This is a genomic window from Janthinobacterium sp. BJB426, assembly GCF_002735705.1.
Taxonomy (GTDB): Bacteria; Pseudomonadota; Gammaproteobacteria; order Burkholderiales; family Burkholderiaceae_D; genus Janthinobacterium.
Genome location: NZ_PDZL01000012.1, coordinates 1 through 115,343, shown reverse-complemented (window position 1 = coordinate 115,343; position 115,343 = coordinate 1). Strand labels below are relative to the sequence as shown.

The window sequence follows — 115,343 nt, the reverse complement described above, 5'->3', positions numbered from 1 at the left end:
GCACGCCAGACGCCGTCGACGGGCGCAGCTTCTCGGCGATGGCCGCATTGCGCAGCTGCGGCGAGATCACGCCCGCTTGCGCCAGCAGGCGCAGATGGCTGTTGGTCAATTCTTCCAGGTCGGCGCCGCCGGCCACCAGGTAATGCGAGGGACGGCGCTGCGCGATCAGCAGGCTCAGCGCCTGCTTGTAGGCCAGCGCACTACCCGGCTGGTCCATATTACCATTGAGCAAAGTTTTCACTTCGGCAAACGGACGGCCATACCAGACCCACATGCCGTCGCCAATGCCGTTGACTTCGCCAAAACCGCTCTTTGCCGACAGCGGCACGGTATTGAGGTAATTGACGACGATCTTGCGCCGCGCTTCCATGGTGTTTTCGCCATCCTGGTAGGAGCGCAGGCTGGCCGAAATCATTTGCATCAGCTTGTCCTGCATGGAACTGGTGCGCCCGTCTTCCGAATGGCGGTACTTTTCGATCTGCGTGGCCAGGGTGCTGCCGCCGCCACCGCGGTGGCCGCCAAACAGGTTCAGCGCCTTGTCGAGAACGGCCTTGCTCAGGCGGTCCCACTCCACGGCGGGATTGCGCTCGGGCGTGCCCGGGTCCAGCAATTCACGGTTTTCGATGAACAGCAGGCTTTGCACGAGCGCGGGCGGCGCTTCGGCGAAGCCATCGAACATGCGCTCGGGATAACTGGCCGCGAACAGCGGTGCGGCGCGGCAATCGAGGATGGTCAGACCGGCGCGGTTTTTCTCGTGATACGTGGCAAAGATGCCCCGGTCGACCAGTTGCACCATTTTCGGCGACATGCGCGCCTGCGCCGTCACGGCATAGTCGCGCGCATTCAGCTTGCTAATAAAATCTGGCAAGCTGGCATAGCCGAGCCGCTCGTCATAGGGGCCGTGCTGCGGATAGCGGATGGCGCCCGCCGGTGCCGGGCCAGGCTCGACCTTGAACGCCAGCTGGCGATCCAGGCGCGTGAAAAACTCTGCCTGCAGGGCCGAGGTGCGCACTTCGCGCATGACGAACCACGCCACGCCGGCGATCAGCGCCAGCAGAATAATGGCAAAGATGGGCCAGATGCGCGAACGGCGCTTCTTCGGCGGGCTCGCCGGCGGCGGCGCCTCGGCAGCTGGATCAGAAGGGGGCCGCTCTTGCGCGGCCAGATTGACGCCTGTGTCTTTCATGGGATGCTGGGATAAGGTTGGGTTTGGACGGCGCGGGAAATGCGGTAGCGATACCGCTCCGCGCGGGATAAGACGAGGGCCAGCCAGGGCCGGTCACAACAAAGCTTGCTTAACATGATGTCCATACCGGTGAATCAAAAGAACACGTTACTGCACAGGCAGGCGACCCCGCGTTTGACACGCAAGGCCCCTGTTCACCATTCCACCACATCGGCATGAGAACGACTGACGAGCGCACACAAAAATCTTGCTTCATTGAAGATTTTCGCAAAAAAACAACGTCTTGGAATGTACGCTTGCGTACATAGATGCATGGCGGGCTGGACGCCGGCGAAAAAGCCGCCGGCGCCGGGCTGGCGGCAGCTCAGATGGTGGCGTATTCAGCCTGCAAGGTATCGAGTGCGGCGCACATCTGCGCGAAGGCGACTTCAGCCTGCGCAGGCTCGCCCTTGACACCCAGTTCGATATGCCGGCGCGTCTGCGCATCGCCCACGCTGGGCAGGCTGAATACCTTGATCAGCGGAAACTCTGCCTCCAGGCGCACCATCAGCGGCGTCAGCAGGGATTCGGCCGTTTCATACACGAGCAAGGCATGTTCCGCGTGCGGCACCTGGTTGAACAAATGGCTGTAATGCGTGTCGAGCACCCACTCGATCATGGGCCAGGACATGACGGGAAAGCCCGGCACGAAGTAATGCTCGCGCACGGCAAAGCCGGCAATCTTGTTGTACGGATTCGGAATCAGCTCGGCGCCTTCGACAAATTCCGCCATTTTCAGGCGGTGCAGGTTTTCCGGCGAGTTCAAATCGGCCGGCACGCCCGCCTCTGCTCCCATTTCCGTGATGCGTTGCTGAATATTGACCTTGCCCTGCGGATGCAGCACCAGTGGCAAGCCCAGCGCATCGGCGGCCGCCTGGCGCGTATGGTCGTCCGGCGTGGCGCCGATGCCGCCAAAGCTGAAGACGATGTCGCCGCTGGCAAAGCTGCGCTTGAGCAAGGCGACCAGGCGGGCCGGCTCGTCGCCCACGTATTCCGCCCAGCTCAGCTGCAAGCCCCGCGCCTTGAGCATTTGTACTACTTTCGGGAAATGCTGGTCCGTGCGCTTGCCCGACAGGATTTCGTCGCCGATGATGATCAATCCGATAGCCATGAAGCTCCCTCGTAGAATTCGATAATAATGGTCAGGCGTCGGCCGGCGCCACGTCGGTCATGCCGCGTACGCCCCGCAAACGCGACAGTGCTTCCAGGCAGTAATACTGGAACCACAAACCCGTAAAGATAAAGATCAGCACATACAGCCAGATGGCGAACGCCGCCAGGAAGGGGAAGAACACCACCGCCATCACGCCGCCCATCCACAGCATGCTCGGCACGGCGCCGGCCGCGCCGGACACCATGCCGATGGCCAGCAGGGGCCAGCGCTGCTCGCGCATGATGGCGTGGCGCTCTTCCGCGCTGGCGTAGTCGGCCATGGCGTCGTACGCCATCACGCGGTACGTCAGCCAGCCCCACAGCACGGCCTGCCCCGCCAGTGCGGCCGGCGGAAACGCGTACAGGGGCAGCATCAGCACCCAGACCAGGATAAACAGCAAAAACGTGGCCAGCGAGGTGGCGACGCTGCCCAGCAGGCTGCCGCCATGCTTTTTTTCCAGCTCGGGAAAGTGCCGTCCGCCAATATGGCGGCCGATGGCCGGCATGGCGAACAGGCCCATGAAGATCAGCGCCGTCAGGATCATCAGCGGCAGCAGCATGAACATGGCGATCAGCGGCACGATCACGGTTTTCAGCTTATCCAAGCCAAAGGTGGACAGCACCTGGCCGCTGGTGCGGAAGAAGTCGTACTGCGTGAACTGCGCATGCAGGCTGTCGATCAGCGGCTGCAGGCCAAACTTCAGCAGTACGCCCCACAGAATCAGCGAGAGGATGAAGGGCGCCACGCTCAGCAGCAATATCCTGCCATGCAATTGCGACAGCAAGGCACGGCCATACGAATTCAACACATTGCGCATCAACGGCGTCCTTTTCGTTTAACTCTTGCAAATTCCACCATGCGGCGCAGGCCCAGCCATTGCTGCTGCCAGAAACCGCGGCCATAGTGGCGTCCCGGCCGGCCCACGCCATTGCTGTCGATGCGGGCCAGCTGGTCGCGCACGCCCGTGCGCGCATAGCCCGCCGAGAAATTCGCGGTGCCCAGCAGCATATCCCAAATCGGCAAGACGACGCCGAAGTTGCAACCACCCATGCTGCCCTTGCCCTTCGACTCGTGCCCCACGCCGATGGCGTGGTGCGTGCGATGGAAACGGGGCGAGATCAAGAGCCGCTCGCCGATGCGGCCGAAGTGTATCCTCACATTCGCATGCTGCAAGCTTTGCAGAATGCGCGAAATCGACACCAGCAACACGTATTGTCCCGGCGGCACGCCGATACCGAGCGCCACCAGGGCCATCACCACGTCGCGCAGGAAGTCATCGAGCAAGTGGTTGCGGTCATCGCTCCACAAGTTCATGTTTTGCTGGCTGTGATGCAGGCTGTGCAAGCCCCACCACCAACCGAAATGGTGCGAGGCCCGGTGGTAGCAATAGTCGACAAAATCCAGAATGACAAAATAAATGATAAAACTGAGCAAGGGACTGATGCCGGGCAACAGCGATTCCAGGTTCAAGGGATGAATATTGTCGAAACGCAAGGCGCCCGCCAATGCATCCATCAGCGGATCGAGCGTGAAGAAGACCACGACAGAAAACAGGCCGATGCGGTGCAGCACCGTGTAAATGAAATCGTTCCAGCGCGCGCGCGGATCCGTCATCTTTTGCGCGGGAATCAAGGCTTCGAGCGGACGCAGCACGAGAAACAGCAGCACCAGTTCGCACAGGCCGATCAGCAGCCACTCCGTGCCCTCGAACGCTTCTTCCGTGAATTCGCCAAAGCCCAGGTGATACACGAGCGGATTGACGATGGTCTGGAACAGCCAGCCTTGCGCCGCGCCAAAAGCGTCGACCACCGTGTCGATGACGGGCGTGACGTAGCCGAGGATATCGGCGGCGATCATGGCTGGCCCTTCTTCTGCGCGTAGGCAGGATGCTCGCGCAGGGTGGCAAAGCAGAACCCCTTGTCTTGCAGGCCGGAAATCAAGGCGTCCAGGTTGGCCGGAGCCCACGGCTCCTTGCGCGACCAGATGCCCATGTGCGCAATGAAAATGTCGCCGCTGCGCAAGTTCGCCAGGGCTTTTTTCAGCAGCATGGCGTTCGGATACTTGTCGCTGGGCAGTTCATCGCCAGAATACCCGGCCGGCGCCCAGCCCGCATGCTGGTAGCCGCAGGCGCTGCCGGCCGCCAGGGTGCGCGGCGACGTGTAGCCGCCCGGCGCGCGCCAGAACGGGTCAAGCTTGTGCCCGGTCAACTCCTGGAAGCGCGTATCGACGCGGCGCAATTCCTCGCAGAACTGCTTATCGGTGAAGGAAGCCAGCTTGCCGCCATCCTTGCCGAACTGGGGCTTGACCTGAATCAAGCCGTTGGCCAGATCCTTCTTCCAGTACACGTGGTCAAACGTATGCGTGCCAAATGCGTGGCCTTCGGCGACACGGGCTTTCCAGTACGGCGCCCACGAGGCATCGAGCGAATAGTCACCGCGCGTGGTCTTTTCATTGGCCAGGAAGAAGGTTGCCTTCACATGGCGCTGATTCAGCACGTCGGCGATCAGCTGCGCTTGCGACTGGCTGCCCGTGTCGAAGGTCATGTAGATGGTGCCCTTGCAAGCGGCCGGGGTCGAAGATGCGGCCGGGGTTGGTGCCGCTGGCACCGGTGCGGCGGCATGCGCGGACGACAGCATGGCGCCGGCGCACAGCAGCATGGCGGGCACGTGACCCACGAAAGTGAGGCGTTTCATCATCACACCCGCCATCACATGCGTGGCGAGTGGGTGGCGAAATACACGCCATGGGGCGAGCGGCCCACCGGTATGGTCTTGATCACCTTGCGCGTGGTCAAATCGATCACGGCTACTTTCTTGATCCAGCGCAAGGTCACCCACATGGTCTTGCCATCGGGCGTGATTTCCATGCAATCGGGGCCGCCCGGCACATTGATGGTGCCCACGTTTTCCAGGGTTTGCTGGTCGATGATGTTGATCGTGTTCGACACGCGGTTCGAGACGAACGTCATGCGGTTGTCACCGAGCGCGCGGAAATTATGCGTGCCGGCGCCCGCCTTGATGCGCTTGACGGTCTTTTGCGTGCGCCAGTCGATCACTTCCACGTAATCGCTGCCCATGATGCCGACCAGCAAATGCTTGCCATCGGGCGTCATCGTGATACCGGCCGGCGCGGGACCGACAGGCATGGTCCATTTGACGGTTTGCGTGGCCAGGTCGATGGCGCTGACCTGGTTGCTGCCCTGCTGCGTGATGAAGGCCATGGTGCTGTCGGCCGTGAACGCCATGTGGCTGGGCAACTTTGGCAGCGGGATGCGCTTGGCCAGGGTCAGGTTCTTGCCGTCGTAGCGGTACAGGTCGATGCGGTCCAGGCGCAGCGAGTTCGAGATGAACCACTTCTGGTCCGGCGAAAAGCCGATCTGATACGGGTCGAGGATATTGCTGATACGGCGCTGGATCTGGCCCGACACAGGGTCGAGGAAGATCAGTTCGTTGCCGACAGAACTGGCGACGATCAGCGACTTGCCGTCCGGCGTTTCCATCAAATGGTGCGGTTCCTTGCCGACGGCAAAGGTGGACAGGGGAGCATACGTTTTCTGGTCCAGCAGTTGCACCGTGGCATCACGGGAATTGAGCACCACCACCACTTCGGCTTGCGCCGTCGATATTGCGGAAACCAGGCACAGCGAGGAAAAAACAAGGCGGCGTAGACTGCGGAACATGGAAGAAATCACTGTTAAATACAAAACATGCATTTTACGTGGAACACTGTATTTATTGTGTGAAATCCCCCCTTAAATGCTGCCGGCAGCCACACATCACCATAATTTCCGTTTTTTCCCTGTGCCGGGCCTGGAATGGCGCTTTGCAACTCATTGCTCTACAATCTGAAGCTTTCATCGCCTACACAAGGATTATCATGACCACCACCACTACCGCTTCCGGCCTGCAATACATCGATACCGTCGTTGGCGAAGGCGCTGAAGCGCAAGCCGGCAACAATGTTGTCGTGCATTACACGGGCTGGCTGCAGAACGACGACGGCAGCGCCGGTTCGAAATTTGACTCGAGCAAGGACCGCAACGACCCATTCGAATTCCCGCTGGGCGCCGGCCGCGTCATTCAAGGCTGGGACGAAGGCGTACAAGGCATGAAAGTGGGCGGCAAGCGCCAGCTGATCATCCCTGCAGCACTGGGCTATGGCGCACGCGGCGCCGGCGGCGTGATTCCACCGAACGCCACCCTGATTTTCGACGTCGAACTGCTGGGCGTATAAGCACCGACTGCGCAGCGCTGAAGCGACTGTACCGGCGCCGCCCCTGTTCACGCAGCGGCGGCGTTTTTGTTTTGAGTGTGTCCTCTAATGCACGGCACGCTTTTTTCACTATGATGTCAGGCACTGCAGCACGCACGGTGGCCACTCCGCCGGGCCTGCCGCACTTTTCCAGCGATTCCATCAGCACACAGGAGCCATCATGAGTTTACAAGAGCAATTCGAACAAGCGCAGCTCGATTCCAAGACCCTGTCCGAGCGTCCGGACAATATGACCTTGTTGAAAATCTACGCCTTGTTCAAGCAAGCGTCGAGCGGCGACGCCACGGGCGAGCGTCCTGGCATGACCGACTTCGTCAACCGCGCCAAGTTCGACGCCTGGGCGGCCCTGGCCGGCACCTCGAAGGAAGATGCGCAACAGCAATACATCGACCTGATCGAAGACTTGAAGGACTGATCGTCCCTCCCTTGCCCCGGCGCCTGTCGGGGCAGTATAATTTCTGCATGACACCATCACTGATTTCCCAGGTTTCGCTGGCGCATGCCGACGACCTGCCCCGCTTGTTCGACGTCTGGCACCTGTCCGTACGCGCCACCCACGATTTCCTCGCCGATAGCGATATCGCCTTCCTGATGCCCTTCGTACGCGAAGAGCTGGCCAGAGTGACGGCCGAACGCCTGCTGCACGTGCTGCGCGCGGATGACGGCGTCGCCTATGCATTCCTGTGCGTCGAGCACGCCAAGATCGAAATGCTGTTCGTGCATCCGGACCGGCGTGGCAGCGGCGCCGGCCGCGCGCTGGTCCAGTTCGCCATCGCCAGCCTGAAAGCCACGGCAGTCGATGTCAACGAACACAACACGCAGGCGCATGGCTTTTACCGCCACCTGGGCTTTATCGTGGAAAACCGCTCGCCGCTTGACCCGTTCGGCAAGCCTTTCCCCATTTTGCACCTGAAACTGGCCGAAAACGGCTAAAAACTCACCAAAAACCACAAAAACAGGCCGTAAATGCAAAAGTGGCTACCGAATCGGTAGCCACTTTTTTTACGCCGGTATCAGCCGCAATTTACTTTTTTGCCGCCGCCAGCGCCTGCGCGATCCAGCCGTCAAATGTTTGCTGGTGGAACTTGATCCAGCCAGCCGTATGGCGGGCGATATCGGCTTGCGTGTTTTCGCCGCGGCGCATGCGCTCGTTCTGCGCATTGATGTCCGCCACCGGCAACTGCATCACTTCGAACAGCTTGGCCGCGGCCGGGTTGCTCTCCGCCCAGGCCTTGTTCGACACGATGCGCGCCGTGTTGACGGCAAAACCGTAATCGCTGCCATCGTCGAGGCGGGTATTCACCTTGTCCGGATTGGCCGAGAACGGCACTTTCAGCCAGACCACGTCCTTGCCCGGCACCAGCACGCCGCTGACCCAGTATGGCGTCCACGTGTAATACAGGATCGGTTCGCCACGCTTGTAGCGGCCCAGGGTGTCGGCGATCAGGGCCGCATAGCTGCCCTGCACGTGCGTCACCGTCTTGCGCAATTTGTATGCATCCATGTGGTTCTCGATCAGCGCTTCGCAGCCCCAGCCAGGGTTGCAACCCGTCAAGTCGGCCTTGCCATCGCCGTCATGGTCGAACAGTTTGGCCAGGGTGGGATCGCGCAACTGGTCGATATTCGTGATGTTGTACTTTTCCGCCGTGGCCTTGTCGATCAGATAACCTTGTGCGGCAGGACCGGCGTATTGGCCCGTGCGCAACAGCTTGGCGTCGCCGCCCGCATTGTTATAGAAATCCTTGTGCATCGGATCCCAGTGCACGGCCATGAAGGTGGCATCACCGTTGGCAATGGCGATATGCGCCGTCGGATATTCCACTTCCTTGATCGGCTGCACTTCATAGCCGAGCTTTTCCAGCGCCTTGTCGACCAGCATGGTCTGGAAGGTCTCTTCCGCGATCGAGCTTTGCAGCGGCTGCACCTTGACGCCCTTGCCGGGCAAGGCGTCGGCGGCCACGGCCGGCGTCTGCGCCATGGCCAGGCTGGTGGTCAGGGCCATGGCGGCGATCGCCAGGGCGGAAAACAGCTGGAACTTGCGTTGCGATTTTTGCGTCACTTTAAAATTGTCAATTTGATGCATGTGGTTCCTTTATTGTGCGTTGGCCAGCGTGGCTTGCTGTTCAACATTATTTTTCTGTGCATTGCCGCGCACCAGGCGCAGCACGAAACCGGCAGGGCCCGTCTGGTACCAGTGGCGCACGCCACGGCGTGGCTGGCCCATCGCTTGCGTCAAACGGTCCAGGGTGATGGCCAGCAGCACGATGCCCAGGCCGCCGACAGTTGCCAGGCCCATGTCCAGGCGACCAATGCCGCGCAATACCATCTGGCCCAGGCCACCCACGGCGATCATCGAGGCGATCACGACCATCGACAGCGACAGCATCAGCGACTGGTTGATACCGGCCATGATCGATGGCATGGCCAGCGGAAACTGCACGCGGGTCAGCAATTGCCACGGCGAGGCGCCATAGGCGCGCGCCGCTTCGATCAGGTCGGGACGCACCTGGCGGATACCGAGGTTGGTCAGACGCACCAGCGGCGGCAGGGCAAAGATGATCGTCACGATCACGCCTGGCGCATTACCGATACCAAACAGCATCACCACGGGCACCAGGTAGACGAAGGCAGGCGTCGTCTGCATGGCGTCGAGCAGGGGGCGCAGGATATTCTGCGCGCGGTCGCTGCTGGCAAGGAAAATACCCAGCGGCAAGCCGATGGCCAGACAGAAGGCCAGCGACGTCAATACCAGCGACAAGGTCGTCATGGCTTCGGGCCAGATGCCCAGCATCGACACGACGAGCAGCGCCAGCACGGTGCCGACGGCCAGGGTGCGGCTGGTAAATTGCCACGCCAGCAAGCCGATGATGGCGATCACCGTCAGCGACGGCGCCGCCAGCAGCACGCCTTCCACGCCGTTCAGGGTGCTATCGATCGGCGCGCGCACTGCCTGGAAGAAAGGGCGGAAATGGGCGACAACCCAGCCCAGGCCCTGGTTGATCCAGCTTTCCAGCGGCAGCGAGCCGTCGAAAATCTGCGTCAGGTGAAAGCCGGTCGCATGTTCCGGCTGCACGGCAGGCGCGGCGGCGTCCAGCCAGGCAGTGCTGGCGTCGGTCGGCGGCGTCAGCGCCCAGGGATTGATTTGCGCGGCTGGCTGTTCAACAACAGCTTCTACTGTGGAAACGGTGCTTGGGTTCATGCTTGTCCTTTCTGTTGTTGTTCGGCTATGGCTGGCGTGTCGCGGTCGAGGAACTTCAGCAAGGTTGTCTTGCTGATGGCGCCGCGGAAGCTACCGTCATTGGCCACCACAGGGACGGCGTAAGGCAGTTGCGCCACCTGGCCGAACAGGCCGGCGACTGGCTCATCTGCATTGATGGTCTGCACGTCGGGCAGATAGGCATGCGCCAGGCCCAGCGGGCCGACATGGCCGTCGAGCGCACTGCGCAGCGAATCGGCCGAAACGACACCGAGGAACTTGCGCTGCGGATTGACGACATACGCAAAGGCGCGATCCTGCTCTTCCAGCATCGACAGCGCGGCGCGCGAACCGCGGCTCGGCGACTCGGACACGACGATCTGGCTCTTGCGGGCGATATCGCTGGCCTTGAATACGGCCGCCGCATCGACGCCGCGCACGAAGTTGCGCACGTAATCGTTGGCCGGTTTGCGCAGGATTTCTTCCGGCGTGCCCACTTGCACCACGTGGCCGTCTTTCATGATGGCAACGCGGTCGCCGATGCGCATGGCTTCGTCGAGGTCATGCGAAATGAAGACGATGGTGCGGCGCTTGATTTGCTGCAAGCGCAGCAGTTCCGATTGCATTTCCGTACGAATAATCGGATCGAGCGCGGAAAACGCTTCATCCATCAGCAAAATCGATGGATCGCACGCCAGCGCACGGGCCAGGCCCACGCGCTGCTGCATGCCGCCCGACAATTCGTCGGGATAGCTGGCGCCGTAGCCGTCCAGGCCCACCTGTTCCAGCGCTTGCTGGGCCAGCGCATGGCGCTCGGCCTTGGGCATGCCGGCCAGTTCCATGCCGAAGGCAGTGTTGTCGAGCACGGTAATTTGCGGCAACAGCGCGAACGACTGGAACACCATGCTGATGTCCTTGCGGCGCAGGGCGCGCAACTGGGCGTCAGGCAAGGTATTGATGTCGTTGCCATCGATCAGGATGCGGCCGGCGGTCGGCTCGATCAGGCGGTTCAGCATGCGCACCAGGGTCGACTTGCCCGAACCGGACAGGCCCATGATGACGAAAATCTCGCCCGCTTCAATGGTAAAGGTGGCGTCGAAAACGCCGATGGTGCAGTCGGTCTTGGCCAGGATATCCTGCTTGCTGGCGCCCTGATGGACGAGTTCAAGTGCTTCTTCTGGCTTGTCGCCGAACACTTTGAACACATGGTCGATAATAATTTGTTTTGCCACGATGTGGTTCTCCCTCGATTTGACGAATGGAATGAAACCCAGCAAGCTGCTAGCTTGCGGCGGGAATCAGCAAACCCTGTTGCGTCGGCTACGCCACGGCGCAAAAAGCGCACGGGAGCGACAGGTAACAGGGGGTGACACGCAATGACCAGCGGATGGCCAAAGCCGGTGCCGGGGTGCCGTGTGCGTGCTAAAAGAGGCTGTGGTTCAGGACTTTTAACAACGCTAGCGCCATGCAAATACATGGCACCAAATGTATTTGACCGAAAAAATCGACCAAGCTACTTTTAACTGGATGCGGGTGTAAAACCCGAAGAATTATTCACCACTCAGCGAGCGGAGAGTACTGCGAAGCAGAAGGTGAAACGCGGTGTAGCTGTTGTAAATATGACTCAAGTATAACGCAAAAAGCCACCAAAGTCCAATGGCTTTCCAAATAGAAATGTGCTAGCAATGTTCGCCAGCGTACAGTCAGACGTGAAAAAGGCGAAAAGCGATGTGTTTTCATCGTCTTTTCGCCCATCACTGCGACACGTTCCTAGCACCAAACATGGCGCCAGACAAGCGGGGGAAATGCCATCAAACTGACTCGGCAAACACCTTGCGCATCTTTTCGGCAATCTTGCCTTCAATGGTGGAGGCGAAGGCGCTGAGCATGAAGCCCAGCTTGATTTGCAGTTGCGCCTGCTCTTTTTCCAGGGTCAACGACCCATCGACGCCGCTGCGCTCGAAACGCAGCACGTCGCCATCCCAGGCGCACGCCAGGTCATATTCCTGGGCCAGCTTGTCGGCCACTTGCTGCGCCGCTTCGCGGGCCTTTGCTGCTGTCAGCTTATGTTGCTGAACTATATTTATATCCGCCATCAAACAATCCTTTTATTATTAAAACGGGTGCCGTACGGCCAGCATCATACCAGCCGCCACGCGGCAGCCGCAGCCATGGGGAACGCCGGTACATGGAAAAACCCGCGCTTTCCTGCGCGGCGCTTGCGCCACATCAAACCGAAACCAGCGAAGCAGGCCGACTATCTCCATTCCAGTTGCGAGTGTGTTGGAGAGCTACCATGGACCAGAAAGTCATCGTGCCGGTCGAAGCCGTGCTGACCAAATGCGTGTCCTTGCCCGTCGGCTATGTCCCTACCCCCTCGGCGCCCTACCGCCTGCACCGCAAGAATGCGCAACTGACCCTGCAGCCGGGTCGGCCGCGCCTGACCGAGGCAACGGCCCGCGACTTGGCCGCCGTGCCCGTCGGTTCGCGCGTGCTGATCTGGAAACAAGACCCGTCCGTCAGCGAACTGGGCACGCGCAAGACCTTCTTGCCCGGCCTGACTTTGCAAGGCCCGCGCGACGCGCGCATCACGTTTGGAGAGCCGGGCATCGCCCAGGTCAGCCCGAACGCCTTTGGCGACTTCATCGTCTCGCCCAACACCGACCAGTTCGACGCCGTGCACACGTTTGCCATCGTGCGCATGACGCTCACCATGTACCAACGCGCGATGGCCAGTAACGACACGGCGCCGCCCCTGCCCTGGCAATGGAATAGCGCCAGCAATACGGCACCGCTGCGCGTGTTCCCGCACGGCTTGCCCAATGTCATGAATGCCTATTACAGCCGCAGCGACAAGGCCCTCAAGTTCGGCGACTTCATTCCCAGCGGCGCCACCGAGCGCGTCTACACCTGCCGTTCGCTCGACATCGTCTCGCATGAAACAGGACACGCCATCCTCGACGGCCTCAAGCCGAATTGGCTGCTCAACAATAATCCACCGCAGACGGGCGGCTTGCACGAATCGTTCGGCGACCTGACGGCCATCTTCCTGGCCCTGTCGCAGCTGGACCAGGTCGAAGCCGTCATCGCGCAAACCAAGTCCGACCTGCACGATAAAACCTTCCTGGCCGACCTGGCGGAACAGTTCGGCCTGGCGCTGGGCCGGCCGAACGGTTTGCGCAATGCCGACAATGACATCAAATTGTCGGAGGCTGGCACGGAAGTGCACGCCATCTCGCAAGTGTTTACCGGCGCCATCTACGACATCCTGGCCGACATCTTTGCGCATGAACGCCAGCCCCAGCTGGAAGACGACGCGGCCGTGCTGCACCGCTGCGGCGACTACCTGCGCAGCCTGGTCTTGCGCGCCCTGGTGGCGTCTCCCGACCATGCTGCCACGTACGCCGACGTGGCCGGTCAGATGCTGACCCTGGCGCAGGCCGACGGCTTTACCAGCTACCTCGATTTCATCCGCAACAGTTTTACCGTGCGCGAAGTGCTCAAGGACAATGCCATGACGGAGGATGGGCAAATGACCTTTGCCGCAGGCATCGTCGATGACGAGGGCGCCGTGCAAGACAGGCGCGCCTGCTGCGGTACCATGAACCATGCGGAATACAGCGAATCGGATCAATTGCTGGAAGCGGAGCGCGAAGCGCTGGCAGCCTGGTGCCGCAGTTACGCGCCCCGATAGATACACCTTACGCCCTACGCCGCAGGCCCGCCAGCAGTCAGCCGCAGGCGACGGCTGCCGCATCACGTTCCCAACACCGTCCTCAAGAAGGAGCAGCATGAAAATTTCAGCCCGCAGCAGCGGCGGCTTTGCCGGCCTCAGCGAACAGTACGACATTGATACGCAGGCGCACCCGGCCGGCCCCGGACTGGAAGCAGCACTGGCCAGCAGCGGCTTCTTTACGCACCCGCAGGGCACGGGCGAACAGGTGGGCGCCGATATCCCCCATTGGCAGATCACCGTCGAGGCACCCACTACGCGCCGCACCATCACGTTTGCCGAGGATGGCAGTGCTGAAAATGCACGTTGGCAACAGTTGCTGACGCAAATACGCGCCAGCGCCTGATTGTTCTGGCACTTATTTTTACCGATCTTGATTTGGGTAAAACAAAAACACCACACGACAAGCCCCTGCCTCGCCCGTCCTGCACCTTGCAGTATCGGGCGACTGTCGCTTTCTTGCCGCGTTCTTCATGCCAACGTCCCGGATAGTCGCTGAATTGCCCGCTCTGCGCGGCAACGGCACTGCCAAAAAATGAATTTGCTTATATGTATTGTATATAAGCGGGATTTGTGAGAAATAGCGAATTGCCTTAAAATACAATGCTTTGCTTTAGTATGCGCCGCCGAGGTTCCTGCAGGCGCTACAGCACCTCCCCCCAAATTGATAGGACTGTTATGACCCACGTTGTCACCGAATCCTGCATCGCCTGTCGCTATACCGACTGCGTCGATGTCTGCCCGGTAGATTGTTTCCGGGAAGGCCCGAACTTCCTGGCGATCGATCCGGACGAATGTATTGACTGCGCAGTCTGCGTGGCAGAGTGCCCGGTGAACGCGATTTTCGCGGAAGAAGACGTGCCGGGCGACCAGCAAGCCTTCATCAAGATCAACGTCGACCTGGCCCGTAACTGGCCGTCGATCACCAAGACGAAGGCGGCCTTGCCGGAAGCCGAGCAATTCAAGGACGTCAAGGACAAGCTCGACATGCTGGTGCGCTAAACGCACGGCAATGCCGCGACCGTTCCGGCGGGGAGACTCTTCTCCGTAGGGCGTGGCGGCAAAAAAACAGACAAAAAGCAGCGGAAACGCTGCTTTTTTTGCTTTTAAAGCATCGTTGCAGGTCTATCCACGCAAGTGTGGCGCGCTGTCACACCAAAGCGCAAACTGTGGACCTATGCGCGGTAATGCACATTTTGTCCTCAACAAATATCGTAGAATTGGATTATGATATTTGAGCCGATATTGGCGCTTGGAATTAAACAAGGACTATATATGCTTTACCAACTGCACGAACTGCAACGCTCCTTCCTCACTCCGGTGATGCAATGGGCAGACATGTCCTCCAAGTTATTTACCAACCCGGTTTCTCCACTGGCCCACACCCCGTTTTCGCAACGCATCGCAGCCGGCTACGAGCTGATGTACCGCCTTGGCAAAGACTACGAAAAACCACAATTCGACATCCAATCCGTTCTCGTCCAAGGCGAGAGCGTCGACATCCGCGAACACGTTGTCGTGACAAAACCGTTTTGCCGCCTGATTCACTTCAAAAAAGAAGCCACTAGCTTGCAACAGCCCAAAGTTTTGCTGGTTGCCCCCCTGTCCGGTCACCACTCGACCCTGCTGCGCGATACCGTGCGCGGCTTGCTGGCCGAGCACGATGTCTACATCACCGACTGGACGGACGCGCGCATGGTACCGCTGACGGAAGGCCCGTTCCACCTGGACGACTACATTTATTATGTACAAGAGTTCATCCGCCTGCTGGCGCCTGACTTGCACGTCATTTCCGTCTGCCAACCGACCGTGCCCGTGCTGGCCGCCATCTCGCTGATGGCGACGGCCAAAGATCCGCACATGCCGAAAACCATGACGATGATGGGCGGCCCGATCGACCCGCGCCGTTCGCCCACGCAAGTGAACAACCTGGCGACGGAAAAGAAATTCTCGTGGTTTGAAAACACCGTGATCTACGCGGTGCCGCCGAACTACCCGGGCTTTGGCCGCAAGGTGTATCCGGGCTTCCTGCAGCACGCAGGCTTCATCGCCATGAACCCGGGCCGCCACGCGCAAAGCCACCGCGAGTTCTATATGCACCTGGTGACGGGCGACGACGAGCCGGCGGAAGGCCACCGCCAGTTCTACAACGAGTACAACGCCGTGCTGGACATGCCGGCCGAGTACTACCTGGAAACCATTAAAACGGTTTTCCAGGAATTCAGCCTGCCGATGGGCACGTGGAAAGTGGGTGGCCAGCTGGTGCGGCCGCAAGACATCACGAATGTGGCGCTGTTCACGGTGGAAGGTGAGCTGGACGATATTTCCGGCGCTGGCCAGACGCAGGCGGCGCATGACCTGTGCTCGGGCATCCCTGCCGAGATGCAACAAGATTTCGTGGCGCCAAAATGTGGCCATTACGGCATCTTCTCGGGCCGCCGCTGGCGCGAGATCATTTGCCCGAAAATCGGTGAATTCATCCAGAAACACGGCTAATACACGGCATATCCATCAAAACGCCACGCCAGCTCACACTGGCGTGGCGTTTTTTTATGCCCAGCTCATGCCCGTTCGATTTTCACCGTCGGGCGCGTATTGACAAAGATCTGCTCGACCCTCGGCTCGCCTGGCCCCGGTTTCTTCATCGCATAGCCATTCACGGGTTGCGAACGGTTCACCCACAGCGCGTAATACAGGTGGTCGGCACGCGGATCTTCCGTGTTCGGGTGGATCAGTATCGTCAGGCCCAGGCTATTGAGCTGCAGCCACGGCACGATCACGGGCAATAAATCATTCGTGAAGCCAAAGTAAAACGACGGCGTCACGTGCGGGCCGCGCGGCTCCAGATTCCAGTCGCCCAGCTCGATCTGGAAACGCTCGGCAGCCCATCGACGTATCAGCGCCGCCTTTTGATAGCTGTCTTCGTCAAAATAGATATGTGCGTGATAGCTCTCGATATCCGTGTAGGCGCGCGGTTTTGACGGCAAGGTTTCCTCGCCGGGCCGCACGCTGGCGGGGCGCGGCGTGGGCGCCGTGTCCGTATGCTCGCCCCACGGACTCTTGCCGGGTGCCGGTTTTACGCGCGCCGTTTTTACCTCCTGCGCCAGGGCTGTGCCGGCCAGGCCCGAAGCGGCCAATGCCGCCACCAGGCCGCCGCCGCGCAAGACCGTGCGGCGTTGCGGCGAGAGGAGATTGGCCCATTCCAGGTCGATGGCCGCGTGTTGATTGTTGTCAGGCATAGCATTTCCTGTTGTTGATGATCGATAGAGGGATACGGCAAATCAGAACGACACCGTGGCGCGCGCGTAGTAATAGCCGCCCAGCACGCCTAATGGTCCCGAGTTATCGTAGGCACCCGTGTATTGCGCCAGATTCGCGGCGCTGCGCGCTGCGCGCGGCACCTGGCTCGGTTTCTGGTCGAAGACATTGTTGGCACCCACCGTCACGTTGATGCGCTTGCTGACGTCGTAGCCGAGGCTGACATCGGTCACGAAGGCGGCTTTCAGCTGGTAGTCGCCGCCCGTGATGGCGTTCAGGCGCTTGAGCTTGCCGTAGCGCGTCTCGCGCAGGTTGAATGTCCAACCGGCTTTTTCATACGCCAGGGTGACGATTTCCTTGTCGCGCGGCGCCCGGTACAGCAGGTCGTACTCGGCCGACTTGCTCAGGGTGCCGATATTCGGCAAGCCTTGCAGCACGGCCGGCAGGGCCGCCTTGCCGACCAGGCTCGTGTGGTTGAGATTCGCGGCCGCCGTCCAGCGCAGCTTGCCCTCGGCCACGCGCAGCACATCTTCGGCCGTCAAGTCGATACCACGCGTGCGCGTGTCGCCCACGTTGGCAAAGTAATGCGCGACGAGGCCATTGCCTACCGTCAAACCCGCCGAGCGCAGCAGGTTTTCAATGACGGTTGCTTGCGCCCCCGTCAGCGGCCGGCCGCTGCCGTCGAGCGCCACGCCCGAACTGCGGTCGATGCCGATGTTCGACGACACACCCAGGCGGTCGCTGACCTTGATTTGATACGCGTCAACGGCCAGGCGCAAGGTGGGCGTAGGATTGAAGGTCAGCCCGGCCGACAGATTCGTCGATTTTTCCGGTTTTAATGCTTGCGCGCCCAGTGCCCGCGCAGCGGCCGAGTTCGGCTGCGCCAGGGTATACGGCACGCCCGCATGGTCGGACGTGTTCGAATACGATTGCGTCACCAGGCTCGGTGCATGGAAACCATTGCTGACTGTGCCGCGCACGGCGACCGTGGGCGTGACGTCATAGCGGGCGGACAAACGGCCCGTCGTCTTGCTGCCGAAATCTGAATATTTCTCGGCACGCAAGGCCGTGTCGAGCAGCAATTGCGGCGTCAGTTTCGTGCCCAGGCCGATGTACGCCGCATAGCTGTGGCGCGCCGTGTCGGACGCGTCGACGGGCAGGTAGCCGGCCAGCGCCGATGAGCCGCTGCCCTGCCAGGAAGCGGGTTCGCCCGGGCTGCGCTGCTGCGTTTCATGCGAATACTCGAGACCCAGGCTCAGGTCGGCCGGCTCGCTCAAGCCCAGCGGCACGGGACGGCGCACATCGGCGTTGGTGGTCGAGCGGCTGTAGCGCTGATTGCCGATGTCAAAATCCGTCTTGCCGCCAGGATAAGTGAGCGAGTAATTGGCAGAGTGCTCCACGCCCACGTCGATATCGTCGCGGCCATACGTCGTGCTCAGGTCCCAGGACCAGCCCGCCGTCTCGCCCTTGATGCCGCCCGTCAAGGAAAAGTCGTTTTCACTCGTCGTTTCATACGGCGTGAAGCCGTCGGGATACACGGACAGCAAGCCTTTGTTGTTATTGAAAATGGTATTGGGCAGGCGGAAATTCTGCGCCGAGCGGGCATTGCGGTGCGCATACGTGCCGAAGCCGTACAGTTGCACCTCGTTCGACAGGTCATAGCCGAGGTTGGCGCTGAGCGAGGCGGTCGTGCTTTGCGGCACGCCCGTATTGCGCCACGGATTGCTGTTGCGGTTCGCTTCTGCCGGGTTGGGCGAGGCGCCGGCCGGCAGGCTGTTATTACTTCCCAGTTTCACCGGCTGGCCATCGCTGTTGCGCACGGCCGGATACGACAGATACGCGGGATTCAGTCCGAAATTGCGCACGGCGATGCCCTGGCGCTGGACTTCGGCGCCGAAGTGGGCAAAGCCGTGTTCGCCCAGGCGCGTGCCGCCATCGATGCGCACGGAACCGTTCGTGCCGTCGCCCGCGTAGGTGGAACCGAGTTGCGTGCTGAAGCTGCCCTTGTCATCCGCTTTCAGGATGATGTTGATGACGCCGGCAATGGCGTCGGAACCGTAGATGGCCGAGGCGCCGTCGCGCAGGATTTCCACGCGGGCAATGGCGCCCGTGGGAATCAGGGCCAGGTCCGTGGCGACGGAACCGGGAAAGCCATCCTCATTGACGATGGCCGTCGTATGGCGGCGCTTGCCATTCACCAGCACCAGGGTATGCGAGGGGTCGAGGTTGCGCAGCTGCCCCGCGCGCACGATGCTGCCCAGGTCGGGCTGCACGCGGGCCGGCAAGTTGAACGATGGCAAGGCCGTATCGAGCGCATCGAGCAAGTTCAACTTGCCCGTGGCTTGCAATTGCTGCGCGCTGATCACGTCGATGGGCGCGGCGCTGTTGGCCACCGTGCGGCCCGTGCCGCGTGCACCCGTGACGATGACGGTGTCAAACGGCGCGGCGGCCAACGCGCCAGCGCCATCCGGCGCCGCTTGCGCATGCGCCACGCCAGGCGCTCCCAGCACGAGCACGGCCGCCGAGACGGCGTGTGCCAGTTGCCGCAAACGGAGGACGGGGTCTGGCTTGTGAATCAGTTCCAGCATACGAAAACATCCTTTCAAAGTCGTCAACACAGTGGCTGCAGACTAAAGGATGGACAAACAAACAAGAACGAATGGTTTCGTATTTAGATATTTCGTTTTGGCAACTAACAACAGCGACGCGCCGTGTCAGGGAGCGGCAGGGGCGGTCGCCAGGCTCTGGTCGAGGCGCTTCCAGTAATCGCGTTCCAGCCGGGCCGTATCGATATCGCGTGCCGCGTCGTTGAAGCGTTTTTGCTGCGCAGCACCTTCAGCATCACGCTGGAAGCACACATGCACGGGGCGCTCCTTGAAGACGGTATCGATGATGGCGATACGTTCCCGATCGGCCTTGCTGAAGTTGCGTCCCATCAGCAAGTGCTGCAGCACATGGCGCTCGATGACGATCACACGGTAACGCTTGATGAACAGTTTCTTCAGATTCGTCGCGTCGTTCAAGCCCTCCTCCGTCTTCAGCTCGCCACGCGCCACCATGCCATCGAACTGTTCCCCATTCGAGTAGCCGGCCACGGTGCCGATGCGCAGCGGGCCCAGGTCGGCCAGGCTGGCGCCCGGCACGCCATCTTCCTTCAGGTAGGCCAGCACACCCTGCGTGCCGCCAACCGGCACAGAAAAGTGGCAGAGTTTTTCCCGTTCGGGCGTGCGCCACACGGCCAGGAACCCGGCATAGCGGGAACTCGCCAGGCCAAACTGCATGGCGCGCTTCCAGGGGAAATATTCATATCTGACCGCATAGCCGAGACGCTCGAAGACGGCGCTGACCATGGCGCCCGACATGCCATCGGCCGGTAGGCTGCGGGAAATAAAGGGCGGCCAATCTTCCGCCGCGAAGCGGACGATGCGCGAGCTGGCAGCGCCCGACGCCGCCATGGGCGCTGCAGCCTGCCCGTGTGCAAGGGCAAGTGCAGAGTGCATGAACAAACAGAAGGGCAAACCAACTGTCCGGAGGAAACGCATGTTTGGCTCCTATGGCCTGGCGCACCATGCAATGCAGGCGGCAACAGGACTGGCGGTCGGCTTTTTTATCACTAGCTTGATAAAAATCATGCTCCCACAAAAAAAAGAAATTGCAAAGTTGTTTATTTGCACTTTGACATTCCTAGAGGAAATAAAATACGATTGCGGCGCGCCTGCAACAGGCCTGTCATGGCGCTGGTTATCCCCTCTCACGAAACAGGTTTTTACTTGTGCACGCGCCGGATGGCCGATAATGGCGTTTTACCGTGGAAGATGACCGTGCCGCACCCTGCCCCTCCCTCACTTGCCGACCAGATCGAAGACTTGCTGCCGCAAACGCAATGCACCAAATGCGGCTACAACGGCTGCCGCCCGTATGCGGAAGCGATTGCCGCCAGCAGCGCCGACATCAACCAGTGCCCGCCGGGCGGCGCGCAAGGCATCGTGCGCCTGGCCGGCTTGCTGGGCAAAAAAGTCATCCCGCTCAATCCCGTCAACGGCCTCGAACGTCCGCGATCTGTCGCCTATATCGATGAATCGCTGTGTATTGGCTGTACCCTGTGCATCCAGGCTTGTCCGGTGGACGCCATCGTCGGCGCCGCCAAGCAGATGCATACAGTGGTCACCGATCTGTGCACGGGCTGCGACCTGTGCGTGGCGCCCTGCCCCGTCGACTGCATCGTCATGTACCCGGTCAGCGGCGACGCCACGGGCTGGGACGCCTGGAGCCAGATGGACGCCGACGATGCGCGCGCGCGCCATGATTTCCGCACGCAGCGCCTGCGCCGCGAAACAGAGGAAAACGAAGCGCGCCTGGCCGCCAAGGCTGTCGCCAAGATGCGCGAAGTGACGCAGGAAGTGCCCGTCACGCCCGATGAACAGGCGGAAAAGGAGCGCAAGCGCGCCATCATCGCCGCCGCCATGGAGCGCGCGCGCGCCAAGGCTGCTGCCGCCAGCACGGATACTGCCCAGCCAGCCCCCACCACCCCGAAAAAAGACGCATGAACGCTGCCAAACGCCTGGAAATCTTTACGCGCTTTCGCGCCGCCAATCCCTCCCCGAAAACGGAACTCGAATACACGACGCCGTTCGAGCTGCTGATCGCCGTGCTGCTGTCGGCACAGGCAACGGACGTGTCCGTCAACAAGGCGACCCGCTTGCTGTATCCGGTCGCCAATACGCCAGCCACGATACTGGCGCTGGGCGTGGACGAGCTGGCCAGCTACATCCGCACCATCGGCCTGTTCCGCACCAAGGCGAAGAACGTCATCGCCACCTGCCAGATCCTGCTGGAGCAGCACGGCGGCGAAGTGCCGCGCGACCGCGCCTCGCTGGAAGCCTTGCCCGGCGTGGGCCGCAAGACGGCGAACGTGGTCATGAACACGGCGTTTGGCGAACCGACGATGGCTGTCGACACGCATATCTTCCGCGTCTCGAACCGCACCGGCATCGCGCCAGGCAAAAATGTCGATATCGTCGAGCAAAAGCTGCTGAAATTCATACCCAAGGAATTCCTGCACGATGCCCACCACTGGCTCATCCTGCATGGCCGCTACACATGCACGGCGCGCAAGCCGCAGTGCTGGAACTGCATGATTGCCGACCTGTGCGATTACAAGGACAAGTCGCCGATGCCGGCCGTGGTCTGACAACACACCTAGAGGAACGGCGACACCATGTTGCAAACGACCTTGGCTGCCCTGGCTTGCCCCGCCTGCCGACAGCCCCTGCACAGCAATATGCCAGCCGGGGCGTCGGCACCGTTGCTGGAAGCGCTATTGCGCTGTCCGGCGTGCGCGATCGACATTCCCGTCGTGCAAGGCTTTGTGCTCTTTACGGAAGCGCGGCAAGGTTGCGATGACCGGATGCTGTCGGCGTTGCGTGCCCAGCTGACACCCAGCGCCGAATATCTGTCCTTCATGCATCGCCGCCATGTGCGCCGCATTCCCGACCGTTACGCCGCCTTTCAACCGTTCAATGAATCCACGCGCGCCTTTTATGCCTTGCTGGACCTGATCCGGGAGCAGTTGCAGCCTGGCGACCTCATTCTCGACACCTGGGGCCGCACGGGCTGGAGTGGCGAAATGCTGGCTGCGGCGTTTCCCGAGCAGCATGTCATTTCTGTATGGGAAGGCAATTTCGATGTGCTCGCTTACATGGGATACGCGCACTGGCTGCCCGCGGAACAGCGCGCGCCCAACCACGATATCGTTTTCTTGCCTCCTGGCAGTCCCATGCCTTTTCGCGATGGCACGTTCGCGCTGATTCATGGCCTCGATTCACTGCATCGCTATGCGCCACTGACCTTTGCCGGCGACATGCTGCGCATCGCCCGCAGCGATGCGCCTATCCTCTTCCCGCACGTCCACCTGGCCAACAGCCAGCCCGCGCCGTACTTCGAGCGCGGCGGCAACATCGTTCACGGCCGCTGCTATCAGCAGCGCTTTGATGCTGCGCAAGCACGCGGCGCACGCAAGACGCTGGTGATGTCGGAAGTGACCCTGTTCGACGCCAGCGGACCGTTGCATGGCGAACCGGACACGGCACACTACAACGGCGTGGTGGCGCTGGTGCCGCCCGCATGGGAAGGGGCGCCCCTGCGCCGGGCTGATCTCGACCTGGCCTTGCCCGCATCGCGCGCTGTCGTGAATGCCTTGCTGCGGCTCGACAGCCTGAACGGCCGCGCCATACCCGATACCGATGCGCTGGGCGGCCTGATGCAGGATTTGCTGGTGCGTCATCCTTGTTATGCGGAACGCCTGGCGTGCCTGGGGCAACAACAACTGAGCGCCGAACAATTGCAGATCCTGTTCCAGCTGGGCCAGTTGCGCACGCTGGAACAAGTGGCGCAGCGCCTGCGCCTGCCAGTGGAATATGTTTGCCAGCAAGCCAGGAACATGGTCGATATGGAACTGCTGCAGATGGCGCCCATCAGCGGCGCCATGGCCCGTTTGCAATCCTACTATGCCAGCCAGATCGTGCGTCCGCTGCCACAGGAAGAAACCTTCGAATATCTGTGGCAATTACTGCCCACGCTGTACCAGCAACGCCCGCTATTGCTGTGTGGAATGGACGACAGTGCCTTTGGCTGGACGGAAATCGAGCTGCTCGTGCCGGCGCTGCAACGGGGCTTGCTGGCGCTGGGCGTCCGCGCTGGCGACCGCGTCGCCATGCTGTGCGCGCAGCACCCTGAAGCAGTATTGCTCAGCTGGGCCTGCTGGCGCATCGGCGCTGTCGTGGTTCCCTTGCGCAAGGAATTGACGGACACGCCCGCCTTGCTGCAACCCTTGCTGGAACGCATTGCTCCCGCCTTGCTGGTGCTCGATCATCCCCGCAATCGCGCCGCCGCATTGACGACGTGCCCAGCGCTGCTGCTCGACGATATCCGGTCTGAAGCCACGACGATCCTGCCGCCAGACTGCGCATTGCCTGAATTGTCCGCCTTGCTGGAAGACTGGATGGACCTGCCAGCGACGCCAGCCCTGTCCGCACAGGCCGTCCACCCCGACGCTCCGGCCGTGATCCTGTTTACCTCGGGCAGTACTGGCGTCCCCAAGGGCGTCGTCCACAGCCAGCGTGCCCTCATGCAGAGCGGCCAGCTGGCGGCCACGGAATTTGGCTGGCACGACGGCGATATCCTGCTGTCGCTGGGCGACTGCCACACCATGAGCGGCTTGCGCAATCCCATGGTCGCCGCCCTGTTTGCCGGTGCCGGCGTGTATCTGGCCGATGAAAGCGAACGGGGGAATGTCGGCAAGACCCTGCAGGCAGCCCAACGCCATGGTGTGACCGTGCTGGCGACCGGCCCCGCCTGGCTAGCCATGCTGCAGCGGCTGCCGGCACACCTGACCCAGCACCCGGCCAGCTTGCGGCAGATCATTTCCACGGGCGCCCCCCTGCAATCGTCGCTGCACACGGCCTTGAGCCAGCGCATGCGGCTCGCCATCATCGACTATTATGGACTGACGGAGACGGGCGGCCTGTGCATGCTGTTTCAGCACCTGCCCTCTGCCACGCAGGCCAGTGGCCGCGCCGTCGGTGCCGTGGTGCAAATCTGCGATGGCAAGGACTTGCCGCTCGGGCCGGGGCAGGCAGGAGAGTTGCGCGTGCACAGCAACCAGCTGATGCTGGAATACTGGGGCGATCCCGCGCAAACGGCGTCCATCGCCCGCGATGGCTGGATCTACACGGGCGATATTGCCAGCCACGATGGCCTGGGCAACATCACCTTGCTGGGCAGACACGATGACCAGTTGAAGAACGAGTATGGCGACATCGTCCATCCCGCCCCGCTGGAACTAGCCATGTGCAGCTACCCGCTGGTACGGCAAGCGGCCGTCACTGCCGGACCGCAAGGCTTGATCGGCATGCTGGTGGTCGACGACGGCTTCGACTTGCCCGCATTTGTCGTCTTTTGCCGCCAACACGCACAAATCGACGCCTTTCCTCGCGAATTGCGCCTGCAGGCAGCCTTGCCTTATACGGCGGCAGGAAAGCTCGACCGTCGCGCGCTGGCCCATTCAATTTCTCCATGACAGACACGCACACCATGTTCCAGACTCGTCCCACGCCTGCGCATACGCCCTTCCTGATCGGCCCCAAGTCATTGTCGCATAGCCACCTGGAGGAACAAATCCTGCAAGTGGCTGCCCGGCTGATCAACATGGAACTGCACAATAAACGCGTGCTGCTGATGGTGCGCGACGATCTGGCCTTTGCCCCTTTGCTGCTCGGCTGCATGCGGGCCGGCGCGATCCCCCTGTTGCTTGATCCGGGCACCGCCGTGCGGCAGGTCACGGATTTGCTGCACCATACGCGCATCGATGCCGTCATTGCCGATACGGACCTCATCGACCTGTGGCACGCCCAGGAGGTGCCGCTGCCCACGCAGCAGATCCGCGTCGGCGCCGTCCAGGCCAAGGGAGCGCTGTTGAGCAAGTTGCTGGGCAGGCGCGCTCCCGCCGACCTGGACAACTGGCCCGGCCTGCTGGCAGCGCCAGTACCAGCGTCCTTGCCGCCCGCGCGGCAGGAGGGTCCGGCCTATGTCGTCTTCACCTCCGGCAGCACGGCCCGCCCGAAAGGCGTGGAAATGCACTGGCCCGCCCTGCTCGCGCATTTGCATACCATCGGCGACCATTACGCATTGACGCCCGCTTCGCGCCTGCTGAACCTGATGCCGCTGTCGCACGCCGACGGCCTGGTGCAAGGCGTGCTGCTGGCTTACCAACGGGGCTGCACCCTGGTGCGTCCCGCGCCCTTCAGCCTCGTCGCCATCGAAGCCATTTTGATTGCCGTCTACCGCGAACAGGTAAGCCATCTGATCGCCGCGCCGACGGCGCTGGCCCTGCTGCAGCAATATGGCGCCCACCTGGCGGAAAACTTCGAGAATGGCCATTTCCGCTTCGCCATCTCCTGCAGCGCGCCGCTGAGCACTGCCACCTGGACCGGCTTCAGCCAGTGTTTCAATGTAAAACTCATCAATACCTATGGCTTGAGCGAAACGGGTGCCTGCGGCTTGTATGCAGGACCGGATGCCGCCAGCCACAAGGTCGGCAGCGTGGGCGTGCCGCGCGACATGCTGGCCAAAATCGTGCGCGACGATGGCGGCGAGGCTGGCTGCGATGAAATTGGCGAACTGTGCCTGCAAGGGGCCAACCTGATGCAGGGCTATCTGGACAATCCGCAAGCAACTGCGGCCGTGCTGCGCGACGGCTGGCTGCATACGGGCGACCTGGCGCGACGCGACAGCGATGGCGTGTACTGGATCACGGGACGCCTGAAGGATGTGATCATTTGCGGCGGCTACAACCTGTCGCCGGAAGCCATCAATGGCGTACTGCTGCAGCACCCGGCCGTGCTGGAAGCCGCCACCGTCGCCTTGCCGGACCCGACCTGGGGCGAAATCCCCGTTGCCTGCGTCGTATTGCGTCCTGGCATGGAGGTGGACAGCCAGCAACTGCTGCAGCATTGCTCCCGGCATCTGGGGGCACATGAATTGCCAAAACGCATCAGCTTTACGGGCCAATTGCCGCGCACGCCATCAGGCAAGGTCATCACGGCCCAGTTGCAGCACGCGCTTGCGCTCAGTCCGATGGAGGCAAGTGCACACGGCAACCAGCAGGAAGACATTTTTGCCCTGGCAACGGAACTCTTCCATCTCCCGGCCGGCGCCCTGAAGGGTGACTCCGGTCCCGCGAATACGCCAGGCTGGGATTCGCTGGCGCATATCAACTTCGTAATCGGCCTGGAAACCCTGTTCAAGGTACGCCTGAGTCCATCGGACGTGGTGCACATGGAAACGATGGACGCCACCGTGCAACTGATCCAGCGGTTGACGCGCTGAGATGACAAGCGCCCCGCCCCTGCGCGTCTGGCTGTACAGCGCACTCCTGGCCACGTCCATCACTGCCCTGGTTACGCTGCAATACTGGTCGCCGTGGCGCAAGCCTGACCATGCCGTTGCCGATCATACACGCGAGTTTCTCGACGCACCGGCCGATGGCAAGGTGCGCGTGCTGGGCCTGGGCTCGTCCCTGCTCTGGGCCGCCACGCCGCCCGGGCTGACACCGGCGGCACTGCCCGGCATCGACTGGATGCGCATGACCAAGCCCGGCACCGGCGTGGGTTATCTGGAACCCAGCCTCGACCTCATAGACCGCCATCCGCCGGATGTTCTGATCGTTGAAGAAAACATTCTGTTGCAGGATCCAGACAACGTGATCATGGATCAACTGCGACAAAATTTCATCTCGGCAAGCAAGGGACTGGTCTTCCAGCTTACCGGAAACGCACGCCTGGCACCGCCACAGGCCTATGTCGCACTGCTCGACCAACGCGAGTCTTTTGCGTGCGCCACCGTCCCGTCCCATATTCGACGGCGTGAAATGCTCAAAAATGCCGCCGCGATACAACTCATTTTTAACGACGCGATCGTCAACCTGCAACTAACTGAGCGCCTGCAGCGCCTGGCGCAACGGGACGTGCACATCGTGCTGCTGGAGCTGCGCCGCGCCGAACTGGTCGAGCAAATGATCGCGCCAGAAAAACACCGCTGGTTATTACAATTACGGCAAGCACTCCCCCCTGGTAGCCATATCCGCTACCTCCGCTCACCGATTTACGCACAGCAAGACCTGCATTGCGACGGCAGCCACATGAACGCAGCTGGCGCCCGCCTGTTTTCTCCCTGGTGGCAAGCGCAATTGCAGCAACTGCGGGACGGCCGCTAACATGGTGTGGCTGACAATTTTCGGCATGCTGTGCATGCCTGTGCTGGTCGCGCTTTACTGGCGCTTGCCGCCCGCCTGGCGGCCGTGGCTGCTGGTGGCAGGAGGCAGCGCACTGCTATGGCATGATGGCTGGATCAGCGTAGCGGCCTGGGCCGCCTTGCTGGCCTGGCTGGCCTTCATTTGCGGCCCGCAATGGCGCCGCCCGGCCCTGATGCAGACGCTGGGGCTGGCTGGCGTGTTGCTCGCCTTTATCGCCTACCAGTACGCCAAAGCCAGCCATGGCCTGGCTGCCTACCTGGGCTACGCCTTCGTGTCGCTGAAAGCCTGGCACCTGATCGCCGAACATGGCGGCGGTATCGCGCGCGACGGCCGTGCCGGTACGACCCTCGCTTATCTGCTATTCCCGCCCACCCTGGCTGTCGGCCCGATTCAGCGCCATGACGCCTTCCGCCTGGAATTGCTGCGCGCGCGCTGGGACGGGCAACTCGCCTCGCAAGCCCTGCAACGCATGCTGTATGGTTACTGCAAGGTGGTTTTACTGGCCGGCTATCTCCTCAACTTCAAGCTCAATGGCCTGCAACTGACGACGGGGTACACCTGGCTCGATGCCTACCTGCCCTTGCTGGGCTATGGTTTGAACCTGTACTGGCAATTCTCGGGCTATTGCGATATCGCCATCAGCTTTGCCGCGCTGCTGGGCATGCGCGTACCGGAAAATTTCCATTTCCCCTTTGCTGCCCGCAATCTGCCCGATTTCTGGCGCCGCTGGCACATCACGGTGTCCGAATGGTGCCGCGATTTCGTGTTCCGGCCCATCCTGACACGCAAGCGGCAATACCTGCTTGCCAGCCTGGGTAGCATGATCGTGCTGGGCTTGTGGCATGAGTTGTCGCCGCGCTACCTGGCCTGGGGCTTGCTCCATGGCGCCGGCCTGGCCATCGTCCACCTGTGGGGCAAGCATATGCCCTGGGCGGAGCCATTGCGCCGCTACGCCCTGTGGCGCGCCGTCAGCTGGTTCCTGACCTTGCAATTTGTCATACTGAGCTTCGCGCTGACGTCGACGCCGGACCTGCAGACCGCCTGGTCTTGCCTGACGGTGCTGTTCGCACCACTGTTACCTGGGAGTTAAGGTGTACCAATTTTTCTTGCGCTACCTGCCAGCACCGCTCGTGCACGGACTCTTCACGCTATGGTATGGGGGACTGTTGCTGCTGTTGTGGCTGAAATGGCCGCTGGCGCTGGGGGTGGGCTTCCGTTACGGACAACTGTAGGCGGGGACCGATGCAGGCATCGGCCCCGTTGCCGCTTACAGCAAGACCATATTGTCGCGATGGATCAGTTCATGGCCTTCCATGTAGCCGAGGATGGACTCGATTTCGGTGGACGGCTTGCGCATGATGCGGCGCGCTTCGCCGCTCGTGTAATTGGAAAGGCCGCGCGCCACTGACACGCCATCCGCATCGACGCAGGTGATCACGGCGCCGCGGCCGAATTCGCCGTTCACGCCCGTCACGCCGATCGGCAACAGCGACTTGCCTTCCTGGCGCAGCTTTTGCACGGCGCCCGCGTCCAGCACGACGGCACCGGCCGTGTGCAGATGATCGGCCATCCACTGCTTACGCGCCGTCAACTGCCCTGTTTGCGCCCGCAACTCCGTGCCGATCGCTTCGCCCTGGGCGAGGCGGCTGAGCACGTCGCTGTCGCGGCCCCAGGCGATGATCGTGTGGGCGCCCGACTTGGCGGCACGCTTGGCGGCGAGGATTTTCGTCAGCATGCCGCCACGTCCCAGGCTGCTGCCGGCGCCGCCGGCCATCGCTTCCAGGGCCGGATCGCCGGCGATGCCCTGCGTGATCAGGTAGGCGTTCGGGTCCTTGCGCGGGTCGGCCGAGAACAGACCGTGCTGGTCCGTCAGGATGACGAGCGCGTCGGCCTCGATCAGATTGGCGACCAGCGCGCCCAGGGTATCGTTGTCACCGAACTTGATTTCATCGGTGACGACGGTGTCGTTTTCATTGATGATCGGCACCACGCCCAGGCGCAGCAGGGTCGTCAGGGTGGAGCGGGCATTGAGGTAGCGTTCGCGGTCGGCCAGGTCGGCGTGCGTCAGCAGCACTTGCGCCGTGCCGAGGCTGTGGGCGCGGAAGCTGCTTTCATAGATTTGCGCCAGGCCCATCTGACCGACGGCGGCGCATGCCTGCAATTCGTGGATATCGGTGGGGCGCTGCTCGAAACCGAGGCGCAGCATGCCTTCGGCGATGGCGCCGGAGCTCACCAGCACGACTTCCTTGCCCAGGGCGCGCAAGCCTGAAATCTGCGCGGCCCAGCGCGCGATGGCGGCATGGTCGAGTCCGCGGCCATCGTTGGTGACCAGCGAAGAGCCGACTTTGATGATGATACGGGTAGCTTTTTGAATCACGGAATCCATGGGGCGGCGCTCTTCACTTAATAGACGTCAGCGCGCAGGACGCAGCAGCAGCAAGGCCAGCCCCGCCGTCAACTCCATTGCGCACATGAACAACACAAAACCCTGGGGCAAGCCGAAGCTGATGGCCGCAAACAGACGGCCGGCGGGCTGCGCCAGGAGCAACATTGCTGTGATATCGCCGAGGACAGGCGGTTCGCCCTGCCGTGCCGCGAACAGCGCCAGGAGCGCGGTAGCGCCCCAGACACCGACATGCGTGGCGTAGAACTGGCTGTAGCCATTGACGCCATTGAGGAAGATGCCCATGCCGGCCGCCATTTCATCGGCGAACAACAGGCAGGCGACCGCGCTCAGCCCGTAAGCATACGCGATCAGATGCAATACACGGCGCTGCCACGCTTGCTTGCGCGCTGGCGCGGCAGCGGCCGTCTGTACCGACATCAGGGTAAAGCCTTAGTCGAGGATCTTGAAACGCGGATCATCCGGGTCGATCGACGAGATACCGCGTGCTTCTTCGGTCATCTGCGTCTCTTCGGCACGGCTTTCGCTGTGTTTCTTCTCTTCCAGATGCTGGTAAATCGCATTTACCAGTTCCGGGCAACCCTGATGGTTCAGCGCGGAAATCTCGAAGACGGGACCTTTCCAGGCAAAACGCTTGAGGAAGTCCTTGACGATCTTCTTGCGCTCTTCTTCCGGCACCATGTCGAGCTTGTTCAACACCAGCCAGCGCGGCTTGTCGACCAGCGACTCGTCGTACTTTTTCAATTCCTTGACCAGCGCCTTGGCTTCCTTGACAGGATCGACGTTGGTTTCAAACGGTGCCAGGTCGACGATGTGCAACAGCAGACCCGTGCGCTGCAAGTGACGCAGGAATTGATGGCCCAGGCCCGCGCCTTCGGAAGCGCCTTCGATCAAGCCGGGAATGTCGGCGATCACAAAGCTCTTCTCGTGCGATACGCGCACCACGCCCAGGTTCGGGTGCAGGGTGGTAAATGGGTAATCGGCAATTTTCGGACGCGCGTTCGAGACGGCCGAAATGAAGGTCGACTTGCCGGCGTTCGGCATGCCCAGCAGGCCTACGTCAGCCAGGACTTTCAGTTCCAGGCGCAGTTCGCGGCGTTCGCCTTCCTTGCCTTCGCCTTTTTGGCGTGGTGCGCGGTTGGTCGAGGACTTGAAGTGGATATTGCCCCAGCCGCCTTCGCCGCCCTTGGCCAGCATTTCGATCTGGCCGTGCTCGGTCAGATCAGCCAGGATTTCGCCGCTCGCGTTGTCGATGATCAAGGTGCCAACCGGCATGCGCAGGTGGATATCATCGGCGCCCTTGCCATAGCAATCTGCGCCACGGCCAGGCTCGCCATTGCGAGCCTTGTGCATTTTGGAGAAGCGGAAATCGACGAGCGTGTTGATATTGCGGTCGGCGACTGCCCAAATGGTGCCGCCCTTGCCGCCATCGCCGCCATCGGGACCGCCAAAAGGCCGGAATTTTTCACGGCAGAAAGAGGCGCAGCCGTTGCCGCCATCGCCCGCGATGACTTCGATTTTTGCTTCGTCGATAAACTTCATAATTTTGCCGCCATAAAACTAAAAAGGCTCTACCTTGGGCAGAGCCTTTCGATTGAAGGCTTGCGCCTTACATCATGCGATCATTGCGGAGCGAACTGGCGCCCCGCGATGAATTACGCTGGTACTGCTGCGTTAGGTACAACGGTCACGAATTGCTTCGAGCCAGCACCTTTGACAACGAACTTCACTTTGCCCGCGATCAGCGCGAACAACGTGTGGTCCTTGCCCATGCCTACGCCTTCGCCGGCGCGCACTGGGGTGCCGCGTTGACGAATGATGATGCCGCCAGCATTGATAGCTTGGCCGCCGTAGACTTTAACGCCCAGACGTTTTGATTCTGAATCACGGCCGTTTCGCGTTGTGCCGCCGCCTTTTTTATGTGCCATTTAAGACTCCTTGATAGCTGATTAATTCAAACAGCGGCGATTAGCCGTTGATCGAAACGATTTGGATTTCGGTAAAATTCTGGCGATGGCCTTGATGCTTTTGGTAGTGCTTACGACGACGCATCTTGAAAATTTTGACCTTATCATGGCGACCATGCGCCACAACCGTAACCAGTACCGTTGCACCTTCGACCAATGGAGCACCAAACTTGATGCTATCGCCCGCGCCTACTGCGAGAACTTGATCGATGGTGATTTCGGAACCAATGTCTGCCGGTATCTGTTCTACTTTAAGTTTTTCGCCAGCGACAACTTTGTATTGTTTGCCACCGGTTTTTATGACCGCGTACATGATTTGAAACCTCATCAAATGTTGAAAGAATTTGTCCCACTGCCATGAAAAGCAAGCCATACACAACAGGGGGAACCAGCGATTATACACGGACTGATAAATTGCGTCAAAAAGTATTCACAAAGCTTGACGATCGTGGTATGTCGACAACCTGACCATCATGTCAGGCTTGCGCCGGGCAGACAGCAAAACGCGCGCCAGTGCCAACAAGATCAATCAATTGCTCTACAGTCATAGGCAAACGTCACGCACGCGCAAGCCTTGTCGTATAATCGCGGCACCCACAATCTAATGCAGGTTCGCCTTGTCTGACGCTAACAAACACGTTAACCAAAACACCATCGTGCAAACGATTGCCGCCGATATGGACGCAGTCAATACGGTGATCCGCCAAAAATTGCACTCCGATGTAATTCTGATCAACCAGATCGCTGAATACATCATCAGCGCAGGCGGCAAACGCATCCGTCCCGTGCTGATCTTGCTGGTGGCCAATGCCCACGCCTATCGCGGCACGGCGCACCATGAACTGGCCGCCGTGGTCGAATTCATCCACACCGCCACCCTGCTGCACGACGACGTCGTCGATGAGTCGTCGATGCGCCGCGGACGCCAGACGGCCAACGCCCTGTTCGGCAATGCCGCCTCCGTGCTGGTGGGCGACTTCCTGCACTCGCGCTCGTTCCAGCTGATGGTGTCGCTGAATAATATGCGCGTCATGCAAATCCTCTCCGACGCCACCAACGTGATCGCCGAAGGCGAAGTGCTGCAGTTGCTGAACATGCACGATCCGGACGTGACGCAAGAGAGCTACCTGAACGTCATCCGCTCGAAAACGGCCAAGCTGTTCGAAGCGTCGGCGCAACTGGGCGCCCTGATCGCCGGCGCCAGCGAAGACGACATCGAAGCGGCTGCCGAATACGGCCGCTCGCTGGGCACGGCCTTCCAGCTGATCGACGACGTGCTCGACTATGCAGGCGACGCCGCCGAAATCGGCAAGAACGTGGGCGACGACTTGCGCGAAGGCAAACCGACCATGCCGCTGATCTGGCTGATGGAAAACGGTACGCCGGAGCAACGCGAACTGGTGCGCAGCTGCATCGAGCAAGGCGACGAACAACATTTCGACGCCATCCTGGCCGCCATCACCAATAGTGGCGCCCTCGACTACACGCGCAAGCAGGCGGAAATCGCCGGCCAGCGCGCCGCCGATGCCATCGCCGGCTGGCCGGACAGCATCTACAAGCAATCCATGCTGCAACTGTGCTCGTTTGCCGTGGACCGCAATCACTGATCGCGTTTAGGTTAGAGCGAAGACAACGGCGCCAATGGCGCCGTTTTTTTATTGCTTTGCTACTTGCGCTCATGCTCCATCGCCGCGCCCGCCAACTCCTGCACGATGGCCGGCGCCGCTTCCAGCCGTTCGCTGTAGCGGCTGCCCAGATACTCGCGGCGGTCGCGCACCAGCAGGGTGAATTTATACAGCTCTTCCATCACGTCGACCAGGCGCTCGTAATACGGCGACGGCTTCATGCGGCCGTCATCGTCGAATTCCTGATACGCCTTGGCCACCGAAGACTGGTTCGGAATCGTTACCATACGCATCCAGCGTCCCAGCACGCGCAAGCCATTGACGGCATTGAACGATTGCGAGCCGCCCGATACTTGCATCACGGCAAGGGTCCGCCCCTGCGTGGGCCGCACGCTGCCCGTTTCCAGCGGCAGCCAGTCGATCTGCGATTTAAACACGCCCGTGACAGCGCCATGCCGCTCGGGGCTGCACCACACTTGCCCTTCCGACCACAGCGACAGTTCACGCAACTCCTGCACCTTCGGATGCTCGGGCGACACACTGTCGACCATGGGCAAGCCATGCGGGTCGAACACCCGCGTGTCGGCGCCAAAGTGGCGCAGGATGCGCTCCGCTTCCAGGGTCAGCAACTTGCTGTACGAACGCTCGCGCAAGGAACCGTACAGCAACAGGATGCGCGGTGCATGCGTGGACACATTGACCGGCGCCAATTTATCCAGGCTGGGCACGTCCAGGTGGGCGGCACTGATATTCGGCAACTCTTCCATTTATGCCACCGGCTTGCCGTCGGCGCCGACCACGGCCTGGCCGTCTTCCTTGGCAAACGCGCCTTGCTGCGGCAGCGGCAGGATCTCCAGCACTTTTTCCGATGGCCGGCACAGGCGCACGCCCAGTTCCGTGACGACGATGGGGCGGTTGATCAAGATAGGATGGGCTTGCATGGCGTCGAGCAGGGTTGCGTCCGGCAAATCCGGATTGGCCAAGCCCAGCTCGTCGTACAGGGCGCCCTTGTCGCGCATCACCGCGCGCACGGACAGGCCCGCACGCTGGATCAGGTCGACCAGTTCCTCGCGCGATGGCGGATGCTTGACGTAATCGATGATGACGGGTTCGACACCCGTGTTGCGGATCAGGGCCAGGGTATTGCGCGAGGTGCCGCAGGCCGTGTTGTGGTAAATCGTGATCGTCATGTCGTGATGTCCTTCGGTAAAGTAGATTCAGTGACGCAGCAAGGCGCGCCAGCACAGCAGTTCTCGGTCAAGAAAGCCAGCAAGCCGTTCATGCCCGCATAGTTGGCCGCATAGATGATGGAACGGCCCGCCTTGCTTGCCGTCACCAGATTGGCGTGCGCCAGTTCTTTCAAGTGAAACGACAGGGACGAAGGCGCAATCGCCAGCGCTTCGGCAATTTTCGTCGCGGCCAGGCCTTGCGGCCCCGCTTGCACCAGCAGGCGGAACACGGCCAGCCGCGATTCCTGTGCCAGCGCAGCCAGGGCCGCGATGGCGGCAACATTCGTCAGCGGCGCCGCCCCGCTCGCTATTGTCTGTGTATTTTTCATATTTCAATAATAGTCGAATTATTGAATCATTTCAAGCGACATACCTTAGCTACCCATCTTACGTAACCTAGCGCACCGACTGTCATGATCAATCGGTCTACCTTGATGAAAAAATCACTGCGATTGGCATTCCCATGACACGCTCGACACCCCTGAAAATCCTCGGCTGGAGCCTGGCCGCCCTGCTGGCCCTGGTCGCCATCGTGGTCATCTTGGTGCTGACCTTCGACTGGAACCGCGCCCGCCCCTACATCAACGAAAAGGTGTCGGAAAGCACGGGCCGTACCTTCGTCATCGGCGGCGATTTACAGGTGAAATGGAAGCAAGGGTTGAAAACGGAGCCGGGCTGGCGCCGCTACGTGCCGCGCCCCATCATCAGCGCGCAGGACGTGCACATGAGCAACCCTGACTGGGCGACGGCCGGCCCGCAACTGGCCAGCGCGAAACGCATCGACGTGGCCATCCATCCGCTGCCCCTGCTGCAGCACAGGCTGGTGCTGACGGATCTGGCCCTAGCCTCTCCCAACATTGCCTTGCAGCGGCGCGCCGATGGCAGCAACAGCTGGACCTTGAAGGACAATGGCCCTTCGGCATGGGACGTGGGAATCCAACGCATGGCCTTCGGTGACGGCGTCATCCGCTACCTCGACGAGGGCATCGCGCTGGACATGCACGCCAAGGTCAGCTCGACGGCGCCCGACGCCACGCCGGGCGATGCACCAGGCAATGCGCCCGTGCAGAAATACGGCATCGCCTTCACCCTGGGCGGCAGCTACCGCAAGGCGCCCGTGACGGGTGGCGGCAAGGCGGGCGCCGTGCTGACATTGACTGATAACAACACCGTGTATCCCGTGCAGGCGCATGCCGTGCTGGGCAAGAACAAGGCCAGTATCGACGGCACACTGACGGATCCACGCTCGCTGTCGGGCATCGATTTGCAGCTGAGCCTGGCCGGCGCCAGCATGGCGGATCTGTATCCGCTGACGGGCGTGCTGCTGCCGGAAACGCCGGACTACGCCACCAAGGGTCGCCTGCTGGGCAAGAAAGACGGCGCCACCTGGAACTGGATCTATCAAAACTTCAAGGGCACGGTGGGCCAGAGCGACCTGGGCGGCACCCTGCAATACCTGCCGCGCCAGCCGCGTCCCCTGCTGCGCGGCGAAGTGACGTCGCAGCAACTCCGCCTGGAAGACCTGGGTCCCACCATCGGCGCCGACAGCAATGCCCAAAAACAGGCGCGCGGCAAGGCGCCCGTGCAACCGGACAACAAAGCCTTGCCCGTGGAACAGTTCAACACGGCCAAATGGAATGCGCTCGATGCCGACGTGAAATTCACGGGCAAGAAACTCGTGCGCACGCACGATATCCCGCTCAACGACATCGTCGCCAACATCCACATGAAAGACAAGGTGCTGAGTTTGACGCCGCTCAACTTCGGCATGGCCGGCGGCGACATCACCTCGAACATCACGCTCGACGGCCGCCAAAAGACCATCGCCGCGCAAGCCAAGGTAGCAGCGCGCCACCTCAAGATACACGAACTGTTTCCCAAGCTGCAATCGATGCAAGCGAGCTTCGGTGAAGTGTATGGCGACGCGGCACTGACGGGCCACGGCAATTCCGTCTCGGCCATGCTGGCCAGCGCGAATGGCGAACTGGCGGCCACCGTCAGCGAAGGCTCCGTCAGCCAATTCATGCTGGAACTGGCGGGCCTGAACCTGGCCAACGCCGTCTTCGTGAAAATCTTTGGCGACAAGCAAGTCCACCTGAATTGCCTGGCCAGCGATTTCGCCGTCACGAATGGCCAGGCCGACGTGCGCCGCTTCGTGCTCGACACGGACACGGCCGTGGTCAATGTCACGGGCAACGTCAACCTGGCCCACGAAACCCTGGACCTGGACGTGCGCCCCCGTACCAAGGGTGCCCGCATCATCACCTTGCGCACGCCGCTGTACGCGAAAGGCACGTTCAAGAACCCGGACGTTGGCCCGCAAAAAGGCCCGCTGGCCCTGAAAGCCGGCGCCGCCGTGGCCCTGGCCACCGTCGTCACGCCGCTGGCCGCCCTGCTGCCGCTGGTCAACGTCGACAAAGCCCCCGACACGGACTGCGCCGCCGTCATGGCACAAGCCAACGCCACCCGCAAAGCCCCGACTTCGCCGGCAACAAATGCGCCCGCCAAGAAAGTGAGCGAGGCGGAGATCAAGAAGGCCCAGCAGGAAAAGAAATAGGGCTTGATGTAGCCGCTTGAAAGCCGCTCCGCCATCTGCTGTAATGAAGGAGCGGGGTGTGGCTCAGCCTGGTAGAGCGCTGCGTTCGGGACGCAGAGGCCGGAGGTTCGAATCCTCTCACCCCGACCAGCCTTTTCCCCTCACTGGGCCGGCTTGAACTGCTTGCATTTTGACCTGCGCGTTGGCGACTTGCCGAGAAGTATGATATTAATTTCACCATTAACATCTTAACCACTTCTCGCGCAAAGGCTTGACCGATGTCTTTCCTGATAGTTCTGGCCGCACTGGCCTTCCTCATGCTGGCCGCCTACCGCGGCTACAGCGTGATCCTGTTTGCGCCTGTCGCTGCACTGGGCGCCGTGCTGCTTACCGATCCGTCCGCCGTGCCGGCTGTCTTCAGCGGCATCTTCATGGAAAAGATGGTCGGCTTTATCAAGCTGTATTTCCCCGTCTTTTTGCTGGGCGCCGTGTTCGGCAAGCTGATTGAGCTGTCCGGCTTTTCCCAGTCCATCGTCGTGGCCGCCATCCGCTATATCGGCAGTGCGCGCGCGAATGCCGTCATCGTTGCCGTGTGCGCAGCCCTGACGTACGGCGGCGTGTCGCTGTTCGTGGTGGTGTTTGCCGTGTATCCGTTCGCGGCTGAACTGTACCGCCAGAGCAATATCCCCAAGCGGCTGATGCCGGGCGCCATCGCCCTGGGCGCGTTTTCCTTCACCATGGATACCTTGCCCGGCACACCGCAAATCCAGAACATCATCCCCACCACCTTTTTCAATACGACCGGCTGGGCCGCGCCGTGGCTGGGCACTATCGGCGCCGTGCTGACGGTGATCATGGGACTGGCTTTCCTCGAATGGCGCCGGCGTTCCGTCATGGCGACGGGCGAAGGCTATGGGACCGAGGCCGACAAGGCCACAGCCGACGAGGGCGACTTGCCCCATCCGCTGCTGTCGGTAGCGCCTCTGGTGCTGGTCGGCGTGGCCAACTTTGCGCTGACCAAGCTGATCCCGCACTGGTACGGCGACAGCTATATGCTCACCGCCGAGGCGTTGCCAGGGCTGCACGCGCCCGTGTCGACGTCGATCGCTTCAGTGACAGGCATCTGGGCCGTGGAAGGCGCCTTGCTGCTGGGTATCTTGCTCGTCTGCGCGACGGCCTTCGGGCGCATCCGCGCCGCCTTTGCCGAAGGCACCAAGGCGGCCGTGGGCGGCGCCTTGCTGGCGGCCATGAATACGGCGTCCGAATATGGCTTTGGCGGCGTCATCGCGGCCCTGCCCGGCTTCCTTGCCGTCAGCAACACCTTGCGCAGCGTGCCCGATCCGCTCGTCAACGCGGCCGTGTCCGTGACGACCCTGGCCGGCATTACGGGATCGGCCTCGGGCGGCATGAGCATCGCGCTGGCGGCCATGTCAGACAGTTTTATCCAGGCCGCGCAGCAGGCGCACATCCCGCTGGAAGTGATGCACCGCGTGGTGGCCATGGCCAGCGGCGGCATGGATACCTTGCCGCACAATGGCGCCGTGATCACCCTGCTGGCCGTCACAGGCCTCACGCACCGCCAGTCCTACCGCGACATTTTCGGCATCACCGTCATCAAGACGGTGGCCGTGTTTTTAGTGATCGGTATTTACTACCTGACAGGGCTGGTATGATCGCGTCTTCGCCGACGCTCACTCGCACCGCTCCATGAATCATTTCCAGGTATTGATCGCTGCGGTCGCGGCCGTGGTGCTGTTCTTGTACAGCTTGCAAGCTTTCAGCCGTGAACTGCAAGCGATGGGCGGCGCCGGCATGCAAGCCTGGCTGGCGCGAGTCACCACCAACCGCTGGTACGGCTTTCTCGTCGGCGCCATCGCCACGGCGCTGGTGCAGTCGAGCAGCGCCACGACGGCGCTGGCCGTCGCCCTCGTCGATGCACAAGTGATCAGCTTTGCGGGCAGTTTGGCAATCCTCTTGGGTGCGAATGTCGGCACGACGGCCACGGCCTGGCTGGTGTCGATGAAGCTGACGGGCATCGGCCCGCTGTTCATCATTGCCGGCGCCCTCGTCTCCAGCCTGCCCAGCAAGATACAGGCGCTGGGCAAGGCGGCGTTTTACTTTGGCTTGATCTTCTTCGCCCTGGACCTGATCTCGAGCGAACTCAAGCCGCTGCAGGCGCAACCGTGGTTTGTCGATACCCTGGCGCAGGCGCGCGAACCGTGGATCGCCTTGCTGATGGGCGCGCTATTTACGGCGCTGGTGCAATCGAGCAGCGTCTCCACCGGCCTGGCCATCGTGCTGACGCAGCACCAGCTGATCCCAGCCGAAGCGGCCATCGCCATCGTCGTGGGCGCGAATGTCGGCTCTACCTCGACGGCGCTGCTGTCGAGCCTGCAGATGAGCGCCAACGCGCAAGCCACGGCCAAGGCCAACTTCCTGTTCAACCTGGCCGGCGCGTTGGCCTTCTTCCCCTTTATTCCCGCCCTGTCGAACGCCTTGCTGCCGCTGGCCGGCACGGCCGTGGCGGCCGCGCACCTGATTTTCAACCTGTGCGTTGGACTGTGTTTCCTCGTGTTCCTGCCCTACCTCCAGCCGCGCCTGATGCGCTGGCTGAAGGCGGCTCCCGCCTGAGTCTATTTCACGGCCGGCGCGGTACCCACCGGCTGCGCCGGCTTGAACACATGGCTGATGCCCATGGTCAGCAGCGGACCGGCCAGCGCCAGGTAGGAACTGTCCACGCCGTACGGATTGCCCGCCAGGAACCAGCCAATCGTGGCGATCACGGAGACGATCACGCCGACAAAGGCGCCGCGCGGCGTGCCGAATTTCGGCGCATAGAAGGCCATCAGCACCAGCACGGCCAGGGTGGCGCGCAGGGCCTTGCCGAGGAAGGCGATCATCAGCAATTTTTCCGCATACAGCGCCAGCACCAGCGGCAGCAATCCCGCCACGACGATGGCGATGCGCAGGAACATCAGCGATTTCGCGTCATTCTTCGCCTTGTTGTACCAGGGATCGTAAAAATCCTTCATGGCCAGGGTGGCCGATGCCAGGGTGGTGGCGGAAATGCCGCCGAACAGGGCGCCGGCCAGGCCCACGATCATGATGCTGGCGGAAAATGCCGGCATGTGGGCGATCAGGGTCGGGAAGGCATCGATCGACTTCATGCCCGGATACAGCACGGCGCTGCACATGCCGATCAGGGCCGCCATCAGGCCGAACGGGATCATCAGCGACGACACGTAATAGCAGGCGCGCTTGGCCACGGCCGGATTGTCCGTGCTGACCAGCGCCTGGATCACGTATTGCGTGGCGAAGATGGAACCGATGCCGCCGATCATCCAGGCGATGATCTGGCCCCAGCCGATCTCGACCCAGTTGAACATCTTGGCCGGCAGCTGCGCCTGCAGTGCGCCGATGCCGCCTGTCGCTTCCAGCGCATACGCCAGCGCCAGGATCACGCCCAGATACTTGACGATGGAGTGGGCGAAATTGGTGTACACGACCGAGCGCATGCCGCCCAGGCTGACATAGATCACGGTGATGGCGCCCACCAGCAAGATGGCCACGGTCTTGTTGATGTGCAGCACGGCCGCCAGCACGGCGCCGCCACTCGCGTACAGGGCCACGGCAACGATGCTCAGCGCAACGATGGTGAGGATGGAGGCCGCATAGCGCACGGGTTCGCCGTAGGTTTGCGCAAGGATGCCGGAAATCGTCGACTGCCCGCTTTCCTTGTATTTTTTCACCAGCACGATGGCCAGCAGCAAGAAGCCCAGCGACAGCGCCACCAGATTCCAGGCGGCGGAAATACCCAGTTCATAACCCTTCTGGGCCGTGCCGATGCTGACGGAACTGCCGATGAATTCCGACAATAGCAACGCGCCGATCAGGTAGGCGGGATAGTTGCGCCCGCCCGCCGTCATGCCTTCGGCGCTGTTGGCATGCTTGCGCACGCTATAGGTAATGTACGACATGAGGGCGAAATAGCCCACCGTGACCGCGGCGATAATGATCAATCTGTTTTCCATCCGTCTACTCCAAGTCTGCTTTTCTTATTATTATTTTTCAAGAAAGCTTCCCCTGCCGCATGCCGGACCAGCCGGCGGTGGTGCTCAGGGAAAAACTACATTCCTGCCGTACCGATACGGTACAGCAAGCCTCACACTAAAAAATTCCGCAACTGCGCTGTAAACAGGTCTGCCGCCTCGATGTTCGAAATATGCGAGGCGGGCAGGCTTGCCAGGCGGGCGCCCGCGATCTGCTGCTGCAGCCAGCGCGCGTCGTCGATGGTGGTCACGGGATCGTGCTCGCCTGCGATGATCAGGGTCGGCACGGTGATCGTGCCGACGCCAGCGTGCAAGTCCGCCTGGGCCAGCACGTCGCAGCAGGCCGCGTAGCCGCCCGCATCCTGGCCGCGCAAGGTGCCGACCAGGCGCGCCACCGTGTCCGCTTCACGCGCGATAAACTGCGGCGTGAACCAGCGCGCGGCGGCGCTATCGGCCACCGCGGCCATGCCGTCGCGGCGCACTTGCTCCGCCCGCAACTGCCACGGCGCGGCGCCGCCGATGCGCGCCGCCGTATTCGCCAGCACGAGCTGCGTCAAACGTCGCGGCTGGTGAACGCCCAGCCACTGGCCCGTCAAGCCGCCCATGGAAATGCCGCAGAATGCAGCGCGTTCGATATCGAGGTGGTCGAGCAGCGCCACCACGTCCAGCCCCAACCGCTCGATGCCGAACGGCGCGCCGCCGCTCGCCGACTGGCCATGGCCACGCGTGTCGTAGCGCACGACAAAAAAGTCGCCGGCCAGCGCGGCCGCCTGCGCATCCCACATGGACAGGTCCGTGCCAAGGGAATTCGACAGGACCAGGCAAGGCTTGCGGCGCTCGCCATCCGTGCGGTAATGCAGGCCGATACCATCCACCGCGCACGTTTTCCCGACAATGTCGTTGCCTATCATTAGATGTCTCCTCAGGAATCGTCGTCGCGCACGGACGAAGGATGGCGGCACAGCGGCATCACGTCGATCTGCATGTAGGGGAACAAAGGCAGGGAGGTGAGCAAGTTGTGCAACTCGTCCACGCTGTCCACATCGAAAACGCTGATGTTGGCGTACTGGCCGGCGATGCGCCACAGGTGGCGCCACTTGCCCTCGTGCTGCAGGCGCTGCGCCAGTGCCTTTTCCGTCTGCTTGAGCTGCGCCGCCTGCTCGGTGGGCATGCTCAATGGCAGGCTTACGTTCATGCGTACATGGAATAACATGGTTTCTCCTTATTGACGCTGCATGACGCGCAGCTTGTCCATATCGATCTCGACGCCCAGGCCCGGACCCGTCGGCACCTGCAGCATGAAGTCGCGGTACACGAGCGGTTCGCGCAAGACTTCCTGCGTCAGCAGCAGTGGCCCGAACAGTTCAGTACCCCAGGCCAGTTCGGCAAACGTGGAGCAGACGTGGGCCGTGGCGGCCGTGCCGACGCCGCCTTCGAGCATGGTGCCGCCATACAGGCCGACGCCGGCCAGGCGCGCCACGGTGGCCACTTCCAGCGCGGGCAGCAAGCCGCCCGACTGGGTGATTTTCACCGCAAACACGTCGGCCGCATCGGCCTGGGCCAGTGCCAGCGCATCGGCGGGACCATGCAAGGCTTCATCAGCCATGATGGCCACGTCGAAGCGCTGCTTCAGGCGCGCCAGCGCGGCGCGGTTGCCCGCCTTGACCGGTTGCTCGATCAAGTCGATGCCGCCCGCTTCCAGCGCGGCGATGCCGCGCACGGCGTCCGTCTCGCTCCAGGCCTGGTTGACGTCAACGCGCACGCTGGCCCGTTCGCCCAGCGCCCGCTTGATCTCCAGTACGTGGGCCACGTCATCCATCACGTCGCGCAAGCCGATCTTCAGCTTGAAGATGCGGTGACGGCGCAGTTCCAGCATTTTTTCCCCTTCGGCGATATCGCGCGCCGTGTCGCCGCTGGCCAGCACCCAGGCCACGGGCAGCGCATCGCGCACGCGGCCGCCCAGCAATTCCGACAGCGGCACATTCAGGCGGCGCGCCTGGGCGTCCAGCAGGGCCGTTTCGATCGCGCACTTGGCGAAGCGGTTGCCCTGGATGAGCTTGCGCACCCTGGCCATGGCCTTGGCCACTTCGCTCGCTTCCATGCCGACCAGCAGCGGCGCGATATAGGTGTCGATATTCGTCTTGATGCTTTCCGGGCTTTCGCCGCCGTAGCCCAAGCCGCCGATGGTGGTCGCTTCGCCCCAGCCCGTGATGCCATCGGCGCAGCGCAGCCGCACCAGCACCAGGGTTTGCGTATTCATGGTGGCGACGGACATGCGGTGCGGGCGAATGGTTGGCACATCGACCAGGTAGGTCTCGATATTTTGAATCATATTTATTCCGTATAATTCTGTGGAGTGGTTACACGATATGCCCCGAATCTCCCTACGTCCAACACCGAGTTGGTATCAAACCTATACCTGAAAGGTATGAATATGGAATTACGGCACTTGCGCTACTTCGTTGCGGTCGCGGAGGAAAGGAACTTCACGCGGGCCGCCGCGCGCCTGCACATCGCGCAGCCGCCGCTGAGCCGGCAGATGCAGCAACTGGAAGAAATCCTGGGCGTGGTGCTGATCGAAAAGGGGTCACGGCCCTTGCGGCTGACGGAAGCGGGCGAGTTTTTCCTCGCCCATGCGCGGCCCCTGCTCGACCAGGTACGCGACCTGCAGGCGATGACGCAGCGTGTCGGCAAGCTGGAACGCACGCTGTCGATCGGCTTCGTCGCCTCGACCCTGTATGGGGAGTTACCCGACATCGTGCACCGCTTTTGCGAGCGTCATCCCGAGGTGGACGTAAGCCTGCATGAAATGACGACGGTGCAGCAGTTGAAGGCCCTGAAGGAAGGCCGCATCGACGTGGGATTCGGACGATTGAAAAGCGAAGATCCCAGTATCCGCCGCATCCTGCTGCGCGAAGAGCGCCTGGTGGTGGCGCTGCCGCCCGGCCACCGGCTGGCCAGGGGGGAAGGCGGATTGCGCCTGACTGACCTGGTGCACGAAACCCTGCTCGTGTATCCGAAAGCACCCCGTCCCAGTTTTGCCGACCAGGTGCTGGCCATGTTCAGCGAAGGCAATGTCACGCCCGGTCCCGTCACGGAAGTGCGCGAGCTGCAGATTTCCATGGGACTGGTGGCGGCCGGCCAAGGCATTTCCATCGTGCCGGAAAGCGTGCAGGCCATGCACCACCGGAACGTCGTGTACCGCAAGCTGGACGACAAGCATGCGTTCTCGCCCATCTTATTCAGCATGCGGCATATGGACCGCTCGCCGGAACTGGAAAACCTCCTCGCCGCCGTATACTCAATCTACGATGAACACGGCATCGCGCACGTCAAGGAAAGCCTGTAGCAGTGACTACGCCGCGTCGGCCAGCAATGTCGGGCGCAGCGCGCGGATGCGCAGTTCCGTGAAATAGCCGCCCGCCTCGTTGTAGCGCAGGTAGTAACGGCCGCAGTTCAGGCAGCGGGCCACCTGGCTCAGATTGGCGGGATAGTAGCGCGGGGCGATGGGTGCATCCGCACTGTCGTAGCGCGTGCCGTGCGGGTGGTACTCGGCAAACGTCGGTTCCTCGTACGGGTCTTCGCGCAGGGTGCCGACTTCTTCAAAGCGGTCCAGCTCCAGCGAAGTGGGAAGGCGCTGCCAGGCGTCCAGCGGGACGGCGCAGCAGCTGCATTTTTTTGTCACCAGCGCCGACGCGGCGGCCAGTGCGGACAAAGCGGGAAAGTCGATGAATACCATGGTTCAGCCTATGCAAAGGGGCGGCCCATGGCAACGAGCCTGGCCGCGCCCTTTCATTCTAGCCCAGCAAGCGATTTGCCATGTGCCCCGTCATCTTGCCGCCCGGCGCCAGCGGCCATGCCGCACCAGGATCAGCTCGAGCAGCATCAGCATGCCGCCGGAGACGAGCAGCAGCGGCATCAGCGCGCACATGCCGGCCGCCACCAGCCAGGCCAGCGCAGAAGGCGAGGTCCAGGCGCCAGGCAGCAGCCTGGGCAAGCCCAGCGAGCCAGGCAAGCGCCGCTTGAAAAACATCAACCAGCCCGACACCAGCGAGAACAGCACGCTGGCGCCGAACAGCAGTAGCAAGGCCTGGTTCCACCAGCCGAATTCGCCACGGTGGAACGGAATGCCGATGGCGGTGGCCTTGCCGAACGCCGTCTGCGCCTCCCACCCTGCATAGTACAAAGGCTTGCCGCTGTAGGCATCGAATTGCAGGTCGAAGCGCAAGGTGGGCTGGCTGCGGTCGGCCATGGTGGCGCGCCACACATCATCCTGGCTGGCCGGCGCCGTCAGCTGCACGGCGATGGCGGGCGCGTGGCTGCGCGCTACCTGCCACGCCTCCTGCCAGTCGAGCGGAGCGCCCGCCTCGGTCGAATGCAGGCTGCGCGGCACGGGCGGCGGCGCCTGGCCGCTGACATCGCGCAGCGCGCGGATGCGCCCGCCCGCCTGCTGGCTCCACGTCAGCCCCGTCGTCAGGATCACGACGCTGACGATGCCGAGCGCCACGCCAAGAAAAGCATGCCACTGGCGCCAGCCGTTGCGGCCCCGCGCGCCCCGCTTCGGCAAGCCCGATTGCGCGCCGCGCGGCCACCACAGGACCACACCCGTCACCAGCATCACCATCAGCCAGCTGGCCGCCAGCTCGATCATCCAGCGCCAGCCATCATTCTGCAGCAGGCGCGAATGCAGCTTTTTCGCCCAGTTGCCAAAGCGCTCGCTGCTGGCCAGGCTGCCCAGCACGCGGGCGTCATACGGATTCACATACACGATGATGGCTTGCGCGGGCAGGCCAAACTTCGGCTTGGCCGGCGCGGCATGTCCGCCATGGCCCGCATGTTCATCCTGCGCGCCGCCGGGCGGCGCAAAAGCCACCAGCACCGCGTCATCCGATTGAAACGGCGGCACCACGTGCTGCACCGTCCAGCCGCGCGGCGCGGCCCGCTCCGCTGCCGTCACGGCGGCGTCCAGCGGCAGCGTCGAGTCCTGCGGCGCCACATGATCGAGGTGCTGGTACAGCCTTGCCTCGATCTGCGGCGTGAACACATACAACATGCCCGTCAGGGTGGCCACCAGGGCAAACGGCGAGGCGATCAGCGCGGCCCAGAAATGGATGCGCCAGTACAGGCTTTTACGCCGCGCGATGAGAAAGGTGTGATCGTCCATGGCTATCCTCACAGTGCGTTGAAGGTATAGCCCAGGCCCAGCATCACGCTGCGCGGCGCGCCGGGCGTGTACTGATTCTGCGTATTGGCCGCGTAGCTGCCCGTGCCCGCGTAACTGCTGCTGGCCGAATCGGCATAGCGTTTATCTGCCAGGTTGCGCACCTGCGCCCACGCTTCCAGCCCGCGCGCGAGCTGATAGCTGGCGCGCACATTCAGCAGCGCATGGCCCTGGTATTCCACCGTGTTGGCATTGTTCATCCAGTAGCGGCCCTGGTGCACGGCTTCAAGCGCGATACGGGCGCCGGCCACGGGCTTGTAGCCGATCTCGAACGACGTGATGTCGCGCGGCGCCTGCGGCATGGTGCGGCCGCTGTAATCGAGGGTGGACGACACCTGGTAGCGCAGGTAGCGGTGGCGCGCGATGGCCGTGGCGAAGCGCGCGTCGAACGGGCCGCTGTCGTAGTTCAGGCCCAGCTCCAGGCCTTCGCTGCGCGTGCGCCCCGCATTGCGGTTTTCGCTGTTGCCCGGCGAGAGCGTGTAGCTGACGATGGTGTCGCGCCCGTCGAGCCGGTACAGGGCCGTGTCGAGTTTCAAGCGGCCCTGCAAAAAGGCCCAGCGCAAGCCCAGTTCATAGTTGTTGTAGACGGACGGCTGCAAATCGGCGATGCCCGTCTTGCCATACAGCTGGCTCACCTCGGGCGGCGTGAAGCCCTGGCTGACGTTTGCATACGCGCTGCCCGCATGGCCAATGGCGTAGGTGGCGCCCAGCTTCGGGCTCACATGCGAAAAGCTGCGCGACTCGTCGGGCGCACCGTAATTGACGCTGCCGCCGGGCGCCAGCTTGTTATGGTAGTCGTAGCGGATGGCGTCCGAGCGGCCGCCCAGCACCACGCGCGTACCCGCCAGCGGCGTAAATTCCCATTGCGCGAAGACGGCCGTATTGAGGATATCCGTCTGGTAGTCGCGCACGCCCTGCGGGTTGCTCGCATTGGCCAGCGAATAGCGCAGGTAGCGGCCCGTGGCCGCATCGCGCACGATGGACAGGTTATCGCTGACAAAGGGATTGTCGCTCTTGTCGACATACACGCCGGCAATCAGGCGCGAACGCAGCCACGCGAATTCCTGCTGGTGTTTCACGTCCAGCCCCAGCGAATCGACGTGGTTGTTGTTGATGACGCCCTTGCACAGCATGCCCGCGCAGCTGCCGATGGAGTACGCGGGAATCTGCCCATGGTCGTTCTTGCGCGTAAAAACGGTGACGGTGCTCGTGCCATTGGCCGTCGTCGCGCCTTCCCACGCCAGATTCATGCGCGTGGTCTTGTCCTTGCGGTAGGTGAACGTGTTCAGGCTCTTGCCAGGATTGCTGCGGTAATCATTCTCGAACAGGCTGCCCGTCATGGCCGCATCGAGATCCGTGTGGACGATGGTGGCGCGCAGCTGCGAGGTGGGGCTGAGCGCATAGTCGGCGCGCAGCGAGAACGAATCCTTGTCGCCATAGCTGTACTCTTGCCAGTTGTCGCGCGAGCGGCGCGAACTGTAGTGGGAAAAGCGCAATCCCAGCGGCCCCCAGGTATCGCTGGCGGACGTATCGTAGCGGGTGTAGCCGGCCACGTTATCGCGTCGCACGCCCACCTTGGCCATCGGCGTCGCGCTGGCGCCGGCTGTCAGGAAATTGACGGCACCGCCGACGGCGTTGCTGCCATACAGCGAGGATGCGGCGCCCTTCACCACTTCCACGCCGCTGGCGCCCGCCATGTTCATCTCGTTGAGCGAGTTATGGTTGAAGACACCCAGCGGGCGGATGGGAATGCCGTCTTCCAGGTACTGATAGACGGCATTCGTGCCGATCGGCTGGCGGATGCTCATGCTGTGCTGCTCGTTGCCCAGGTCATTCCAGTACACGCCGGCGATGCGGTTGAGGATATCGCCCATGGTCTTGGGCTTGTCGCGTTCCAGGTTTTTGGCGTTGACGACACCGATGGCCTGCGGCGTCTCGGATAGCCACGATTGCGCGCGCGAGCCGGAAACGACGACGGTGTCGATGCCGTGGTCGGTTTGATCAGTTTGCTGCGCCCGCGCGCAGGGGTAAGCCACGGTGATGGCGACGGCCAGCACCAATAATGTCTTGTTCATGTGATTCTCGTTTAAGTGTGCGGATGCGGCGCGTCACACCGCAAGGTGGACAGCGCCAACATTGAAAATGCAAAAACTTAAACGAGGGCGGGCGGCGCGCGCGATTGCGCGGTGGACCAGATGAACAGGGGCGATGGGGACTGGTAGTACAGTGCCGGGAAAATGGCCGTGCCGCTGGCCACAGGCAGCGGCAGCACGGGGTTCGTCGGCGGCAGGCCGACGGAACCCGCATGCGTGGAACAGAAGGCGCAATGCTCCATCTGCATGGCCTTGCCGCCGGATTTTTCGTCAGCGGCGCCGTCATCATCGGCCTGCACAAGCTGAACGAAGCGGATGCCGGCCACCGAGCAGATTTCGGCCCAGCCGGAGCCGGACTCCTGCTTGGCGTTGGCGACGGCCTGGGAAATCGATGGCGCGAGCGCCGCCAGCAGGATCGCAAAGCAGGCGATCCAGGCGGCGAAGCGGCGCGTGAACAAGGTCATTCCCATGGCCGCATTTTACCAGCGGCCGCCGGGACTGGGTAGCGGAAAGCGGCTCAGGCGGCCGGGCAGGCGGCGTTGCCGTTGTCAAAAGCGCGCACCACGCTCGCCGTATCGGCGGCGATGCGGCTCACGGCGCGGCGATGGCCGAGCACCAGTTCATCGTAGCCGGCACCCACTTTTTCATTGGCTATCGTGCGGCAAGTGACTACCTTGCTGCTGGCCAGCTGGCGCACGCTCCACACGGCGTCGATCAGCGCGTACTGTCCCATCACCGATTCAAAACGCTGCACATTGGTGCTGATGCGGTACACGGGCAAGTTGTCCGGATGCGGCGTGCGGAACACATCGATGGCGCCCAGATCGCTCGTCACCGCCGTCGACAGGGCCTGGCCGATCTCGCCGGCCAGCGGCCCCGCCCAGCGCTGCTGCTCCAGCAATTCGATGCGGCCCGATGGCGCCGTCACAACAAACTGGTTGCGGCTCACCTGCTGCGGCACGCTGACGGCCAGCACCTCGACATAGTATTTGACGGGTTTGGCCGCCTGCGCGTCGGCGCCGCCACTGAGTGTATAGAAGTGCTCTGGCTGTGGCGTAGAGCAGGCGCCCAGCAGGCTGGCCGCCAGCAGCGCGGAAAAAATTGGCTTCATCATTTTTTTTCATCTCCTTTTTTACCGCGGATCAGGGACTCGGGATGACGTTCCAGGTAGTCCGACAGCGCGTTCAGCGATTGCAGGGTTTGCGTCAGCTGCTGCAAGGCCTGGCGCACGTCCGACTGCAGCGGCGAATCCTTTTGCAGCACCTGTTCGGCCGTACCGAAGGTCTGTTTCGCCGCCGTCAGGGTATCGCGCATCTCCGGCACCACCTGGCCATCGAGCTGCTTGAACAGGGTATTGGCTTGCTTGATCGTGGCGTTCAGGTTGCTGCCGATCTCCGCGTACGGCACCTGGTCCAGCTTGCGGGCGATGCTGGCGATCTGCGTCTGCAGTTCATCGAGGGTATTCGGCACGGTCGGCACTTCCAGCGGATACTTGTTCAACTCCAGCGTCACCTTCGGCGCTTTCGGGAAGAAGTCCAGCGCGATATACAACTGGCTGGTCAGCAGGTTGCCCGTGCGTAGCTGGGCGCGCAAGCCACGGCTGACCATGCGTTCGAGCAGCTGGTGACCGGCCGAGCCTTCCTCATCGTCGACAGCGGCCTTGAAGCGCATGCCCAGGCGAGCCGGATACAGATTGACGGTGACGGGCATGCGGAAGTTCTTCTTCACAGGATCGAACTCGATGCCCACCGAACGCACCTCGCCCAGCACGATGCCGCGGAAGTCCACCGTGGCGCCAGGCTGCAAGCCGCGCAGCGACTGGTCGAAATAGAACACGGTGGTGATCGCCTCGCCATCGGGTTCGCGCATGGCGCTGGCCTCGTCGGCCGCCAGGCGGAAATTGGTATTGGCCGGCGCCGGCTCCTCCGGCTTGCGGCCATTTTCCGCCTCGAAGGCAATGCCGCCCACCAGCATGGCGGCCAGCGATTGCGTATTCAATTTGAAGCCGTTGGAATCGAGACGCACGTCAACGCCGCTGGCATGCCACCAGCGCGCATTCTTGCCGACGAACTGGTCGTACGGCGCATTCACGAAGACGGACATGGTGATGCCGTTGCCATCCTTGTCCAGCGCGAAGCTGACCACCTTGCCCACGCGCAGGCGGTGGAAGAACAGGGGCGAACCCACGTCGACGGAGCCGAGACTGTCCGCATGCAGGGTGTACAGCTTGCCCTTCTGGTCACCGGCCACGGCGGGCGGACTCTCCATGCCGAGAAAATTCTCCTTTTTGGCTTCCGACTTGCCCGTATCGACGCCGATGTAGGCGCCCGACAGCAAGGTGCCCAGGCCCGTCACGCCGCTGGCGCCGATCTGCGGGCGCACCACCCAGAAGCGCGAATCGGCGGTGGCGAAGCGGCGCGCTTCCTTGCTCATGTCGATCGTCACCAGCACCTTGCTCAAGTCCTCGCCCAGAGTGATGGCGCGCACCTGGCCGATATCGACATCCTTGTATTTGACCTTGGTCTTGCCCGGCTCCAGTCCTTCGGCGCTCTTGAAGCTGACCGTCACCGTGGGTCCCTGGTCGAGGATGGACTTGGCGGCCAGGCCGGCGCCGATCAGCGCGGCCAGCAGCGGAATGAGCCATACCAGCGACGGCAGCCAGCGGCTGGCCGGGTCCACATCGGGTTCGGGCAGAGGCCGCGCGCCGGTTTCGGCAAGGTCGCCCGTTTCTTTGTCAGCCATGCTGTTCTCCAATCACTGTATTGTTTCCGGTATTTGCTGCACTGCTGCGTTTTTCATCCTCGGCCGCCTTGTCGTCGACGGGGTCCCAGATCAGGCGCGGGTCGAACTGCATCGCCGCCAGCATGGTCAGCACCACCACGGCGCCAAAGGCCAGCGCGCCGGGTCCGGCCGTGATCACGGCCAGCGACTTGAAGCGCACCAGCGCCACCGTCAGGGTGACGACAAAGATGTCGAGCATGGACCAGCGGCCGATGAATTCGACCATGCGGTACAAGATGGTGCGCTGGCGCGGCCGCCAGCGCGAGCGCCGCTGCGCCGTAAACGCCAGCAGCGCCAGCACGCCCAGTTTCAACATCGGCACGACCACGCTGGCGATGAAAATGATGATGGCCAGGCCCTTCGAGCCGCTGGTCCAGAACAGCACCACGCCGCTCATGATGGTATCGTCCTGCGCGCCGAACAGCGATTGCGTCACCATCACAGGCAGCAGGTTGGCGGGAATGTAGAGGATCATGGCGGCGATCAGCAGGGCCCAGGTGCGGTTGATGCTGTCCGGTTTGCGCACGTGCAGGGCCGTGCCGCAGCGCACGCACGCCAGGTGCTTGCCCTTGCTCCGGGGCGGTGCCACCAGCCCGCAGGCATGGCAGGGCAACACTTTCTCGCCCGGTGCGAAGGCCTTGTAGCGGATGCCGGGCAGCGCCTGGCGGGTCAGGTCGTCGCCCAGGTTCCACAGGGCCTTGGGGTCGAACGAGACGACGATGGCCAGCATCAGGGTCAGCGCGCCAAACGCGAACAAGCCCGGTTGCGGCAGCACCGTGGCCAGGCTGGTCATCTTGACGACGGTGATCAGGATGCCGATCATCAGCACCTCCGTCATGCCCCACTCGCGCGCCGTCTGCACGGCGCGCAGCACGCGGTTAAAGCCCGGCACCTTGACGCCGCCGCGCAGGCCCAGAGCCACATACAGCAGGGAACCGAGTTCGATGGCTGGAAAGAGGATGGTAAACAGGAAGACCATCGTCGCGACGATGTGCATCTGCTCGGACCACAGCACGCGGATGGAACCGAGCAAGGTGGCGCTGGAAGTGAGGCCGTTGACGTCGAGTTCGACGATGGGGAAAAACTGGGCGATCAGGAAGACAAAGGCGGCGCCCAGGGTCAGCGCCACCACCTTGCTCAATTCCGCCGATGCGCCCCGCGCGTGGGCGCCTCGGTATAGCACCGAGCGGCAACGGATGCAGCGCGCCTTTTCGCGGGGACGCAGCGGACGTTTGCGGTACAGCACGCCGCAGTCATGACAGCTAATCAGGTCGTATCGGTGCACAGTATGAAGTTTGCCGGCGCCCGAAGCGCGACTTTCCCATGTTAATGCCAGCCATCATGACAGAGTTGGCATTTTCCTGCACTACGGCACTATTCTTTTTCACTCCCCCGCAACAGCGCCTCCACGGCGCGGCCGATTTGCAGTACCCGATCGTCGGCGCCCGCCAGGCCGCAGATGCCCAGGCCCACGGGCAGCTCACCCTCTGCATGGCATGGCAGCGACAGCGCGCAGCCGTCGAGGAAGTTGATCACGCTGGCGTTGCGCAGCACCAGGCCATTCGTGGCAAAGAAGGTGGCGTCATCCGCTTCCAGCGGCGCGACTTCCGGCGCAAGAATCGCCACGCTGGGCATCAGCCAGGCGTCGAATGGCGCCAGACGCTGCTTCGCGATGGCGATCAGGCGTGCGCGCGCATCGAGCAAGTCGATGTAGTCAGCCGCGCCCTGCTGCTGGCCACGGCGGATGCGCGCCGCCACGCGCTGGTCGTACTGCGCGCCCTTCTCTTCCAGCAACACCTTGTGCCAGTGCCAGGCTTCCGCCGCCACCAGCCCACCGCCGCCATTGATCGTCGGTAGCTCCAGCAATTCGGGAAAGTCGAACTGCTCCACCAGAACCCCGGCTTGCCGCAGCTTGTCCAGCGCGGCATCGAAAGCCTGCTGTACTTGCGGCGCCACATGCGTGCCGACGTAGTCAAGGGTAAAGCCGAAGCGCAAGCCTTTCAGTGCTGGCGCCTGCGCGCCGATGTCATGGCCAGACAAGGCCGCGTACAAAATGGCGCAGCAGTCGACGCTGTGCGCGATGGGGCCGGCCGAATCGAGGGAGCGCGACAGAGGCACCGTGCCAGCCAGCGACACGGAAGCCGCCGTCGGCTTGAAACCCGTCAGGCCGCAAAAGGCAGACGGGATGCGGATCGAGCCGCCCGTGTCCGTACCCAGCGCACCGGCCGCCATCGCCAACGCCACCGTCACAGCGCCGCCCGAGGTGGAGCCGCCCGCGACCCGTTCGCGGTCGTGCGGATTGCGCGGCGTGCCGTAATGGGGATTCAAGCCCAGGCCGGAAAACGCGAATTCGCTCATGTTCGTGCGACCCAGCAGGATGGCGCCGGCCGCGCGCAGGCGCGCCACGGCAAGCGCATCGGCAGCGGCGGGCGGGGCGTCAGCCAGCGCCAGCGAGGCGGCGCTGCTGACCTGCCCCCTGACGTCAAACAGATCCTTGATCGAGATGGGCACGCCAGCCAGTGGCGAAGGCACCAGGCCTGCAGCGCGTGCCGCATCACTGGCACGGGCCTCGGCCAGCGCCTGCTCTCCATCAAGGCTGACATAGGCATGGCCGCCCTGCGCCTGGTGCGCCTCGGCGCGTGCCAGCATGCGTTGCGTCAGTTCCACGCTGGTGATGCGGCCGGCGGCCAGGTCGGCGGCCAGTTCACGGATGGTCTTGGTCATTGCATTTATCCTTCCACGGGCAGGGTTTGCACGGCATAGCGGTGCTGCAGGCGGCGCTGCAAAGCTGGATCATACAGCTCCAGTTCGAAGGCGTCGCCATGGCCCATCTCGCCGATGATGGGCTGCGTGCCGCAGAACATGGCGCTGCCCACCGGCAGGGTCGCCTGCCCCGTGTAGCGCAAGATCAGGTCTTCCGGCGACAGCATGCGCGTCACGGGACCATCCTGGTACAGGGCCGGCACGCCGGCGCGCTCGCGCCAGGAGCGCATCTGCAACTGGTCCCAGTGGCCGGCCACGTCGGCATAGCGCCACAGGGTGTCGCCTACGGGCTTGCCGCACATCTGCTTGGACACCGTCACGCCATAGCTTTCCACCTTGCGGTCCGTATGATCGGAGCCGATGCCCACCAGCAGGCCGTATGCCGTGGAAAACAGCACGAATTCCGCCTCACCGGACGAATCGCTGCCCGGCACTTCGATGGCGGCGTCGCTGGAGAGCAGGGCCGCAGAGACCCGGTAAAACGTCGGCACGCTTTTCGGACGCGCCACGCCGATGGCTTCCAGTTCGGCGATATGGTGCTCCACCATCGCCATGTCGCGGCCCGTCCAGCCGGCGATGATGAGGTGATCGATGTCAAAGGTGACGGGGCCGTGGCCGGCCAGTTGAAAATTCAATGTCGTCATGATGTTATTCCTCAAGAGGGCCGCGGCCCGTTTCGCGTGCCGCAAAAACGGCGGCGCCGGTGATCAGCAAGGCGGCCGCCACATACAGCGAGACGGCCATGGTGCTGTTGTACGAGCGATACAGGCTGGCGATGACGAGCGGCGCGAAACCGCCGCCGATGACGCCTGCCAGGGTGTAGGCCAGCGAAGACCCCGCATAGCGTACCTTGGTAGGGAACTGCTCGATGACGAAGGCGGCCTGCGGACCGTACATGATGGCGTGGATGACCAGGCCCACGACGACAGCGATGACGATGGCGGCCGGGCTGGCCGTATCGAGCAGGGTGAAGAAGGCAAACGCCCACACGAGACCCAGGATGGCGCCCAGCGCATACACGGGACGGCGGCCGATCTTGTCCGACAGCGCGCCAAACACGGGCACCGCCAATGCATTGCAGGCCGTGCCGATCATGATGGCGGTCAGTGCCAGGGTCGACGACAGGTGCAGCACCGTCGTCACGTACGTCAGGGTGAACACCACCACCAGCGCATACAGCACGTCCGAGCCGATGCGCACGCCGCCGGCGATCAGCAAACGGCGCCAATAGAGGCGCAGCACGTCGCCGATCGGCGCTTCCGCCTTCGCATCCTTCTGGTCGAGTTCCTTGAACAGCGGGGTTTCCTCGATGCCGCTGCGTATCCACATGCCGAAGGCCACCAGCAGCAGGCTGGCGATGAATGGCATGCGCCAGCCCCAGTCCATGAACGCTTCATGCGGCAGCAGATAGGTGATCAGGCCAATGCAGCCGGTCGCCAGCAAGGTGCCAAACGATGGTCCCACCTGCGTCCACGAAGCGTTGCGGCCCCGCTTGTCCGGCGCGCCGTGTTCGACGGAGATCAGTACGGCGCCCGCCCATTCGCCACCCAAGGCGATGCCCTGGACGAAGCGCAACGCCACCAGCAGGATGGGGCTCCAGATGCCGGCCGTCGCATAAGTCGGCAAGAGGCCCATCAGGCCCGTTGTCACGCCCATCAGCATCAGGGTCACCACCAGCACCCAGCGACGTCCCAGCTTGTCGCCCAGGTGACCGAAGATCACGCCGCCGATGGGACGCGAGATATAGCCGACGGCATACGTGGAAAAGGCCAGGATGGTGCCCGTCAGCGGGTCGAACGAGGGAAAGAACAGGTGGTTGAAGATCAGTGCGGCCATGGTGTTGTAGACGGTGAAGTCATACCATTCCAGGGTCGTTCCGACCATGCTGGCCGTGGCCAGGCGGCCCGTCTTGGCCGTCGTAGCCTTCTCGCCCGGTGCCTGGGCCGCCGGATGCGCAGCGTTCGTATATGTGCTCATTGCCTACCTCTCTCGTCAGTTTTATTGCAGGCCCGGCGCAGGATGCTTTGCCCTGCGCCGTGGCCCGTGTCTCGTGTTATCCGTGCCGGCAAGATGCGCGCGGCAATGTCAGGCCGCGTGCAGGTCGGCCTCGCGCAGTTGCCAGGACAGTTGCAGGATGGCTGCCTCGGCGCCATCAAGGCCCAGCGCCGCGCTGGCGGCATCGGCGGCCGCCGCGGCGGCGCTTTCCGACGAGGCGTCGATCAGGAAAATCGGATCGAGCACGCGGCCCTCCTTCTGCTCCGCAGGCAGGGGGCCGGACAGCTTCGCGTCAGGTGTCAGCAGGCGCGTGGCAATGACGCCGTCGATCTGCAACAGCTTTGTTCCCAGCGTCGCCAAGCCTGCCACGGCTTGCGCATCCTGGCCAATGGCGGGCGCGCCCAGGCGCAGCACGGCCAGCCAGGCGCCCGTGCCCATGCCCGTTTCCGCCTCGATGGCGCAGACGCGGCGCATCGGATCGACCATACGCTGCAAGTTCGTCACCGACCATGGCGTCTGCTGGCCGAAAGCCTTGAAGTAGTCAGTAGTCTGGAAGGCGCCCAGCGAATCGGTGCGGTACAGGCCCAGGTACTTGCGGGGACCGCGCACACTCTGGTAGCGCGTACCGCTGACAAAGCCGGGAATGCGCACGCGCTCTTCCACGTGTTCGCGGTCGTACCAGCGGTTGAAATCGCGTTCGTGTTCGGGGTCGGCGCTGGTCCAGACAAACAGGATGCCTGGCAAGGTGGGGGACGTCGTCATGATGGTTCCGTTCTGCGTTATGGATGGTGTGCCAACCCAGAATAGGTGGCGCGCCATCACTTGGCAAACGGGTTATTCTGAACGCGACTGATAAGTTTTTCTTGTGGATCGCCGAGGTGGCAGCAACTTATAACAGCAATTTAATTGTCACGCCCGAACACCGGCGCCATATTCCTCACCCAGTCCCAGAGTGAACCTGGCCGCCTCCTCGCACGCCAGCATGGCCACCAACTGGATCGCTTCCGTCGTGAGGTCTTCACTGTAGCTGATGACGATGCGCTGCGGCGCAAGGCTGCTGGTGCAGGGAATCAGGGCAATGTGGCCCTGCTCGATTTCCTCGCGCAGGGGCGCCAGCGGCAGCACGGCGATGCCGAAACCCGCTTTGACCAGGCGCACGATGGCGGAGATCGAGCTGACGCAGTGGACGCGGCCCAACTGCACGCCCTCATCCTGGCACAACGCCTTCAAGGCGGAATGCGGCTGCGAGCCCCGGTTCATGGTGATGATCGGGTGCTGCGCCAGTTGCGCCACCGTGAAGGGCTTGCCCGTGTCGGGCCAGTCGGCAGCCCTGCCGGCCCAGCCCATGGCGATGGCGCCGCTGCCCGTACTGCGGATATGGTCGCCCGTCAGCATGTCCGTCTGCAGCGCAATATCGAGCTCGCCCTGTTGCAGCTGTTCGTGCAGGCGGCGCGTCGATTCCGACGTCAATTGAATTTCGATGCCCGGATAGCGCTCCTGCACGCGCTGCAGGAACGGGATCAGCCAGGTATGCACGATGGTTTCGATGACCCCGATGCGCACTTCGCCCGTGATCAGCGCGGGCGAGGAATTGGCTGCGTACATGTCGCGGCACAGTTCCAGCATGCGCTCGGCGTACACGAGCAGGTTACGCCCGGCGAAGGTCAGGCGGATTTCACGCGCGTCGCGGTCGAACAAACGCGTGCCGAAATCCTGCTCCAGCGAGGCGATGCGATTGGAAATGGCCGCCTGCGTGATGTGCAGCTTGTCGGCCGCCGTGCGAAAACTGCCCAGCCGCGCTGCCCAGACAAACGCTTCGAGAAAACGGGTATTCAATGGCGCTCTTCTTCACATAAGGTGTGGTCGCCCCATTGTAAGCCAAAGCGCCCCGTCCTATTTCTCCGCCAGGAAGTCCAGCAAGGTCAGGGCGACGATCTTGCTGGCCTTGCGCAAGTCGTCCAATGCCAGGCGTTCATCGGCCTTCTTCGCATTCGATTCTGGCACCGTGCGCGGGCCGGCGCCATACAGCACGGCGGGGATGCCCCGCTCGCCATACAGGCGCGCATCCGCATACAGGGGCGTGCCGACGGCGGGAATCGTCTCGCCCAGAATCGCCTGCGCATTCCTTTGCAGACTGCCGACCAGCTGCTCGGAACCGGGCAAGGGGCGCAGCGCGTGCGACAGCAGCAGGCGGCGGATCTCGATGCGGATGCCCGGCTCGCCGTGCACGGCGTCCTCGATCAGCGCGCGCACCTGCGCTTCCACCGCCACCGGATCTTCTTCCGGAATCATGCGGCGATCCATCTTCATGACGACCTTGCCCGGCACCACATTGGTATTCGTGCCGCCGTCGATGCGCCCCACCAGCATGGTGGGCGAGTCGATGCCGACCACTTTCGATTTGATCTTTTTCAGCTCCGGCAACTGCCCATAGATGGCATTGAGGATCTTGTTAGCCGCCTGCAGCGCGTCGTGCCCCGTCTCCGGCATGGAGCCGTGGCCGGACTTGCCGTGCACGGTGATTTCCAGCTGCAGGCAGGCGTTGTGCGCCGTGACGATACCGTAGCTGAAACCGGCGGCGATGACGAAATCGGGCTTCGTCAGCTGCTGTTCCAGCAGCCAGCCCGGTCCCAGCAAGCCGCCGAATTCCTCGTCGTACGTAAAATGCAGTTCCAGCTGGCCTTTGAGTGGGATACCCAGCGCCTCCAGGGCGCGCGCGGCAAACACATAGGTGGCGAAATCGCCCTTCGACACGGCCGTCGCGCGGCCGTAGATATAGCCGCCGTCGATCTGGCCGCCATACGGCGGATACGTCCAGTTGTCGCCGGGCGGCACCACGTCGCCATGCGCATTCAGGGCCACGGTCAGCCCGCCTGCACCATAAGGCCGGCGCACGATCAGATTGGTGATGCTCTGCATGCCGTAGGCCTCGACCTGGTCGGCAGGGACCGCGTGTTTTTCAGCCTGCCAGCCATATGCTTCCAGCAGCTGCGCCACCAGGTCCGCATGGGGCGCGTTATTGCCGGGCGGCGTATCCGTCGGCTGCTGCACCACCTGCTGTAAAAAGGTGACTTCCTCGTCGAAGTGCTCGTCGATCCAGGCCGTGATTTTTTCTGCGTGCGTAGTCATTTTGCTCCTTGCATGGTCTGTTGCAGCCAGGCGCCAAGTTCACTGCGCTCAGCCTCCGTCATATTCGTCAGGTTCCCGATCGGCATGGCCTTCAATTCAATGGCCTGCTTGTAGATTTGCGCCGCGTGCTGGCGGATCTGCGTTTCATTATCGAGCATCATGCCGGCCGGCGCCGTGGCAAAACCAGCTTGCGTCGGCTGGGCCGAATGGCAGGTGGCGCAGCGCTGGGCGATGATGGCATGCACGCTCTTGAACTGCGCGACAGGATCCACCGCCGGCGCGGCCGCCACGGCCACCGGTGCTTTCGGCGCGATGGCGATAGCCACGGCCAGCAGCAGTGCCACGCCGATGGCCGGATAGCGCCACTCGACTCTTCCCTTGTGGCGCAGGTTGAAGAAGTGGCGGATGAAGACGCCGGCCGCCATGATCAGTGCCAGCACCAGCCACGCGTGGTCGTTGCGGTAAGTCATCGCGTAATGGTTGCTGATCATGATGAACAGCACCGGTAACGTAAAATAATTGTTATGCACGCTGCGCTGCTTGGCCTTCAAGCCGTGCTTGGGGTCGGGTAGCTTGCCGGCCGCCATGGCCTCGACCATCTTGCGCTGGCCGGGAATGATCAGCATCAGCACATTGGCCACCATGATGGTGCCAATCATGGCGCCCACGTGGATGTAGGCGGCGCGCCCGCTGAGCAAATGCGTGAGCACGTAGGCGGCGCCGACGATCAGCGCGAACACCGTCACGCCGAACCACAATTCATACTGCGCCAATTTTGACCTGCACAGCAGGTCGTACACGGTCCAGCCGATGACGAGGGTGGCGATGCCGATGCCGACGGCCTGCCCGCTGGAGATATCGGCCACGGCCTTGTCGATCATCATGGCCTGAGCATTGAAGTAATACGCGATGGTCAGCAGCGCGAAACCGGACAGCCACGTGGAATACGCCTCCCACTTGAACCAGTGCAGCTCCTTCGGCAATTCGGCGGGCGCCACCAGGTATTTTTGCGGATTGTAGAAGCCGCCGCCATGCACGGCCCACAGTTCTCCCGACACGCCCTTCTTCGCCAGTTCGGAGCCGGGCGCGGGCGGGCGGATCGAGTTGTCGAGCCAGACGAAATAAAAGGAAGCACCGATCCAGGCGATGCCCGTGATGACGTGCAGCCAGCGGACGATCAGGTTCAGCCACTCAAGGCCGTACGGGATCAGGTAGGCGAATACTTCCATAAATTTCCTCTAGTCAGACCGAACCAATATTCGTGCCAATCTACACAAGATAAACGGATTTACCGCCCATCACATGAAAAATATCGTATATTTGACATATTCAAATCGATATACAACAGAGCCACCGCCACATGTCCAGCCTGCCGCAACACCTCGACCTGCACCTGATCCGCATCCTCTACCTGCTGCTGGTGGAAAAGAATGTCTCGCGCGTGGCACTCAAACTCAATCAGCCGCAGCCTTCGATTTCCGCCTCCCTGCGCAAGCTGCGCGAACTGACGGGCGACCCGCTGCTCGTGCGCGGCGCGCGCGGCATGGTGCCGACCCAGCATGGCGAAAGCCTGCTCAATCCGGCCAAGCGCATCCTCGACCAGACGGAAAGCCTGTTCGTCAAGAAGACGCCGTTCGTGGCGCAGGAAGAGGCGCGCACCTTCCATATCGCCGCGCCCGACTACCTGGATAGCCAGTTCCTGCCCAATGTGGTGGCCCTGCTGCGCCGCGGTTCACCGAAAAGCCGCGTCGTGCTGCATAGCCTGGGGCCGGGCATCGACCATATCCGCCAACTCTCCGATGGGGGCCTGGACCTGGTGATCGCCAACTGGGACGAGCCGCCCGCCCACCTGCACATCTCGAAGCTGTTCGAAGACCCGATCATCTGCGCCATGCATGCGGAAAACGCCTATGCGCGCCGCACGGCCAGCGACGCCATGACCCTCGACGACTATCTGAGCCTGCCCCACGTGGCGCCGTCGCAGATGATGCCCGGCTACCACGGCGTGATCGACTCCTTCCTCGAACGGCAAAATCTGCAGCGCAACGTGGTGGTGGAATCGGCGTACTTCGGCCTGATCCCCTACATGCTGACGCAGACGGACCTGGTGCTCACCACGGGCCGGCAATTCATGCGTTTCTATGAAAAAACCCTGCCGCTGAAAACGTATACCGTGCCTCTGAAATTCCCGCCGATGCGCTTTTACCAGTTGTGGCACCAGCGCGTGCACCAGGCGCCCGAGCACAAATGGCTGCGCGACCAGGTCAGCGCGGCCGCCAAGGCGCTGGTGCAGCGATAGCCGCTATCAGCACGCGCATATAATGGAGACAGGAACGGGGCGCTATCATCACCGCTTGCATGATCGGAAAACCATGACCACCCTTTCAGACCTGAACGCCGGCAGCCCGGCAGACTTTATCGCACGGCTGCATGGCATCTATGAACACTCGCCCTGGATCGCCCAGCGTGCGGCACCGGCCCGGCCGTTTGCCAGCCTGACGGCACTCAAGACGGTGCTGCAGCGCGTGCTGGCGCAAGCTTCGCCCGAAGAGCAGCTGGGGCTGATACGCGCTCACCCGGAGCTGGCCGGCAAGGCTGCCATCGCAGGACAGCTGACGGCGGAATCGACGCGCGAGCAGGCCAAGTCCGGCCTGAACCTGTGCAGCGCCGAGGAGTTTTCCACCCTGCAGCGCCTGAATAGCGACTACAACGCCAAGTTCGGTTTTCCCTTCATCCTGGCCGTCAAGGGCCCGACGGGCGAAGGCTTGACGCGGCAGGACATCATCGCCACGTTTGCGCGGCGCCTGAAGAACCGGCGCGCCGATGAACTGGCCGAATCGCTGCGGCAGATCAAGCGCATCGCCGAACTGCGCCTGAACGAGCTGTTCGACGTGCGCCTGGACTTCGGCCCGGCCATCATGCAGCAGGCGGAAACCTTGGCCGGCTGGAGCGACAGCGATTACAACCTGACCTGCGCCTATCTGACGCCGGCGCACCAGAAGACGGCCGCGCAGCTGGCCGACTGGATGCGGGATGCCGGCATGCAGGTGCACATCGACGCCGTCGGCAATGTCGTCGGCAGCTATCTGTCCGACGCGCCAGGCGCGAAAACCCTGATGACGGGATCCCATTACGATACGGTGCGCAACGGCGGCAAGTACGATGGCCGGCTGGGCATCGTGCTGCCGATCGCCGTCGTGCGCCACCTGCATGAGCGGGGCGAAAAGCTGCCGTTTCACTTCGAGATTGTCGGCTTCGCCGAGGAAGAAGGCGTGCGCTTCAAGAGCACGTTTTTGGGCAGCACGGCTGTCACGGGCAAGTTCGACGTCTCGCTGCTGGAGCAACTCGATGCGGATGGCGTGAGCATGCGCGACGCGCTGGCCGCCGCCGGCCACGAGGCGAGCGCCATCGGCGCCATCGCGCGCGATCCGGCCGACTTGCTCGGCTATGTGGAAGTGCATATCGAGCAGGGTCCCGTGCTGCTTGAGCGCGACCTGCCGCTGGGAATCGTCACGGCGATTGCCGGCAGCTCGCGCTACCTGGTCAATCTTGGCGGCGTGGCCAGCCACGCGGGCACCACGCCCATGACCATGCGCAAGGATGCGGCCAGCGCGGCCGCCGAAATCATCCTGCTGGTGGAACAGCGCTGCAACCAGGGCGAGGCGCTGGTGGGTACCGTGGGCCAGCTGCACGTGCCCAACGGTTCCGTCAACGTGATCGCCGGCGCCTGCACCCTGTCGCTCGATATCCGCGCAGCCAGCGACACCGTGCGCCAGGCGGCCGTCGACGATATCCTTGATGGCATCGCCGCTATCTGCGCACGGCGCCAGATCGACTATCATCTGGAACTGCTGCTGTCGGCGCGTGCGGCGCCGTGCGCGCCGTGGCTGATGGCGCAGCTGGCGCAAGCCGTGGAATCGGTCGGCATCGAACCGTATGCGCTGTTGTCGGGCGCCGGCCACGACGCCATGGCCATGGCCGCCATCACCGACGTAGCCATGCTGTTTACCCGCTGCGGCAATGGCGGCATCAGCCACAACCCGCTGGAAACCATGACGGCGGACGACGCCGACATCGCGGCGCGCGCGCTGCTGGCGTTTTTGCGCAGCTTCCAGCCCAAGCCCTGAGCTTACACAGCCACGGCCCGCTCCAGCATCGCGTGCAGCAGCACGTTGCAGCCCGCTTCCAGGTGCTCGGGCTTGGCGTCTTCGATTTCATTGTGGCTGATGCCGTCCTTGCACGGCACGAAGATCATGCCCGCCGGCGCCAGACGGGCCGCGTAGATGGCGTCGTGGCCGGCGCCGGAGACCACGTCCATCACCGAGTAGCCCAGCTTTTCAGTTGCGTTGCGCACGGCACCCACACAATCGGGGTGGAACGGGCATGGCGGGTAGTAGGACACTCTTTCCAGTGAAATGCCCAAGCCTGACTTCTCGCGCGTGGCGTCGATGAAGGCCGTGATCTCGCCATGCATGGTGTTGAGCAGTTCGTCGTTCACGTTGCGCAGGTCGATGCTGAATGTGACTTCGCCGGGGATCACGTTGCGGCTGTTCGGGAAGACCTGCACCATGCCCACCGTGCCGCGTCCATATGGCGGGTAGCGGTTGGCAATCGCCACCACCTCCTGCATGATGCTGGTGGCCACCTGCAGCGCATCCTTGCGCAATCCCATGGGCGTGGGACCCGCATGCGCTTCCATGCCCGTGACCACGCAGTCATACCACGACAGGCCCATCACGGCAGGCACCACGCCGATGACTTTATCGGCATCTTCCAGCACGGGGCCCTGTTCGATATGCGTTTCAAAATAGGCACCGATAGGATGGTCGCCCGGCACCTGCTCGCCCTTGTATCCGATGCGCGCCAGCTCCTCGCCCACGGTTTTTCCTTCCGTGTCTTTCGCCGCATACGCCGTCTCCAGCGAGAAGGCGCCGCAGAACACGCCGGAACCCATCATCACGGGCACGAAGCGCGAGCCTTCCTCATTGGTCCAGAAGGCCACCTCGATGGGCGCCAGCGTCTTGATCTGTAAATCGTTCAAGGTACGCACCACTTCCAGGCCGGCCAGCACGCCGTAATTGCCATCGAACTTGCCGCCCGTGGGCTGCGTGTCGATATGGCTGCCCGTCATCACGGGCGGCAGGCTATTGTCGGTGCCGTCGCGGCGCATGAAGACATTGCCGATCTGGTCGATCGTGATGCTCATGCCCGCTTCGCGGCCCCAGCCTACCACCAGGTCGCGGCCTTCTTTGTCGAGGTCCGTCAGAGCCAGGCGCTTGACGCCGCCCTTCGCTGTCGCGCCGATCTGCGCCAGTTCCATCAGGGCCGCCCACAGGCGCTCACCATTGATACGCAATGCATCCATCGTCAACTCCTTATGCGGTGGTGGCGGAAAACGCGGGCCGTTCGACATAGCGCCCTGCCCCTTCGACGGCCATCAGCTCGCCCTTGTGGAACACCACCTTGCCAGCGGCAATCGTGGTGCTGGGGATGCCGCGCACGGTGCGCCCTTCGAAGACGTTGAAGCCTCCCTTGGCGAACTGCGTGGCGGCGGAAATGGTGCGCGTGCCCTGCGGATCCCATAGCACGATGTCGGCATCGCTGCCCGCGGCGATGACGCCCTTGCGCGGATACATATTGAAGATTTGCGCCGCATTGGTGGAACTCACCTTGACGAATTCGGAAGGCGTCAGCATGCCGGAATTGACGCCAGCGTCCCACACCACGGCCATGCGTTCCTCGACGCCGCCGCAACCGTTCGGGATGCGCGTGAAGTCGTCCTTGCCGGCCGCCTTCTGCTCGGTGCAAAAGGTACAGTGGTCGGTGGCTGTCGTGTGCAGGTTGCCGCTTTGCAGGCCGTGCCACAAAGCTGCCTGATGGTGCTTGCCGCGAAACGGAGGGCTCATGACGTGGCCCGCCACGTAGTCGAAATCGTCGCTCTGGTAGACGCTGTCGTCGATCACCAGATGGCCCGCCAGCGCTTCGCCATACACGCGCTGACCGTTGGCGCGCGCCCGCGTGATGGCGTCGAGCGATTCCGCGCACGAGACATGCACGATGTAGACAGGCGTATTGAGGACGTTGGCAATGGCGATGGCGCGGTTGGCCGCCTCCGCTTCCACGGCCGGTGGGCGAGACAGCGGGTGCGCCTGCGGTCCGGTAATCCCCTTCTTCAGCAAGGCTTGCTGCAATTGAAAAACCAGCTCGCCGTTTTCCGCGTGCACGGTGGGCAGCGCGCCCAGCTCCAGGGAACGGGTAAAGCTTTTTACCAGTGTTTCATCGTCGGCCATGATGGCGTTTTTGTAGGCCATGAAGTGCTTGAAGCTGTTCACGCCATGCTCGCGCACGAGGATGCCCATTTCTTCATGCACCTGCTCGCTCCACCAGGTGATCGCCACGTGAAAGGTGTAGTCGCCGGCCGCCTTGGCCGACCACGCACGCCACTGGTGATACGCCTCGATCAGCGACTGCTTCGGTGCCGGAATGACGAAGTCCATGATGGTGGTGGTGCCGCCCGCCAGTCCCGCCGCCGTGCCCGTGAAAAAATCGTCGGACGTCACGGTGCCCATGAAGGGCAGATTCATGTGCGTGTGCGTGTCTATCCCGCCCGGCATCACGTACAGGCCGCCCGCGTCGATCACCGTGGCGCCAGCCGGAACCGGCAGGTTCTCGCCGACGGCGGCGATGATGTCGCCCTCGATCAGCACATCGGCGCGAAACGCGCGGTCGGCGTTGACGACGGTACCGCCACGTATCAGTGTAGTCATCTTGTCTCCTTGATTGATTACGACTGCGGCGCCTGCTGCACGTGCGCCACGGCCTTGCCCTTCATCATGACGCCGTACACGACGGCGGCGATGGCCACGCCCACGAACCAGGCGTAGGTGTAGATGGTTTTAAAGCCTTCGGCCACGCCGGGAAACGCCGCGGGAAAGGCCGCATTCAAAAAGCCGGGGATGTTCGGCAGCACGGCGATGACAAAGGCGATCAGGGCCGCCATGTTCCAGCCATTGCCATACGAGTAGACGCCGTCGTCGCGGTACAGCTGTTTGACGTCGAGCTGCGTCTTGCGCACAAAATAATAGTCGACGATGAGGATGCCGGCGATGGGTCCCAGCAGGGCCGAGTAGCCGATCAGCCACGTGAAGATATAGCCCTGCGTCGATTCGAGCACCTTCCACGGCATCATGACGATGGCGATGAAAGCCGTGATGTAGCCGCCCATCTTGTACGAAATCTGCTTCGGCGCCAGCGAGGAAAAGTCATACGCGGGGCCCACCAGGTTGGCGGCCAGGTTGACGCTGACCGTGTCGATCAGGAGGATGATCAGGGCGATCAGCACGGCGGCGCCCGTCATGCGGCTGGCCAGATCGACGGGATCCCATATGGCCTTGCCGTACATGACGACGGAGCCTGCCGTGACGATCACGGCCAGCATGGCCAGGAGGCCCATCGGCACCGGCAAGCCGATCGACTGGCCGATCACCTGGTCGCGCTGCGTCTTGGCGAAGCGCGTGAAGTCGGGGATATTCAATGCCAGGGTGGCCCAGAAACCCACCATGGCCGTCAGCGATGGCCAGAAGACGCTCCAGAACTGACCCGCTTTTTTACCGCCGGGGATGAATTGCGATGGCTGGTCCAGCAGGCTGGCCACGCCGCCGGCCTTGCTGTGCACCCAGTACAGCAGCACGAAGCAGATCAGGATTTTCAGCGGCGCCGTGTAGGTTTCGAGCTTGCGGATCGACTCCATGCCATGCAGGATGTAATAGAACTGGATGGCCCAGAAAGCCAAAAAGCACAGCAACTGGCTGCCGTTGATGCCCAGGCCCGCGATCTTCTCGCCGCCCAGTTCATGGCCCACCAGCACGCCCATCAGGGTATAGATCATCTGCCCGCCGAACCAGGTCTGAATGCCGTACCAGCCGCAGGCGACGATGGCGCGCATCAGTGCCGGCAGGCGCGCGCCCATGGTGCCGAACGAGGCGCGCGCCAGCACGGCATATGGAATGCCGTACTTGGTGCCCGCATGGCCGATCAGCAGCATCGGCAAGAGCACGATGGCGTTGGCGAGAAATACCGTGAGCACGGCCTGGTAACCGGACATGCCGCTGTCGATCAGGCTGGCCGACAGGGTGTAGGCGGGAATGCACATCACCATGCCCACCCACAGCGCGGCGAAGTGATACCAGCGCCAGGTGCGCTGCGCCGTCGTGGTGGGCGCCAGGTCTTCATTCCAGAGTTGCGTATTGCCTGAATAGTCGTGGTTCACAGGTATGCTCCATCGGTTGGGAGGGGATCGGTTTTATAGAAACGGCTCGACTTTTAAGTCAATCTAGCTTACCGCAAAGGCCAGCCGCTGTTTACAAATAAAACGCACGCAATAACCGTGCCCTATGCCGTCTCCGCCAATGCCCGTGGATTCCTGGGGTCCTGCGTCCAGTTCATGTATGGCTTGCCTGTCGTCTGCGGCACCATCGTGATGCAGCCCTGCACCGGACAGGTGATTTCGCACAGATTGCAGCCCACGCATTCCTCCTTGATCACCTCATATGTGCGCGTGCCGGCGGCGTCGATCAGCTGCGCAATCGACTGGTGCGAGGTGTCTTCGCAAGCCACGTAGCACTTGCCGCATTTGATGCAGTCGTCCTGGTTGATCTGCGCAATCACCTGGTAATTCATGTCCAGGTATTTCCAGTCCGTCGTGTTGGCCACGGCCTTGCCGGAAAAATCGCTGATGCGTTCATAGCCCTTCTCGTCCATCCAGCGCGACAGGCCATCCTTCATCTCGTCGACGATGCGAAAACCATGCAGCATGGCGGCCGTGCAGACCTGCACGCAGCCCGCGCCCAAGGCGAGGAATTCGGCCGCGTCGCGCCAGTTGCCGATGCCGCCGATGCCGGAGATGGGCAAGCCCCGCGTCTGCGGATCGCGGGCGATTTCCGCCACCATGTTCAGCGCGATCGGTTTGACGGCAGAACCGCAATAGCCGCCATGCGTGCTGGCGCCGCCGACGATGGGCAAGGCCACCATGCGGTCCAGGTCCAGCGAGGTGATGGAATTGATGGTGTTGATCAGCGAGACGGCGTCCGCGCCACCCGCCTTGGCCGCGCGCGCCGGCATGCGCACGTCCGTGATGTTGGGCGTGAGCTTGACGATGACGGGCAAGCGGCTGTGCTTCTTGCACCAGGCGGTCACCATCTGCACATACTCGGGCACCTGGCCCACGGCCGCGCCCATGCCCCGCTCGGGCATGCCGTGCGGGCAGCCGAAATTGAGCTCGATGCCGTCCGCTCCCGTCGCCTCGACCTTGGGCAGGATGTCAGCCCAGTAGTGCTCTTCGCAGGGCAGCATCAGGGAGACGATCATGGCGCGGTCGGGCCAATCCTTTTTCACCTGCGTGATCTCGCGCAGATTGATCTCAAGCGAGCGGTCGGTAATCAGTTCAATGTTGTTGAAGCCCACCACTTCGCGGTTCTTGCCATACAGGGCGGAGTAGCGCGACGAGACGTTGACGGCGGCCGGGTCTTCACCCAGGGTTTTCCACACGACGCCGCCCCAACCCGCTTCGAAGGCGCGCACCACGTTGTAGGCCTTGTCGGTCGGCGGTGCGGACGCCAGCCAGAAGGGATTCGGCGCCTTGATGCCGCAAAATTCGATGCTGAGATCAGCCATTATGCAGCCTCCACTTTATTGAACAAATCGGAATGGATCGCCAGTGCGGCCAGCTTGCCATGCTGGACGGCTTGCACCGTCAGGTCCTGCCCCGGCGCCACGCAGTCGCCGCCCGCATAGATCCCCGGCAGCACCGTGCGAAAGAGCGCATCGACGGCGATCTTGTCGCCTTCGCGCTGCAGCAGCGACGCCATCGGATCATGCAGCACATCGGTGTCGAGGCTCTGGCCAATGGCCTTGAAGATGGCGTCGGCCGCCACGTCGAACGTTTCGCCCGTGCCCGCCAGGCGCATGCCCTGCATGCTTGTTTTTTCGAAACGCATGCCCGCCACCTTGCCTGCCGCGTCGAGCAGCACCTGCTGCGGCTGGGCCCATGTCAGCATGCGCACCTGGTTGGCCTTGGCGATTTCCTGTTCATGGTGGGTGGCCGTCATGGCGTCGAAGCCGCGCCGGTAGACGAGGGTGACTTCCTCGGCGCCGAGCCTTTGAATCTGCACCGCCATGTCGATGGCCGTATTGCCAGCGCCAATCACGATGGCACGTTTCGGCACGGGCAGCGCGGCCAGGTCGTCCGCCTGGCGCAGCGCGGCGATGTAATCGACGGCGGCCAGCAAGCCAGGAGCATCTTCGCCCGTCAGTCCAAGCTTGCGGCTGGCGCCCAGGCCCAGTCCCAGGAACACGGCGTCGTACTGCGCATGCAAGTCGCGCAGTTGCAGGCTCTCGCCCAGCGCCTGGCGACATCGGATCTCGATGCCGCCGATGTCGAGCAGGAAGTCGATTTCCTTCTGTGCGAAATCGTCCGTCAGCTTGTACTTGGCGATGCCGTATTCATTCAGGCCACCTGCCTTGCCTTCCTTTTCAAAGATCACCACGTCGTGGCCCAGCATGGCCAGGCGGTGCGCGCACGACAGGCCGGCGGGACCCGCGCCGACGATGGCAATCGTCTTGCCTGTGCTTGCAGCCCGCTGGAACGGATGGCGGGTGAAGTGCATGTGGTCGACGGCATAACGCTGCAAGAGGCCAATCTTGACGGGCTGGCCTTCCGCGTCGTGGTTGCGCACACAGACGTCTTCGCAGAGGATTTCCGTCGGGCAGACTCTGGCGCAGCTGCCGCCCAGGATATTCTGTTTCAGGATGCCGGCGGCGGCGCCGTTGATGTTCTTGTCGTGGATGTTGCGGATGAAGCTGGCCACGTCGATTTCCGACGGACAGATGCGGCTGCACGGCGCGTCGTAGCAGTACAGGCAGCGGGCGCTTTCGATGGCCGCCTGGCGCGCGCTCAAAGGTGGCGCCAGGTCCGTGAAATGGCCCGCCAATTCCTCGTTGGGCAGGGCGGGATGGGGCAAATAGTTCAAAGACTCGATCATCGCGTATTCCTCTTGTTATGTGCGGCCGGCTTGTGATTTGAAACCCTTACTTCATCTGGGGAAAAGCAAATTCCACACCAGCGCTTGCCGTGTTCGGCCAACGCTGCATCACGGCCTTGTGGCGCGTGTAGAAACGCACGCCCTCGGGACCATATGCGTGGTGGTCGCCGAACATGCTGCGCTTCCAGCCGCCGAAACTGTTGAAGGCCATCGGCACGGGCAAGGGGATGTTGACGCCCACCATGCCGACCTGTATCTGGCGCACGAATTCGCGCGCCACGCCGCCGTCGCGCGTGTAGATGGCCACGCCGTTGCCGTACTCGTTGGCGTTGATCAGTTCCACCGCATGCACCACGTCAGGACACCGGAGCACGCACAGCACGGGGCCGAAAATCTCTTCCTTGTAGATGCTCATGTCGCGCGTGACGTGGTCGAACAAGGTGCCGCCGACAAAGAAGCCGTTCTCGCGTCCCGCCACCACGTGGTTGCGGCCATCGACGACCAACGTCGCGCCCTGCTCCACGCCGGAGGCGATGAGTTTTTCGATGCGCTGCTTGGCGGCCAGCGACACGACCGGTCCCATTTCCGCACCATCTTCCATGCCGTCGCGCACTTTCAGTGCGGCCGTGCGCGTTGCCAGTGCGTCGATCAATTTGTCGCCCGCGTCGCCCACAGCCACCACGACGGAGATGGCCATGCAGCGCTCTCCTGCCGAACCGTAGGCCGCGCCTATCAGCGCATCGACCGTCATGTCCATGTCCGCGTCGGGCATCACCACCATGTGGTTCTTCGCGCCGCCCAGCGCCTGCACGCGCTTGCCGCTGGCGCCGCCGCGCGCATAGATGTATTCGGCGATCGGCGTGGAGCCGACAAAGCTGATCGCCTGCACCACAGGGTGGTCGAGCAAGGCGTCGACAGTGACCTTGTCGCCCTGCACCACGTTGAAGACGCCGTCAGGCAAGCCCGCTTCTTTCAGCAGTTTCGCGTGCAGCAGGGACGCCGACGGATCGCGCTCGGACGGCTTTAATACAAAGGTATTGCCGCAGGCAATCGCGACGGGGAACATCCACATCGGCACCATCACGGGGAAATTGAATGGCGTGATGCCAGCCACCACACCGAGCGCCTGACGCATGGACCAGGCGTCGATGCCGCGCGAAATCTGGTCCGTGAATTCACCCTTCAGCAGTTGCGGAATACCGACGGCAAACTCCACCATCTCGATGCCGCGCGCCACCTCGCCCTGCGCGTCGGCAAAGGTCTTGCCATGCTCGCGCGTGAGCATGGCGGCAAAGTCGTCCGTGTGCTGCTGGCATAGCTGCAGGTAGCGGAACAGGACACGGGCACGCGTCAGGGGCGGCGTGGCCGACCAGGAGGGAAAGGCGGCGGCGGCCGCCTGCACGGCCGCGTCCACGTCTTCCACGGTGCCCAGCGCCACCCGGGCCACGGGCTCGCCCAGGGCGGGGTTGTAGACGTCGCCGTAGCGGCCACTCCGGGTATCGACCTTGGCGCCGTTGATAAAGTGGGTAATCGTATCGAGATCGTTCATGGTGTTCCTTAGTCGAGATTTTTTAATACCTTGGCCAGCTTGCCAAACAGCTCATCGACATGCTGTTTTTCCAGCACCAGCGGCGGCGACAGGGCGATGATGTCGCCCGTCGTGCGTATCAGCACGCCGTCGGCGAAGGCTTGCTTGAAGGCGTTGAAGGCACGCGTGCCCGGTTTGCCGACGATGGGATCGAGTTCAATACCGGCGATCAGGCCGATGCTGCGCAGGTCGATCACGTGCGGCAGCCCCTTGAGCGAATGCACGGCGTCGCTCCAATACGCCTGCATCGCTTTAGCGTGACCGAGAATGTCCTGTTCCTCGAACACTTGCAGGGTCGCCAGCGAAGCGGCGCACGCGAGCGGGTGGCCGGAATACGTGTAGCCGTGGAACAGTTCAATGCCGGGCGGCGCATCCATGAAAGCGTCGTGGATATACTTTTTGCTGAACACGGCGCCCATCGGCACCATGCCGTTAGTCAGGCCCTTGGCCGTCGTCATCAGATCCGGCTCGACGTCGAAATAGTCGGCTGCAAATGGCGTCGTCATGCGGCCGAAACCCGTGATGACTTCATCGAAGATGAGCAGGATGCCGTGCTTGGTGCACAGCTCGCGCAAGCGTTTCAGATAGCCTTTCGGCGGTATCAGCACGCCCGTGGAACCGGCCACCGGTTCGACGATGACGGCGGCAATCGTCGAGGCGTCGTGCAGGGCGACGATGCGTTCCAGTTCATCGGCCAGGTGGGTGCCGTATTCGGGCTCACCCACCGTGTAGGCGTTCTTGTCCAGGTTGTGCGTGTGCGGCAGGTGGTCCACGCCGGGCAGCAGGGGGCCGAAGGTCTTGCGGTTGCCGCCGATACCGCCCACGGAAATGCCGCCGAAGCCCACGCCGTGGTAGCCGCGTTCGCGGCCGATCAGGCGCGTGCGCGCGCCCTCGCCGCGCGCCCGATGGTAGGCCAGCGCGATCTTCAACGCCGTGTCGACGGCTTCGGAACCGGAATTGGTGTAGAAGACGTGGCCAAATTTATGCCCCGTGTAGTCCATCAGTTTTTCCGCCAGCTCGAAGGCGGCCGGATGGCCCATCTGGAAGGTAGGAGCGAAATCGAGCTGGCCCACCATCTCGCGGATGGCGCCGACGATTTTCGGCTGCGCATGACCGCACGGCACGCACCACAGGCCGGCCGTACCATCGAGGATGGCATTGCCATCGACGTCCTTGTAATACATGCCTTCGGCCGACACCAGCAAGCGCGGGTTGGCCTTGAAATCACGGTTGTTCGTAAACGGCATCCAGAATGCCGACATCGATTCCGGCCTTGTTTCGTTCATGACCTTCTCCTTGGGATGGGGGCTGGCGCGGGGCCAGGATCGTTTTTGACGAAGCGTAAAATAATTTACCAGTTGGCAAAAAGCTGATGTAATAATAGACAGGCCACCTCCAATGGCACAGATACACAAACGGCAAAGTACCCCAACCGTACAGGTCGAAATACCACTACAGTTTTGTGCAAGGCAGCATAAGGAGCCACCGTGAAGCACAGCGACAGCACAGACGATGCCCCCGAGCAAGCAAGCGGCTGGCCCGTGCTGGACATCGACCGCCAGAAAAAGGGCGGCCTCGTCGAGCAGATCGTCATCGCCATCAGCGTCATGGTGGGCAGCCGTGCCCTGCGCATCGGCACGCGCATGCCGTCCGTGCGCCAGTTCGCCCGCTGCAATGGCGTGTCGACGTTTACCGTCGTCGAATCGTACGATCGCCTGGTCAACCTCGGCTTGCTGTCGTCGCGCCGCGGCTCCGGCTATTTTGTCGCGCGCCACGATATCGCTGCCTCGCCGCAGGCCGCCGTACACGCGAGTCCCACCGCCATCGATGCCCTCACGCCGGACCTGTATTCGGGCGTGTCCGACGCCCTGCCCGTGGGCGCCGGGTGGCTGCCGCCCGAGATGTATGGCGAAGCGACCGTGCTCGATGCCGTGCGTCAGGCCATGCGCATTCCCGCCAGCCGGCTGCGCGGCTATGGCCATCCTCTCGGCTTTCCCTCGCTGCGCCAGCACCTGGCCGCCAGCCTGTCGGAAGAGCTGTTCCAGGTGGAGCCGGACCAGGTCTTGCTGACGCACGGCGCCACGCATGCTTTCGATCTGATCCTGCGCAGCCTGACCAAGCCGGGCGACACGGTGCTGGTGGAAGACCCCGGCTACAGCAATTTGCAGTCGCTGATCCGCCACCACGGCTGCATCCCCGTGGGCATTGCGCGCGGCGAGACGGGCCTCGACCTCGATGCGCTGGCCAGCGAAGCCGCGCGCACGCAGCCCAAGCTGATGTTCGTCAACACGGTGCTGCAAAATCCGCTTGGCACATCCTTGAGCCAGGCGCAGACGCACCGCCTGCTGGCACTGGCCGAGCAATTCGATTTCTGGCTGGTGGAAGACGATATCTATCGCGAACTGGCGGCGCGCGGCGATGCGTCGCTGGCGGCCATGGACGGCTTGCGCCGCGTGATCCGCGTCGGCAGTTTTTCCAAGACCCTGTCTCCCGTGCTGCGCGTGGGGTCGATTTGCGCCTCGCCGTCGCTGGTGGCTGAACTGGTGCGCGTGAAAATGCTGGCGGGACTGACGACGTCGGAAATCAACGAGCGCGCCGTCTACCATGCCATCTCCGCGCGGCCCTACAAGCGCATGGTGGAACGGCTGGTGGCGCAGCTCGACGCGGCCCGCGAACGCAGCATCGATTGCCTGGCGCAGGCAGGCATGGCGCCCGTGGCGCGTCCGCGTGGCGGCATGTTCGTCAGCGCCGGCTGGCCCGACGTCCAGACGCCGGAGTGGAATGGCAAGATCATCGCCGACATGGCCTTGAAGGCGGGCATCCTGCTGTCGCCGAACGAATTTTTCATGCTGCGCACGCCCGAGACGGTGTGGTTCCGCTTCAACGTGGCCTACACCGACACCCCCGTGCTGCAGGCATTCCTGCAATCGATACGCCCACGCTAAAGAATCCGCCATGGCCAGCGACAAATCCCCTGCCCTTCCCGTGAAAAATGCCGGCGGCCGGCGCCTGCAGAACCGCGATCGCCTGGAGGCGGACATCCTGGCACAAGCCGTGCGCGCATTCGCGGAAAGCGGCTATGAGGGCGCATCGATCGCCACCATCGCCGAGCGGGCAGGCCTGTCGAAGCAGAACCTGATGTACTACTTCCCGTCCAAGCAGTTGCTGTACCAGCGCGTGCTCGACGATGTGCTCGACGACTGGCTGGCGCGCATGGACATGCTGGCCAATGAACACGACGAGCCGCGCGACGTGCTGCGCGCGTATATCGGCGCCAAGCTGCGTTTTTCGCGCGAACAGCCGTGGGCCTCGCGCGTGTATGCGCTGGAAGTGATCAATGGCGCGCCCCTGTACGGCGCGCAGATACGAGAAAGGGTCGTGCCCCTGCTGCGCAAGGATATCGCCGTCTTCGAAGCCTGGATCGCCGCCGGCAGGATCGCGCCCGTCAACGCCACGCACCTGATGTTCGCCATCTGGGCCATGACGCAATCGTATGCGGATTTTTCGGCGCAGATGGCCCTGGTGCTGGAGCGCAAGCAGCTCACGCGCAAGGATTACGAGGACGCCGAAATCCTGCTCACGCACATGGTACAGGCGGCTATTGCCCTGCCCGGCGCGTGATGAAATTTCCAATGAACAATCTGGCAGTGATAGCATGGCGCGCTGGAGCGTTTGCATTGGCGGCGCGATACCCACAGGATAAGGAGCAGGCATGAAACAATGGTCATCGGCGCGCACGGCGTCATTGCTGGGCAAAGCTGCCTGCGCGGCGCTGCTGGCAGTGGCGTGCGCGGCACAGGCGCAGACAGTCGGCATGATAGAGAATCAGCCGCTGAGCGAAACCTGGCTCAACGCGGGCTTTTATTCGTATCACTTTCAGCGCGACAAAAACTTGAACGACAGCAATCCGGGCCTGGGCGCCGAATACCGCTTTTCCACGGTCGCCTCGGTCACGGCTGGCCGCTTCTACAATAGCGACCGCGCCTACTCGAACTACCTGGGCGTGTACTACCAGCCCATCAAGGTGGGCCCGCTGCGCGTCGGCGCCGTCGTTGGCGGCTTCAGCGGCTATCCGAAGATGCGCGACGGCGGCTGGTTCCCGGCCCTGGTACCCACCATCAGCTATGAGTACCAGCGCGTGGGCGTGAATATCGCCATCGTGCCGTCCTACAAGGACCGCCTGTATGGCGCCCTCAGTTTCCAGCTGAAACTCAAGGTCTTCGAATAGCCGTTTGTCACTGCCTGTCGCCGTTCGGTCCGCCATTCCTGCCATTCGTCGCATACGTGATGTCTGGCAGCAAGGTTTTGCCTATAGTGGATTCATCGCCAGCTTGCATACGCAGCGGCACCCACACGACAGGAGAACGGCATGAAAGACCTCAATTCGGCACCGGGCAGCACTTCCTTCAGCGCTTTCTGGAACGAACTGTGCGCATACACGCGCCAGGGCCTGGCCGCCCTGCGCGCCATGTCCTGGCCCATGCTGCTGGCGTGCTGCCTGGGCCTGGCGTTCCTGATCACCATCTTGCCGCTGGCCATCATGCTGTTTGCCCTCGTCATGCTGCTCAGATGGGCAAGCAACAGCGACGACATGGGCACGGATACGGACACGAAGGCAGCGAATTCCTCGCAGTCGCCGCAATAAAAATTTGCGTCGCGGCAAGAGTGCAAGGATTGTTCTATGGCACTATGGACGGGAGCGGCACTGACGGGCATCAAACCCATCCCGATGGATGGGTTTGATACGGAACGCTGCGCAGTATCCATGATCGAAGCTACTCCCCCACAGCCATAGGAGTTTTCTGATGACCACGACAGCAAAAGCTACAGCAGCGACAACCATTCCCTGCCTGCGCTACCGCGACGCGCCCGCCGCCATCGAATGGCTGTGCAAAGCGCTCGGCTTTGAAAAACAATTGATCGTGCCTGACGGCAACGGCGGCGTCGCCCATGCGCAACTGAGCTTTGGCAATGGCATGGTCATGGTGGCGCCAGCCATCGACAGCGACTATGGCCGCCTGATGAAACTGCCCGGCGACGTCGGCGGCGCGAACACGCAGAACTGCTACCTGGTCGTCAATGACGCCGACGCCGTCTACCGCAGCGCGCGCGAAGCCGGCGCCGAAATCGTGCTCGACATCAAGGACGAAGATTACGGCGGACGGGGCTTTACCTGCCGCGACCCGGAAGGCCATATCTGGAGCCTGGGCACCTACGATCCATGGTAAAACGGAGAACAATGATTATCAGTACCCTCGCCGCCGCCAGCCTTGCGCTGATCGGCGGTTTCCTGTCCGCTCCCGTCCTCGTCGACGAGCACCTCAATCGTGTCCACCCGCCGTCCGGCAAGGCGCCGTCGGCAGCCACCGTGGCCCTGCACCAGAGCCTGTGGATCGCGGACCTGCACGCCGACAGCCTGCTGTGGCAACGTAATCTGAACCGCGACAGCCAGCGCGGGCATGTCGACTTCCCCCGCCTGCAGCGGGCCAACGTGGCGCTGCAAGCCTTTTCCGTCGTCACCAAGACGCCGCGCAAGATGAATATCGAGCGCAATGGCAGCGACACGGACAACATCACGGCCCTGGTGGTGGCACAAGGCTTGCCGCCCGCCACCTGGAACAGCCTGCTGGCGCGCGCTACCTACCAGGCCGACGAGCTGCGCCAGCAAGCAGCCAGGAGCGATGGCAAGGTGCGCGTGATCGGCAGCCGCGCCCAGCTGCGCAGCTTCATCGCCGCGCGCGAAAAAAATCCGAACCTGCTGGCCGGCTGGCTGACACTGGAAGGCGCGCATGCGCTCGAAGGCAAGCTGGACAACCTCGATACCCTGTATCAGGCCGGCTACCGCATGGCCGCGCCCACGCATTTCTTCGACACGGAACTGTCCGGCTCCCAGCACGGCCTGAAAAAAGGCGGCCTGACGCCGCTGGGCAAGCAATGGCTGCGCGCCATGGAACAGCGCAAGATGATCGTCGACCTGGCGCATGCCTCGCCGGCCACCATCGACGACGTGTTAACCCTGGCGAAACGCCCCGTGATGGTGTCGCACACGGGCGTGCGCGGCACTTGCGCCAATGGGCGCAACCTGAGCGATGCGCAATTGAAACGCATCGCCGCCCAGGGTGGCCTGGTGGGTATCGGTTTCTGGAATACGGCCGTCTGCGGCAAGGACGTGGCGTCCATCGCGCGCGCCATCAAGTACACGGTAAAACTGATCGGCGCGGAACACGTGGCCTATGGCTCGGACTTCGACGGCGCCGTCACCACGGCCATCGATGCGACGGGCTTGCCTCGATTGACGCAAGCCCTGCTCGACGCGGGACTGTCGGAAGCGCAGATTCGCCGCGTGGCGGGCGAAAACGTGCGCGACTTCTTGCTGAAAAACCTGCCGGACGATGACGCCTAGCCCAGTGCGCTGATCAACGCCTGGTCCGCCACCTGGCGCGGGCGGATGCGTATCAGCTTGCGGTACAGCGGCGGCATCGACTCGCACAGCACCAGCAGGGCGTCTTCTCCCATGGCGGGGCGCACGTACTGGAATTGCGCGGGATTATTCTCTGGCAGCGCGCCTTCCATGGTGGAGCCGTAGGCGCCCAGGGTCATGAAACTGGCGGCACTGTCGTCCGGGCCGATGGCCAGCACGAAGGTGCCGTGCTTGGGGTGGCCCAGGTAGCTTTTGATCTCCTCCTGCAGCGCCGGTGCCGCATTCGCCATCAATTCAAAGCGCAGCTGCGCGTACTGGCGCGTGCACTCCATGAACGGCGTGCGGATGGCCGATTGCGACAATTTCCCCGGCATGCACAGCAGCAGGTTGCCGAAGGAATCGAGCAAGGCGGCCGCGTCGCCCTGGCCGCCATCGCGCACATCCTGCTCCATGGCCGCCTGCAGGAATGGCGCCAGGCCCGCATCGGGCGCATGCGGCTTGCAGCGGTAAGTCAACGCATCGGGATAGCGGCGGCGCAGGGCGCGCACCACGGCATGCTCGGACGGCAAGGTGACGGGATCGCGCAAGTGCACGTCGTCGCCGGCGTTCAGCAGCTGCATCACCTGCGCCGATGTCGACTCGAACACGAGCGAACACAGTGCCTGCGTCGCCTCATGGATGCTCTTGCCGATGAAAAAAGATTTGGGTGCGGCGCCGGAAGGCAGGCGCGCATACTCGGTGGCGCCGCGTACGGCCGGATAGCAAAAGCTACGGCCGGCCTGCGCCTGCAGCGGCGCAGGCAAGGCGGTAAAACTGGCGCTGCCATCGTAATTGATGCCCGCCTTGACGTCCGGCGCGGCCACCACCACGTTGAAACCGGCTGCCAGAATCGCCCCCGTGCACATGCAGCAGGGGTCGAGCGAGGTGACGATGGTCAGTTCGCCCGGCGGCGGCAAGGACGTGCCCTTGGCGCGCTCGGCGAAATACCAGTCCACCAACTGGCGTTCGCCATGCGCGGTGGGGTCGAACACCAGGCCCTGGCGCACGACGTTGTTGTGCATCGATTGCAGCACGTTGCCGGCGCCATCGAGCAGCACGCCGCCCACGCCGAAGGTTCCCTGCGTCTTGGCTGCCATGGCTTCGGCCGCGGCAATCGCCACGGCGGCCTGGATATCGATCGTCTTGTTCAAGCGAATCCTGTTACTTCATGTCCAGGTCGGAATTGCCGAAGCCGTGCGGCAGCAGCCAGCCGGCCGTCACTTCCATGATGTCGTTTTTCAGGTTCGTCAGGATGACCGGCAGGTCGGCGCCGCCCATCTCGAAGATCACCTGGCGGCAGGCGCCGCACGGAGATATTGGTTCGGCCGTGTCGCCCGTGACGGCCAGCTTGGCAAAGTCGCCCGGCTTGCAACCATGCGCGATGGCGCTGAAAAACGCCGTGCGCTCGGCGCAGTTGCACAGGCCATAGGCGGCATTTTCCACGTTACAGCCACGGAAGACGCGGCCATCCTTGCACAGCAGCGCCGCGCCCACCTTGAAACGCGAGTATGGCGCGTAGGCCAGTTCGCGGCCGGCATTGGCTTCGGCGATCAGTTCTTGGTTGTTCATTTTTTCTGTCATACCTTTGAAATCATTAAGGCCGGGGTCAGACCCTCAACACCGCTGACACATGGCTCAGCGCCATCACAAACGGGGGGCTGACCCCAGGTTTACTTTACGGACGAATGGTACGGTAAATCACCGGATTGGCCGCCAGCGCCACCGCGCTGATGGCATACGCTTGCTGGATTTCCCTGACGGCTTGCTGCGCCGCCGCTTCCGTGCGCGCGTGCACCATGCCCAGCGGCTGGCCAATGGCCACTTGCTCGCCCAGGCCCACGAGGTCCGTCAGGCCGACAGCGAAATCGATGCTGTCGGTCGGACGGCGGCGGCCACCGCCCAGGGCCACCACGGCCAGGCCGATGGCGCGGCAATCGCGCACGTTGGCAAAACCGGCTGACAGCGCGGGCGCCGGCATGATGAATGGCGCCTGTTCCAGGTGCTTGTCCGGGTTCTCGACCAGGTCGGCCGGGCCGCCCAGAGCGGACACCATGCGCGAAAAGCGCTCGGCTGCGTCACCCGAGTCGAGGGCCGCCATCAATTTCACGCGCGCCTCCTCTTCGGTGGCGGCCAGGCCGCCCAGCACCAGCATCTCGGCGCACAGCGCCAAGGTGACTTCATGCAGGCGCGCGGGACGCGAACGGCCCGTCAGGTAATCCATGGCGCCGCGCACTTCCAGCGCATTGCCCGCATACGGCGCCAGCGATTCGTTCATGTCCGTCAAAATCGCCGACGTCTGCATGCCCGCGCCATTGCCGACGGCGACGATACTCTCGGCCAGTTCCACCGATTTGTCGTAGGTCGGCATGAAGGCGCCCGTGCCCACTTTCACATCCATCACCAGCGCGTCCAGGCCGGCCGACAGTTTCTTCGACAGGATGGAGCCGGTGATCATGGCCACGGATTCCACCGTGGCGGTGACGTCGCGGATGCTGTAAAAACGCTTGTCGGCCGGCGCCAGCTGCGCCGTCTGGCCGATGATGGCCACGCCGATCTCCTGCACCACCTTGCGGAACAGTGCATTGTCCGGCACCGTGCAGTAGCCGGGAATGGCGTCGAACTTATCCAGGGTGCCGCCCGTGTGGCCCAGGCCGCGGCCCGAGATCATCGGCACGTAGCCGCCGCACGCGGCGACCATGGGGCCCAGCAGCAGGGAGACGACATCGCCGACGCCGCCCGTCGAATGCTTGTCGACGATGGGACCGGGCAGGTTCAGCGAACGCCAGTCCAGCACCTGGCCGGAATCGCGCATGGCCAGGGTGAACGCCACGCGCTCGTCCATGTTCATGTCGTTGAAATAGACGGCCATGCCCAGCGCCGCGATCTGGCCTTCGCTGACGCTGCCGTCAGTGATGCCACGCACGAAAAACTGGATTTCCTCGGCGCTCAGCACGCCCTTGTCGCGCTTCTTGCGAATGATTTCCTGGGTTAACAACATGGAATAACTCCAATCATGAGATCTGGGGTCAGTCCCTGCGGATCTGACCCCAGCTTTGTAACGCTAGTTACTTATCAGACGCCGTAAGGAATCCACACGTTTTTCACTTGCGACGCATGCGCCAGCACGGCGCGGCCACCGCTTTGCGCGGCGCTGTACCAGTCGCGGCCCTTGGCGCCGCCGACCCAGGTGCGCTTCAGGGTGCCGGCCGACAGGCGCTCGACTTCGGCACAACCTTCAGCGGAACCGTCATGGCGCCAGACGGCGTCGATGTCGGCGTGCGTGGCCAGGGTGCGCGCCAGTTCATCGGCGTTGCCGCTGATGATATTGACGACGCCGCCTGGCAAGTCGGACGTATCGAAGACCTGGTACAGGTCCAGCGCGGAAAGCGGATGCGCTTCCGACGGCACCACCACCACGCGGTTGCCCAGCGCGATGGCCGGCGCCACGAGCGAAATGAAGCCCAGCAAAGGCGCTTCGTTCGGGCAGACGATGCCGATCACGCCGACCGCTTCGTTCAGCGCCACGGTAATGCCTTTCGTTGGCGGCTGGTGCGCCAGGCCGTCGTACTTGTCGGCCCAGGCGGCGTAGTAGAACAGGCGTTCGATCGATGCCTGCACTTCCTTCTCGGGATTTTTACTGCCCGTCATGGCGGCGATGCGGGCGGCGAATTCGTCGCCGCGCGCTGCCAGGTTTTCAGCGATGTAATACAGCACTTGCGCGCGGTTGTGCGCCGTTGCGCCGGTCCAGCCGGACGCTTTATGGGCCGCTTCGACTGCGTTGCGAATATCCTTGCGGCTACCCACGCCCACCTCGGCCAGCAGGGCGCCGTTCGCGCCAAACACCGGGGTGCTGTAGGCGCTGTCGGGGCGCGCCTGCTTGCCGCCGATGTACATCTTGGCCGTGCGGTCGATGGCGAACGGATCGGCTGCCGCCGGCTTCACATTGCCCTTGGCTTTCGCTTCCACCACGGGCAAGGCCGGGCGCGCATCTTCGGCCAGGGCCGTCATGTATTCCAGCATGCCTTCGCGGCCGCCTTCACGGCCGAAACCCGATTCGCGGTAGCCGCCGAAGCCGCACGCGGCGTCGAACTGGTTGGCGCTGTTGATCCACACCACGCCTGCCTTGATGGCGGGAGCGATGTCGAGGGCCAGGCTGATCGACTCGGTCCACACGCTGGCGGCCAGGCCGTATACCGTGTTGTTCGCCAGCTGCACCGCTTCTGGTGGCGTGCGGAAGCTCATCGCCACCAGCACGGGGCCGAAGATTTCAGCCTGTGCCACGGCGGCCGAAGTCGACGCGCCCGTAATCAGGGTCGGCGGGAACCACGAGCCGTCTGCCGGCAGTTCGCACGCCGGCTGCCAGACGTCACAGCCTTCGGCGCGAGCCGAATCGACCAGCGCGGCGATGCGCTGGCGCTGCACGGGGTCGACCAGCGCGCCCACGTCCATCGATTTGTCCAGCGGCGAGCCGAGGCGCAGGTTTTCCATGCGAGCGCGTACCTTGTTCAGGAAGCGCTCCTGGATCGATTCCTGCACCAGCAGGCGCGAACCGGCGCAGCATACCTGGCCCTGGTTGAACCAGATCGAATCGACCAGGCCTTCCACGGCGCCATCGAGGTCCGCGTCTTCGAAGACGATGAACGGCGACTTGCCGCCCAATTCGAGGGACAGCTTCTTGCCGCTGCCGGCCGTCGCTTCGCGAATGAGGCGGCCCACTTCCGTGGAACCCGTAAACGCGATCTTGTCGACGCCAGGATGGTTGACGATGGCCGAGCCCACTCTGCCGTCGCCGGTGACGATATTGACGACGCCGGCCGGCACGCCCGCCTGCACGCACAATTCGGCGAACAGCATGGCCGTCAGCGACGTGAATTCGGCCGGCTTGAAGACCACCGTGTTACCGGCCGCCAGGGCCGGGGCGATTTTCCACGACAGCATCAGCAGCGGGAAATTCCACGGCACGATCTGGCCCACCACGCCCACGGCGCGGTAGTCGGCGAATTCTTCCGACTGCAGCTGCGCCCAGCCGGCGTGATGATAGAAGTGGCGCGCGGCCAGCGGCAGGTCGATATCGCGCGTTTCGCGGATGGTCTTGCCGTTGTCCAGGGTTTCGAGCACGGCGAACAGGCGCGAATGTTTTTGCAGCAGACGGGCCAGCGCGTACATGACTTTGGCGCGGCCGTGGCCACCCATGCCTTGCCAGACGGGCAGCGCGCGGCGCGCCGCTTCGACGGCGCGTTCCACATCAAGGTCGGTCGCTTGCGTCAGTTCGGCCAGTTGCGTGCCGTCGGCAGGATTGGTCGAGGCGAACAGTTCCGCCGGCGCGCTCCAGGCATTGTCGATGAACAAACCGAATGTGCGCTGGTGGCCATCGAGCCACGCTTGCGCTTCTTTTTGACTTTCGGGAGCAGGGCCGTAGTCCATAGTATTGAGAATCTCGTTAATTGTTGGCATGACGATTGTTCTTTAAGGTTGTGCGTGACGATGATTGGCCGAGTAGCTGCCGGTGACGTAGTGCTCGAGCTGGCGCTCGATGTCGGTCAGCAGGCTGGAAGCGCCGATGCGGAACAGGTGCGGCTGCAGCCATTCGTTGCCCAGTTCTTCCTTCATCAGGGTCAGGTATTGCAGCGCGCTCTTGGCCGAGCTGACGCCGCCGGCCGGCTTGAAGCCCACCTGGAAGCCCGTCTGCTCGTGGTATTCGCGGATCGTGCGCACCATCGTCAGGGCCACGGGAATGGTGGCGTTCACGCCCTCCTTGCCGGTGGAAGTCTTGATGAAATCGGCACCGGCCATCATGCAGACCCACGATGCCTTGGCCACGTTTTCCATCGTCAGCAAGTCGCCCGTGGCGAGAATCGCCTTCACGTGCGCTTCGCCGCACGCCTTGCGGTAGGCCAGCATTTCGTCGTACAGCACTTGCCAGTTGCCGTTCAGGACGTGCTGGCGCGTGATGACGATATCGATTTCCGAGGCGCCGGCGGCGACCGACAATTCGATCTCACGCAGCTTCGTTTCCATGCTCGTCAGGCCGGCCGGGAAACCCGTCGACACGGCGGCGATGGGCAAGCGGCCCTGGATGACCTTCACGGCCGGCTGAATCATCTCGTGGTACACGCATACGGCGCCGGTGCTCAATTGCGTCAGGCCCAAGGCGTCCATCAGGTCGGCGCGCAGCGGGCGCATGGCCTTCATGCACAGGCGTTCCACGCGGCCCGGCGTATCGTCGCCGCCCAGGGTGGTCAGGTCGATCATCTGGATGGCTTTCACCAGCCAGGCGGCCTGGTATTCCTTTTTCACCGTACGGCGGTTCGCCAGGCTGGCTGCGCGGCGGTCCGTCGCGGCGCGGTTGACGCGGATCTGGTTGATCCAGCCCAGGTCGAGGCCAACGGCCTCATTACGCTTGAATTCGGGGTGCATGAGTGTCATAACAAGCTGGTTCCATTAGCAAGTGGTGGTACGCCAAGGTGCTTGGCGAGGGTTTGGCCAATATCGGAGAAGGTCTCGGAAATACCCAGTGCGCGCGGGGCGACGCCGGGGCCGAAGAAGATCATCGGAATGTGTTCGCGGGTGTGGTCGGAGCCGTGCCAGGTCGGGTCGCAGCCATGGTCGGCGGTAATCACGACCAGGTCGCCTTCCTTGAGCTTGGCCATGAATTCCGGCAGGCGCGCATCCATTTCGCGCAACGCGTCAGCATAGCCCTCGACGTTGCGGCGGTGGCCGAAAGCCTGGTCGAAATCGACGAAATTCACAAAAGTGAGCGACTTGTCCTGCACTTCATCGGTCGTCTTCAACAACGCTTCGAACAGCGCCATGTTGTCGACGCCCTTGACGACGCGCGAGATGCCCTGGGTAGCGAAAATGTCGCTGATCTTGCCCAGGCCGACGACTTCGCCGCCAGCATCCTTCACGTGATCGAGCAGGGTCTTGCTTGGCGGCGCGACGGCGTAATCGTGGCGGTTCGACGTGCGCGTGTAGTTGCCATTGCTGCCCGTGAACGGGCGGGCGATGACGCGGCCGATGTTGTACGGCTCGACCAGCTTGAAGGCCATTTCGCACACCTGGTACAGGCGCTCGAGGCCGAACGACTCTTCGTGCGCGGCGATCTGCATCACCGAGTCGCCCGAGGTATAGATAATCAACTTGCCGGTGGCGACGTGTTCATCGCCATGCTTGTTGATGATGTCCGTGCCCGAGGCATGGCAGTCTCCGAGGAAGCCGGGCACGCCCGACAGGGCTTTCAGCTTGTCGGTCAGGTCGGCGGGGAACGATGGCGTGGTGCGGGGGAAGTAGCCCCAGTCAAATTCGACGGGCACGCCGGCGATTTCCCAGTGGCCGCTCTGCGTGTCCTTGCCGGTGGAGCGCTCGCGCGCCGCACCGTAGGCGCCGGTGAAACCGTCGCGCTGGTCGAAGCCCGTGGCCCATTCGCCGCTGGCCAGGTGCGCCGCGGCGCCCAGTCCCAGGCGTTCCATGTTCGGGAGTTTCAAGGTCTTGCCGCTTTTGGCGACAGTGCTGGCAATGTGGCCAAAGGTATTGGCACCTGCGTCGCCATACTTGGCGGCGTCTGGCGTCGCGCCAAGGCCGAAGGAATCAAGCAGGAGGATAAATGCGCGTGACATGATAAGGCTCGCTTTATGGATTAATGCAAAGATGATGCGGACAGTGTAGGCCGGATTTTCCCGGCCTGCCGCGCGGCAGCGCCGGTGGCCGGCGCGCCGCTACTGCTTAAAAAAAGTGCTTAGGCTTGCGGCGTAGCCGATACGGTCGCCAGGAAAGCCAGGATCAGCTTGACCAGGTCTTTCGCGCCGATGGCCGCGTATTTCAGGGTTTGTTCGTGCGACAGGGCGAATGGCGACATGCCTTCGGCCAGGTTGGTGATGACGGACACGCCCACCACTTTCAGGTCGCAATGACGGGCCGAGACCACTTCCGGCACCACGGACATGCCGACCGTGTCGGCGCCCAGGCGGGCCATCATGCGGATTTCGGCGGCCGTCTCGAAGTTCGGGCCAGGATAGGCGACGAACACGCCTTCGTGCAGGGTGATGCCGTTCGAGGCAGCCGTGTCCGCGACCAGCTTGCGCAGGTCCGCATCGTAAGCGTTGGCCATGCTGAAGAAGCGCGGACCGAAGCGGTCGTCGTTCGGGCCGACCATCGGCGTACCTGGCAACAGGTTGATGTGGTCGCTGATGGCCACCAGGCTGCCGGCGTCCACTTCAGGGCGCAGGGAACCGGCGGCGTTGGTGACGAACAGCATTTCGCAGCCCAGCAGTTTCAGGGTGCGGATGGCACTCGTCATCACGCCCATGCCATAGCCTTCGTAGAAGTGGCCACGGCCCTTCATGCAGACGACGGCGACGCCCGACAGGGTGCCGATCACCAGTTCGCCGGCGTGGCCGTGCACGGTGCTGATCGGGAAGCCTGGCAATTCGTCAAAGCTGATGCTGACGGCGTCCGTCATCTGCTCGGCCAACACGCCCAGGCCGGAGCCGAGGATCATCGCCACGCGCGGCTTGAAATTTTCAGGAGCGCGGGCACGGATGATTTCGGCGGCGTGGAAAGGGGTGTTGTTCGACATGGTTATCCTCTGATTGACTAATGATGATGGGTTGCTGCCTGCACGGCCGTGCCCGGTGAAGAAGTACGGCCCAGGTTACGGGTATGTATATGGGTGCTGCTGGTATATCCAGATGCGTATTGCCTCTATTTGCCGCCACTATGCATCAAACGGAATATGTATGGCAAATACCATTTTTCTTGCCCATTTATACAATTCAAATATAAATGGCCGATATTATAGTCGAGGCAAGCCCAGGCCCGCCATGCCCGGGAAATCCGTGCATACAAGCTCCATACGAGCACTTTCCGCGCACGCCAGACACGCACTTCACGCACGCTTGACACCAACAAGACAAATGTTTACAGTCGCAGACAAATGTTTAACCATCTGCGAAAACCTTGTGACCGATACCAATAAAAAAGACCAGCTGTACACGCTGATCCGCAACAACCCCTTCATCTCGCAGCAAGACCTGGCGAGCGAGCTGGGCTTGTCGCGCTCGGCCGTCGCCGGCCACATTGCCGGATTGATACGCGAGCGGCGCCTGCTGGGACGCGCCTACGTGCTGCCCGACAGCCGCCCCGTGCTGTGCATAGGCGCCGCCAACCTCGACCGCAAGATGCGCACCCTGGCGACCTTGCAGATGGGCACATCGAATCCCGTGCGTTCGGAAGAAGTGTTTGGCGGCGTGGGCCGCAACATCGCGGAAAACCTGGCACGCCTGGCTATCCCCGTGGCCCTGCTGACGGCGCTGGGCGACGATGCGGCCGGCCACGCCCTGCAGACGCACGCGGAAGACGCGGGCATCGACATGCGCGGCAGCTTACATCTGAGCAACACCAGCAGCGGCACTTACACTGCCGTGCTCGACGAACATGGTGAAATGCTGCTGGCGATGGCCAACATGCAACTGTACGAACAACTGACCCCCGCCTTTTTGCACAGCCGCCAGCCACAGCGCGCGGCTGCCGCCCTTACCGTCTGCGACCTGAACCTGGGCCACGACAGCGTGCAGGCTCTGCTGGCCGATGCGCGCCAGGACGCGGCCCACGCGACGCCGCTCGTCATCGTCGCCGTCTCGCAGCCGAAGATGGCGCACCTGCCGCAAGACCTGACGGGCTTGCATTTGCTGATACTGAACCGGGGCGAACTGGAAACGCGCGTGGCGCGGGCCTTGCCCACGGCCTTCGAGGTGCGCGCCGCCTGCCGCGAAGTGCAGCGCCAGGGCGCGCGCCAGGTAATCGTCACCTGCGGCGGCGAAGGCGTGTACTTCACGGATGGCGACAGCCCGGACGCGCCTGTCGTGCACCTGGCCGCGCGCGAAGTGGACGCCGTCGACGTGACGGGCGCCGGCGACGCGTTTTCCGCCGCCGTCTGCTGGTCGCTATACCACGACAGCAGCGATTTGAAACTGGCGTGCCGGCGCGGCCTGAAGCTGGCCGCCATGACCCTGGAATCGGCTGCCACCGTCTCCCCCCATATTTCCGCCGGCGCGCTCGACAACATTGACGACGCCGACCTGGCGCCGCCTCCCCCTACCCTCTTTCAACAGGACTGAACCATGACCCAATTACAGAATTTCCTCTTGTTCTCGCAAGAAGTGCTCGACGCACGCGCCGCCGGCAAGGCCATCGTGGCGCTGGAATCGACCATCATTTCGCACGGCATGCCGTATCCGCAAAACGTGGAAATGGCGCGCGAAGTGGAACAGATCATCCGTGACGGCGGCGCCGTGCCAGCCACCATCGCCATCATCGGCGGCAAGATCTGCGTGGGCCTGTCGCCCGAACAACTGGAATTGCTGGGCACCTCGCCCGACGCCATGAAGGTCAGCCGCCGCGACTTGCCGTTCGTCCTGTCACAAGGCAAGCTGGGCGCCACCACCGTGGCCGCCACCATGATTTGCGCGGAACTGGCAGGTATTTCCGTGTTTGTTACGGGTGGCATCGGCGGCGTGCACCGCGGCGCGGAAACCAGCTTCGACATTTCCGCCGACTTGCAGGAACTGGCGCAAACCTCGGTGGCCGTCGTCTGCGCGGGCGTGAAATCCATCCTCGACATCGGTCTGACCCTGGAATACCTGGAAACCCATGGCGTGCCCGTCATCAGCGTGGGCCAGGAAGGTTTCCCGGCCTTCTTCACGCGCGAAAGCGGCTTCAAGGCCGATTTCCGCCTCGATACGGCCGCAGAACAGGCTGCCTTCATCGGCACCAAGTGGCAACTGGGCTTGAAGGGCGGCGTGATCGTCAGCAACCCCGTGCCGGCCGCGCAAGCCATGCCCAAGGAAGAAATCGATGCGATCACCGCGCAGGCGCTGCAGGAAGCGGACGCGGGCGGCGTGAAGGGCAAGCAAGTCACGCCATTCCTGTTGTCACGCATCAAGCAACTGACGGATGGCCGCAGCCTGGCGACGAATATCGCGCTGGTCAAGCACAATGCCCAAGTCGGCACGGCGCTGGCCATTGCCATGCAGGCAGTCGTGGCACGATAATAGGACTGCTGTAAAGAAAGCGCGCGCGCCTTCAAGGGTTCGCGCGCCGTTCCATCGCCTAGCAACACGCAACGCCAAGGAAAGCATGTCCATCGATCTGAAACAGTTAAAGTATTTTCTTGCCGTTGCCGAGGAGAAAAGCTTCAGCCGCGCCGCCGAGCGCCTGCATATCTCGCAGCCGCCCTTGAGCCAGCAGATCATGAAACTGGAAAGCGAACTGGGCGTACGCCTGTTTGCGCGCACCACGCGCACGTTCGAGCTGACCGTGGCGGGCAAGGCGCTGATGAACGAGGCGGCTGACCTGCTGGCCAAGATGCGCATGACCATCGACACCATCCGCCAGATCGACCGCGGCGAAGTGGGCCGCTTGCGCGTGGGCATCGTCGGCTCGGCCATGTGGGGTCCCATCCCCAGCCTGCTGGAAGAATTCCAGACCAAATTTCCCCGCGTCAGCTGGACCATCCATGAATTCGGTCCCACGGTGCAATACGAAGCCTTGCGCGCCAAGCAAATCGATGTCGGTTTCTGGCGCGAACCCAAGCTCAACGACGACGACTTGCGTCACGACAATCTGCGCCAAGAACTGTGCTTCCGCGAAAACGTCTGCGTGGCCGTCAATGAACACCATCCGCTGGCGAAAAACACGTCCATCGAGCTGATCGACATCGCCCACGAGCCCATGCTCACCCTGAACCTCGACAAATCCGCGTTCCCCCGCTACCTGGTGCAATGCTGCATCAACGCCGGTTTCGAACCCGTGATTTTCCAGGAAGCGAGCGAACCGCAAACCCTGCTGGCCATGGTCGGCGCGGGCCTGGGCGTGACCCTGGTGCCGGAAACGACGAGCCGTATCGGCTGGCCCGGCGTCGTGTTTCTGCCGATCAAGACCAATCCACCGTCGGCCAACCTGTACATCAGCTACACCACGCTGGACGACGCGCCCGTCGTGCGCGCCTTCTTAAATATTTTGAATCCCCCGGCCGCCTGATCTGCTACGCCACCTATTTATATGCCCCACATATAAATACATAAACAAAAACGTATTTGTCATACATATCTGGCATGATGCATAGTGATTCGGACGCCCATCGTGGCGCCGGTTCCGTGCTTGCCCTGCCCGTCAATTGACGGCGCATCCCAGCCCGCTCCGGCAGCCCCCTTCGATGTTGTACCTATAAAAGAGACGGGGCCGACTGTTGCATGAGCATCACATTGTCGACATAAAAGCATCCGAGGCCAGCAATGATCTTGTGCAATACCGTGCAATGTTGATAAGGAATTATCACCTCGTGCATCAAAAACAGGCTAAATCGGCCCCAAATTATATGTTTCACCTATAAAAAATATACAATATCGATCTTCCAGGAGCCAATTCATGAAACTTACACAATTTAGTTTGACGATCGCAGCCGTATTTCTGACTGCTCAAGCGTCCGCGGCTACCCCAAAACTGGGTGTCGTGTATGACGCGGGCGGCAAGTTCGACAAGTCGTTCAACCAATCCGCTTTCGAAGGCGCCTCGCGCTTCAAAAAAGACACGGGCATTTCCTTCATCGAAGTGCAGGCATCGAGCGATACGCAGGCTGAACAAGTCATGCGTGGCCTGGCCCGCAAGAAACTCGACATGATCGCGGCCATCGGTTTTGCGCAAACGCAAGCCGTGCAAAAGGTCGCCAAGGAATTCCCGAACGTGAAATTCGTGCTGATCGACGGCCAGGCCGCCGGCAGCAATGTCAATTCCGTCGTCTTCAAGGAAGAAGAAGGCTCCTACCTGGTGGGCGTGGCTGCAGCCATGGCCAGCAAGAGCAAGAAAGTCGGCTTCATCGGCGGCATCGATATTCCATTGATCCGCAACTTCGCCTGCGGCTACGCGCAAGGCGCGAAGGCCGTCAATCCGAAGACGGAAATCACGCAAAACATGGTCGGCACCACGTCCGGCGCCTGGAATGACCCGGCCAAGGGTGGCGAACTGGCCCGCTCGCAATTCGAGCGCGGCGTCGATGTCGTCTTCGCCGTCGCTGGCGGCAGCGGCATGGGCACCCTGCAAATGGCCAAGGAAAAAGGCAAGCTGGCTATCGGCGTCGATTCGAACCAGAATCATCTGTATCCAGGCAGCATCCTGACCTCGATGGTCAAGCGCGTCGACAACACGGTCTACGACAGCTTCATGCAAGTCAAGAACGGCACCTGGAAGGGCGGCGTCAGCTATAAAGGCTTGAAAGAAGGCGGCGTGGATTGGGCGCTCGATGCGAACAACCGCAAGCTGATTACGCCGGAAATCGAAAAGCGCGTGTTGGGTGCGCGTAAGGACATTATCGATGGCAAGATCAAAGTGATCGATTACCGCGTCGGCAGCAGCTGCCCGGTTTAATTTTTCTCCGTATCTTTTAGCGCGCCGCCGGGGCCAGTCTCCGCGCGGCGCGTTTCCATGAAACTATCCAGTTATGAACCTATGCAGCCAGCAGTAGAATTTCGCAGCATTTCCAAGCAGTTTGGACATGTGAAGGCGAACGCCGACGTCAGTTTCTCCATCGCCAAGGGCAGTATCCATGGCTTGGTGGGGGAAAACGGCGCCGGCAAATCGACCTTGATGAGCATCCTGTACGGGTATTACCGTGCCGACGGCGGAGAAATCTTGCTCGACGGAAAAGTACAGCCTATCCGCAACAGCCAGGAAGCGATCAACCTCGGCATCGGCATGGTGCACCAGCACTTCATGCTGGTCGAGAACTTCACCGTCCTCGACAATATCATGCTGGGCACGGAAGGCGGTTTTCGCCTGGCCAGCCACCGCACGGAAGCGGAAGCGAAATTGCGCGAGATTTGCGCGCGCTACCGCCTCGACGTCGACCCGCTGGCAAAGATCGAAGACCTCTCCGTCGGGGCGCAGCAGCGGGTGGAAATCCTCAAGCAGATTTACCGCAGCGCCAATATCCTGATCCTCGACGAGCCGACGGCCGTGCTGACGGCCCAGGAAACGGCGTCGCTGTTTGAAATCCTGCGCCTGTTCAAGGAGCAAGGCAAGACCATCATCCTGATCACGCACAAGCTGCAAGAGATCCTGGAAATCACCGACAACGTCACCGTCATGCGCGGCGGCACGGTGGTGGGCGCCGTGGCGACGGCCGGCACCTCGAAAGAGGAACTGGCCAACATGATGGTCGGCCGCCCCATCCAGAGCCACTTGCCCCGTGCACCGTACAATCCGGGCGCCACGGTGCTGGAAGTGGACGGTCTACAACTGGCCGACGAGCAACAGGTCAAACTGCTGGCCGACATCGGTTTCAACTTGCGCGCCGGCGAAATCGTCGCCATCGCGGGGGTCTCGGGCAATGGCCAGAGCGAGCTGCTGGAAATCCTCTCGGGCATGCGCTTGCCGACGTCCGGCAAGCTGCGTTTTCTCGACAAGGACTTGCCGTTTGCCAAGCGCCACGATGCCGACGGCTTGCCGCTGGCCTTCCGCGAGCTGGGCATCGCCCACATTCCAGAAGACCGCTTGCGCGATGGCGTGGTAAAGAATTTCTCCGTCATGCAAAACACCATCCTCGGTTATCAGGATCACCTGAAAAACCGCTGGGGCCTGTTCAACTTCAAGGCCATCGGCGCCCGCTGCGCGGAACTGCTGAAAACCTTCGACGTGCGCCCGGCCAATCCGGACTTGCGCATCGGTTTGTTGTCCGGCGGCAACCAGCAAAAGGTGGTGATCGCGCGCGAAGTGCTGGCCAAGCCGAAACTGATGCTGGTGGGCCAGCCCACGCGCGGCGTCGACATCGGCACCATCGAAAGCATCCATACGCAATTGCTGGCCCTGCGCGACGCGGGCGTGGCGATCCTGCTGGTGTCCGTCGAACTGGAAGAAGTGCGGGCGCTGGCCGACCGCATTCTCGTCATGTGCGGCGGACGCATTACCGGCGAACTGAAAATTGAAGAATTCGATACCACCCGCATCGGTCTGTTGATGGGGGGAATGCATAAATCATGAATAACGACTTGCCACGCTGGGCGACAGCCTTTGTCATGCCCATGTTAAACCTGCTGTCGGCCTTGCTGGTCGCAGCCCTGGTGATTTATATGCTGGGCGAAGACCCGGCCGAATCGCTGTCGATCCTCGTCCACAGCGCCATCCTCAATCCGGAAGGCTTGAGCTACACCCTGTTTTACGCCAGCACCTTCATCTTCACGGGCCTGTCGGTTTCCGTGGCGATGCAGGCCGGGCTGTTCAATATCGGTTCCGAAGGCCAGATGTATATCGGCGGCCTGGGCTTGACGGTGGCCATGCTGGCCTTCGACCAGACCCTGCCCGCCTGGCTATTGATTCCGGCGGCCATGATCGGCGCGGCCCTGTTCGGCGCGCTGTGGGGTTTCCTGCCCGGCTACCTGCAAGCCAAGCGCGGCAGCCACATCGTCGTCACCACCATCATGTTCAACTTCATCGCCGCCAGCCTGATGAACTTCGTGATCGTGAAGTACCTGATTCCGCCGGGCGAACAGAACACGGCCAGCCGCGTGTTTGCGGAAAGCGGCGAAATGCCGCGCCTCTCCACCTGGTTCCCATCCTTGGGCGACACGCCGCTGAACATCAGTTTTATCCTGGCGATCGCCGCGCTGGTGATTTACGGCGTGATGGTCTGGCGCTCGTCGTGGGGCTTCAAGCTGCGCGCCACGGGCCTGAACAAGCACGCGGCCCACTATGCGGGCGTGTCGATCAGCAAGATGATCATCATCGTCATGCTGATCTCGGGCGCGCTGGCGGGCCTCGGTTCCGTCAATTCCATCATGGGTTCGACGCATTATCTGTCGCTCAACTTTGTGGGCGGCGCCGGCTTCATCGGCATCGCCATCGCCCTGATGGGTCGCCAGCATCCGGTCGGCATCTTCCTGTCCGCCGTGCTGTTCGGCGCGCTGATCCAGGGCGGCTTCGACCTGTCGCTGGAAAAACCGAATATCCCGACGGAAACTTTCATTTTCATCCAGGGCTTGATCATCCTGTTCTGCGGCGCCATGGAAAACTTCTACGCACCGGCCATTTCCGCCCTGCTCAAGCGCACCAAAGGCTAACACCATGACACTCGACGACTTTCAATTCGCCAGCATCCTGGTATCGACCGTGCGCAATGCGCCCGTCCTGATCTTTGCCGCCATGGCCGGCCTGTTTGCCGAACGCAGCGGCATGATCGACATCGGCCTGGAAGGCAAGATCCTGGCCAGCGCCTTCGCTTCCGCCGCCGTGGCCTACACGACGCAAAACCCGTATTACGGCATGGCTGCCGGCATGCTCGTCTGCGTCGCCCTGGCCCTGCTGCAGGCCTACGTCAGCATCACGCAAAAGGGCAACCAGCTGGTGGCCGGCATGGCGATCAATATCGCCATGAGCGGACTGACGTTTGTGCTGGCGCAATTCTTCTTCCAGCAAGGCGGCCGCACGCCCGACCTCGGTTCGGCGCGCCTGTTCGACGTGGTCTTGCCGGGCACGCAGTACGTGGAGCATATCCCCTTCATCGGCTGGGTCTACGCCCACCTGATCGGTGGCCATTCCATCCTCGTCTACGTGGCGTTCCTGCTGATCCCGCTCGTGCACTGGCTGCTGTACCACACGCGCTTCGGCCTGCGCCTGCGCGCCTGTGGCGAAAACCCGCATGCGGCGGACTCGGCCGGCGTGAGCGTGGAAACGACGCGCTACCTGGCCATGCTGGTGGCCGGCATCCTGTGCTCGTTCTCGGGTGCATATCTTGCCATCGTGCAAAGCGGCTTCTTCCTGCGCGACATGTCGGCCGGCGCCGGCTACCTGGCCCTGACGGCCATGGTGTTCGGCAACTGGCGCCCCGTCTACACCTTCCTCGGCTGTCTGATGTTCGGCTTCTTCGCCGCCATCCAGATTCAAATTGAAGGCGTGGACTTGCCCGTCGTGGGCCGCATCCCCGGCTCCTTGATCCAGATGGTGCCGTACGTGGTCACCGTGATCGTGCTGGCAGGCTTGATGGCGAAATCCATCGCGCCAAAAGCTATCGGCATTCCGTTCGTCAAATCGCGCTAAGTTTCAGCGAGCGCTGACAAAAAGCGAAGCCCGCGGGCTTCGCTTTTTTTACGCCGAAAGAATTGCGTCCAGCGAGAAAAACACGGGCAGCCCCAGGCTGCGCGCCACTTCCACCATCTGGTCGGCGCCCTGCGACGCGCCGCCGAGGCGCAGCACGGCATCGCAATGGCTCAATAAACGCGTCGCATGCGCGTGAAATAATTCCTCATACACTACATCGCCAACCCCGGTGGAGCCGGCCAGCGCCAGCATGGGCAAGGCCAACCATTCACCGAGCACGGGCATGTGTCCTCTGGCATACAGGGGCAGGCAGACGGCTTGCATGGCTGCCACATTCGCCGCCATCAGGGCGGGATCGTCGCCCGTGCCGGAACGGTAGGGGCCGGCAACGAGGATCTGCATGCCCTGTTTGCGCGGCATCAAGTGCGATTGCGCATGCTGCAGCAGCATGATGGTCTTGCCATCGCAGATGCGGCCATCGGCCACCATCTGCAGCGCTTGCGCCATGGGCAGTTCCAGCACTTCGATGTCTTCTCCCTCGTGCGCCAGACCGCCGCCGTCGCCGATACGGCTGGACGGATCGTATTCGGCAACAAAGAAATGCAGGCGCTCCGTCACGGAGCCGGGGCTCATGAAAGCCTGGAATATCTTTTGCACCTGCCCCACCCGGTAACCGGTTTCCTCTTCCACCTCGGCGCGGATGCGCTGCTCCGCGCTGGCCTCTTCCAGCAAACCGGCCGCCGCTTCGATGAGGAAACCATCGTGGCCTGCGCGGTAGGTGGGAAAGCGGAACTGGCGGATCAGGATCACAGTCCGTTGGATTTTGTTGTAGAGCAGGATGGTGGCACCATCGCCGCGATCATAGGTTTCCCGCGTCTGCGTCTGCCACTGGCCATCATGGCGCAGATAGTCGAACGTGGTCTTTTGCAGCAGATACCAGTCATGCGACAGGGTCTGCACGCCCTGGATACGGACCCGTTCCTGCTTGCTGTTTTCTTCGCGCATAGTGTCTCCTTGTGCTTGCACGTATCGACTTTATCATGCAAACTCGTGCAATATCAAGAAAATACAAGAAAAACCATGCTCACACATCAACGCAAACAATACCTGCTGGACTTGCTCCAGCGCGAAGGCCAGATCGTCGCCAAGGCCGTCAGTGATGCCTTGGGCTTGTCGGAAGACACGATACGGCGCGACCTGCGCGAACTGGCGAAAGAGGGATTATTGGAGCGCGTGCATGGCGGCGCCCTGCCCTTGCTGCCGCGCTCGCCCGCACTGGCGCCGTTTGCGGGACGCGAACAGATTTTTCCCGAAGCCAAGCCCGCCATCGGCCGCGCGGCGGGCGCCATGATACAAACGGGGCAAGTGGTGTTCCTCGATGGCGGCACGACCGCCGTGCAGCTGGCACGCCAGTTGCCGCGCGACTTGCGCGCCACCATCGTCACGCACAGTCCGTCGATTGCCGTCGAACTGGTGCATCACCCCGGCGTCGACGTGCTGATGCTGGGCGGGCGCCTGTACAAGCATTCGATCGTGGGCGTCGGCGCTGCGACCGTGGAAGCCATCGGCCGCATCCGCGCCGACCTGTATTTCATGGGAGTGTCCAGCCTGCATCCGCAAGCGGGCATCACCACCGGGGATTATGAGGAAGCGTGCGTAAAACGCGCGCTGAGCGACGCGTCAAGCCGCACCATCGTGCTGGCGTCGCCGGAAAAATTCAACACGGCCTCGCCGTTCCAGATCGCGCCCTTGAGCCAGGTCAACGATATCATCGTGCACCGCGACGTGGACGACGCCCTGCTCGCGCCCTACCGCGAGATGGGAATTAGCATCACCCTGGCATGAAAAAAGCGGCCCGAAGGCCGCTTTCGAATGACATCTTACTGCGGCCAAATTACTGCGGCCAGATCGCCTGCAGCACGGCTGCCAAGTGATAGCCACCCTCGATCAGCTGCTGCTTCGCCAGCGCCGAGCTGGGCACGGGATAATTGTCCGGCACGTTCAAATTCCACACGTTGTAGACCTCGCCCTTGCGACTCGTCTGCTGCATGGCCGGGCCGGCCACCACGTCCGTGAAAGCAAGCTTCGACGCCGCCAGCGAGGCATCGGCCCACTGATACGGCCAGGTGGCAGGGTCGCCGCTGTTGGCGCTCACTACCGGCGCGCTGGCGATCACGGTGCGGGCGAACTGCTGCGGCGTGCGCGTGCTCAGGCGACGCATGGCGTAATCGACCACGGTCGTATCCCAATACGAATGCAGGGGCTTGGTGGGCGATCTCGGATAGCTGCTGGCAGGCTTGGCCACGCCATCCTCGGCCGGCAGCGGCGCGGGAATCACGGCGTCCGACAGCGCCGTCATCTTCGCATCGTCAAGCAGCAAGTCATTGCCGCCGCGTGCATTGAAAATGGCGACGTCATCGATCTGCGCCTGCGTGGCGGGCACGAAAAACTGGCCATCCTTGCCAAGAAACGCATTGCCCACATGCAATGGCTGGTGGATATCGCCCACCAGGTGCGTGATCAAAATCAACGCTTCGCGCTGGCTGAAGCCGTGCGGATTGCTGGCCGCATCAGCCTTGCCTTGCAGCACCAGGATCGCCTGCTTGAGCGTTTGCACGATATCGTCATCGGCCGTGCCCACGCCATGGTCATGGTAGTGCGCGTTCTGGAATGGCACGTTCGTGTAGTGGTATTCGCCATGCTTGGGATTGGCCGCTACATAGGTCAGCATTTCCGGTGTTTGCGGGCCGCAATACGTGCCCTTCACGCAATCGGGCCAGTTGGCGATCTTTTCCAGGCTTTCGCCCGGCAGCAGCAATTTGGCCACTTGCGCCTGGGCCGCACTGTCCTTGAGCAATTGATCGGCGATGGCGCCCACGGCGCGGTGGCCGTCGTTGCCCCAGGCCAGCACATTGCCGGAGGTGAAAGCGGCGCCCAGCGCCAGCACGCTCAGCAGTTTTTTCATGTTCACTATTACTCCTTGCCTTGCGGCGTGGCCTTGGCCGGCTTCGGATACTGCTTGTTGATGTCGATCGGCTGCGCATACGCCGAGCTCCACGTCTGCTCATGCAGCGCGGCAATGCGCTGCGCCATCTGTTCGTTGCGCAGCACCACTTCCAGGTTGCGCGAGAGGTCGAAATAACCGCCCGCCCAGTTGCTCGTGCCGACCCAGGCCAGCTTGCCGTCGATGGTCATGGTCTTGCTGTGGATCACGCGCGCGAACGGGATGAAACCGGTCGACGCCGCGGGAATCGTCACGATACGGATTTCCACGTTCGGCACCAGGGCCAGGCTTTTCAGGTAGGCGATGGCCGGCGCTTCCGTGTTCCAGCTTGACACCATCAGCTTGATTTTCACGCCACGCTGGGCGGCGGCGCGCACGGCATTGTCGATCACGGCGTAGTACGGCCGCGTGCGGTTGGGGCCGTAGGACAGCGGCGCGTAGTCGAGCAACTGGATGCGCACTTCGTTTTTCGCTTCCGCCAGCAAGGCCGGCAAGCCCGTTTCCGAGTCGCCCACGCCAGCCGGGTTGTAGGCATTCGGGCTGGCCAGCAGGAAAGCGTTTTGCGCGTAATTGGCCAGCACCACCTTGCTGTTAAGTACGGTGGCGCGGCTGCCTTTCGACGTCAATGCCTGGGCTTGCCAATCCTGTTCGAAGATGGCTTGCACCTGGCTCACCATGGCGGGCTCCGTGATTCTCAAGCCCGTCTCATGGATGTGCTCGAACGAGCGCCAGTCGAAATTCTGGCTGCCGATGTAGGCCACCTGGCCATCGACGGCCAGGTATTTGGCGTGCACGATGCCGTTGCCCGTGACTTTATTGAAATCGATCAGGCGCAAGTCCAGGTTGGGAACCGCCTTGATCTGCGCGATGGTGGCCGCTTCCGACAGGCCCACACCCTTCTGGTCCAGCAGGAAGCGGATTTTCACGCCGCGCTGGCCGGCGGCCGTCAGGCTGGCCAGCACTTTTTCAAAAGCCGTGCCCGGTTTGCTGACAGCATAGAACTGCGCGATGACGATCTCTTTTTTTGCCCCGTCGAACAGCTCGCTCCACACGGCAACAGGCTCGCGCAGGTCGGGATTCGTCAGGGTGGTTTCCACGGGCGAGGTGTGCACCAGCTCAAAGCCGGGAATGGTGAAATCCGCGTGGGCCGTGCCCGCGAACAGGGTAGTGACGAGCAGGGAAACAGATAAACGACGCATGGTTATTCCTTGTAAAGATTATTTGACGCGTACGATGCGGCCGGCCGCCGTGGCGCTGCCGGCCGGCTTGCCGGCGCGCGCGCGGTCGATCAGGTAATTGCTGAAGGCGTCGATGTCGCGCACGCCCGTGTCGAGCCGGCGCGTGCCGGCGGCCAGCACGGTGAAGCGGTCGCCGCCGCCGGCCAAGAAACTGTTGGCGGCGACTCTGTATTGTTGATTGTCATCAAGAGGAATGCCGTTGAGCATGATGCTGCCTGGCAGCACGCGCTTGCCTTGCGGTTGCGTGCTGTCCCAGCGATAAGTAAAACCGTCGGACACTTGCAGCAGATTGCCCTCGCCGGCCTCTGCGCCTGGCCATTGCTGTTCGAGCAAGGTACGGATTTGCGCACCGGAAAGACTCACAACGATCAGCGTATTGCCGAATGGGACAACTGCCTGGTTCTGGCCCACGTTCGTCATCAGGTCGGCGCCCGCTTCCAGGTCCTTGCGGATGCCGCCATTGTTCATCAAACCGATTTGCGCACCGGCAGCGCGCGCGCCGAACAGGGTGCTGTCGGCCACCAGGTCACCCAACGGCGAAGCGCCGCCACCCTTGGTGCTGCGGCCCACGTTCGGCACGGCGATGGCGGCCACGGGACGCGACAATTCCGCAGCACTGCGCTGCTTGACCGATTCCAGGTAGGCTGCGACGGCCGGGTCCGGCTCATACATGCCTGGCAGCATGACGACGTTTTGCGCGCTGGCATCGACGACGGCATTCTTGACGGGATCAACCTTGAGCTTGATGCGCGTCAACATGTGTCCACCCATCTGTGCTTGCGTCACGAGGCGGCCATCGACACGGCACAGATAACCCTGGTGCGAATGGCCGCTGATGACCAGCTGAATCGCCGGGTCGAGGCGTTTCACCACGTCGACCACTTCGCCCTTCAAATGGCTGCAGTCGGCCTGGTCGACGGCTTCCTTCGTCTCGCCGCCCTGGTGCAGCAGCACGACGAACACGCCCACGCCTTGCGCGCGCAGTTGCGGCAAGGTGGCGTTGATGGCGTCCGCTTCATCACCGAACTGCAAGCCGGCAATGCCGGCGGCCGTCACCACGGACGGCGTATCTTTCAATACGGCACCAATCAGGCCCACCTTGACGCCATGCACCTCTTCGATGCGGTAGGCCGGCAGCAGGGACTTGCCCGTTTGCGTATCGATGACATTGGCCGCCATATAGGTGTAGCTGGCACCCTTGAAGTCCGGCGTGAATTTGCACGCCTTGTCGGCGCGCGACGATTCGCAGCCGCCGCGCTGCTGGCGCAGCAATTCCGCCTTGCCCTGGTCAAACTCATGGTTGCCGACGGAACTGGCCTTCATGCCCAGCATGTTCATGGCGACGATGCTCGGCTCGTCCGCCCACAGCGCCGACATGGCGGGGCTGGCACCGACCAGGTCGCCATTGCCGACAAAAATCAGCTGCGCGTCTTCGCGCCGCCACGCCGTCAAGGCGCCGGACAAGGTATCGATGCCACCCGCCTGCACCGTCCTGCGCTCGGCATCGGCGGCGCTCGTGTAGGTAAATTTGCTGCGGTCGAGGTTGCCATGAAAATCATTCAAGGCAACCAGGTTCACTTCAATCGGGCCGTTCGGCGCAAGCTGTGGCGCGGACGCTAAATTGCTGCAGCCGGACAGGATGAGAATCAGGGCCGCGCTGGCGACCTGGGTGCGTAAGAAGTGAGCCATGGAATCGATATGTCAAAAAAGAGAAAGGGTAAACCATCTTGTCTATAAAAAAACGGCTGGTGTCGCCACCAGCCGTTTTTTAGTTTGCCAAGCTACGGGGCAAGGACGAGATTAGAACTCGTACTTGATCGTCGCTTGCAGTGCCCATTGCGATTCGCCCTTGGCTTGGCGCGTTTCCAGGCTTTCCACCACAGGACGGGTGTTGTACACATACTTGCCGTTTTCCATACCAACGTAGTCGACGAAGCTGCGCACCTGACCACCAGCCGATTGGAAGGCCACTTCATTGATACGGCCCCATTTACGGTTGATCATGTTACCGACGTTCAGGATGTCGAAGGTGAAGATACCCTTGTTACCTTTAAAGAAGCCTGGCACTTCCTGGCTCAGACGCACGTCGAAGCTGTTGGTCCATGGTGCAAAGCTTTCGTTACGGCCAATCACGCCGCCCTTGGCCTTACGCAGGTCGCCATTCGCGTTGACGACGCTCCAGAACGCCGCTTCGTTGGCGGCACGTGCCGCTGGCGTGGCACCGGAGAACACCACTTCACCCGAACCTGGGGCTTTAGGAATGTACATCAAGTCATTGCCGGCCAGGCCGTCACCGTTCAAGTCATTGTTGATGGTCCAGCTGTATGGCTTGCCGCTACGGCCTTCATAGAACAGACCGAAGGTGGTCTTGTACTCGCCGAAGAAGCGTTTTTGCCAGTTGACGTTCGCCGTGAAGCGGTCCTTGACCATGTAGTTCGAGTTCGACGCGACGTTTTCGTTCGGGTTGAAGACGGCACGGCCGCCCCAGTTCGAGCTCGAGGTCGACGACGTCAGCGGCGACACTTCAGTGGCATCGCTGTAGGTGTACGACGAACCCCACGACAGGCCTTCGCGCAGCGGGCTACGCAGCGACAAGGTCAGCACGTTCGATGCACCCTTGTCGGTGTTCGTGGCCATCAGAACTTGACCAAACGCAGCATTGCTGCCTGCCTTGGTCAAGGCGCTGCAAGATGCACCGCCAATCAAGCTGCCCGAAGCGTTCCAGCACGACGCTTTGTACGCGTTCGCGCCATAATACAGCGGACGGCCGTCGCTACCGGTTGCCGTTGGCGCACCCAGGTTCAGCTCCTGGTAGTAGATCGAGTTCTTGGTTTGCAGACGCAGGTACTCAGCACCTACGATCAGCCCCATCCATGGCAATTCATGTTCGAATGCCAGATTGGCTTTCCACACCGAAGGTTGCGCCAGATCGGAACTCAGCAAGTCTACTTTCATTGCAGGGATCACCGGACCCAGATTGGTAGGCTGCTTGGTTGGATCAGGATTGAAGAAGCCAGGCGTATCCAGGCAGGTACCAGCCGAAGACGAGCAGGTGTAGTTTTGCGTGGCCATGCCGGTGTTCTGGTATGGATTGCCCAGCCAGACACTGGCTGCCGCGCCCTGGAACAAGCCGAAGCCGCCGCGCACTTGCGTCGGACGTGCCGAGTCAAACTTGTAATTGAAGCCGACGCGCGGCTGATACAGATTTTCACCGTCGATGGTACGCGTATTATCCACACCGAAACCGCCGGTTTGACGACCGAACTGGCTGGTACGTGCGACCGTTGGCAGCGCCGCGGTCGGATTGTAGATGGGCTTTTCGCCGATACGGGTACCGTCAATGCGCAAGCCGGCGCTAATGGTCAGCTGCTTGCTGACGTCCCAGGTATCTTGCACGAACAGGCCGATGTTTTTCAGCGAGAACGTTGCAGTGGCGTCAGCCAACGTGCGGCCAGGCTGCGGAACCTGATAGCTATACGAGCTTGGTCGGCCCAGGCGGAAGTTTTCCAGTACGGCAGCTTGGATCTGCGCTGCGGTCGTGGCCTTGTTGCCGCAATCGATAGTACCGAACGAGTACGTGACCTTGGCGCTGCTGTTGATACAGCCAAAGGTGTAGTTACCGTTAACGTTTTGCAAGAATGCATTATAGACATCGTTCTTGCTGTAATCCGTACCGAACTTGACTTCGTGATCGCCCAGCGCCCAGGTACCGGCAGCGTAGAAATCTTTGGTCTTGGTGCCCAGCACGTTCATCTGACGGCTTTGTTCCGTACCAAAGTTCAGGAAGCGGTTACCGGTCGCCAGGCTGGCTGGCGCACCATCCGGCAGCGCGCCAGAGAACTGCAAACCCATGGCTGGCAGGTAAGCATTATTTTTAGGCACGCTGTCATATTTACGCGACGATACCTTGACTTCGGTCGAGAACGTTGGGGTCCATTCGGCCGTCCATTGGCCAACCAGCGTTTCCAGGTTCTTTTCCTGGTTGTACCAGTAAGAGCTCAGCGACAGGCCCGTCGGCGAGAAGCCGGTGTAGATCGGTTCAGCTTGCTCGGTCTTGGCATAACGCAACATGATGCGTTGGGTATCGGTCAAGTTCCAGTCCAGTTTCAGCAGCTTTTCCTTGGCCGTGAATGCCGAGCCACCAGGAATCGCCAAGCTGCCGATATCCATACCGTACTTGTCCTTGGCGATGGCGATAGCGCCATCGATGGCCGATTGGGTAATCGCGACGTTGGTCTGCGCACTACCGACAGGACCGAAGGCCGGGGCGCCGCGCGAACTCTTGGTTTCTTCGTAGTTGGCAAACAGGAACAGTTTGTCTTCGATCAGTGGGCCGCCCAGGGTGATACCCTTAGTGGTGTCTTTCGATTTTGGCGGGGCGTAGTATTGGCCGGTGGTATCGTTGTAGCGGTCGCCAGCGGTGCTGTCATTGCGGAACACGTAGTAAACGCTGCCCTTGACCTTGTTGGTACCGGATTTGGTCACGGCGTTGATGTTGGCGCCGGTATAGCCTTTTTGCGTCACGTCATAGTTGGCCACGTTCACTTGCACCGACTGGATCGCTTCGATCGAGATCGGTTGCTTGCCAGTGGCGGTACCGGAAGCTTCCAGGCCGAAGGTGTCGTTCACGGCCACGCCGTCAATCGTCATCGAGTTGTAGCGCGAGTTCTGGCCAGCGACGGAAATTTCGCCGCGTTCCTTGTCAGTCTGCGACAGGCGCGGGTCGGCGCGGGCGTAATCTTGCAAGCTGCGCGAGATCGATGCCTGGGTTGCCAGTTCGGTCGGGCTGATATTGGTGCCGGCGCCCATGTTGTTGCGGTTAAAAACCTGGTTGCGGATGGCGTTCGTGCTGACATTCACCACTTGCATCTGCGCGCCCAGAGTCGCATCGACGCTGGCCGTTTCCGCCAGCTGGATGAAGACGCCTTCGCGTTTTTCCACTTCGCCATTCTTGGTGATGGTGATCGTGTAAGGACCGCCTGCGCGCAAGCCACGTGCAACATAGCGGCCTTCGGCATCGGTGGTTACATTGCTGACCGAGCCAGATTCAACGTGAACGATATTGACCTGTGCGCCAGCTGCAGGCTTGCCGTCATTGGACGAAATACGTCCGCTGATGGCCGAGGTCGTGTTCTGTGCGATCGATGGTATCGTCGCCAGTGCAATAGACAGACTGAACGCGATTTGCGTTAGCCGAAGCCGTTTGTGATTGATCATCTTTAACCCCAGAAAAGACTATTATTTTTTGAAAATCCTGGATTGCCCCACCATCCGGCTGCGCCGCACAGCAACACAAACACAAGATCTCCTCTTTACGATGCTGCAACTGTTACGCCGGCTGGACTGGCTGCGGTCCTGACAAGACCATCACAAAACGCCGCTCCACACATCACAACCATTCATATTCAGACAATAACGGCGGAAAAAACTGCGACCGATCCGTACGACCCAGGGCGCTAGCACCTGTATCATTCACCCGACATGCTTACCCGGCTAACATGGCAAGTCGCGAGTGTAATTGTTAAATATTTCAAGACTGTGACACGGCGGCAAAATGCAGAGGAATGTCGTCATTTAGTTGCGCGACTATTTGTTTCACTCTGCATCTCACCTGTATTTACTGCAAATACCCATCTTCATACGCTATCAGCCATACGAATTGTGACTTTTTAATATCACACTCATCCCACTATGCATCATCAAAAAATGGATGACAAATACGTTTTTTTTTACATATTTATATATTTTAAGTATAAATAGCATGGGGTAACTAGCTGGATTGATATCGTGCTGACAGCGTCCGGGCTTATGGCGCGAGATTATAAATGAGCAATATGTACTTGAAATTGATTCATCCAGGAAATTAGATAAAGTCGTGCATCTGCCGTCATTTGTGTCGCATGGCCGCCACAAAATTAACAAAAGAACATTGATGTGAGTTGAGGGGACAAATGAAAAACGGCCGGAAGATCCGGCCGCTCAAAGAGTATCATTTGCTAACGTCATGCAACTTACGGTTTCATACTCTTGCCTGCCTTGTCGGCCGCGGCAATTTGCGCTTCAAAGCGGGTGAAACGGGCATCGAGCGCCTTCAGCAGACGTTGCTTGTCCGCATCAGCCAGGAAGGAATACCGCAGGCTGTTGTACGACAGTTTTTTGATTTCCGCATAATCTGTCTTGTACTGGCTGGCAAACAGCACGTATTCATTCGACAGCGTATTGCGCGAGACGCCCGCGTCATCGGTGGAAATCACGAACGGCACGCCATACTTGCGGTACAGGGTGATCGGATGGGCCTGGCCCTTGATGCCGAGAATGTAATCATTGCTGGTCAGGTTCACTTCCACGGGTATGCCCCGCTCGCGCATCTTTTGCATGGTCGCCAGCGCATTGTGCTCGTACGCGATATCCATGCCGTGGCCGATACGGTCGGCGCCCGCCACATCGACGGCTTCGGCGATATGGAACGCCATGCCTTCCGGCGGCACCATGCCCAGCGCCAGCTCGCCGGCGTGCAGGGCGATCTTGACGTTCGGGTATTTTGCCTTGAGGAACTTGAACATTTCCATGTGCAGGCTGTAATCGCGCATCGACACGTTCACGCTTTCCTGGCCCACGATGTTCACGCCCACCAGCAGCGGATTCAGGCTGGCCGCCTTGAACGCGGCCACCATGGACGAGAACACTTGCGATGGCGACAGGAATCGCAGCACGTACGCCTGGTAGCGCATGGTGAAGTTCGCATCGTCGATGCCGGCGCTGCTGGCGTTGACGTTGTCGTTGTAGGCAGTGATGCTTTTCTGGAAGCTGGCATCCTGCTCGAGGCTCTGCGTCCAGTTGGCCAGCACGGCTTGCAACGCTGCCGGCGGCAAGCCCGGCGTCAGCACCTGCTGGTCGAACTGCGTGTTTTGCACGAATGGCGACAGCTCGAAAATCGTCTCGATGTAGCTGAGGTTTTCCGCGATGGCGCGCTGCTTCAGGGTTTTCAAGCCGTCAGCCGTGTTGCTCGACGCCACGGGGCCGAAGTAGCCGAAGGTGTCAAAAAAAGTGCGGTCCGGCGGCGTCTGGATGGCGCCATGGTTATAGAAATCCTTGGTCGACCAGCGCTGCAGCAATTCCGCATACAGGCCCGCATCGGCAAACACTTCCGTAGACGACAGGCATCCACGCTGCGCGGCCGGCTTGACGCGCTCGGCCGCCACGACGTCCTTGTTGCTTTCGATGCGGTACGTCGTCTTGTTGACGCAATAGTTTTCCTTGTCGACCCAGTCGAGGAATTGCTCGGCGTAAATGGCGCCCGAGTAATGGTGATGCAGATCACCGCCCTTGGGCATCATGGAGAAGAACAGGCTCAACTCGGCTGTCTTCGGCTGCGCACCGGCAACCAGGGCGGCAAAGTGGCGCGCGGTGGCCGCTTCATTGGAAGACGGGGCGGCCTGCGCCGTTCCAGTCAATGCCAGCGCGGCGCCAAGCGCCAGGCCAGTGAGTTTCTTGTGCATTCGCGTTCTCGCTCAGGATAATTCGTGTTGAACAACGGGTAGGTCAGCCCTGCCCCCGCACATGCACGCATTGCCCGCCTGAATAGGTGGCGGCCACGGCGCGGTCGTCACCTAGCAGCGCAAAGGCAAACAGCAATTCCTCCAGGCTTTGACAGCCGGCCGTGCGGCGCTCGAGCAACGGCGTCGACTGCTTGTCGAGCACGATGAAGTCCGCTTCCGTGCCTGCCGTAAAATTGCCGAGGGTGCCTTCCAGCTGCATGGCCCGTGCGGCGCCCAGGGTCGCCAGGTAAAACATGCGCAAGGCGGGCAGATAGCTGCCTTTCAAGCGTGCTACTTTATAGGCTTCGTTCATGGTTTGCAACATCGAGAACGAGGTGCCGCCGCCCACATCGGTCGCCAGCGACAGCAGCACTTTCGCCGCATCGGCCCGCTCGAAATCGAACAGCCCGCTACCGAGGAAGAGGTTTGACGTAGGACAAATGGCGGCCGCCGAAGACGTTTCCGCCATACGTGCGCGGTCGCGCTCGTCGAGCCAGATGCAGTGGCCAAACATGGCGCGCGGGCGCAGCATGCCGTACTGGTCATACACATCGAGGTAACTGCGCGACTGCGGATGCAGTTCGCGCACCCAGCGGCATTCATCCTCGTTTTCCGATACATGCGTCTGCAAATAGGTATCCGGGTAGGCGCGCGCCAGCTCGCCCGCCAGGTGCATCTGTTCATTCGTCGATGTCGGCACGAAACGAGGCGTGATCGCGTACAGCGAGCGGCCGTGCTTGTGCCAGCGCTGGATCAGCTCCTCGCTTTCGCGCGCGCCGGACTCGGCTGTATCGCGTAGGAACTCTGGGCAATTGCGGTCCATCATGACCTTACCCGCCACCATGCGCAAGCCGCGCGCCTCGCTGGCGCTGAAGAAGGCATCGACCGATTGCGGATGCACGCTGCCATACACCATGGCCGTGGTGGTGCCGCAGCGTAGCAGTTCATCGAGGAAAAACTCGGCCACGTTGCGCGCATGCTCGGGATTCTCAAACGCGCGCTCGGTGGGGAATGTGTACGTTTCCAGCCACGGCAGCAGGCCCGGCGCGGGCGAAGCGATCATTTCCGTCTGCGGGAAATGCAGATGCGTATCGATGAAACCGGGTACGATCAGCTTGCCCCGGTAATCGACGATCTGCGTGCCGGGCGGCAAAGTCGGCTGCAGTTGCGCATAATCGCCGGCTGCCACGACCTTGCCATCGGCCACGATCAGCAAGCCATCGGCATGCCAGGCGTGCGCGTCCTCGCTAAAGGCGGGATCGGCGTGGAAGTGCAGCAAGCTGGCTCGGTAAGCTTGCAATGTGGCAGGAACAATCGGCATGACTTCTTTCTATAACGGGTGAATGGCGGCGCGTGCTGGGCGCCGCGGTGGCGCGCTGGCAGAGGCCAGCCGCAGCGGTGCGGCCAGGGCGGCGGCAGCCGCTTCCTCCCACACCATCAGTAATTGACAGGCAACGGACGCGGCGATCACGGCCGGCGCCTTGTTGTGGATGCCAGGCATGCCGATCGGGCACACCATGGCGGCAATGCGCTCGTCCGGCACGCCGCGCGCCTGCAGGCGGTGCTCGAACTGCTTGCGTTTCGTGTGCGAACCGATCAAGCCGAACCAGCCTGCATCCTCGCGATCCATGATGGCTTGCGTCAAACGTTGATCCAGCGCATGGCTATGCGTCATGACAAGAAAACTGCCGCCCGACGGCGCCATGGCGACAAATTCCTCGGGCGTATCGGTGGCGGCGATGCGCACATTATCGGGTAGTTGCGCAGGAAACATGTCTTCGCGCTCATCGACCCAGGTGATATTGCAGGGCAAGTGGGCCAGCGCGCGCACGATGGCGGCGCCCACATGACCGGCGCCAAACAAGGTCAGGTGCGCGCGCGGCGCCAGGCAAGGGTCAACCAGCCAGCGCCGGCCCTTGCCATCCTGAGCGACATGGGTACTACGTTCGCGTGAAAACGTGTCGGGTGCCTGGGCTGGCATGCCGGCGATCAACGTGCCCGCCGCATCGAACAGCGCCGACGCGGCGTCGCCGTCGAGTGCCGTCAGACGCCAGCTGTCTTGCTGGCGTCGTTCGCGCAAGGCGGCCAGCAATTCTTTCAGACTGGCATCGATATACTCGAACGCCAGGTGGACGACGCCACCGCAGCATTGCCCCAGGCTGGGGCCCAGCGCAAAACGCTCGAGCCGCGCATGCGTGTCTCCTGTCGCCAGCATGGTCTTGGCGATTTCCACGGCGCGCAATTCCAGGTGGCCGCCACCGATGGTATCCACCTGGCCTTCAAGGGTGACGCGCATCTTCGCCCCTGCCTCGCGCGGTCCGGAACCTTCCACCAGGGCCACCGTCACCAGCACGGATGCCTGCGTGTCATTCTCGATTGCTGTCAGCCAGTCGCTCATCCTCTGCTCCTATGCGCTAGCGCAAACCGCTTGCACGGCCATGACCGCCTTGAGGATTTCCTCGCTGGTGGCTGGCGCATTCAACGGTGGCTGCACGGCGTGATGGCCGACGCTGGAAATGGCGTCGCGAATGGCAAAGAACACGGAAAACGGCAGCAGCAATGGTGGCTCGCCCACGGCTTTCGAACGGTGGATGCTGTCTTCCACGTTGCGGTTCTGGAACAGTTTCACACGAAAATCTTCTGGGCAGTCGGAAATGCCGGGAATTTTATACGTCGATGGCGCGTGCGTCATCAGCTTGCCCGCCGCATTCCACCACAGCTGCTCCGTCGTCAGCCAACCCATGCCCTGGATAAACGCCCCCTCCACTTGACCCAGATCAATCGCGGGATTGAGCGACTGGCCCGCATCGTACAAGGCATCGGCGCGCAGCAATTTCCATTCACCGGTCAGGGTATCGACCACCACTTCGGCCACGGCCGCGCCATACGCGTAATACGAAAACGGATGACCCGTCATCGTCTTCGCATCCCACGACAAGCCGGGCGTGGCATAAAAACCGTCCGACCACAGTTGCACACGAGCCAGATACGCCTTCTGCACCAGTTCGGCAAACGCAACGACGTGACCATTCACGTGGAGATGGTTATCAAAGAAGCGCACGCAAGCTGCCTCGCCGCCATACAGTTTGACCGCGTAATCAGCCAGGCGTTCACGGATCTGGCGCGCCGCATCCTGCGCCGCCTTGCCGTTCAGGTCGGCACCGGTGGAGGCCGCCGTGGCCGACGTGTTCGCCACCTTGCTGGTGTCGGTGGCCGTGGCCCGCACGCGATCCAGGTCCAGCCCCAGCTCGTGCGCCACCACCTGCATGACCTTGGTATTGATGCCCTGCCCCATTTCCGTGCCGCCATGGTTGACCAGTACGGAGCCATCCACATACACGTGCACGAGCGCGCCCGCCTGGTTCAGATGCGTGACGTTGAAGGCGATGCCGAATTTCAAGGGCGTGAATGCCAGACCCTTCTTCAACACGGGACTGGCCTCGTTAAAGGCGTCGATGGCGCGGCGGCGCGCGCGGTAATCGCTGCTCTCTTCCAGTTCAGCAACGAGCTCATGAATGACGTTGTCGACGATGGTCTGCCCGTACGGCGTGACGTTACGCCCTTCCGCATCGTTGCGCCCATAGAAATTGAGCAGGCGGATATCGAGCGCATCGCGTTGCAAGTGGCGGGCGATTTCATCGATCACGTACTCGATGGCAATGGCGCCTTGCGGCCCGCCAAAGCCGCGGAAAGCCGTGTTCGACTGGGTATTCGTCTTGCCGCAGGCGGCGCGGATATCCACGTCCGACAGGTAATACGTGTTGTCGAAGTGGCAGACGGCGCGCGTGGCGACGGGGCCGGACAGGTCGGCCGAGTAGCCGGCGCGCGTGGTCATGTCGACCTTGGCGGCAAGTATCCGGCCCTCGTCGTCGTAGCCCACCTCGTATTCATAGTAGAAACAGTGGCGCTTGCCCGTCACCAGCATGTCGTCGTCGCGGTCGGCACGCAATTTCACGGGACGCTTCAATTTGGCCGCCGCAATCGACGCCGCCGCCGCCCACAGGGCAGACTGCGATTCCTTGCCGCCGAAACCGCCGCCCATGCGACGGCATTCCACGGTGATGTTATGCGAATGCACGCCCAGCGCATGCGCCACCACGTGCTGCATCTCGCTCGGATGCTGGGTCGAGCACAGTACCAGCATGCCCTGCGCTTCCTTCGGGATGGCGTAGGAAATCTGTCCTTCCAGATAAAACTGTTCCTGTCCGCCCACATACAACTGGCCCTTGACCACATGCGGCGCACCCTCGAACGCGGCCTGGTAGTTGCCGCGCGTCAGTTGCATCGGCGGCAGCACGTACGATTGTGCGGCCTTGGCCGCTTGCGGTGTCATGATCGCGGGCAATTCCTCGTACGACACCTGTGCCAGGCGGGCGGCGCGGCGCGCATGGTCGTGCGTATCGGCTGCCACGATGAAGATGGGCTGGCCCACGTATTGCACCAGACCAAAAGCCAGGATGGGATCGTCGTGGATAATGGGACCGCAATCATTGGTGCCGGGAATGTCCTGCGCCGTGTAGACGGCGACAACCCCTTGCGCACTGCGCACGGCCGACAAATCCATGGCCGTGATGCGCGCGTGGGGCTTTTGCGACAGGCCCAGGGCCGCATGCAAGGTACCCTGTAATTCGGCGATATCGTCCGTATACGTCGCTTGCCCCAGCACATGCAATTGCGCCGACTCATGCGGGCTGGGCTTGCCCACGGCGGCCCAGGCGGCCGCTTGCAGTTCGGGCGTGGCAGGATGGTTCATGCTGGTCCTTTCAGGCGCGGCAAGCGTAGGCGTTGACGGCAGTGCGCTGCAAAGGCGCACCGGGGCGTGTTTCCAGCCAGAAGCGGCGCAACAGGTTTTGCGCCGTCGTCATGCGGTAAGTATTCGAGGCGCGCATGTCGGATAGCGGTGCATAATCGTCAGCCAGCAAGCGCATGGCGATGAGCAGATTGTCTTCCGTCCACGCCTGTCCTAGCAAAAACGCTTCCGCTTGCGCGGCCCGTTGCGGCGTGGCGGCCATGCCGCCAAAGGCGATGCGCGCATCGATAATGCGCTCGCCGTCGAGCTGGAAGGCAAACGCGGCGCATACGGCCGAAATATCCTGGTCGAAGCGCTTGGCCAGTTTATACGTGCGGAAATGCACATCGGCACGCGGTAAGGGCACGTGCACGGCTTCGACAAATTCGCCAGGCTGCAAATCTTTCTTTTGGTAAGCCAGATAGAAGTTTTCCAGCGGCATGATTCGCTGGCCGGCAGGACCGCGCAGCACAATCTCGCTGCCCAGCGCAATCAGCCACGGCATCGAGTCGCCGATGGGCGAACCATTGGCCACATTGCCACCTAGGGTGCCGGCGTTGCGAATTGGCAAGGAGGCAAAGCGCTGCCACAGTTCCGACAATTCTTCTGAGTAATGTCCGCACAGCGCCGCATAGGCGTCGTTCAGGCTGGCGCCGGCACCAATCTGCAGCTTGCCATCAACGATGGCGATGGTTTTCAGGGCCGTCACGTTACCAAGATAAATAATGTCGCCCAGGTCGCGCAGTTGCTTGGTCACCCACAAGCCCACATCGGTGGAGCCTGCCAGCAGACACGCTTGCGGCTTTTCCACCCGCAACGCCACCAGTTCGGCGATGCTGCGCGGCGCGTGGAAGTACTGGCCGCCATGTTCATAGGTGCTCAGGCTGCCGCGCTGCAGCGCCTGCAATTGCTGCGCCAGGGCATCGCGATCAAACGTGACGTGCGGCAATTCACCCATGCGTTTGGCCGCATCGATGATGGGCCGGTAACCGGTGCAGCGGCACAGATTGCCCGACAGGGTGTCGTCGATTTCACAGCGCGTGGGAGTCTCGCCGTTTTTTGCCAGATACATGCCCCACAGCGACATGACGAAGCCGGGCGTGCAAAAACCGCACTGGGAACCGTGGCACTCGACCATCGCCTGCTGCACCGGGTGCAAGGCGCCGTCGGGCTGTTGCAAGTCTTCCACAGAAAACAGGGCCTTGCCATCGAGGGTGGGCGTAAGCTGGATGCAGGCGTTGACGGCCTTCATTTCGACCTGGCCATCCACCAGGCTGCCGATGACGACGGTGCAGGCGCCGCAATCGCCTTCGGCGCAGCCTTCCTTGGTACCTGTGCAATGCAAGTCCTCGCGCAGGTGCTGCAACACAGTCTGCGTAGGGGCGGCGTTGCGTACTTCCTGTACGGCACCACGGTAATAAAAGCGGATCGGTTCTGACATGCTGGCCTCGGTATAGTCCCAGTATAGGAGATTAACACCGGCATACGGGACAACTATATGCAAAGACTGATTTTACTTATCATCCAATATCAATACCCTTCAAACAGCATAGGGATGGTTCGCATGCCAGTGCTCGGCGATATCGATGCGGCGCGTGATCCACACTTGCTCATGGCCCTGCACATAGTCGAGGAAGCGCGCCAGTGCGGCCGCACGGCCAGGGCGTCCCACCAGGCGGCAATGCAAGCCCACCGATAGCATCTTGGGCTGATTCAAGCCGTTCGGATCGCCTTCCGCGTACAGCACGTCGAAAGCATCCTTCAGATAATCGAAAAACTGCGTACCCGAATTAAAGCCTTGCATGGCGGCAAAGCGCATGTCGTTCGTGTCCAGGGTGTAGGGCATGATCAGCTGCGGCTGCACGGCCGGCATGCCGGCGGCATCCGTGTACGCCACTTTTTCCCAGAATGGCAGATCGTCGCCGTAATAATCCGCGTCGTAGCGGAAACCGCCATGCTCGACCACCAGTTTGCGCGTATTCGGAGAATCGCGCCCTGTATACCAGCCTTGCGGGGCGGCACCCGTCAATTCGCGGATGATCTGCACGGCTTCGCGCATGTGTTCGCGCTCCGTCGCCTCGTCCATGTTTTGATAGGAAATCCAGCGCAAGCCGTGGCAAGCGATTTCATGCCCCAGTTGCTGGAACGCAGCCACTGCCTCCGGATTGCGTTTCAAGGCCATCGAGACGCCAAACACCGTCAATGGCAAGCGCCGCTCCTCGAACATGCGCAGCAAGCGCCATAATCCGGCACGCGAGCCGTATTCATAAATCGACTCCATGCTCAGGTGGCGTGCGGGAAAAGCTGTCGCCCCGATCATTTCCGATAAAAACGTTTCCGAAGCAGGATCGCCATGCAGCACGCTGTTTTCCGCCCCCTCCTCGTAATTAAGGACGAATTGCAGCGCGATGCGGGCCTTGCCCGGCCATTGTGGATGGGGTGGCGTGCGGCCATAGCCGATCAAGTCGCGTGGATAATCTTCGTAATTGTTCATGCGGAGGCGCGCCTATAGGAGGACAATGTTGGCTATATGCCCAATCATATAGCCAGGCGCAGTCACCGGTATATGATTTGCACGATAAGCACATTCACTCACCCTATATACAGGATAGCAAATGGGAAAACTCAGCACGCATGTACTCGATATCGCCCACGGCAGGCCGGGAGCCGGCGTCAAAGTGGCCTTGTTTTCAGTTGCGCCGGAAGGAAAAGTGCTATTGAAGATGGATATGACCAATAGCGATGGCCGCTGCAGCACGCCATTACTGGAAGGCGAGAGCATGAAGGCGGGCCAGTATGAGCTGGTGTTCAATGCAGGCGACTATTTCGCTGCCCAGGGGGTGGAACTGCCTTCGCCCCGTTTCATCGACCTGGTCACCCTGGCCTTCGGCATTGCGCATACCGATGAGAATTACCACGTGCCGCTGGTGGTGTCGCCATGGTCGTATTCGACTTATCGCGGGAGTTAAGCGACGTTAAGCCAAAAATGCAGCGCACAGCGCTGCTTTTTTACGCCTGTCTGCCTGACAAGACAAACCACCAGACGAAAAAAAACCCGACCATTGCTGATCGGGTTTTTCTCTACTGCGAATAACAAGCCTGACGATAACCTACTTTCACACTGGTTGCAGCACTATCATCGGCGCAAAGTTGTTTCACGGTCCTG

At 62.1% G+C, this 115,343-nt stretch carries 100 protein-coding genes, 1 tRNA gene and 1 pseudogene (1 of these 102 running past the window's edge); 38 read left to right on the top strand and 64 right to left on the bottom strand.

The annotated features are described in order from the left end of the window. The 6 genes from CSQ93_RS19025 to CSQ93_RS19000 all read right to left on the bottom strand — a co-directional run. Positions 1–1,186: the 5' end (the start) of a transglycosylase domain-containing protein gene (locus tag CSQ93_RS19025; protein ID WP_099379377.1), read on the bottom strand. Its footprint begins 1,931 nt before the window's first position; 1,186 of the gene's 3,117 nt are visible here — the first part of the coding sequence; its start codon is at positions 1,184–1,186; the stop codon falls past the left edge of the window. A gap of 364 nt (positions 1,187–1,550) precedes the next feature. Then, the gene (locus CSQ93_RS19020; RefSeq protein ID WP_099379376.1) at positions 1,551–2,336 is read right to left on the bottom strand and encodes a competence/damage-inducible protein A; all 786 of its coding nucleotides are present in this window, start codon (positions 2,334–2,336) and stop codon (positions 1,551–1,553) included. 31 nt (positions 2,337–2,367) lie between these two features. Further along, complete coding sequence (locus CSQ93_RS19015; RefSeq protein ID WP_099379375.1) at positions 2,368–3,195, bottom strand: EI24 domain-containing protein; 828 nt, start codon at positions 3,193–3,195, stop codon at positions 2,368–2,370. Beyond that, positions 3,195–4,235 carry a sterol desaturase family protein gene (locus CSQ93_RS19010; RefSeq protein ID WP_099379374.1) on the bottom strand — a complete coding sequence of 347 codons (1,041 nt, stop codon included), beginning with the start codon at positions 4,233–4,235 and terminating at the stop codon, positions 3,195–3,197. Before CSQ93_RS19010 ends, CSQ93_RS19015 begins: the two co-directional genes overlap by 1 nt. Continuing rightward, positions 4,232–5,074, bottom strand: coding sequence for a polysaccharide deacetylase family protein (locus tag CSQ93_RS19005; protein ID WP_442778338.1), 843 nt, complete (start codon positions 5,072–5,074; stop codon positions 4,232–4,234). Before CSQ93_RS19005 ends, CSQ93_RS19010 begins: the two co-directional genes overlap by 4 nt. Before the next feature lie 11 nt (positions 5,075–5,085). Continuing rightward, positions 5,086–6,057 carry a YVTN family beta-propeller repeat protein gene (locus tag CSQ93_RS19000; protein ID WP_034760259.1) on the bottom strand — a complete coding sequence of 324 codons (972 nt, stop codon included), beginning with the start codon at positions 6,055–6,057 and terminating at the stop codon, positions 5,086–5,088. Between the two features lie 197 nt (positions 6,058–6,254). On the opposite strand from CSQ93_RS19000, the gene CSQ93_RS18995 reads away from it, so the two are divergent. From CSQ93_RS18995 to CSQ93_RS18985, 3 genes are all read left to right on the top strand, one after another. Beyond that, on the top strand, positions 6,255–6,611 hold the full coding sequence (locus CSQ93_RS18995; protein WP_034760263.1) for an FKBP-type peptidyl-prolyl cis-trans isomerase: 357 nt from the start codon (positions 6,255–6,257) through the stop codon (positions 6,609–6,611). A 199-nt stretch (positions 6,612–6,810) separates the two neighbouring features. Next, positions 6,811–7,065 (top strand): acyl-CoA-binding protein, encoded by a 255-nt coding sequence (locus CSQ93_RS18990; RefSeq protein ID WP_034760268.1) that lies wholly within the window; start codon positions 6,811–6,813, stop codon positions 7,063–7,065. 47 nt (positions 7,066–7,112) lie between these two features. Continuing rightward, complete coding sequence (locus CSQ93_RS18985) at positions 7,113–7,583, top strand: GNAT family N-acetyltransferase (RefSeq protein WP_099379418.1); 471 nt, start codon at positions 7,113–7,115, stop codon at positions 7,581–7,583. A 91-nt stretch (positions 7,584–7,674) separates the two neighbouring features. Here CSQ93_RS18985 and proX read toward each other — a convergent pair whose 3' ends face one another. The 4 genes from proX to CSQ93_RS18965 form a co-directional block, all read right to left on the bottom strand. Beyond that, positions 7,675–8,733, bottom strand: a complete 1,059-nt coding sequence (proX, locus tag CSQ93_RS18980) for a glycine betaine/L-proline ABC transporter substrate-binding protein ProX (RefSeq protein WP_099379373.1) — start codon at positions 8,731–8,733, stop codon at positions 7,675–7,677. 9 nt (positions 8,734–8,742) lie between these two features. Next, positions 8,743–9,849 (bottom strand): glycine betaine/L-proline ABC transporter permease ProW, encoded by a 1,107-nt coding sequence (gene proW / locus CSQ93_RS18975; RefSeq protein ID WP_099379372.1) that lies wholly within the window; start codon positions 9,847–9,849, stop codon positions 8,743–8,745. Further along, positions 9,846–11,078 carry a glycine betaine/L-proline ABC transporter ATP-binding protein ProV gene (gene proV / locus CSQ93_RS18970; RefSeq protein WP_099379417.1) on the bottom strand — a complete coding sequence of 411 codons (1,233 nt, stop codon included), beginning with the start codon at positions 11,076–11,078 and terminating at the stop codon, positions 9,846–9,848. Before proV ends, proW begins: the two co-directional genes overlap by 4 nt. A 579-nt stretch (positions 11,079–11,657) precedes the next feature. After that, complete coding sequence (locus CSQ93_RS18965) at positions 11,658–11,942, bottom strand: polyhydroxyalkanoic acid system family protein (protein ID WP_099379371.1); 285 nt, start codon at positions 11,940–11,942, stop codon at positions 11,658–11,660. A 200-nt stretch (positions 11,943–12,142) separates the two neighbouring features. Here CSQ93_RS18965 and CSQ93_RS18960 point away from each other — a divergent pair, with 200 nt between their 5' ends. From CSQ93_RS18960 to CSQ93_RS18945, 4 genes are all read left to right on the top strand, one after another. Beyond that, entirely contained in the window at positions 12,143–13,540 is a 1,398-nt protein-coding gene (locus CSQ93_RS18960) for a hypothetical protein (RefSeq protein WP_099379370.1), read from the top strand. A gap of 97 nt (positions 13,541–13,637) precedes the next feature. After that, complete coding sequence (locus tag CSQ93_RS18955) at positions 13,638–13,925, top strand: protealysin inhibitor emfourin (RefSeq protein WP_099379369.1); 288 nt, start codon at positions 13,638–13,640, stop codon at positions 13,923–13,925. A 332-nt stretch (positions 13,926–14,257) separates the two neighbouring features. Next, complete coding sequence (fdxA, locus tag CSQ93_RS18950) at positions 14,258–14,581, top strand: ferredoxin FdxA (RefSeq protein ID WP_034782458.1); 324 nt, start codon at positions 14,258–14,260, stop codon at positions 14,579–14,581. A gap of 273 nt (positions 14,582–14,854) precedes the next feature. Continuing rightward, positions 14,855–16,075 (top strand): polyhydroxyalkanoate depolymerase, encoded by a 1,221-nt coding sequence (locus CSQ93_RS18945; RefSeq protein ID WP_099379368.1) that lies wholly within the window; start codon positions 14,855–14,857, stop codon positions 16,073–16,075. A 65-nt stretch (positions 16,076–16,140) separates the two neighbouring features. On the opposite strand, the gene CSQ93_RS18940 is transcribed toward CSQ93_RS18945, so the two are convergent. From CSQ93_RS18940 to CSQ93_RS18930, 3 genes are all read right to left on the bottom strand, one after another. Continuing rightward, on the bottom strand, positions 16,141–16,818 hold the full coding sequence (locus CSQ93_RS18940; RefSeq protein ID WP_099379367.1) for a DOPA 4,5-dioxygenase family protein: 678 nt from the start codon (positions 16,816–16,818) through the stop codon (positions 16,141–16,143). A 42-nt stretch (positions 16,819–16,860) separates the two neighbouring features. Next, positions 16,861–19,425: a TonB-dependent receptor plug domain-containing protein gene (locus CSQ93_RS18935; protein WP_099379366.1), complete on the bottom strand. Its 2,565-nt coding sequence runs from the start codon at positions 19,423–19,425 to the stop codon at positions 16,861–16,863. Positions 19,426–19,551: 126 nt separating this feature from the next. Further along, positions 19,552–20,292, bottom strand: a complete 741-nt coding sequence (locus CSQ93_RS18930; protein WP_099379365.1) for a substrate-binding periplasmic protein — start codon at positions 20,290–20,292, stop codon at positions 19,552–19,554. 43 nt (positions 20,293–20,335) lie between these two features. Between CSQ93_RS18930 and CSQ93_RS28935 the strand changes: the two genes are divergently transcribed. Genes CSQ93_RS28935 through CSQ93_RS28930 form a run of 8 tightly spaced genes read left to right on the top strand, consistent with a single transcriptional unit; the run spans position 20,336 to position 28,879 of the window. Continuing rightward, positions 20,336–20,656, top strand: coding sequence for a hypothetical protein (locus tag CSQ93_RS28935; RefSeq protein ID WP_158301286.1), 321 nt, complete (start codon positions 20,336–20,338; stop codon positions 20,654–20,656). Then, positions 20,653–21,384 (top strand): electron transport complex subunit RsxB, encoded by a 732-nt coding sequence (gene rsxB, locus CSQ93_RS18925; protein WP_099379364.1) that lies wholly within the window; start codon positions 20,653–20,655, stop codon positions 21,382–21,384. Before CSQ93_RS28935 ends, rsxB begins: the two co-directional genes overlap by 4 nt. After that, positions 21,381–22,028, top strand: coding sequence for an endonuclease III (gene nth / locus CSQ93_RS18920; protein ID WP_099379363.1), 648 nt, complete (start codon positions 21,381–21,383; stop codon positions 22,026–22,028). The genes rsxB and nth overlap by 4 nt, the downstream gene beginning before the upstream one ends. A 27-nt stretch (positions 22,029–22,055) precedes the next feature. Then, entirely contained in the window at positions 22,056–24,914 is a 2,859-nt protein-coding gene (locus CSQ93_RS18915) for a class I adenylate-forming enzyme family protein (protein WP_099379362.1), read from the top strand. Next, on the top strand, positions 24,911–26,722 hold the full coding sequence (locus CSQ93_RS18910; protein WP_099379361.1) for an AMP-binding protein: 1,812 nt from the start codon (positions 24,911–24,913) through the stop codon (positions 26,720–26,722). The genes CSQ93_RS18915 and CSQ93_RS18910 overlap by 4 nt, the downstream gene beginning before the upstream one ends. A 1-nt stretch (position 26,723) precedes the next feature. Continuing rightward, positions 26,724–27,608 carry a hypothetical protein gene (locus tag CSQ93_RS18905; protein WP_099379360.1) on the top strand — a complete coding sequence of 295 codons (885 nt, stop codon included), beginning with the start codon at positions 26,724–26,726 and terminating at the stop codon, positions 27,606–27,608. Between the two features lies 1 nt (position 27,609). After that, on the top strand, positions 27,610–28,737 hold the full coding sequence (locus CSQ93_RS18900; RefSeq protein WP_099379359.1) for an MBOAT family O-acyltransferase: 1,128 nt from the start codon (positions 27,610–27,612) through the stop codon (positions 28,735–28,737). A 1-nt stretch (position 28,738) separates the two neighbouring features. Then, a complete protein-coding gene (locus CSQ93_RS28930; RefSeq protein ID WP_158301285.1) occupies positions 28,739–28,879 on the top strand; it encodes a hypothetical protein in 141 nt (46 codons plus the stop codon). 35 nt (positions 28,880–28,914) lie between these two features. On the opposite strand, the gene proB is transcribed toward CSQ93_RS28930, so the two are convergent. The 5 genes from proB to rplU all read right to left on the bottom strand — a co-directional run bounded on the left by proB (position 28,915) and on the right by rplU (position 32,331). Then, a complete protein-coding gene (gene proB, locus CSQ93_RS18895; RefSeq protein ID WP_099379358.1) occupies positions 28,915–30,033 on the bottom strand; it encodes a glutamate 5-kinase in 1,119 nt (372 codons plus the stop codon). Positions 30,034–30,060: 27 nt separating this feature from the next. Then, the gene (locus CSQ93_RS18890; RefSeq protein WP_099379357.1) at positions 30,061–30,471 is read right to left on the bottom strand and encodes a hypothetical protein; all 411 of its coding nucleotides are present in this window, start codon (positions 30,469–30,471) and stop codon (positions 30,061–30,063) included. Positions 30,472–30,483: 12 nt separating this feature from the next. Then, positions 30,484–31,593: a GTPase ObgE gene (gene obgE, locus CSQ93_RS18885; RefSeq protein ID WP_099379356.1), complete on the bottom strand. Its 1,110-nt coding sequence runs from the start codon at positions 31,591–31,593 to the stop codon at positions 30,484–30,486. A 113-nt stretch (positions 31,594–31,706) separates the two neighbouring features. After that, complete coding sequence (rpmA, locus tag CSQ93_RS18880; RefSeq protein ID WP_010395157.1) at positions 31,707–31,979, bottom strand: 50S ribosomal protein L27; 273 nt, start codon at positions 31,977–31,979, stop codon at positions 31,707–31,709. A 40-nt stretch (positions 31,980–32,019) separates the two neighbouring features. Then, positions 32,020–32,331, bottom strand: a complete 312-nt coding sequence (gene rplU / locus CSQ93_RS18875) for a 50S ribosomal protein L21 (protein WP_034754730.1) — start codon at positions 32,329–32,331, stop codon at positions 32,020–32,022. A gap of 304 nt (positions 32,332–32,635) precedes the next feature. Here rplU and ispB point away from each other — a divergent pair, with 304 nt between their 5' ends. Continuing rightward, the gene (gene ispB, locus CSQ93_RS18870) at positions 32,636–33,625 is read left to right on the top strand and encodes an octaprenyl diphosphate synthase (RefSeq protein ID WP_099379355.1); all 990 of its coding nucleotides are present in this window, start codon (positions 32,636–32,638) and stop codon (positions 33,623–33,625) included. A 59-nt stretch (positions 33,626–33,684) separates the two neighbouring features. Here the strand turns inward: ispB and arsH are convergent, their stop codons facing one another. From arsH to CSQ93_RS18855, 3 genes are read right to left on the bottom strand one after another with little or no spacing between them, the layout of a single operon-like run. Then, the gene (gene arsH, locus CSQ93_RS18865; protein WP_099379354.1) at positions 33,685–34,410 is read right to left on the bottom strand and encodes an arsenical resistance protein ArsH; all 726 of its coding nucleotides are present in this window, start codon (positions 34,408–34,410) and stop codon (positions 33,685–33,687) included. Beyond that, positions 34,411–34,833 (bottom strand): arsenate reductase (glutaredoxin), encoded by a 423-nt coding sequence (gene arsC, locus CSQ93_RS18860; protein ID WP_099379353.1) that lies wholly within the window; start codon positions 34,831–34,833, stop codon positions 34,411–34,413. After that, complete coding sequence (locus CSQ93_RS18855; protein ID WP_199534452.1) at positions 34,830–35,201, bottom strand: ArsR/SmtB family transcription factor; 372 nt, start codon at positions 35,199–35,201, stop codon at positions 34,830–34,832. Before CSQ93_RS18855 ends, arsC begins: the two co-directional genes overlap by 4 nt. Positions 35,202–35,335: 134 nt before the next feature. Between CSQ93_RS18855 and CSQ93_RS18850 the strand changes: the two genes are divergently transcribed. The 4 genes from CSQ93_RS18850 (at position 35,336) to CSQ93_RS18835 (ending at position 40,039) form a co-directional block, all read left to right on the top strand. Continuing rightward, positions 35,336–37,429 (top strand): AsmA family protein, encoded by a 2,094-nt coding sequence (locus CSQ93_RS18850; protein WP_099379352.1) that lies wholly within the window; start codon positions 35,336–35,338, stop codon positions 37,427–37,429. A 52-nt stretch (positions 37,430–37,481) separates the two neighbouring features. Next, positions 37,482–37,558, top strand: a tRNA-Pro gene (locus CSQ93_RS18845). A 128-nt stretch (positions 37,559–37,686) separates the two neighbouring features. Continuing rightward, positions 37,687–39,081 (top strand): GntP family permease, encoded by a 1,395-nt coding sequence (locus CSQ93_RS18840; RefSeq protein ID WP_099379351.1) that lies wholly within the window; start codon positions 37,687–37,689, stop codon positions 39,079–39,081. Between the two features lie 34 nt (positions 39,082–39,115). Then, on the top strand, positions 39,116–40,039 hold the full coding sequence (locus tag CSQ93_RS18835) for a Na/Pi cotransporter family protein (protein ID WP_099379350.1): 924 nt from the start codon (positions 39,116–39,118) through the stop codon (positions 40,037–40,039). A gap of 2 nt (positions 40,040–40,041) precedes the next feature. On the opposite strand, the gene CSQ93_RS18830 is transcribed toward CSQ93_RS18835, so the two are convergent. The 4 genes from CSQ93_RS18830 to CSQ93_RS18815 all read right to left on the bottom strand — a co-directional run bounded on the left by CSQ93_RS18830 (position 40,042) and on the right by CSQ93_RS18815 (position 43,789). Then, on the bottom strand, positions 40,042–41,427 hold the full coding sequence (locus tag CSQ93_RS18830) for a sodium:solute symporter family protein (RefSeq protein ID WP_233516252.1): 1,386 nt from the start codon (positions 41,425–41,427) through the stop codon (positions 40,042–40,044). Positions 41,428–41,570: 143 nt separating this feature from the next. Then, entirely contained in the window at positions 41,571–42,368 is a 798-nt protein-coding gene (pcaD, locus tag CSQ93_RS18825; protein ID WP_099379348.1) for a 3-oxoadipate enol-lactonase, read from the bottom strand. Between the two features lie 11 nt (positions 42,369–42,379). Beyond that, positions 42,380–42,670 carry a muconolactone Delta-isomerase gene (gene catC / locus CSQ93_RS18820; RefSeq protein WP_099379347.1) on the bottom strand — a complete coding sequence of 97 codons (291 nt, stop codon included), beginning with the start codon at positions 42,668–42,670 and terminating at the stop codon, positions 42,380–42,382. Between the two features lie 9 nt (positions 42,671–42,679). Further along, positions 42,680–43,789 (bottom strand): muconate/chloromuconate family cycloisomerase, encoded by a 1,110-nt coding sequence (locus tag CSQ93_RS18815; RefSeq protein WP_099379346.1) that lies wholly within the window; start codon positions 43,787–43,789, stop codon positions 42,680–42,682. Between the two features lie 102 nt (positions 43,790–43,891). On the opposite strand from CSQ93_RS18815, the gene CSQ93_RS18810 reads away from it, so the two are divergent. Next, complete coding sequence (locus CSQ93_RS18810; protein ID WP_099379415.1) at positions 43,892–44,806, top strand: LysR family transcriptional regulator; 915 nt, start codon at positions 43,892–43,894, stop codon at positions 44,804–44,806. 6 nt (positions 44,807–44,812) lie between these two features. Here CSQ93_RS18810 and CSQ93_RS18805 read toward each other — a convergent pair whose 3' ends face one another. From CSQ93_RS18805 to CSQ93_RS18740, 14 genes are all read right to left on the bottom strand, one after another. Continuing rightward, entirely contained in the window at positions 44,813–45,196 is a 384-nt protein-coding gene (locus CSQ93_RS18805; protein ID WP_099379345.1) for a hypothetical protein, read from the bottom strand. A gap of 90 nt (positions 45,197–45,286) precedes the next feature. Continuing rightward, entirely contained in the window at positions 45,287–46,621 is a 1,335-nt protein-coding gene (locus tag CSQ93_RS18800; protein WP_099379344.1) for a PepSY-associated TM helix domain-containing protein, read from the bottom strand. An 8-nt stretch (positions 46,622–46,629) separates the two neighbouring features. Beyond that, entirely contained in the window at positions 46,630–48,753 is a 2,124-nt protein-coding gene (locus CSQ93_RS18795) for a TonB-dependent receptor family protein (protein WP_233516251.1), read from the bottom strand. A 77-nt stretch (positions 48,754–48,830) separates the two neighbouring features. Beyond that, complete coding sequence (locus tag CSQ93_RS18790; protein WP_233516250.1) at positions 48,831–49,241, bottom strand: DUF2946 domain-containing protein; 411 nt, start codon at positions 49,239–49,241, stop codon at positions 48,831–48,833. 47 nt (positions 49,242–49,288) lie between these two features. Further along, positions 49,289–49,885: a PqiC family protein gene (locus tag CSQ93_RS18785; RefSeq protein WP_233516249.1), complete on the bottom strand. Its 597-nt coding sequence runs from the start codon at positions 49,883–49,885 to the stop codon at positions 49,289–49,291. Further along, positions 49,882–51,513 carry a PqiB family protein gene (locus CSQ93_RS18780; protein WP_099379341.1) on the bottom strand — a complete coding sequence of 544 codons (1,632 nt, stop codon included), beginning with the start codon at positions 51,511–51,513 and terminating at the stop codon, positions 49,882–49,884. Before CSQ93_RS18780 ends, CSQ93_RS18785 begins: the two co-directional genes overlap by 4 nt. After that, positions 51,506–52,798: a paraquat-inducible protein A gene (locus CSQ93_RS18775; RefSeq protein ID WP_416208745.1), complete on the bottom strand. Its 1,293-nt coding sequence runs from the start codon at positions 52,796–52,798 to the stop codon at positions 51,506–51,508. Before CSQ93_RS18775 ends, CSQ93_RS18780 begins: the two co-directional genes overlap by 8 nt. Before the next feature lie 128 nt (positions 52,799–52,926). Next, complete coding sequence (locus CSQ93_RS18770; protein WP_099379339.1) at positions 52,927–54,276, bottom strand: amidase; 1,350 nt, start codon at positions 54,274–54,276, stop codon at positions 52,927–52,929. 5 nt (positions 54,277–54,281) lie between these two features. Beyond that, complete coding sequence (locus CSQ93_RS18765) at positions 54,282–54,959, bottom strand: DUF2848 domain-containing protein (RefSeq protein ID WP_099379338.1); 678 nt, start codon at positions 54,957–54,959, stop codon at positions 54,282–54,284. A gap of 4 nt (positions 54,960–54,963) precedes the next feature. Continuing rightward, positions 54,964–56,292, bottom strand: a complete 1,329-nt coding sequence (locus CSQ93_RS18760) for an MFS transporter (RefSeq protein ID WP_099379337.1) — start codon at positions 56,290–56,292, stop codon at positions 54,964–54,966. A gap of 108 nt (positions 56,293–56,400) precedes the next feature. Next, the gene (locus CSQ93_RS18755; RefSeq protein WP_099379336.1) at positions 56,401–57,072 is read right to left on the bottom strand and encodes a DUF4286 family protein; all 672 of its coding nucleotides are present in this window, start codon (positions 57,070–57,072) and stop codon (positions 56,401–56,403) included. Between the two features lie 147 nt (positions 57,073–57,219). Next, complete coding sequence (locus tag CSQ93_RS18750) at positions 57,220–58,146, bottom strand: LysR family transcriptional regulator (protein ID WP_099379335.1); 927 nt, start codon at positions 58,144–58,146, stop codon at positions 57,220–57,222. A gap of 57 nt (positions 58,147–58,203) precedes the next feature. Continuing rightward, on the bottom strand, positions 58,204–59,439 hold the full coding sequence (locus CSQ93_RS18745) for a M20/M25/M40 family metallo-hydrolase (protein WP_099379334.1): 1,236 nt from the start codon (positions 59,437–59,439) through the stop codon (positions 58,204–58,206). Next, positions 59,436–60,668 carry a urate hydroxylase PuuD gene (locus CSQ93_RS18740; protein ID WP_099379333.1) on the bottom strand — a complete coding sequence of 411 codons (1,233 nt, stop codon included), beginning with the start codon at positions 60,666–60,668 and terminating at the stop codon, positions 59,436–59,438. Before CSQ93_RS18740 ends, CSQ93_RS18745 begins: the two co-directional genes overlap by 4 nt. 131 nt (positions 60,669–60,799) lie before the next feature. On the opposite strand from CSQ93_RS18740, the gene CSQ93_RS18735 reads away from it, so the two are divergent. Continuing rightward, positions 60,800–61,738, top strand: coding sequence for a LysR family transcriptional regulator (locus CSQ93_RS18735; protein ID WP_034754583.1), 939 nt, complete (start codon positions 60,800–60,802; stop codon positions 61,736–61,738). Between the two features lie 73 nt (positions 61,739–61,811). Next, a complete protein-coding gene (locus CSQ93_RS18730; protein ID WP_099379332.1) occupies positions 61,812–63,566 on the top strand; it encodes an allantoate amidohydrolase in 1,755 nt (584 codons plus the stop codon). Between the two features lie 2 nt (positions 63,567–63,568). Here CSQ93_RS18730 and CSQ93_RS18725 read toward each other — a convergent pair whose 3' ends face one another. The 7 genes from CSQ93_RS18725 to CSQ93_RS18695 form a co-directional block, all read right to left on the bottom strand. Further along, the gene (locus CSQ93_RS18725) at positions 63,569–64,804 is read right to left on the bottom strand and encodes a Zn-dependent hydrolase (protein WP_099379331.1); all 1,236 of its coding nucleotides are present in this window, start codon (positions 64,802–64,804) and stop codon (positions 63,569–63,571) included. Between the two features lie 10 nt (positions 64,805–64,814). Next, the gene (gene hydA / locus CSQ93_RS18720; protein WP_099379330.1) at positions 64,815–66,206 is read right to left on the bottom strand and encodes a dihydropyrimidinase; all 1,392 of its coding nucleotides are present in this window, start codon (positions 66,204–66,206) and stop codon (positions 64,815–64,817) included. Positions 66,207–66,223: 17 nt separating this feature from the next. Next, the gene (locus CSQ93_RS18715; protein WP_099379329.1) at positions 66,224–67,708 is read right to left on the bottom strand and encodes an NCS1 family nucleobase:cation symporter-1; all 1,485 of its coding nucleotides are present in this window, start codon (positions 67,706–67,708) and stop codon (positions 66,224–66,226) included. A 122-nt stretch (positions 67,709–67,830) separates the two neighbouring features. Next, the gene (gene preA, locus CSQ93_RS18710) at positions 67,831–69,111 is read right to left on the bottom strand and encodes an NAD-dependent dihydropyrimidine dehydrogenase subunit PreA (protein ID WP_199534451.1); all 1,281 of its coding nucleotides are present in this window, start codon (positions 69,109–69,111) and stop codon (positions 67,831–67,833) included. Further along, the gene (locus CSQ93_RS18705; protein WP_099379327.1) at positions 69,111–70,478 is read right to left on the bottom strand and encodes an NAD(P)-dependent oxidoreductase; all 1,368 of its coding nucleotides are present in this window, start codon (positions 70,476–70,478) and stop codon (positions 69,111–69,113) included. The genes preA and CSQ93_RS18705 overlap by 1 nt, the downstream gene beginning before the upstream one ends. 46 nt (positions 70,479–70,524) lie before the next feature. Further along, entirely contained in the window at positions 70,525–72,027 is a 1,503-nt protein-coding gene (locus CSQ93_RS18700; protein WP_099379326.1) for a CoA-acylating methylmalonate-semialdehyde dehydrogenase, read from the bottom strand. A gap of 8 nt (positions 72,028–72,035) precedes the next feature. Next, entirely contained in the window at positions 72,036–73,352 is a 1,317-nt protein-coding gene (locus tag CSQ93_RS18695) for an aspartate aminotransferase family protein (RefSeq protein ID WP_099379325.1), read from the bottom strand. Positions 73,353–73,553: 201 nt separating this feature from the next. On the opposite strand from CSQ93_RS18695, the gene CSQ93_RS18690 reads away from it, so the two are divergent. The 6 genes from CSQ93_RS18690 (at position 73,554) to CSQ93_RS18665 (ending at position 78,469) form a co-directional block, all read left to right on the top strand. Beyond that, positions 73,554–75,011, top strand: a complete 1,458-nt coding sequence (locus tag CSQ93_RS18690; protein WP_099379324.1) for an aminotransferase-like domain-containing protein — start codon at positions 73,554–73,556, stop codon at positions 75,009–75,011. Positions 75,012–75,021: 10 nt separating this feature from the next. Continuing rightward, the gene (locus CSQ93_RS18685; protein WP_099379323.1) at positions 75,022–75,687 is read left to right on the top strand and encodes a TetR/AcrR family transcriptional regulator; all 666 of its coding nucleotides are present in this window, start codon (positions 75,022–75,024) and stop codon (positions 75,685–75,687) included. A gap of 91 nt (positions 75,688–75,778) precedes the next feature. Beyond that, a complete protein-coding gene (locus CSQ93_RS18680; RefSeq protein WP_099379322.1) occupies positions 75,779–76,294 on the top strand; it encodes a hypothetical protein in 516 nt (171 codons plus the stop codon). Positions 76,295–76,435: 141 nt separating this feature from the next. Beyond that, positions 76,436–76,711: a hypothetical protein gene (locus tag CSQ93_RS18675; protein WP_099379321.1), complete on the top strand. Its 276-nt coding sequence runs from the start codon at positions 76,436–76,438 to the stop codon at positions 76,709–76,711. Between the two features lie 160 nt (positions 76,712–76,871). Continuing rightward, positions 76,872–77,294, top strand: coding sequence for a VOC family protein (locus CSQ93_RS18670; protein ID WP_099379320.1), 423 nt, complete (start codon positions 76,872–76,874; stop codon positions 77,292–77,294). An 11-nt stretch (positions 77,295–77,305) separates the two neighbouring features. Next, entirely contained in the window at positions 77,306–78,469 is a 1,164-nt protein-coding gene (locus CSQ93_RS18665; RefSeq protein ID WP_099379319.1) for a dipeptidase, read from the top strand. Here CSQ93_RS18665 and CSQ93_RS18660 read toward each other — a convergent pair. From CSQ93_RS18660 to xapA, 7 genes are all read right to left on the bottom strand, one after another. Beyond that, entirely contained in the window at positions 78,466–79,677 is a 1,212-nt protein-coding gene (locus CSQ93_RS18660; protein ID WP_099379318.1) for a nucleoside deaminase, read from the bottom strand. The genes CSQ93_RS18665 and CSQ93_RS18660 overlap by 4 nt on opposite strands. A gap of 10 nt (positions 79,678–79,687) precedes the next feature. Further along, positions 79,688–80,095 (bottom strand): cytidine deaminase, encoded by a 408-nt coding sequence (locus CSQ93_RS18655; protein ID WP_099379413.1) that lies wholly within the window; start codon positions 80,093–80,095, stop codon positions 79,688–79,690. A gap of 106 nt (positions 80,096–80,201) precedes the next feature. Further along, positions 80,202–81,524 carry a thymidine phosphorylase gene (gene deoA / locus CSQ93_RS18650; protein WP_099379317.1) on the bottom strand — a complete coding sequence of 441 codons (1,323 nt, stop codon included), beginning with the start codon at positions 81,522–81,524 and terminating at the stop codon, positions 80,202–80,204. Positions 81,525–81,598: 74 nt separating this feature from the next. After that, positions 81,599–83,980 (bottom strand): aldehyde dehydrogenase family protein, encoded by a 2,382-nt coding sequence (locus CSQ93_RS18645; protein WP_442778337.1) that lies wholly within the window; start codon positions 83,978–83,980, stop codon positions 81,599–81,601. Between the two features lie 12 nt (positions 83,981–83,992). Further along, the gene (gene deoC / locus CSQ93_RS18640; RefSeq protein ID WP_034785577.1) at positions 83,993–84,952 is read right to left on the bottom strand and encodes a deoxyribose-phosphate aldolase; all 960 of its coding nucleotides are present in this window, start codon (positions 84,950–84,952) and stop codon (positions 83,993–83,995) included. Continuing rightward, positions 84,949–86,142: a phosphopentomutase gene (locus CSQ93_RS18635; protein WP_099379315.1), complete on the bottom strand. Its 1,194-nt coding sequence runs from the start codon at positions 86,140–86,142 to the stop codon at positions 84,949–84,951. Before CSQ93_RS18635 ends, deoC begins: the two co-directional genes overlap by 4 nt. A gap of 119 nt (positions 86,143–86,261) precedes the next feature. After that, the gene (gene xapA, locus CSQ93_RS18630) at positions 86,262–87,101 is read right to left on the bottom strand and encodes a xanthosine phosphorylase (protein ID WP_099379314.1); all 840 of its coding nucleotides are present in this window, start codon (positions 87,099–87,101) and stop codon (positions 86,262–86,264) included. Positions 87,102–87,483: 382 nt separating this feature from the next. Between xapA and CSQ93_RS18625 the strand changes: the two genes are divergently transcribed. From CSQ93_RS18625 to CSQ93_RS18595, 7 genes are all read left to right on the top strand, one after another. Next, on the top strand, positions 87,484–88,641 hold the full coding sequence (locus CSQ93_RS18625) for a carbohydrate kinase (protein ID WP_099379412.1): 1,158 nt from the start codon (positions 87,484–87,486) through the stop codon (positions 88,639–88,641). Between the two features lie 3 nt (positions 88,642–88,644). Continuing rightward, positions 88,645–89,574 (top strand): pseudouridine-5'-phosphate glycosidase, encoded by a 930-nt coding sequence (locus CSQ93_RS18620; protein WP_099379313.1) that lies wholly within the window; start codon positions 88,645–88,647, stop codon positions 89,572–89,574. 85 nt (positions 89,575–89,659) lie between these two features. Next, complete coding sequence (locus CSQ93_RS18615) at positions 89,660–90,562, top strand: LysR family transcriptional regulator (protein WP_077400023.1); 903 nt, start codon at positions 89,660–89,662, stop codon at positions 90,560–90,562. A gap of 387 nt (positions 90,563–90,949) precedes the next feature. Beyond that, positions 90,950–91,945 (top strand): BMP family lipoprotein, encoded by a 996-nt coding sequence (locus CSQ93_RS18610; RefSeq protein ID WP_035824980.1) that lies wholly within the window; start codon positions 90,950–90,952, stop codon positions 91,943–91,945. A gap of 81 nt (positions 91,946–92,026) precedes the next feature. After that, positions 92,027–93,556: an ABC transporter ATP-binding protein gene (locus tag CSQ93_RS18605; RefSeq protein ID WP_035824977.1), complete on the top strand. Its 1,530-nt coding sequence runs from the start codon at positions 92,027–92,029 to the stop codon at positions 93,554–93,556. Continuing rightward, a complete protein-coding gene (locus tag CSQ93_RS18600; protein ID WP_035824975.1) occupies positions 93,553–94,632 on the top strand; it encodes an ABC transporter permease in 1,080 nt (359 codons plus the stop codon). Before CSQ93_RS18605 ends, CSQ93_RS18600 begins: the two co-directional genes overlap by 4 nt. Before the next feature lie 4 nt (positions 94,633–94,636). After that, entirely contained in the window at positions 94,637–95,608 is a 972-nt protein-coding gene (locus CSQ93_RS18595; protein WP_099379312.1) for an ABC transporter permease, read from the top strand. 420 nt (positions 95,609–96,028) lie between these two features. On the opposite strand, the pseudogene CSQ93_RS29520 reads toward CSQ93_RS18595, so the two are convergent. Next, positions 96,029–96,613, bottom strand: a pseudogene (locus CSQ93_RS29520) (NUDIX domain-containing protein); the annotation flags it as partial. 75 nt (positions 96,614–96,688) lie between these two features. Between CSQ93_RS29520 and CSQ93_RS18585 the strand changes: the two are divergent. After that, entirely contained in the window at positions 96,689–97,453 is a 765-nt protein-coding gene (locus CSQ93_RS18585) for a DeoR/GlpR family DNA-binding transcription regulator (protein WP_099379310.1), read from the top strand. A gap of 49 nt (positions 97,454–97,502) precedes the next feature. Here the strand turns inward: CSQ93_RS18585 and CSQ93_RS18580 are convergent, their stop codons facing one another. The 10 genes from CSQ93_RS18580 to puuE all read right to left on the bottom strand — a co-directional run bounded on the left by CSQ93_RS18580 (position 97,503) and on the right by puuE (position 114,671). Then, on the bottom strand, positions 97,503–98,573 hold the full coding sequence (locus tag CSQ93_RS18580; protein ID WP_099379411.1) for a S1/P1 nuclease: 1,071 nt from the start codon (positions 98,571–98,573) through the stop codon (positions 97,503–97,505). Between the two features lie 8 nt (positions 98,574–98,581). After that, on the bottom strand, positions 98,582–99,811 hold the full coding sequence (locus CSQ93_RS18575) for a phospholipase D-like domain-containing protein (RefSeq protein ID WP_099379309.1): 1,230 nt from the start codon (positions 99,809–99,811) through the stop codon (positions 98,582–98,584). 18 nt (positions 99,812–99,829) lie between these two features. Continuing rightward, the gene (locus tag CSQ93_RS18570; RefSeq protein ID WP_233516248.1) at positions 99,830–101,539 is read right to left on the bottom strand and encodes a bifunctional metallophosphatase/5'-nucleotidase; all 1,710 of its coding nucleotides are present in this window, start codon (positions 101,537–101,539) and stop codon (positions 99,830–99,832) included. Positions 101,540–101,650: 111 nt separating this feature from the next. Beyond that, positions 101,651–105,067 carry a TonB-dependent receptor gene (locus tag CSQ93_RS18565; protein WP_099379308.1) on the bottom strand — a complete coding sequence of 1,139 codons (3,417 nt, stop codon included), beginning with the start codon at positions 105,065–105,067 and terminating at the stop codon, positions 101,651–101,653. Between the two features lie 794 nt (positions 105,068–105,861). Further along, on the bottom strand, positions 105,862–107,349 hold the full coding sequence (locus CSQ93_RS18560; protein ID WP_099379307.1) for an adenosine deaminase family protein: 1,488 nt from the start codon (positions 107,347–107,349) through the stop codon (positions 105,862–105,864). A 43-nt stretch (positions 107,350–107,392) separates the two neighbouring features. Further along, positions 107,393–108,709, bottom strand: a complete 1,317-nt coding sequence (guaD, locus tag CSQ93_RS18555) for a guanine deaminase (protein ID WP_099379306.1) — start codon at positions 108,707–108,709, stop codon at positions 107,393–107,395. Between the two features lie 9 nt (positions 108,710–108,718). Next, the gene (gene xdhC / locus CSQ93_RS18550; RefSeq protein WP_099379305.1) at positions 108,719–109,786 is read right to left on the bottom strand and encodes a xanthine dehydrogenase accessory protein XdhC; all 1,068 of its coding nucleotides are present in this window, start codon (positions 109,784–109,786) and stop codon (positions 108,719–108,721) included. Between the two features lie 9 nt (positions 109,787–109,795). Continuing rightward, complete coding sequence (gene xdhB / locus CSQ93_RS18545) at positions 109,796–112,141, bottom strand: xanthine dehydrogenase molybdopterin binding subunit (protein ID WP_099379304.1); 2,346 nt, start codon at positions 112,139–112,141, stop codon at positions 109,796–109,798. 10 nt (positions 112,142–112,151) lie between these two features. After that, complete coding sequence (xdhA, locus tag CSQ93_RS18540) at positions 112,152–113,618, bottom strand: xanthine dehydrogenase small subunit (protein WP_099379303.1); 1,467 nt, start codon at positions 113,616–113,618, stop codon at positions 112,152–112,154. Positions 113,619–113,717: 99 nt separating this feature from the next. Continuing rightward, positions 113,718–114,671 (bottom strand): allantoinase PuuE, encoded by a 954-nt coding sequence (gene puuE, locus CSQ93_RS18535; protein WP_099379302.1) that lies wholly within the window; start codon positions 114,669–114,671, stop codon positions 113,718–113,720. 121 nt (positions 114,672–114,792) lie between these two features. Here puuE and uraH point away from each other — a divergent pair, with 121 nt between their 5' ends. After that, positions 114,793–115,146: a hydroxyisourate hydrolase gene (gene uraH / locus CSQ93_RS18530; protein WP_070303439.1), complete on the top strand. Its 354-nt coding sequence runs from the start codon at positions 114,793–114,795 to the stop codon at positions 115,144–115,146. Positions 115,147–115,343 lie beyond the last annotated feature (197 nt).

Coding starts and splice junctions, on each gene's coding strand:
- CSQ93_RS18745 (WP_099379334.1), bottom strand. CDS start 59,439: ATGACTACGCACGCAGAAAAAATCACGGCCTGGATCGACGAGCACTTC.
- CSQ93_RS18705 (WP_099379327.1), bottom strand. CDS start 70,478: ATGATCGAGTCTTTGAACTATTTGCCCCATCCCGCCCTGCCCAACGAG.
- proB (WP_099379358.1), bottom strand. CDS start 30,033: ATGGATTCCGTGATTCAAAAAGCTACCCGTATCATCATCAAAGTCGGC.
- deoC (WP_034785577.1), bottom strand. CDS start 84,952: ATGACACTCATGCACCCCGAATTCAAGCGTAATGAGGCCGTTGGCCTC.
- CSQ93_RS18990 (WP_034760268.1), top strand. CDS start 6,811: ATGAGTTTACAAGAGCAATTCGAACAAGCGCAGCTCGATTCCAAGACC.
- CSQ93_RS18930 (WP_099379365.1), bottom strand. CDS start 20,292: ATGGCGGCGTCGGGCGCTGCCAGCTCGCGCATCGTCCGCTTCGCGGCG.
- CSQ93_RS18780 (WP_099379341.1), bottom strand. CDS start 51,513: ATGGCTGACAAAGAAACGGGCGACCTTGCCGAAACCGGCGCGCGGCCT.
- CSQ93_RS18670 (WP_099379320.1), top strand. CDS start 76,872: ATGACCACGACAGCAAAAGCTACAGCAGCGACAACCATTCCCTGCCTG.
- xdhA (WP_099379303.1), bottom strand. CDS start 113,618: ATGTCAGAACCGATCCGCTTTTATTACCGTGGTGCCGTACAGGAAGTA.
- CSQ93_RS18910 (WP_099379361.1), top strand. CDS start 24,911: ATGACAGACACGCACACCATGTTCCAGACTCGTCCCACGCCTGCGCAT.
- CSQ93_RS18955 (WP_099379369.1), top strand. CDS start 13,638: ATGAAAATTTCAGCCCGCAGCAGCGGCGGCTTTGCCGGCCTCAGCGAA.
- CSQ93_RS18835 (WP_099379350.1), top strand. CDS start 39,116: ATGAATCATTTCCAGGTATTGATCGCTGCGGTCGCGGCCGTGGTGCTG.
- proX (WP_099379373.1), bottom strand. CDS start 8,733: ATGCATCAAATTGACAATTTTAAAGTGACGCAAAAATCGCAACGCAAG.
- xdhB (WP_099379304.1), bottom strand. CDS start 112,141: ATGAACCATCCTGCCACGCCCGAACTGCAAGCGGCCGCCTGGGCCGCC.
- rplU (WP_034754730.1), bottom strand. CDS start 32,331: ATGTACGCGGTCATAAAAACCGGTGGCAAACAATACAAAGTTGTCGCT.
- CSQ93_RS18840 (WP_099379351.1), top strand. CDS start 37,687: ATGTCTTTCCTGATAGTTCTGGCCGCACTGGCCTTCCTCATGCTGGCC.
- CSQ93_RS18685 (WP_099379323.1), top strand. CDS start 75,022: ATGGCCAGCGACAAATCCCCTGCCCTTCCCGTGAAAAATGCCGGCGGC.
- CSQ93_RS18560 (WP_099379307.1), bottom strand. CDS start 107,349: ATGCACAAGAAACTCACTGGCCTGGCGCTTGGCGCCGCGCTGGCATTG.
- CSQ93_RS18615 (WP_077400023.1), top strand. CDS start 89,660: ATGTCCATCGATCTGAAACAGTTAAAGTATTTTCTTGCCGTTGCCGAG.
- preA (WP_199534451.1), bottom strand. CDS start 69,111: ATGGCTGATCTCAGCATCGAATTTTGCGGCATCAAGGCGCCGAATCCC.
- xapA (WP_099379314.1), bottom strand. CDS start 87,101: ATGTCGAACAACACCCCTTTCCACGCCGCCGAAATCATCCGTGCCCGC.
- CSQ93_RS19015 (WP_099379375.1), bottom strand. CDS start 3,195: ATGCGCAATGTGTTGAATTCGTATGGCCGTGCCTTGCTGTCGCAATTG.
- CSQ93_RS18700 (WP_099379326.1), bottom strand. CDS start 72,027: ATGAACGATCTCGATACGATTACCCACTTTATCAACGGCGCCAAGGTC.
- CSQ93_RS18765 (WP_099379338.1), bottom strand. CDS start 54,959: ATGACGACATTGAATTTTCAACTGGCCGGCCACGGCCCCGTCACCTTT.
- CSQ93_RS18680 (WP_099379322.1), top strand. CDS start 75,779: ATGAAACAATGGTCATCGGCGCGCACGGCGTCATTGCTGGGCAAAGCT.
- CSQ93_RS18770 (WP_099379339.1), bottom strand. CDS start 54,276: ATGACCAAGACCATCCGTGAACTGGCCGCCGACCTGGCCGCCGGCCGC.
- CSQ93_RS18610 (WP_035824980.1), top strand. CDS start 90,950: ATGAAACTTACACAATTTAGTTTGACGATCGCAGCCGTATTTCTGACT.
- fdxA (WP_034782458.1), top strand. CDS start 14,258: ATGACCCACGTTGTCACCGAATCCTGCATCGCCTGTCGCTATACCGAC.
- CSQ93_RS18655 (WP_099379413.1), bottom strand. CDS start 80,095: ATGAACAACCAAGAACTGATCGCCGAAGCCAATGCCGGCCGCGAACTG.
- CSQ93_RS18945 (WP_099379368.1), top strand. CDS start 14,855: ATGCTTTACCAACTGCACGAACTGCAACGCTCCTTCCTCACTCCGGTG.
- CSQ93_RS18995 (WP_034760263.1), top strand. CDS start 6,255: ATGACCACCACCACTACCGCTTCCGGCCTGCAATACATCGATACCGTC.
- CSQ93_RS18900 (WP_099379359.1), top strand. CDS start 27,610: ATGGTGTGGCTGACAATTTTCGGCATGCTGTGCATGCCTGTGCTGGTC.
- CSQ93_RS18965 (WP_099379371.1), bottom strand. CDS start 11,942: ATGGCGGATATAAATATAGTTCAGCAACATAAGCTGACAGCAGCAAAG.
- CSQ93_RS18580 (WP_099379411.1), bottom strand. CDS start 98,573: ATGAAAAAACTGCTGAGCGTGCTGGCGCTGGGCGCCGCTTTCACCTCC.
- CSQ93_RS18940 (WP_099379367.1), bottom strand. CDS start 16,818: ATGCCTGACAACAATCAACACGCGGCCATCGACCTGGAATGGGCCAAT.
- CSQ93_RS18810 (WP_099379415.1), top strand. CDS start 43,892: ATGGAATTACGGCACTTGCGCTACTTCGTTGCGGTCGCGGAGGAAAGG.
- pcaD (WP_099379348.1), bottom strand. CDS start 42,368: ATGATAGGCAACGACATTGTCGGGAAAACGTGCGCGGTGGATGGTATC.
- CSQ93_RS18890 (WP_099379357.1), bottom strand. CDS start 30,471: ATGTCGGTACAGACGGCCGCTGCCGCGCCAGCGCGCAAGCAAGCGTGG.
- CSQ93_RS18645 (WP_442778337.1), bottom strand. CDS start 83,980: ATGCCAACAATTAACGAGATTCTCAATACTATGGACTACGGCCCTGCT.
- arsH (WP_099379354.1), bottom strand. CDS start 34,410: ATGGAAGAGTTGCCGAATATCAGTGCCGCCCACCTGGACGTGCCCAGC.
- CSQ93_RS18795 (WP_233516251.1), bottom strand. CDS start 48,753: ATGAACAAGACATTATTGGTGCTGGCCGTCGCCATCACCGTGGCTTAC.
- CSQ93_RS18915 (WP_099379362.1), top strand. CDS start 22,056: ATGTTGCAAACGACCTTGGCTGCCCTGGCTTGCCCCGCCTGCCGACAG.
- CSQ93_RS19000 (WP_034760259.1), bottom strand. CDS start 6,057: ATGTTCCGCAGTCTACGCCGCCTTGTTTTTTCCTCGCTGTGCCTGGTT.
- CSQ93_RS18620 (WP_099379313.1), top strand. CDS start 88,645: ATGACCCAATTACAGAATTTCCTCTTGTTCTCGCAAGAAGTGCTCGAC.
- CSQ93_RS18675 (WP_099379321.1), top strand. CDS start 76,436: ATGAAAGACCTCAATTCGGCACCGGGCAGCACTTCCTTCAGCGCTTTC.
- CSQ93_RS18755 (WP_099379336.1), bottom strand. CDS start 57,072: ATGACGACGTCCCCCACCTTGCCAGGCATCCTGTTTGTCTGGACCAGC.
- CSQ93_RS18985 (WP_099379418.1), top strand. CDS start 7,113: ATGACACCATCACTGATTTCCCAGGTTTCGCTGGCGCATGCCGACGAC.
- arsC (WP_099379353.1), bottom strand. CDS start 34,833: ATGACGATCACGATTTACCACAACACGGCCTGCGGCACCTCGCGCAAT.
- CSQ93_RS19020 (WP_099379376.1), bottom strand. CDS start 2,336: ATGGCTATCGGATTGATCATCATCGGCGACGAAATCCTGTCGGGCAAG.
- CSQ93_RS18735 (WP_034754583.1), top strand. CDS start 60,800: ATGTCCAGCCTGCCGCAACACCTCGACCTGCACCTGATCCGCATCCTC.
- proW (WP_099379372.1), bottom strand. CDS start 9,849: ATGAACCCAAGCACCGTTTCCACAGTAGAAGCTGTTGTTGAACAGCCA.
- CSQ93_RS18730 (WP_099379332.1), top strand. CDS start 61,812: ATGACCACCCTTTCAGACCTGAACGCCGGCAGCCCGGCAGACTTTATC.
- CSQ93_RS18905 (WP_099379360.1), top strand. CDS start 26,724: ATGACAAGCGCCCCGCCCCTGCGCGTCTGGCTGTACAGCGCACTCCTG.
- CSQ93_RS18740 (WP_099379333.1), bottom strand. CDS start 60,668: ATGGAAGTATTCGCCTACCTGATCCCGTACGGCCTTGAGTGGCTGAAC.
- CSQ93_RS18575 (WP_099379309.1), bottom strand. CDS start 99,811: ATGCGTCGTTTATCTGTTTCCCTGCTCGTCACTACCCTGTTCGCGGGC.
- CSQ93_RS18855 (WP_199534452.1), bottom strand. CDS start 35,201: ATGAAAAATACACAGACAATAGCGAGCGGGGCGGCGCCGCTGACGAAT.
- CSQ93_RS18935 (WP_099379366.1), bottom strand. CDS start 19,425: ATGCTGGAACTGATTCACAAGCCAGACCCCGTCCTCCGTTTGCGGCAA.
- CSQ93_RS18815 (WP_099379346.1), bottom strand. CDS start 43,789: ATGATTCAAAATATCGAGACCTACCTGGTCGATGTGCCAACCATTCGC.
- guaD (WP_099379306.1), bottom strand. CDS start 108,709: ATGCCGATTGTTCCTGCCACATTGCAAGCTTACCGAGCCAGCTTGCTG.
- hydA (WP_099379330.1), bottom strand. CDS start 66,206: ATGACTACACTGATACGTGGCGGTACCGTCGTCAACGCCGACCGCGCG.
- CSQ93_RS18960 (WP_099379370.1), top strand. CDS start 12,143: ATGGACCAGAAAGTCATCGTGCCGGTCGAAGCCGTGCTGACCAAATGC.
- CSQ93_RS18605 (WP_035824977.1), top strand. CDS start 92,027: ATGCAGCCAGCAGTAGAATTTCGCAGCATTTCCAAGCAGTTTGGACAT.
- CSQ93_RS18570 (WP_233516248.1), bottom strand. CDS start 101,539: ATGGCTCACTTCTTACGCACCCAGGTCGCCAGCGCGGCCCTGATTCTC.
- CSQ93_RS18725 (WP_099379331.1), bottom strand. CDS start 64,804: ATGGATGCATTGCGTATCAATGGTGAGCGCCTGTGGGCGGCCCTGATG.
- obgE (WP_099379356.1), bottom strand. CDS start 31,593: ATGAAGTTTATCGACGAAGCAAAAATCGAAGTCATCGCGGGCGATGGC.
- catC (WP_099379347.1), bottom strand. CDS start 42,670: ATGTTATTCCATGTACGCATGAACGTAAGCCTGCCATTGAGCATGCCC.
- CSQ93_RS18790 (WP_233516250.1), bottom strand. CDS start 49,241: ATGGGAATGACCTTGTTCACGCGCCGCTTCGCCGCCTGGATCGCCTGC.
- CSQ93_RS18695 (WP_099379325.1), bottom strand. CDS start 73,352: ATGAACGAAACAAGGCCGGAATCGATGTCGGCATTCTGGATGCCGTTT.
- CSQ93_RS18600 (WP_035824975.1), top strand. CDS start 93,553: ATGAATAACGACTTGCCACGCTGGGCGACAGCCTTTGTCATGCCCATG.
- CSQ93_RS28935 (WP_158301286.1), top strand. CDS start 20,336: ATGAACAAACAGAAGGGCAAACCAACTGTCCGGAGGAAACGCATGTTT.
- CSQ93_RS18805 (WP_099379345.1), bottom strand. CDS start 45,196: ATGGTATTCATCGACTTTCCCGCTTTGTCCGCACTGGCCGCCGCGTCG.
- deoA (WP_099379317.1), bottom strand. CDS start 81,524: ATGTTGTTAACCCAGGAAATCATTCGCAAGAAGCGCGACAAGGGCGTG.
- CSQ93_RS18565 (WP_099379308.1), bottom strand. CDS start 105,067: ATGATCAATCACAAACGGCTTCGGCTAACGCAAATCGCGTTCAGTCTG.
- CSQ93_RS19010 (WP_099379374.1), bottom strand. CDS start 4,235: ATGATCGCCGCCGATATCCTCGGCTACGTCACGCCCGTCATCGACACG.
- CSQ93_RS18800 (WP_099379344.1), bottom strand. CDS start 46,621: ATGGACGATCACACCTTTCTCATCGCGCGGCGTAAAAGCCTGTACTGG.
- CSQ93_RS18785 (WP_233516249.1), bottom strand. CDS start 49,885: ATGATGAAGCCAATTTTTTCCGCGCTGCTGGCGGCCAGCCTGCTGGGC.
- rsxB (WP_099379364.1), top strand. CDS start 20,653: ATGACCGTGCCGCACCCTGCCCCTCCCTCACTTGCCGACCAGATCGAA.
- CSQ93_RS18585 (WP_099379310.1), top strand. CDS start 96,689: ATGCTCACACATCAACGCAAACAATACCTGCTGGACTTGCTCCAGCGC.
- CSQ93_RS18850 (WP_099379352.1), top strand. CDS start 35,336: ATGACACGCTCGACACCCCTGAAAATCCTCGGCTGGAGCCTGGCCGCC.
- puuE (WP_099379302.1), bottom strand. CDS start 114,671: ATGAACAATTACGAAGATTATCCACGCGACTTGATCGGCTATGGCCGC.
- CSQ93_RS18595 (WP_099379312.1), top strand. CDS start 94,637: ATGACACTCGACGACTTTCAATTCGCCAGCATCCTGGTATCGACCGTG.
- CSQ93_RS19005 (WP_442778338.1), bottom strand. CDS start 5,074: ATGATGAAACGCCTCACTTTCGTGGGTCACGTGCCCGCCATGCTGCTG.
- xdhC (WP_099379305.1), bottom strand. CDS start 109,786: ATGAGCGACTGGCTGACAGCAATCGAGAATGACACGCAGGCATCCGTG.
- CSQ93_RS18635 (WP_099379315.1), bottom strand. CDS start 86,142: ATGTCACGCGCATTTATCCTCCTGCTTGATTCCTTCGGCCTTGGCGCG.
- nth (WP_099379363.1), top strand. CDS start 21,381: ATGAACGCTGCCAAACGCCTGGAAATCTTTACGCGCTTTCGCGCCGCC.
- CSQ93_RS18760 (WP_099379337.1), bottom strand. CDS start 56,292: ATGAGCACATATACGAACGCTGCGCATCCGGCGGCCCAGGCACCGGGC.
- CSQ93_RS18665 (WP_099379319.1), top strand. CDS start 77,306: ATGATTATCAGTACCCTCGCCGCCGCCAGCCTTGCGCTGATCGGCGGT.
- rpmA (WP_010395157.1), bottom strand. CDS start 31,979: ATGGCACATAAAAAAGGCGGCGGCACAACGCGAAACGGCCGTGATTCA.
- uraH (WP_070303439.1), top strand. CDS start 114,793: ATGGGAAAACTCAGCACGCATGTACTCGATATCGCCCACGGCAGGCCG.